At 43.7% G+C, this 115,343-nt stretch carries 85 protein-coding genes and 1 rRNA gene (1 of these 86 running past the window's edge); 71 read left to right on the top strand and 15 right to left on the bottom strand.

What is annotated here, in order from left to right; translation table 11 throughout:
• The 6 genes from BXO88_RS06865 to BXO88_RS06840 all read left to right on the top strand — a co-directional run.
• On the top strand, positions 1-1,020 hold the 3' portion of the coding sequence (locus tag BXO88_RS06865; protein ID WP_078037011.1) for a YkvI family membrane protein. 147 nt of this gene lie to the left of the window's left edge; the window shows 1,020 of its 1,167 coding nt (coding positions 148-1,167); its start codon lies off the left edge, out of view; its stop codon occupies positions 1,018-1,020.
• 264 nt (positions 1,021-1,284) lie between these two features.
• Entirely contained in the window at positions 1,285-2,520 is a 1,236-nt protein-coding gene (locus BXO88_RS06860; RefSeq protein WP_078037010.1) for a CaiB/BaiF CoA transferase family protein, read from the top strand.
• Between the two features lie 115 nt (positions 2,521-2,635).
• Entirely contained in the window at positions 2,636-3,406 is a 771-nt protein-coding gene (locus tag BXO88_RS06855) for an acyl-CoA dehydratase activase (protein ID WP_078037009.1), read from the top strand.
• A 126-nt stretch (positions 3,407-3,532) separates the two neighbouring features.
• Complete coding sequence (locus BXO88_RS06850; protein WP_078037008.1) at positions 3,533-4,768, top strand: 2-hydroxyacyl-CoA dehydratase subunit D; 1,236 nt, start codon at positions 3,533-3,535, stop codon at positions 4,766-4,768.
• Position 4,769: 1 nt separating this feature from the next.
• The gene (locus BXO88_RS06845) at positions 4,770-5,888 is read left to right on the top strand and encodes a 2-hydroxyacyl-CoA dehydratase subunit D (protein ID WP_078037007.1); all 1,119 of its coding nucleotides are present in this window, start codon (positions 4,770-4,772) and stop codon (positions 5,886-5,888) included.
• 5 nt (positions 5,889-5,893) lie between these two features.
• Positions 5,894-7,522 (top strand): class I adenylate-forming enzyme family protein, encoded by a 1,629-nt coding sequence (locus BXO88_RS06840; RefSeq protein ID WP_078037006.1) that lies wholly within the window; start codon positions 5,894-5,896, stop codon positions 7,520-7,522.
• A 35-nt stretch (positions 7,523-7,557) separates the two neighbouring features.
• Here the strand turns inward: BXO88_RS06840 and BXO88_RS06835 are convergent, their stop codons facing one another.
• Positions 7,558-8,757: a helix-turn-helix transcriptional regulator gene (locus BXO88_RS06835; protein ID WP_168171640.1), complete on the bottom strand. Its 1,200-nt coding sequence runs from the start codon at positions 8,755-8,757 to the stop codon at positions 7,558-7,560.
• A gap of 308 nt (positions 8,758-9,065) precedes the next feature.
• Between BXO88_RS06835 and BXO88_RS06830 the strand changes: the two genes are divergently transcribed.
• The 3 genes from BXO88_RS06830 to BXO88_RS06820 all read left to right on the top strand — a co-directional run bounded on the left by BXO88_RS06830 (position 9,066) and on the right by BXO88_RS06820 (position 15,184).
• Complete coding sequence (locus BXO88_RS06830; protein WP_168171639.1) at positions 9,066-10,634, top strand: MFS transporter; 1,569 nt, start codon at positions 9,066-9,068, stop codon at positions 10,632-10,634.
• Positions 10,627-13,008 (top strand): glycoside hydrolase family 2 protein, encoded by a 2,382-nt coding sequence (locus BXO88_RS06825; RefSeq protein WP_078037003.1) that lies wholly within the window; start codon positions 10,627-10,629, stop codon positions 13,006-13,008. Before BXO88_RS06830 ends, BXO88_RS06825 begins: the two co-directional genes overlap by 8 nt.
• Positions 13,009-13,312: 304 nt before the next feature.
• Complete coding sequence (locus tag BXO88_RS06820; protein ID WP_078037002.1) at positions 13,313-15,184, top strand: FAD-dependent oxidoreductase; 1,872 nt, start codon at positions 13,313-13,315, stop codon at positions 15,182-15,184.
• 271 nt (positions 15,185-15,455) lie between these two features.
• Here BXO88_RS06820 and BXO88_RS06815 read toward each other — a convergent pair whose 3' ends face one another.
• A complete protein-coding gene (locus BXO88_RS06815) occupies positions 15,456-15,671 on the bottom strand; it encodes a hypothetical protein (RefSeq protein WP_078037001.1) in 216 nt (71 codons plus the stop codon).
• 248 nt (positions 15,672-15,919) lie between these two features.
• On the opposite strand from BXO88_RS06815, the gene BXO88_RS06810 reads away from it, so the two are divergent.
• Positions 15,920-16,180 carry a TIGR03905 family TSCPD domain-containing protein gene (locus tag BXO88_RS06810; RefSeq protein ID WP_078037000.1) on the top strand — a complete coding sequence of 87 codons (261 nt, stop codon included), beginning with the start codon at positions 15,920-15,922 and terminating at the stop codon, positions 16,178-16,180.
• 180 nt (positions 16,181-16,360) lie between these two features.
• On the opposite strand, the gene BXO88_RS06805 is transcribed toward BXO88_RS06810, so the two are convergent.
• Positions 16,361-17,551, bottom strand: coding sequence for a pyridoxal phosphate-dependent aminotransferase (locus BXO88_RS06805; protein WP_078036999.1), 1,191 nt, complete (start codon positions 17,549-17,551; stop codon positions 16,361-16,363).
• Positions 17,552-18,001: 450 nt separating this feature from the next.
• On the opposite strand from BXO88_RS06805, the gene BXO88_RS06800 reads away from it, so the two are divergent.
• Positions 18,002-21,502, top strand: a complete 3,501-nt coding sequence (locus BXO88_RS06800; protein ID WP_078036998.1) for a GGDEF domain-containing protein — start codon at positions 18,002-18,004, stop codon at positions 21,500-21,502.
• A gap of 83 nt (positions 21,503-21,585) precedes the next feature.
• Here BXO88_RS06800 and BXO88_RS16485 read toward each other — a convergent pair whose 3' ends face one another.
• Complete coding sequence (locus BXO88_RS16485) at positions 21,586-21,744, bottom strand: hypothetical protein (protein WP_155889739.1); 159 nt, start codon at positions 21,742-21,744, stop codon at positions 21,586-21,588.
• A gap of 302 nt (positions 21,745-22,046) precedes the next feature.
• Positions 22,047-23,168, bottom strand: a complete 1,122-nt coding sequence (locus BXO88_RS06795) for an SLC13 family permease (RefSeq protein ID WP_078036997.1) — start codon at positions 23,166-23,168, stop codon at positions 22,047-22,049.
• Between the two features lie 397 nt (positions 23,169-23,565).
• Between BXO88_RS06795 and BXO88_RS06790 the strand changes: the two genes are divergently transcribed.
• Both BXO88_RS06790 and BXO88_RS06785 read left to right on the top strand, forming a co-directional pair.
• Entirely contained in the window at positions 23,566-24,327 is a 762-nt protein-coding gene (locus BXO88_RS06790) for an ABC transporter ATP-binding protein (protein ID WP_078036996.1), read from the top strand.
• A complete protein-coding gene (locus tag BXO88_RS06785; RefSeq protein WP_078036995.1) occupies positions 24,314-25,240 on the top strand; it encodes a SufB/SufD family protein in 927 nt (308 codons plus the stop codon). The genes BXO88_RS06790 and BXO88_RS06785 overlap by 14 nt, the downstream gene beginning before the upstream one ends.
• Before the next feature lie 198 nt (positions 25,241-25,438).
• Here the strand turns inward: BXO88_RS06785 and BXO88_RS06780 are convergent, their stop codons facing one another.
• Genes BXO88_RS06780 through BXO88_RS06755 form a run of 6 tightly spaced genes read right to left on the bottom strand, consistent with a single transcriptional unit; the run spans position 25,439 to position 30,501 of the window.
• Complete coding sequence (locus BXO88_RS06780; protein ID WP_078036994.1) at positions 25,439-26,620, bottom strand: sensor histidine kinase; 1,182 nt, start codon at positions 26,618-26,620, stop codon at positions 25,439-25,441.
• Positions 26,613-27,296 carry a response regulator transcription factor gene (locus BXO88_RS06775; protein ID WP_078036993.1) on the bottom strand — a complete coding sequence of 228 codons (684 nt, stop codon included), beginning with the start codon at positions 27,294-27,296 and terminating at the stop codon, positions 26,613-26,615. The genes BXO88_RS06780 and BXO88_RS06775 overlap by 8 nt, the downstream gene beginning before the upstream one ends.
• A gap of 16 nt (positions 27,297-27,312) precedes the next feature.
• The gene (locus tag BXO88_RS06770; protein WP_078036992.1) at positions 27,313-28,134 is read right to left on the bottom strand and encodes a phosphatidylserine decarboxylase; all 822 of its coding nucleotides are present in this window, start codon (positions 28,132-28,134) and stop codon (positions 27,313-27,315) included.
• On the bottom strand, positions 28,131-28,766 hold the full coding sequence (locus BXO88_RS06765; protein ID WP_049931951.1) for a CDP-alcohol phosphatidyltransferase family protein: 636 nt from the start codon (positions 28,764-28,766) through the stop codon (positions 28,131-28,133). Before BXO88_RS06765 ends, BXO88_RS06770 begins: the two co-directional genes overlap by 4 nt.
• Positions 28,763-29,794: a lysylphosphatidylglycerol synthase transmembrane domain-containing protein gene (locus BXO88_RS06760; RefSeq protein WP_168171638.1), complete on the bottom strand. Its 1,032-nt coding sequence runs from the start codon at positions 29,792-29,794 to the stop codon at positions 28,763-28,765. The genes BXO88_RS06765 and BXO88_RS06760 overlap by 4 nt, the downstream gene beginning before the upstream one ends.
• Before the next feature lie 17 nt (positions 29,795-29,811).
• Positions 29,812-30,501 (bottom strand): phosphatase PAP2 family protein, encoded by a 690-nt coding sequence (locus tag BXO88_RS06755; RefSeq protein WP_078036990.1) that lies wholly within the window; start codon positions 30,499-30,501, stop codon positions 29,812-29,814.
• Positions 30,502-30,771: 270 nt separating this feature from the next.
• Between BXO88_RS06755 and BXO88_RS06750 the strand changes: the two genes are divergently transcribed.
• The 13 genes from BXO88_RS06750 to sdaAA all read left to right on the top strand — a co-directional run bounded on the left by BXO88_RS06750 (position 30,772) and on the right by sdaAA (position 57,977).
• The gene (locus tag BXO88_RS06750; RefSeq protein WP_078036989.1) at positions 30,772-32,106 is read left to right on the top strand and encodes an amidohydrolase; all 1,335 of its coding nucleotides are present in this window, start codon (positions 30,772-30,774) and stop codon (positions 32,104-32,106) included.
• Positions 32,103-33,428 carry an amidohydrolase gene (locus BXO88_RS06745; protein ID WP_078036988.1) on the top strand — a complete coding sequence of 442 codons (1,326 nt, stop codon included), beginning with the start codon at positions 32,103-32,105 and terminating at the stop codon, positions 33,426-33,428. Before BXO88_RS06750 ends, BXO88_RS06745 begins: the two co-directional genes overlap by 4 nt.
• 286 nt (positions 33,429-33,714) lie before the next feature.
• Positions 33,715-34,548 (top strand): ABC transporter permease, encoded by an 834-nt coding sequence (locus BXO88_RS06740; protein ID WP_242945169.1) that lies wholly within the window; start codon positions 33,715-33,717, stop codon positions 34,546-34,548.
• A gap of 78 nt (positions 34,549-34,626) precedes the next feature.
• Entirely contained in the window at positions 34,627-35,664 is a 1,038-nt protein-coding gene (locus BXO88_RS06735) for an ABC transporter ATP-binding protein (protein WP_078036987.1), read from the top strand.
• A gap of 47 nt (positions 35,665-35,711) precedes the next feature.
• On the top strand, positions 35,712-36,866 hold the full coding sequence (locus BXO88_RS06730; RefSeq protein WP_078036986.1) for an ABC transporter substrate-binding protein: 1,155 nt from the start codon (positions 35,712-35,714) through the stop codon (positions 36,864-36,866).
• 42 nt (positions 36,867-36,908) lie between these two features.
• On the top strand, positions 36,909-37,688 hold the full coding sequence (locus tag BXO88_RS06725) for an ABC transporter permease (protein WP_078036985.1): 780 nt from the start codon (positions 36,909-36,911) through the stop codon (positions 37,686-37,688).
• Positions 37,689-38,177: 489 nt separating this feature from the next.
• Positions 38,178-40,778, top strand: a complete 2,601-nt coding sequence (locus tag BXO88_RS06720) for a bifunctional diguanylate cyclase/phosphodiesterase (RefSeq protein ID WP_168171637.1) — start codon at positions 38,178-38,180, stop codon at positions 40,776-40,778.
• A 382-nt stretch (positions 40,779-41,160) separates the two neighbouring features.
• Positions 41,161-52,512, top strand: a complete 11,352-nt coding sequence (locus BXO88_RS06715; RefSeq protein WP_078036983.1) for a Cna B-type domain-containing protein — start codon at positions 41,161-41,163, stop codon at positions 52,510-52,512.
• A gap of 150 nt (positions 52,513-52,662) precedes the next feature.
• A complete protein-coding gene (locus tag BXO88_RS06710) occupies positions 52,663-54,141 on the top strand; it encodes an HD domain-containing protein (RefSeq protein ID WP_078036982.1) in 1,479 nt (492 codons plus the stop codon).
• 35 nt (positions 54,142-54,176) lie between these two features.
• Entirely contained in the window at positions 54,177-54,701 is a 525-nt protein-coding gene (locus BXO88_RS06705) for a LysM peptidoglycan-binding domain-containing protein (RefSeq protein WP_078036981.1), read from the top strand.
• A gap of 385 nt (positions 54,702-55,086) precedes the next feature.
• The gene (locus BXO88_RS06700) at positions 55,087-56,307 is read left to right on the top strand and encodes a dicarboxylate/amino acid:cation symporter (protein WP_078036980.1); all 1,221 of its coding nucleotides are present in this window, start codon (positions 55,087-55,089) and stop codon (positions 56,305-56,307) included.
• A 105-nt stretch (positions 56,308-56,412) separates the two neighbouring features.
• Positions 56,413-57,081: an L-serine ammonia-lyase, iron-sulfur-dependent subunit beta gene (gene sdaAB / locus BXO88_RS06695; protein WP_078036979.1), complete on the top strand. Its 669-nt coding sequence runs from the start codon at positions 56,413-56,415 to the stop codon at positions 57,079-57,081.
• Positions 57,082-57,092: 11 nt separating this feature from the next.
• On the top strand, positions 57,093-57,977 hold the full coding sequence (sdaAA, locus tag BXO88_RS06690; RefSeq protein WP_078036978.1) for an L-serine ammonia-lyase, iron-sulfur-dependent, subunit alpha: 885 nt from the start codon (positions 57,093-57,095) through the stop codon (positions 57,975-57,977).
• A gap of 91 nt (positions 57,978-58,068) precedes the next feature.
• On the opposite strand, the gene brnQ is transcribed toward sdaAA, so the two are convergent.
• Positions 58,069-59,412, bottom strand: a complete 1,344-nt coding sequence (brnQ, locus tag BXO88_RS06685; protein ID WP_078036977.1) for a branched-chain amino acid transport system II carrier protein — start codon at positions 59,410-59,412, stop codon at positions 58,069-58,071.
• Positions 59,413-59,580: 168 nt separating this feature from the next.
• Here brnQ and BXO88_RS06680 point away from each other — a divergent pair, with 168 nt between their 5' ends.
• The 18 genes from BXO88_RS06680 (at position 59,581) to BXO88_RS06590 (ending at position 84,757) form a co-directional block, all read left to right on the top strand.
• Complete coding sequence (locus BXO88_RS06680) at positions 59,581-60,981, top strand: TrkH family potassium uptake protein (RefSeq protein WP_078036976.1); 1,401 nt, start codon at positions 59,581-59,583, stop codon at positions 60,979-60,981.
• A gap of 89 nt (positions 60,982-61,070) precedes the next feature.
• The gene (locus BXO88_RS06675; protein ID WP_078036975.1) at positions 61,071-61,490 is read left to right on the top strand and encodes a potassium channel family protein; all 420 of its coding nucleotides are present in this window, start codon (positions 61,071-61,073) and stop codon (positions 61,488-61,490) included.
• A gap of 451 nt (positions 61,491-61,941) precedes the next feature.
• A complete protein-coding gene (locus tag BXO88_RS06670) occupies positions 61,942-63,261 on the top strand; it encodes a M18 family aminopeptidase (RefSeq protein WP_078036974.1) in 1,320 nt (439 codons plus the stop codon).
• A gap of 336 nt (positions 63,262-63,597) precedes the next feature.
• Positions 63,598-65,031 (top strand): APC family permease, encoded by a 1,434-nt coding sequence (locus BXO88_RS06665; RefSeq protein ID WP_078036973.1) that lies wholly within the window; start codon positions 63,598-63,600, stop codon positions 65,029-65,031.
• Positions 65,032-65,486: 455 nt separating this feature from the next.
• Complete coding sequence (locus tag BXO88_RS06655) at positions 65,487-66,869, top strand: ABC transporter substrate-binding protein (protein WP_078036971.1); 1,383 nt, start codon at positions 65,487-65,489, stop codon at positions 66,867-66,869.
• Positions 66,870-66,983: 114 nt separating this feature from the next.
• Positions 66,984-67,886 (top strand): carbohydrate ABC transporter permease, encoded by a 903-nt coding sequence (locus tag BXO88_RS06650; RefSeq protein WP_078036970.1) that lies wholly within the window; start codon positions 66,984-66,986, stop codon positions 67,884-67,886.
• A complete protein-coding gene (locus tag BXO88_RS06645) occupies positions 67,879-68,727 on the top strand; it encodes a carbohydrate ABC transporter permease (protein WP_330395099.1) in 849 nt (282 codons plus the stop codon). The genes BXO88_RS06650 and BXO88_RS06645 overlap by 8 nt, the downstream gene beginning before the upstream one ends.
• A gap of 19 nt (positions 68,728-68,746) precedes the next feature.
• On the top strand, positions 68,747-71,836 hold the full coding sequence (locus BXO88_RS06640; RefSeq protein WP_078036969.1) for a glycoside hydrolase family 2 TIM barrel-domain containing protein: 3,090 nt from the start codon (positions 68,747-68,749) through the stop codon (positions 71,834-71,836).
• A 16-nt stretch (positions 71,837-71,852) separates the two neighbouring features.
• A complete protein-coding gene (locus tag BXO88_RS06635; RefSeq protein ID WP_078036968.1) occupies positions 71,853-72,803 on the top strand; it encodes an AraC family transcriptional regulator in 951 nt (316 codons plus the stop codon).
• 624 nt (positions 72,804-73,427) lie between these two features.
• Positions 73,428-74,462 carry a TAXI family TRAP transporter solute-binding subunit gene (locus tag BXO88_RS06630; protein ID WP_078036967.1) on the top strand — a complete coding sequence of 345 codons (1,035 nt, stop codon included), beginning with the start codon at positions 73,428-73,430 and terminating at the stop codon, positions 74,460-74,462.
• Positions 74,462-74,971 (top strand): DUF1850 domain-containing protein, encoded by a 510-nt coding sequence (locus tag BXO88_RS06625; protein WP_078036966.1) that lies wholly within the window; start codon positions 74,462-74,464, stop codon positions 74,969-74,971. The genes BXO88_RS06630 and BXO88_RS06625 overlap by 1 nt, the downstream gene beginning before the upstream one ends.
• Positions 74,972-75,048: 77 nt before the next feature.
• Positions 75,049-77,037 (top strand): TRAP transporter permease, encoded by a 1,989-nt coding sequence (locus BXO88_RS06620; RefSeq protein ID WP_330395098.1) that lies wholly within the window; start codon positions 75,049-75,051, stop codon positions 77,035-77,037.
• Positions 77,038-77,344: 307 nt separating this feature from the next.
• Complete coding sequence (locus tag BXO88_RS06615; RefSeq protein WP_078036965.1) at positions 77,345-77,569, top strand: hypothetical protein; 225 nt, start codon at positions 77,345-77,347, stop codon at positions 77,567-77,569.
• A 21-nt stretch (positions 77,570-77,590) separates the two neighbouring features.
• Positions 77,591-79,792: an NHLP family bacteriocin export ABC transporter peptidase/permease/ATPase subunit gene (locus tag BXO88_RS06610; protein WP_078036964.1), complete on the top strand. Its 2,202-nt coding sequence runs from the start codon at positions 77,591-77,593 to the stop codon at positions 79,790-79,792.
• 9 nt (positions 79,793-79,801) lie between these two features.
• A complete protein-coding gene (locus BXO88_RS06605) occupies positions 79,802-81,982 on the top strand; it encodes an NHLP bacteriocin export ABC transporter permease/ATPase subunit (protein ID WP_078036963.1) in 2,181 nt (726 codons plus the stop codon).
• Positions 81,983-82,245: 263 nt separating this feature from the next.
• Entirely contained in the window at positions 82,246-82,929 is a 684-nt protein-coding gene (locus BXO88_RS06600) for a hypothetical protein (protein WP_078036962.1), read from the top strand.
• Between the two features lie 117 nt (positions 82,930-83,046).
• On the top strand, positions 83,047-83,883 hold the full coding sequence (amrS, locus tag BXO88_RS06595; RefSeq protein WP_078036961.1) for an AmmeMemoRadiSam system radical SAM enzyme: 837 nt from the start codon (positions 83,047-83,049) through the stop codon (positions 83,881-83,883).
• A 61-nt stretch (positions 83,884-83,944) separates the two neighbouring features.
• A complete protein-coding gene (locus BXO88_RS06590) occupies positions 83,945-84,757 on the top strand; it encodes an SDR family NAD(P)-dependent oxidoreductase (RefSeq protein WP_078036960.1) in 813 nt (270 codons plus the stop codon).
• Between the two features lie 70 nt (positions 84,758-84,827).
• Here BXO88_RS06590 and BXO88_RS06585 read toward each other — a convergent pair whose 3' ends face one another.
• The gene (locus BXO88_RS06585) at positions 84,828-85,538 is read right to left on the bottom strand and encodes a GntR family transcriptional regulator (protein ID WP_078036959.1); all 711 of its coding nucleotides are present in this window, start codon (positions 85,536-85,538) and stop codon (positions 84,828-84,830) included.
• 243 nt (positions 85,539-85,781) lie between these two features.
• On the opposite strand from BXO88_RS06585, the gene BXO88_RS06580 reads away from it, so the two are divergent.
• From BXO88_RS06580 to BXO88_RS06555, 6 genes are all read left to right on the top strand, one after another.
• Positions 85,782-86,849 carry a C4-dicarboxylate TRAP transporter substrate-binding protein gene (locus tag BXO88_RS06580; RefSeq protein WP_078036958.1) on the top strand — a complete coding sequence of 356 codons (1,068 nt, stop codon included), beginning with the start codon at positions 85,782-85,784 and terminating at the stop codon, positions 86,847-86,849.
• A gap of 27 nt (positions 86,850-86,876) precedes the next feature.
• Positions 86,877-87,386, top strand: coding sequence for a TRAP transporter small permease (locus tag BXO88_RS06575; RefSeq protein ID WP_168171636.1), 510 nt, complete (start codon positions 86,877-86,879; stop codon positions 87,384-87,386).
• Positions 87,383-88,660 (top strand): TRAP transporter large permease, encoded by a 1,278-nt coding sequence (locus BXO88_RS06570; protein WP_078036956.1) that lies wholly within the window; start codon positions 87,383-87,385, stop codon positions 88,658-88,660. The genes BXO88_RS06575 and BXO88_RS06570 overlap by 4 nt, the downstream gene beginning before the upstream one ends.
• A 36-nt stretch (positions 88,661-88,696) precedes the next feature.
• Positions 88,697-89,707 carry a 3-dehydro-L-gulonate 2-dehydrogenase gene (yiaK, locus tag BXO88_RS06565; protein ID WP_078036955.1) on the top strand — a complete coding sequence of 337 codons (1,011 nt, stop codon included), beginning with the start codon at positions 88,697-88,699 and terminating at the stop codon, positions 89,705-89,707.
• A gap of 175 nt (positions 89,708-89,882) precedes the next feature.
• A complete protein-coding gene (locus BXO88_RS06560; protein WP_078036954.1) occupies positions 89,883-90,344 on the top strand; it encodes a YhcH/YjgK/YiaL family protein in 462 nt (153 codons plus the stop codon).
• Between the two features lie 109 nt (positions 90,345-90,453).
• The gene (locus tag BXO88_RS06555; protein ID WP_078037030.1) at positions 90,454-91,479 is read left to right on the top strand and encodes a zinc-binding alcohol dehydrogenase family protein; all 1,026 of its coding nucleotides are present in this window, start codon (positions 90,454-90,456) and stop codon (positions 91,477-91,479) included.
• A gap of 284 nt (positions 91,480-91,763) precedes the next feature.
• On the opposite strand, the gene BXO88_RS06550 is transcribed toward BXO88_RS06555, so the two are convergent.
• Positions 91,764-92,636 carry a gluconate 5-dehydrogenase gene (locus tag BXO88_RS06550; protein WP_078036953.1) on the bottom strand — a complete coding sequence of 291 codons (873 nt, stop codon included), beginning with the start codon at positions 92,634-92,636 and terminating at the stop codon, positions 91,764-91,766.
• Between the two features lie 225 nt (positions 92,637-92,861).
• On the opposite strand from BXO88_RS06550, the gene BXO88_RS06545 reads away from it, so the two are divergent.
• The 14 genes from BXO88_RS06545 to BXO88_RS06480 all read left to right on the top strand — a co-directional run bounded on the left by BXO88_RS06545 (position 92,862) and on the right by BXO88_RS06480 (position 105,927).
• Entirely contained in the window at positions 92,862-93,170 is a 309-nt protein-coding gene (locus BXO88_RS06545; protein WP_168171635.1) for an IS1096 element passenger TnpR family protein, read from the top strand.
• Between the two features lie 115 nt (positions 93,171-93,285).
• A complete protein-coding gene (locus tag BXO88_RS06540) occupies positions 93,286-93,666 on the top strand; it encodes a hypothetical protein (RefSeq protein ID WP_078036951.1) in 381 nt (126 codons plus the stop codon).
• Between the two features lie 180 nt (positions 93,667-93,846).
• Positions 93,847-94,656, top strand: coding sequence for an indole-3-glycerol phosphate synthase TrpC (gene trpC / locus BXO88_RS06535; protein ID WP_078036950.1), 810 nt, complete (start codon positions 93,847-93,849; stop codon positions 94,654-94,656).
• 232 nt (positions 94,657-94,888) lie between these two features.
• The gene (locus tag BXO88_RS06530; protein ID WP_078036949.1) at positions 94,889-95,533 is read left to right on the top strand and encodes a DUF4234 domain-containing protein; all 645 of its coding nucleotides are present in this window, start codon (positions 94,889-94,891) and stop codon (positions 95,531-95,533) included.
• 615 nt (positions 95,534-96,148) lie between these two features.
• Positions 96,149-97,174, top strand: coding sequence for an anthranilate phosphoribosyltransferase (gene trpD / locus BXO88_RS06525; RefSeq protein WP_078036948.1), 1,026 nt, complete (start codon positions 96,149-96,151; stop codon positions 97,172-97,174).
• Positions 97,175-97,180: 6 nt separating this feature from the next.
• A complete protein-coding gene (locus BXO88_RS06520) occupies positions 97,181-97,843 on the top strand; it encodes a phosphoribosylanthranilate isomerase (RefSeq protein ID WP_078036947.1) in 663 nt (220 codons plus the stop codon).
• Positions 97,836-99,026: a tryptophan synthase subunit beta gene (gene trpB / locus BXO88_RS06515; RefSeq protein WP_078036946.1), complete on the top strand. Its 1,191-nt coding sequence runs from the start codon at positions 97,836-97,838 to the stop codon at positions 99,024-99,026. Before BXO88_RS06520 ends, trpB begins: the two co-directional genes overlap by 8 nt.
• Positions 99,023-99,799 (top strand): tryptophan synthase subunit alpha, encoded by a 777-nt coding sequence (trpA, locus tag BXO88_RS06510; protein WP_078036945.1) that lies wholly within the window; start codon positions 99,023-99,025, stop codon positions 99,797-99,799. The genes trpB and trpA overlap by 4 nt, the downstream gene beginning before the upstream one ends.
• A 203-nt stretch (positions 99,800-100,002) precedes the next feature.
• A complete protein-coding gene (locus BXO88_RS06505) occupies positions 100,003-100,767 on the top strand; it encodes an SseB family protein (RefSeq protein WP_078036944.1) in 765 nt (254 codons plus the stop codon).
• Between the two features lie 133 nt (positions 100,768-100,900).
• On the top strand, positions 100,901-101,047 hold the full coding sequence (scfA, locus tag BXO88_RS06500) for a six-cysteine ranthipeptide SCIFF (protein WP_078036943.1): 147 nt from the start codon (positions 100,901-100,903) through the stop codon (positions 101,045-101,047).
• Positions 101,048-101,210: 163 nt separating this feature from the next.
• Positions 101,211-102,605, top strand: a complete 1,395-nt coding sequence (scfB, locus tag BXO88_RS06495) for a thioether cross-link-forming SCIFF peptide maturase (protein WP_078036942.1) — start codon at positions 101,211-101,213, stop codon at positions 102,603-102,605.
• Positions 102,595-104,055 (top strand): aminotransferase class I/II-fold pyridoxal phosphate-dependent enzyme, encoded by a 1,461-nt coding sequence (locus BXO88_RS06490; RefSeq protein ID WP_078036941.1) that lies wholly within the window; start codon positions 102,595-102,597, stop codon positions 104,053-104,055. The genes scfB and BXO88_RS06490 overlap by 11 nt, the downstream gene beginning before the upstream one ends.
• Before the next feature lie 126 nt (positions 104,056-104,181).
• On the top strand, positions 104,182-105,405 hold the full coding sequence (locus BXO88_RS06485; protein WP_044994035.1) for an NAD(P)-dependent oxidoreductase: 1,224 nt from the start codon (positions 104,182-104,184) through the stop codon (positions 105,403-105,405).
• Between the two features lie 294 nt (positions 105,406-105,699).
• Positions 105,700-105,927 (top strand): hypothetical protein, encoded by a 228-nt coding sequence (locus BXO88_RS06480; protein ID WP_078036940.1) that lies wholly within the window; start codon positions 105,700-105,702, stop codon positions 105,925-105,927.
• A gap of 130 nt (positions 105,928-106,057) precedes the next feature.
• Here BXO88_RS06480 and BXO88_RS06475 read toward each other — a convergent pair whose 3' ends face one another.
• Positions 106,058-106,675, bottom strand: a complete 618-nt coding sequence (locus BXO88_RS06475) for a uridine kinase family protein (protein ID WP_078036939.1) — start codon at positions 106,673-106,675, stop codon at positions 106,058-106,060.
• 200 nt (positions 106,676-106,875) lie between these two features.
• Here BXO88_RS06475 and BXO88_RS06470 point away from each other — a divergent pair, with 200 nt between their 5' ends.
• The 7 genes from BXO88_RS06470 to BXO88_RS06440 all read left to right on the top strand — a co-directional run.
• Positions 106,876-109,050 (top strand): Tex family protein, encoded by a 2,175-nt coding sequence (locus tag BXO88_RS06470; protein ID WP_078037029.1) that lies wholly within the window; start codon positions 106,876-106,878, stop codon positions 109,048-109,050.
• A gap of 9 nt (positions 109,051-109,059) precedes the next feature.
• Positions 109,060-110,808, top strand: coding sequence for a ribosomal protection-like ABC-F family protein (gene abc-f, locus BXO88_RS06465; RefSeq protein ID WP_078036938.1), 1,749 nt, complete (start codon positions 109,060-109,062; stop codon positions 110,806-110,808).
• Between the two features lie 104 nt (positions 110,809-110,912).
• On the top strand, positions 110,913-112,307 hold the full coding sequence (locus BXO88_RS06460; protein WP_078036937.1) for an alanine/glycine:cation symporter family protein: 1,395 nt from the start codon (positions 110,913-110,915) through the stop codon (positions 112,305-112,307).
• Positions 112,308-112,507: 200 nt separating this feature from the next.
• Complete coding sequence (locus BXO88_RS06455; protein WP_044994029.1) at positions 112,508-112,852, top strand: NifB/NifX family molybdenum-iron cluster-binding protein; 345 nt, start codon at positions 112,508-112,510, stop codon at positions 112,850-112,852.
• 184 nt (positions 112,853-113,036) lie between these two features.
• Positions 113,037-114,191 (top strand): hypothetical protein, encoded by a 1,155-nt coding sequence (locus tag BXO88_RS06450; protein WP_078036935.1) that lies wholly within the window; start codon positions 113,037-113,039, stop codon positions 114,189-114,191.
• Positions 114,192-114,202: 11 nt separating this feature from the next.
• Complete coding sequence (locus BXO88_RS06445; RefSeq protein ID WP_078036934.1) at positions 114,203-114,772, top strand: YgjV family protein; 570 nt, start codon at positions 114,203-114,205, stop codon at positions 114,770-114,772.
• Between the two features lie 420 nt (positions 114,773-115,192).
• A 16S ribosomal RNA gene (locus tag BXO88_RS06440) occupies positions 115,193-115,343 on the top strand; the annotation flags it as partial.

Here is a 115,343-nt window from a genome sequence, read left to right as displayed (position 1 = left end):
GGAGCTCAGGTCATCTGTGCTATATATAACTGGTATATAGCAAGATATGCAAGAAAGCATGAGTTGTATGATTACAAGTCCTATAATGATACCTTTTATGGGAAGTATTCACTTATTTTCTCAAATCTGTTTGAAATCGTATATATATTCACTTTGCTGGTGGTTCCGGCTGTTGCATTTGCCACAGGAGGCGCTACATTCGCGCAGCTTACAGGAATTCCCTACATGGTATGTACAGCAATTATCGGAGTATTCATTTTTGTAACAGCGGTTTACGGCACAGCAGTAGTCCGCAAAGTAGCAACGATTCTTTCGATAGCGATAGTTGTAGGACTTCTTGCGGTATTTGTTCCTAACATCATTGTTCAGTGGGATAAGGTCATGGAAGGAATAGCAACACTTAAGAGCCAGGATGCTTCTGCGGGACCTGCCATCTGGTCAATGATCCTGTATGCTGCATTCCAATTCGCTTCTTCACCGGCTATCCATTCCCAGCATTCAGAGGCACTCGGTGATTATAAGGACGCAGATTTCACATACATCCTTGCATGCATAGTAAACAGTGTGATGATATTCATCTCTACACTGGGACTTATGGCTATCATCAATAATCCGGAGTATGCGGATGCATCAGTACCTGTACTTATACTCGTTCAGAATGGAGTCGGGGCATCAGTCCTCACACCGATTATTTCTGCACTTATTGTTCTAGGTGCGGTTTCAACTGCGGTAAATATGATTTCTGCGGGTGAAGCAAGAATCATGAAGGTTATAGACAAGAGCTTTGATACTGATGGAAAGCCGACAAGAAACAGTATTCTGGTAACACTTGTACTTACACTTGTTGGGTTTTTTGTAGCACAGTTTGGCTTGCTCCCGCTTGTTTCAAAGGGATACAGCATTCTCGCATATCTTGCATTCCCAGTGATTGCTGTTCCATATATCATTCATGCTGTTGTTACCAAGTTCGACTCGGAAAAAGGCATAGAGAAGCGTGAGGTTGCAGAAAGCAGAGTGTAATGTTCCATGACCGTGTTCGGAAACTCTACCGCCATTGAGAAAAGTAAGAATTCGGCCGCCGCTCCGGTTGCCGAATTCTGGCTGGGGAGTCAAAGAACAGAAAGAATAGAAAAAACGTTTAGGTAATAGCAACAGATTTTCGTGCTGAACAATGGCAGAAAATCTGTTGCTATTTATAGCTGTAGGTGTTATTATGATGATAACTTGTCGACAAGATAACAAATAAAGCCGACAAATGTTCTGAAAAGTAATAAAGGAGTTAACATGGAAAAGTCTTTAAAGGGAATCAAAGTTGTTCAGATGGCAAACTTTGTAGCAGCGGCTGCTACAGGACGTTATCTGGCAGATCATGGAGCGGATGTCATCATTATCGAAACAGCAAAGGGAGATCCGCTTCGTTATACAGAGGAGCAGGAAGGTCGTCCACAGGACATGCTTGAGAATACCACCTGGGAATATCTTAACGGTAATAAGAGATGCATATCTCTTAACACCAAAACCGAAGATGGAAAAGAAGCTCTTCTGAAGCTGCTGGAGGGCGCAGATGTTATGATCACGAACTGGAGGCAGGGAGCTCTGGAAAGAGCCGGTCTTGATTATGAAACATTGAAGGTGAAGTTCCCAAGACTTATATATGCAACTCTTCTTGGATATGGAAAGACAGGTCCTGACAAGGATCTTCCGGGATATGATATGACAGCTTTCTTTGCGAGAGGCGGATATACAGAGAACCTTACACCTCGCGGCGGTGACCCTATAACCATGATACCGGGTGCAGGTGATAACAATGTTGGTCTCATGCTGGCACTTGGAATCACAACAGCTCTTATCAACCGTGAGAAGACAGGAAAGGGTGACTATGTATCTACATCATTATATGAGACAGCAATTTTCAATCAGTCCGTTATGCTTCTGGGTGCTCAGTATGATGGGGCAGCAAGACATTATCCTATATCCATTTATGACAATATGAATCCGCTTAACGGAGCATACAGAACAAAGGATGGAAGAATCATCCAGTGCGCTATGCCGGATTACAATCCGAGATTTGAGCATTTCTGCGAGACTATCGGACGCAAGGATATGATCGAGAGCGGAGATTTTCACCCGCAGGCTCACATGATTGAAAAGGGAAATGTAGCAAAGTGCATCGATGAGTTCCAGGCAACATTCTCAAAGTATACAAAGGATGAGATGGATAAGATTCTTTGTGAAGGAGATATCCCTCATTCAGTATGCTACAGCTGGCTCGATATAATCAACGATCCGCAGGCTAATGCTGTAGGCGCTTTCTATGACTGCAAGTGCCCTAACGGTAATGTAGTTAAGGTAACACATACACCTGTAAGACTTGAGTCTGAGGGTGAGCTTGAAGGAAACACAGCGCCGCTTATCGGCGAGAATGGCGTTGAGATCCTTAAAGAGGTTGGATACTCAGAGGAAAAAATCAACTCAATGCTTGAGAGCGGAGCGATGTATATCTGGAAAGAAGATAAATAAGCTTAAGACTATTTACCGGGGATAAAGACTGGTAACAGTTGCAGCAGCAAAAGATACAGATATGTATGCGCCTTGTCAACACAGAAAGCATGCGTATACAGAAGAGAGGTAAAACATGTATACCTTCGGAATCGACATCGGTTCGACTACTTCAAAATGTGTAGTGCTTAAGGACGGGACTGAGATTGTTTCAAGTTCTCTGTTTGTCGGAGGAATAGGGACCAAAAGTCCTTTTCTGGCAAGAGAGGAAGCTCTGAAAAAGGCCGGTATCACAGATAAAGATATATCCGGAACTGCCGCCACAGGATATGGACGAAACCGTACAGAGGATGCGGATTTTAATGTAAGCGAACTGAGCTGTCATGCCTTAGGGGCACATTTTATATTCCCCAGGGTCCGCACAATTATCGATATAGGCGGTCAGGATGCCAAGGTCATATCACTTTCCGGAGACGGGAAGATGAGAGATTTTCTTATGAATGATAAATGTGCCGCAGGTACAGGAAGATTTCTTGATGTTATGGCGGCTATCCTGCAGGTTCCTGTAAATGAAATGGAAGGGATGGCACAAAAGGCCCAAAAGATATCACAGATATCTTCGACCTGTACAGTGTTTGCAGAGAGTGAAGTGATATCACAGCTTGCAAATGGTGTGGAGATGCCGGATCTCATCGCAGGAATATGCGATTCGGTAGCCGGAAGAGTTGCTTCACTTGCAAAGAGAATTACTATAGTTCCGGAGGTATGTATGAGCGGAGGCGTTGCCAGGAATGGCGGTGTACGACTTGCCATGGAAAGATATCTCGGAACTGAGATCAGATTTTCGGAACAGGCACAGCTCTTTGGTGCTATCGGCGCAGCACTATATGCTTTTCAGAAATCATAGGGTTCTCTGGCTGCGGTCGGAAACCTAAATATGCGCGGCATTTCATACACGTATGTGTGTTGTGACTATATCAGTAAGTGCCCGATATAGTGGACACTTACTTAAATACTATTTCAGGAGGAAATTATGGCAGAAGAACAGGTAAAGAAACACAGAACTCCACCGGATCCGAATTCTGCAAAATATAAGCTTGGGCAGATTGCGGCTAAGGCGTATCAGGATGCATTTGACGCAAAGGTCCGTGGAGAAAAGATAGGCTGGTGTGCAAGTAATTTTCCGGTAGAGATTCCGGAAACACTGGGAATCGCGGTTGTATATCCCGAGAACCAGGCGGCAGCAATTGCTGCACGTGGATTCGGTCAGCAGATGTGTGAGATCAGTGAGGCAGACGGATATTCCAATGATATCTGTGCTTATGCGAGAATCTCACTTGCCTATGCAAAGACAAAAGATTGTGAAGGGCAGCAGGTACCTATGCCGGATTTCGTGCTTTGCTGCAACAACATCTGCAACTGCATGATCAAATGGTATGAGAATCTTGCGAAGGAGCTTGGAATACCGATGATCATGATCGATATTCCGTTCAACCCGGATTATGACGTTCCTGAATCAGAGGTTGCTTATGTTAAGGCACAGTTCCTTGATGCTATTCATCAGCTTGAGAAAATTACAGGAAAGAAGTGGTCTCCGGAGAAGTATAAGGAAGTCATGGAGTATTCCGGAAGATCTTCAAGAGCATGGCTTGCGGCAACAGCGACAGCAAAGTATGAGCCGTCACCTTTCAATGGATTCGATCTTTTGAACCACATGGCAGTTATGGTGACAGCACGCGGCAAGAAAGAGGCTGCTGAAGCCATGGAGCTCTTGCTTAAGGAATATGAGCAGAATCATGCTGAGGGCAAGTCCACTTACCGCGGTGAAGAGAAGTACAGAATCATGTTTGAGGGTATCGCCTGCTGGCCGTATCTGAGAGCTACTTCACATGGTCTTAAGGACAGAGGCATTAACATGGTAACAACTATCTATGCCGATGCTTTCGGATTCATCTATAAAGACTTTGATGATATGTGCGCTCAGTACTGTAAGGTGCCTAATGCAATCAACCTTGAGTATGCAAGGGATAAGAGAGTTAAGCTCTGTAAAGAGAATAAGGTCGAAGGACTTCTGGTTCACACAAACCGTTCCTGCAAGCTCTGGTCCGGCTTCATGCCAGAGATGAGCCGTCAGATCGGTGAGGAATGCGGCATTCCGGTTGCGTCCTTTGATGGGGATCAGGCAGACCCGAGAAACTTCTCAGAGGCACAGTATGACACACGTGTACAGGGTCTTACAGAAATTATGGAAGCTAACAAGGAGGGTTGATATGTCAGTGAAAGAAATACTTGGCCGTTTCCATGAAATCGCGGCTGATCCTAAGGCCATGAAGGATAAATACCTTAGTGAGGGCAGGGAGATTGTTCTTGTAAACTACTACACACCTGAGGAAATCGTTCATTCAATGGGTGCGGTTCCTATGGGAGCGTGGGGCGCAGATGTAAAGATAAATGAGGCGAAGAAATATTTCCCTACATTTATCTGCTCTATCGTGCAGAGCGCAGTTGAGCTCGGAATGAAGGGAGAATACGCCGGCGCAAAGGCATTTATCATCCCTTCTCTCTGCGATTCTCTTAAAGTCATGGGACAGAACTGGAAAGTGGCGGTTCCGTCTATTAAGTTCATTCCAATGACTTATCCCCAGAACAGAAAACCGGAGTATGGAGCTCAGTTCACTAAAGCAGGTTACGAGAGGGTCATCAGTGAGCTTGAGGAGCTTGGGCTTCCGAGGTTTTCTGATGAGAAGCTTAAGGCTTCACTCTCAGTCTATGAAGAGCATAACAGGGTGATGAATGAAGTATCGGAGTTAATGGCTTCTCATCCCGAAATCAGCAATCAGGAGCGTTCTGATGTATTTAAGTCAGCATTCTTCATGCTTAAGGAAGAGCATACTGCTCTTGTGAAGGAGCTGATAAATGCTCTTAAGGAGCAGAAGCCGGGAACAGATAAGCTTAAGATCATGACTTCCGGAATTATCTGCGATGCTCCGGATATTCTCAAGATTCTGGATGAAAATGGACTTCAGATCGTATGTGACGATGTCTGCACAGAGACAAGACAGTACAGGGCTTCCTATAAAGAGAAGGCTACAGCTCTTGACAGCCTCGTAAGCAAATTCTGTGATATGGATCAGGATACACTGCTCTATGATGCCGATAAAACAAGAATTGATTATATCGTCGAAAAGGCTAAGAAGACCGGAGCAAAGGGAGTTCTTCTGCTGCTAACCAAGTTCTGTGATCCGGAGGAGTTCGATGCGCCTATGATTCGTAAGGCATGTGAGAAGGCTGGACTCAGTGTGAACATCATCGAGATCGACAGACAGATGGTGAACTATGAGCAGGCAAGAACATCTATCGAGACTTTCAGGGATCTTTTGAATGGTTAATAGAGATGATTGAGTTACTAAATAAAACTGTGGGACAATGCTTAAAGGAGACTGCTCAGAAGTTCCCACAGAGACTTTGCTTTGAACATAGGGAATGGAGCTGCACCTTCTCTGAGGCTGACAGAATCACAGATTTGTTCGCGGGAAGACTGCTTAAGCAGTACGGTATAAGAAAGGGAATGCATATAGGAATATGGTCTGTTAATACTCCGAGCTTTGCCTTTACCTACCTTGCTTTACAGAAGATCGGTGCTGTATGCGTGGTTTTCAACACCTACTATAAGGTGGAGGAAATGGTGAATACACTTCAGGCTTCTGACACTGAAATCCTGTTTTACGGAGCAGGATGCAAGGATACGGTATTTGATGATCTGGTACCTGAAATAAAGAAGAGGGCTTCAAAGGTCAGACATTTTTATCGCATCGATCCTCAGGAGGCCGGGGTATGGATGTCGGAAGACAGTTTCCGGGATGATGAAAAGACTAAGGAAGTGATGGAAGAGATATACAGAACGGAAGCAATGGTAGAACCGGAGGATCCCTCAGTCATCATTTTCACATCGGGAACGACCTCAGAAGCCAAGGGAGCCGTTCTTACCCATTACAATGTGGTAAATGATGTTTATCATGTAAAACACTATATGCACTGGACTGAGGAGGACAAAATGTGCTGTCCCGCCTCATGGTTCCATTGTTTCGGCCTGATCACAGGGCTTACGGGATGTGTGGTGAATGGATTCGCCATACATATCCTTCCGAATTTCAAGACCAAAAGAGTTTGGGAAGCGATACTGGATTATCACTGTACCATCATGGTGGGTGTTCCAAGTATGTATCTCGCTCTTATCAGAAAGCCGGAGTATGAGGGACGCAAAGGGAAGACATTGAAATCCGGTATCGTGGGAGGTTCTCCTCTCCCTCCGGAGGACTATCTCGAAATCTGCGAGAGGTTTCCGAATATGCAGCTTCAGACTTCTTTCGGAATGACGGAAGCAAGCGCCAGCGTTTCTTTCACGTCTTTTGATGAGCCTGTGGAAAAAAAGGCTGTGACTACAGGGCATGTGATGGAGGGTATAGAATGCCGGATCATGGATATAGAAAAGGGAGTCGAGCAGCCAACAGGACATGAAGGTGAAATTCAGCTTCGTGGTTTCAATATCATGAAAGGTTATTACAGAAATCCTGAGAAAACCAGAGAAGCCTTTACTGAAGACGGCTGGTTCAGGACCGGAGATCTGGGATACCTTAATGAAGACCGGGAGCTGTGTATCTCAGGCAGACTTAAAGAGATGATCATTCGTGCCGGAGAAAATATCTCCCCGAAGGAAATCGAAGATGTCGTATACCGTTCAGGTATGGTGGAGAGTGCAAAGGTCATTGCGATTCCCAGCAAATTCAGACAGGAAGAGGTTGCGCTCTGCTTTACTGAAAAGAAGGCTTTTGAAGCTGATATTCAGAACCTCTATGATTTTATGAGTAAACGGCTTGCTGATTATAAACTTCCTAAATATATTGTCCGCATGTGTGAATTTCCGATGAATGCAAGCGGAAAAATAGATTCTAAAAAGCTTCGGGAAAAGGTTCTGGAGCTTAGTGAAAAGAAGGATGAAAGCTGCTGCGAGTTTGGAAACTAACAGACTAAAGAAATACGGATATAATCAGTGTTTCTTTAGAAACGTTTTGTTTTCCTGTAGTCTGTCGGTGTCATGCCGGTCTCCTTTCTGAACTGTTTTACGAAGTAGTTGCTGTCAGGGATGCCTACGGATTCGCTTATTTCCTGAATACTTTTGCCTGTGCCCGAAAGAAGGGTGCAGGCTTTTTTTATTCTTACGGAGCGTAAGTAGTTCATGGGTGTCATGCCTGTCTCGGACTTAAACCCTGACATAAAACAGCTCTTGGACATGGCAAACTTCCGGGTGATGTCATCCAGGCTTATCTCATTCCGGAAATTGTTGTTCAGGTAAAAAATCGCATTGGAAATGACGGGGCTGTAGGATTTTTCTTTGTGCTCCTGTATGGCATGACAGAAGTTTACGACCATCCGCTCTTTGCTTGCGAGTATCTTGTCCAGATGTTTTTCCCGGTGCACTTCTCTGGTGTTCTGACCGGAAAGCCTGTCGATGATGTAGGCGGGGAGGCCTGCCTTCATGGCGGTGATACGAAGAGTGGTTCTTGTTATGGCGCAGCCGATACGCTCGTTCTCAATGGTGGAGCCCAACTCCTTCATGTAGCGGACATCGCTCTGCATCTTTTCAAGGTATCTGAGGGCAGAGCGGGCGTCACCGTTCTGTACGCTCTCGATAAACTCCTTTTCATTGGCATAGCGTAACTCCAGAAGGTCGATCAGATGTTTTCTGTCCCGTACAGATGTCTCGTAAGTTTTATCTATGGCGAAGGTTTCGGGACTTCTCATAACATAGCTTTCCGGCGATTGTCCGCAGGTACTGAGAAAACTCCTGACTATGTGCTCTGCCTGCTCGGTGCTGATGGTAGGGAAATGCTCACGATATCGTAAGTAATCCTCTATACTTAATTTATCGAGTCCGTTCATCTGTATGATGTGAGCGGCGTGCTGCCTTGTGTGGATGAGAGAGGTGAAGGGGCCGAATACCATAAAATCATCGCCCATCTTGAAAACAAGTATGGAGATCTTGAAAGGGTCGCTGAGAAGGTAGAGGGTGTGGCCGTCGATACTTGCTCTCATGGTCATGATGGCATCGGTGGAAAGAATCAGCTGGATATCACTCAGCATGTTATTACGGCTGAATGTTTCAGCATCGGTTTTGTCATGTATCCGGCAGAATCCCACCTGATATAGTTTCTGTATAAGGTTAATGCAGTCCTCATGCGGCTTTGAGCTTTGGTCCATTTTTCCTCCATGGGTCATATAAAAGCAGTACTGTTACAAAGGCTGACAACTAATTTATCCGGGAAACACTGATTATCAGCGTTTTGACACTTTGTATAATTCAGTATTCCGCATATCGTTCGTCGGATGGAATCGAGCACATATGTAAATAACAAATTTTTGTCAATCAAAGTAATATATTACTATATATAGGAATATATTTCTATCTGCATTTTACTCCTGATGTTATCATTGTGCCAACAAATTTAAAAAAGCTTATGGCGCAGGCGGCTGTGAAGGGTTACGCCGCTTATGGCCCGGGAGGTAATATGGAAGCTGCAATACGGAAAGAGGCCCAAAGGGATTTAAGAACAGGAGATACGAAGTCGATGCTGCAGGACAAATACAAAAAGTACATGAAAGAAGATGGAATTCATTTTGTGCCGGTCTGGAGAATAGTAGGATTTTCCGGTGCCAACATGGCTGTCAATCTTTACATGGGACTGACCATGATCATGTCTTTCTATTTAAACGGCTATGTAGGAATGGCGGTTATTTTGGCATCAAGTTTTTCAACCATCACAAGACTCTGGGATGGTGTGACAGACCCCATCGTCGGTTATTTCGTTGACAGGTTCAAGGAAACTGAAAAGCTCGGTAAAACGAGACTTTGTCTCATCATGGGAGGACTGCTTCTTTTCATTAACAGTTTTCTCATGTTCAATGTAACTGACAGACTGCCGGAAGGAGCATTGAGACCGGCCTTCTTCATTCTATTCACAGCGATCTACTACATCGGATATACATTCCTGAACATTTCAAATCATGTCGGTAATGTCTGTCTCACCAATGATCCTGCTCAGAGACCTATCCTCTCCATCGTGGGAACGGTTCTCGTTCGTATCATGAGAGCAATGATGCAGATGGTGATAGCCGGACTTGCTGTAAAGTACGGGTCTATGAAGAGCGCTGAGCTTTTTCATGAGTACTGGCTGTACGTTTCGGTTATCGCCACCATCGGTATCGTCATCGCCTATGTTTCCATCATTCCGAAGGACGTGCCCTTCTTCTCCGAGACAAGTCAGAAGGAGAAGAAAAATATCAGGTTCTCAGATTATCTGGGTGTGCTCAAAAACAACAGACCTCTTCAGATGCTTATCGTTGCAAGAGCCACAGATCAGTTCTCAAACACATGTAAGACAAGTGCCATCACGCTGGTACTTTACGGAATCGTAGTCGGTAACTATGAGCTTTCAGGCGGATGGACTCTTTATACGACCATAGTGGGACTCGTGATGATGACCCTCGGAATCGGCGCCATCGGGTCCAGACTCGGACTCAAGAAGGCCATGCAGGTAGGTTCATGGGGAGTTATCGTATTCGATACTATCGCTGTACTTATCTGGACACTTATGGATCCGAAGACACTGAGCCTTCCGGGATTTGTAAACGGATATGGAGAGGCATTTAACGGCTTCACAGCCTTTACAGTTGCCCTTTTCCTGGTGACTGTTATCGGAGGCGGATTCCAGATGATCACCAGCTCCATCATTCCTCCGATGATCGCCGATGTAAACGACTACGAGGCATCAAGAACCGGAAAGTACATACCGGGAATGGTGGGAACTGTTTTCTCCTTTATGGATAAGCTAATCTCATCCTTTGGTCCCACATTTGTGGGAATCGGATTTGCACTCATCGGATTCAAGGAGGCATTTCCGGACCTTAACACAGCTTACAGCCACAGCCTTTTGATAATTGCCATCGTTTTCTATTATGGACTGGAGCTTCTGGGCGCTGTGTTCAATGTCATCGCCATGAAGTTCTATGAGCTCTCTCCGGAAAAGATGAAGGCGGTAGAAGCAAAGATTTACGAAATGAGGAAAGATAATGCATAAAATCTCCTTTAATGAAGGTTGGATATTCAGAAAGATCCCTGATGGAAACATCAGGGATTTAGGCGCATATGTATGCGGTGATGAGAATAGCGGAAACTTATGTGAAGCAGATGCCGAATCAGTCGATCTTCCGCATACATGGTACTGCGATGATGAGCCTTACAGAGGACTTGTTCTTTACACAAAAACTATAAGGATTAAGTCAGGCTGGAGACACGTTTTCATCGACATTCCGGGGGCGGATCAGCATGCGGTGGTCTATGCCGGAGACAGAAGACTATGTGAGCATAAGGGCGCTTATGCTGCATTTCGCTGTGAGATACCTGAGGATATGCTTCATGAAGATATGGAGATAGATATCAGTATATTCCTCAGCAACGTTCTCAATGAGGGTATCTCTCCACTGACAGGTGACTTCACTATCTTCGGTGGTCTCTACAGAGGCGTGAACCTTCTTGTTACTGAGAGTGACAGCTATTTTGATCCGACTTACTATGGAACCTGCGGAGTGATACTGAGGACAGCTGTTGATGGCGCTGATGGTGTAGTGTCAGCGGAAATACATGCCCGCGTGGAGATGGATACTGAGCTAAGGGCAGAGATCTTCGGGCCGGACGGAGAGATAGTGGCGGAAGAGAACTGCGAAATAAGGGGATTCCAAAAAGTAAGATCCTGTCATTTGTTCCTCCGTGTTTCCGATGTGAAGCTCTGGAACGGAAAGAAAGCTCCGGATCTTTACAGAGTGAAGCTAAGCCTAATGCGCGGAGGTAAAACCGATGACGAGGTGGAGCTGGAGACGGGATTCAGAGACATTGGCATGACGGCTGATGAGGGGCTGTTCCTGAACGGGGAGCACCTGAAAATAAGGGGTGTTTCGAAACATCAGGATTTCAAGGGCTGTTTCCATGCTGTTAGCCGTGAGCATATCGAAAAGGATTTTTTCCTCATTGATGAGATCGGTGCCAATTCCGTGAGACTGTCCCATTATCAGCATCCGCAGTACACCTATGAGTTTTGCGATAGGAAGGGATATCTGGTCTGGGCGGAGATCCCCATGCTGAAGATGACGGAAAGTGCCACCCTCAGGGAGAACGCAGAGGAGCAGCTCAGGGAGCTGATACTTCAGAACATTCACCACCCGTCTGTTTACTGCTGGGGAATTCAGAATGAAATAGGCATGTTCCGGGATACTGCCTTCATGCATGAGGAGCTCAGGCGTATGCAGCAGATTGCCCATGAGCTTGATCCTTCGAGGCTTGTGACCGCCGCAAATCTTTATACTGTGAAGTTCCGGAGCGAGCTGAATGCCACTACGGATATGGTGGGTTACAATGTCTATTTTGGCTGGTACTACGGTGAAATGCGGGATTATGATGAATACCTCGACAGGTTCCATCACGAGCGGCCGGAGATGCCTTTAGGTGTGAGCGAGTACGGAGTGGACGCAAACATCGGACTTCATTCGGAGGAACCCATGGTTCGAGATTACTCTGAGGAGTATCAGGCGCTCTTTCATGAGACTGTCTATCCGATTTTTGAGAGAAAGGACTATCTCTGGGGAAGCTATGTCTGGAATATGTTTGATTTTTCCAGCGGGCTCAGAAAAGAGGGCGGTCAGGAGAATATCAATGCAAAGGGCCTCGTGACCTACGACAGAAATACTAGGAAGGATGCCTTCTACTACTATAAGGCGAAGTGGTCCGAGGATAAGTTTCTTCATATCTGTTCAAAGAGATTTATGAACAGAGCGAAGGATGAAATCGATGTAAAGGTATATACCAACTGTGATGCGGCGGAGCTTTTCCTGGACGGAAGAAGTTTCGGGCAGAGGAAGACTGACGGAAACGGCGTGGTTCTTTTTGAAAGGGTTCCGCTGCATGACGGGGAAAATGTCATGAAGGTAGTGGGAGAGAGACTGGCACCGGCTGAAGACTATTTCGACGCATCAAAGGGTGATGAGAGAGTAACAGAAGTACAGAATCGCAAAGATGTATATGAAGTGAAGAATGCTGCACCGGTATCGGATGAATTAACTGACAGCTGCGTTTTTGTACGTGTTGATTCAGAGGACGAAAGTTACCGGCTTCCGGGAAATGAGGCCGGTCAGGCTGTAAAGAACTGGTTCCTATCAGAAGATGATATAGTGAAGGAAGGATATTTTTCCATAAAAGATACTGCCAACGACCTTTTGGAAAACAGGGAGTCAAAAGCAGTTCTGGAAAGATATTTACCCGGGCTTGTTCGTTTCATGACAGAGAAGGATGTGATTCCCCTTGGACTTTCCATGCAGAGCATACTGAACAGAAATACGCCGGAGGGACTTGATGTTCAGGAACTCAACAGGGAACTTAATAAGGTGAAGAATGAATGGTAAGAGATGCGGTATTGTCAGGTATTTGTCACTTTATAGGAAAAAATTATCGCGCTTATTGTTTTTTGATATACAAAATGACGGAATGAAACGTTTCATGTTTTCGTATTAGTACATCATGCACAAAAGAGATATAATATAATGCTCTCATACCATGGTGAAAAAAATAACAATCATGTCGGGAGTTCTGGAAACCGATGTGAAGTATCAGTCCGGATAAAACGAACACGGCCGGACTAAAGGTCAGATGCAAAACATTCATACGTAGGTGTGAAATGCATCATCATGTTTTGAGGGGGAAACCAAAATGAATAAATCAATGCTTAGAACGGTGGCTGTTATGTCAGCTCTGTCCATCACAGGTTGCGGTGCTTCTTCAGTGCCTGTAGCTACTACAGCCGCTGCCGAGGCTTCAAGCGAGGCTGCAACAACTGCAGCAGCTGAGACTGTCGAGAGCACAGGTACACTTACAGACGGTACATACACTGCCAGCGCAAAGGGCATGGACGGAGACATTACCGCTGAAGTTGTAGTTAAGGACGGAAAGATCGCGGAGATCAACTACACAGAGCAGGATGAGACAGCAGGTGTAGGTGACAAGGCACTTAAGCTTATGGCAGATGCCATCATTGAGCACCAGTCACTGGGCGTTGACGCTATTTCAGGAGCTACAGTATCAAGCTCTGCAGTTCGTATGCTGGTAAGCGATGCTGTTGAGCAGGCAGGCGGCGATGTAAGTGAGTGGAAGAATCGTGAAGTAAAGTTAGAGGTCAAGGATGAGACCATCGACTGTGACGTTGTTGTAGTAGGTGCCGGAATCGCCGGTCTTGCAGCAGCACAGAAGGCTATGCGCGAAGGTGCTGATGTCGTAGTCGTTGAGAAGCTTGCCTTCGGCGGCGGAACATCTATCTTCTCATCAGGTTCATTTATCGCTGCAGATACTGCTGAGGGTGTTCCTGAGCTCGTAGAGAAGTGGGTAAAGCGTAACAAGATAACAGAGAGAAATCCTCTTGATATGGATAAGATCAACACTGCATGTGCTGTTTCACCGGACGTATTACAGCTCCTTACAGATGCAAAAGTTGACTACAAGCTCAATGAAGAAGGAACTATGGTTCCGGCAGCATCAGAGCAGGCAAAGAAGAATGCCGAAAATATTCAGCTTGCTACAGCAAAGGTAAAGGTAAAAGGCGGTCAGGCACTTGTAAACCAGCTTGAGGATAACCTTGCTGAGAATGGTGTTCCTATCTACTTCAACACAAAGGCTACAAAGCTTATAACAGATGCTGATAACAATGTAACAGGTGTTGTATGTGAGTCAAAGACAGGAACAAAGACCATCAACGCAAAGGCTGTAGTTCTTGCCTGCGGTGATTACGCATGGAATGATGAACTCACAGGAGAGCTCGCACCGGATGCACTTCACAACTTCACATCAACTGCTGTTTCAAACACAGGTGACGGTATCAATATGGCAGTTGAAGTTGGTGCAGTTAAGTCTGCTTTCGGCGAGTCAATGAGCGGATGCTTCGCACCGGATCCTTATGATATGCCTGTAGTTGGTCAGCCTAACAACAGCTATCCGTTTGAATGTCTCCTTCTTGACAACAAGGGTAACCGTCCAGTATCAGAGGCTCTTGGAGTACATGACCAGATGATCTACTTCATTAACGAAGGTGAAGCTGATTACGGCTGGGTCGTTATGGATCAGGAAATCGCAGATAAGTTCCTTAAACTTGACGAATACCTCGAGAAGACTTCAGAGGGTTCTGTGATTCAGGCTTATAAGGAGGATTCCATCGAGGCTCTTGCAAAGGATATGAATCTTGATCCTGCAACTGTTCAGGCAACAGTTGACCAGTACAACAAGATGTGTGAGGCTGGTGAGGATACAGACAACGGCAAGGATGCACAGTATCTCTCAGCTATCGATGCAGGGCCTTTCTATGCAGTTAAGGAGTATGATCTTACAAGAGGAAACTACGGTGGAATCGAGACCAACCTTGCAGGTGAGGTAACTGACAAGGATGGCAATGCTATTCCGGGTCTCTATGCTGCAGGTATCATCAGTTCCGCAGGCTTCTTCGGTGATTACTATCCTGGTCGTGAGGCGCTCGGCGTAGGAGCTTACATGGGCTTCATTTCAGGTGAGAATGCTGCAAAGTATGCTGCAAAGTAAAGCAGATGCTATTTTAAATAAGCTGACGGATGTTCTGAGGTATTTATGATGACTGTAACAGGTTGAGATCATTTCAAAGCAGGTAGGATTTATCAAGTGATGTGAAATGCCCCAAGCAGCGGTTCCTGTAGCTGCTTGGGGCATACATAAATTTATTTTACTGTGAACATACTTTGCTGTACTTCTTCGATCAGTTCCATTGGACAATCAAATAATCCGGATCTGTACATAAAGACAGTCCGGCATGAAAGCACTGGTTATGGATTTTATATCATGCTGCAGTTACCTCATGCTGCTTTGCTACGAAGTAACTCAACATAGCGGAAAGGTGGCTGTTGCCAAGCTTCTCAAAATCAGGAATAGTTGAAGATGAAGTGAATCTGCTCCATGAAGTCTCTAAAAATTCTCTGTATGTGTTATTTTTTTCCTCTATACCGTTTGCGTCTGTGATCTGAGTATCAAGCATATCTTTTGTGATTTTGAACATTTCGTTTCCCTCCATAGAAATGTGCATATTTACGGTTCAGACACATAATACCATAAGGATTATTTATGGCTGACGTATAAAATAAATCACTTGATATATGAAGGTATATACGTATAATCAGGATAATGATGTCTTAGGACTTTGGTTTTCTGAAAATATATAAACATTTATGGGTTGTATAGTGTCAGAATTGTGTCCACAGGGTTTATGGGCAGCAGAACAGTCTATATTTAAGGAGATTACAGACGATGCAGAATTACAGTATGAGAACAAGCGGCGTTTGCGCCAGACAGGTAGATTTCAGTATAGAAGATGGAAAGCTTCATGATGTGCACTTTTATGGTGGATGTGCAGGAAATACACTTGCCATCAGTAAGCTTCTTGAAGGCTATGATGCAAAGAAGGCTGTAGAGATCCTTAAGGGTAATCTCTGTGGATCCAAGGGAACATCCTGTGCTGATCAGCTTGCAAGAGGAGTGGAGCAGGCATTGGCAGAGAATATCATGTAAAAAACATCTACATCCAAAGTTTACTTTGAAGACTTAGGATGTAGATGTTTTTTTAGAATCTCAGGATATTTTACCGGATCCCTGAAAGAATCGGCAGGGATCTGTCATGAGTATTTGGTGCTGGAATAGGAATGATACTGAATTTTGACTGCGTCAGTGTTTCATATGATAATCCGGTACTTAATTGTAGTACTCCGCAGCGAGCTTTTCAAAGGCCGGAAGCGAACGCTCGATCATATCGTGAGATACACAGTAAGCCAGTCTCACATATCCCGGGCAGCCGAAGGACTTCGCCGGTACAAGTATGATGTGATACTTCTTTCCCATGGCAACGAAGTCATCCTCTTCAGGAACAGGAGACTTGATGAGCATGTAGAAAGCACCGTCAGGATGAACCACTTCAAAGCCGAGTTTTGTAAGCTCATCATAAAGAAGCTTACGGTTTTTGTCATAGAACTCGAGATTTGCAGGTATATCGAGGCATCTTGCGACTACAAGCTGGAAAAGTGAAGGTGCATTGATGTATCCGAGACAACGGTTGGCAACAACAAAAGCAGAAATGATCTCATCATAGTAATCAACTTCACTTGAAACTGCAAGGTATCCGATTCTTTCTCCCGGAAGTGAAAGAGTCTTACTGAAGGAGTAAAGGAAAAAGCTGTTCCTGATTATATTAGGAATGTACGGAACGGTCTGATCACCGTACACAAGCTCTCTGTATGGTTCATCTGCAAGAACATAGATTGGATGACCTATCTCTTTTTCAGCTTCAACGAGTATATCATTCAGCTTCCTCAGAGTTTCTTCAGTGTAGATTACACCTGAAGGATTGTTCGGATTGTTGATGATGATGCACTTGGTCCTTTCGTTTATAAGAGGACGAAGTGCACTGAGATTCAGCTGGAAGGTCTCTGTATCTGCAGGAACCACCACCAGCTTTCCGCCGTAATTTGCAACATAGCTTCTATATTCTCCGAAGAAAGGAGCAAATGTTATGACCTCGTCATCGAGCGCCAGAAGGCTTCTGAAAACGCAGTTCATGGCGCCTGCGGCACCACAGGTCATGATGATGTTATCCGGTGTATATGAGCATCCGTTCTTTCTGTTCAGACTGTCTGCAACAGCCTTTCGAACCTCATCGTAACCGGCGTTCTTCATGTATCCGTGGACAATGTTTCCATCAGTGTTATCAAGTATATCTTCTATGGCATCGCGAACTTCGTGAGGAACCGGAGAGGCGGGATTTCCGAGACTGAAGTCATAAACATTTTCAGCGCCGACTTCTGCGGCCATCTGCAAACCTTCTTCAAAAAGCTTTCTGATGGTAGAGCTTCCTGCAACTAACATTTCCATATTTTTTGATATAACCATGATGATAGGACCTCACTTTCGAGCATAATGTCATGTAGATGCAGAACACTCATATCGACTGTTTTGAGTAAGTCCTATTGGGTGTTCACTCGGTTCAAAATATTGGAATCACAATAAGATATATGATTTCATTTTTCGAGCTTTGCATCATTTCAAATTATAACACCGGGTAATATGAAACTAAAGAGATATGACCGTGAAACGGGAGACACCATCAGACATTTTAATTATGGCAGTTATTACTGGATTAATGATCAATGCAGATTGTTTCTATAAAAATATTTGTAAAAGAATTAACTTTCATTCAGTTTTTGCCGAAAAAATAATGACAAAGAAACTGTTTGCCGTCATGTGATATGAAAAGAACGGAAAGACCCGAGAAGTGAAAATATTAAAATTATTGACAGCTTTCTTGCACATTTCTTTTTTTATTTTTGATAAAATAAGGCTATGGAAAAATACAGATTTAGTGATGTTGAACAGAAGTTAATAGAAGAAAGCAGTATCCCGATGGCGGTCTATCAGTTTATTGACAGACGTGTGGTTACTGTTGCCTTATCCAGGGGAATGAGAAATATATTCGGGCTTGGTTCAAAGGAAGAGGCTTATTTCCTTATGGATAACGATATGTATAGGGATGCTCATCCGGATGATGTTGCCAGAATCGCTGAGGCTGCATATCGTTTTGCTACGGAAGATGAGCCATATGATGTGATTTACAGAAGCAGGGTCGATGGTGAATACAGAATATTCAGAGCCAGGGGTGAACATGAATATAAGAAAAACGGGACAAGAATTGCTGTCATAAGATATATGGATGAGGGTCCGTATTCGGAAAATGGAACAGATTTTCGCAGCAAAATAAATGAAACTCTGGTGGAATATGTTCGTGAGCAGTCGCAGAAATATGAAATGAAGTATGACTATCTGACCGGGCTCCCAAGCATGACCTATTTTCTGGAGTTGGCATCCCATGGCAAGGATATGATGCTGGAGAACGGAAAACAGCCTGTTATGCTGTATCTTGACCTCACGGGCATGAAGATGTTCAACCAGAAATACGGATTTACAAACGGTGATAAGATGCTCCGAGAAGTTGCTGATGTGATCAAGGATCATTTCAGTACTGAAAACTGCGGTAGACTCGGAGGAGACCACTTCGCTATTTATACATCGACAGATGATCTGGAAGGTAGACTGGAGAGCGTACTTAAGGATCTGGAAACAGTTAATGGAGGAATAAACCTTCCTGCGAGGATAGGTATATATGTCACAGATGAAAATATAGCTGAGCCAAGCATAGCCTGTGACAGAGCTAAGATGGCCTGTGACAGCATAAGGAATAATTACATGTCGGGATTCAGCTATTTTACCTGTGATATGCTGGAAAATGAAGAGAAACGACAGTATATCGTTGATAATCTTGACAGGGCCATAAATGAAGGCTGGATCAAGGTGTTTTATCAGCCTATAGTAAGAGCCGCAAACGGGCGGGTAAGTGACGAGGAAGGATTGGCGCGATGGGCAGACCCTGAAAAAGGATTACTGCTGCCCAAAGATTTTATTCCGTTTCTTGAGGATGCAAGGCTTATTTATAAACTGGACCTCCACGTTTTATCCAAGGTAATAGATAAACTGAAAAGTCAGGCTGAAGCCGGTTTTTTTGTGGTACCTCAGTCTGTGAATCTTTCAAGGGCTGATTTCTATTCCTGTGACATGGTCGAAGAGGTACGAAAGCTGGTTGACGGTGCAGGGCTTTCTAGGGATAAGATCACCATTGAGCTTACCGAAAGCATGGTTGCAAGTGATATTGACTATGTAAAGGAACAGATCGAAAGATTTCAGAGTCTTGGATTCAGGGTCTGGATGGATGATTACGGAAGCGGATATTCATCTCCGGATGTGCTTCAGAAGATACATTTTGATACTATCAAATTTGATATGCAGTATATGAAGCATTTCTATAACGGAAAAGAGAGCAGGATCATTCTGTCAGAACTTGTGAAGATGGCTGTTTCCCTTGGTATAGATACTGTGGTTGAAGGTGTTGAAACTGATGATCAGGAAGAGTTCCTGAATGAGGTGGGATGTACTAAGCTTCAGGGATTCCGTTTCTGTACACCTATATCGTTTCAGCAGATTTTCGAAAGGTACAGGAACGGTACACAGATAGGATTTGAGAATCCGGAAGAGACACCGTACTATACGATTCTTGGAAAAGTAAATCTTTATGATTTTGGAACATCTTTTGGAAATGATGATGATGATGATGATGATGTTTCGAAAAAATATTTCAATACCATGCCCATAAACATCGTTGAGAGAGATGGAAATTACATCTGGATGGTACGTTCAAACCAGTCTTTTAGGAATTTTTTTAAACAGAGTTTTATGGACTTTAATTCCGGAAAAAGGGTTCTGTATGGTTCAGCCGGAAGTCGTCATAATGAAGTGTTTTTAAATGCTCTTACGAGATGTGATGCAGATGGAAAGCATGTATTTCTGGATGAATCCATGGATGATGGACGTACGATACATCTCTTCATACGAAGGATCGCCACAAATCCGGTAAAAGGAGTTGCGGCATATGTAGTTGCGGTTCTCGGGATCTCTGAAGTAAGCGATGAGCTGGGGCTTACCTTTGCAAGCGTTATTAAGGAACTTGCTGCAGATTATATTTATTTTTACTATGTTGATCTGGATACTGAAAAATATGTCGAGTATGGACCGGGAAATGCAGGGATCAATCTGCTGATAGAAAGTAAAGGAAATAACTTTTTTGCCGAATCAAAGAAAAATGCCTACATAGTTCTCCATCCTCAGGATGTGGAGATGTTTGTAAAGATCTTCACGAAGGATAATATAATGAAAGCTATAGCAGACAACGGAAGTTTTAACTATAGCTACAGGCTTATGATAAATGATACGCCTACTTATGTAAGCATGAAGGTGGTTCGTGCAAACACTAAGGGCAACGGTATCCTTATCGGCGTAAGCAATATTGATGCCCAGAGGAAGCAGCAGGCTGAACAGGAGCGGACACAGCAGGAAAGAAGAAGTTACGCAAGGGTCAAAGCGCTGTCGGGAGATATAGTGGTCATATATACTGTCAATATCAAAACCGATGAGTATGAGCAGTTTTCTTCCAAAAACGGTGTTGCGGGATCACTTATAGAAAGAAAGGGAACGGATTTCTTTTGTAAATTCAGAAATGCGGGGCTTATCAATATTTATGAAGGAGATATGGATATGTTCCTGAAAAACTTTACCAAGGAAAATGTTCTTGAATATGTTCGAAAGAATGGTATCTTCTCTATAAATGTTCGTGGACATGTTAATGATGATCTTATCTATGTGACTATCAAAGCTGCACTCATCAGTGAAGACGGGCTGGATCAGCTTGTAGTAGGTATAGTGAATGTTGATGAACAGGTAAAGAGAGATCTGGAATATGCTTCTGTGCTTACTGCAGCACGTAATGAAGTAAATAAAGATGCTCTTACCGGTGTAAAGAGTAAGCATGCCTATATCGATGTCGAAGATGAGATGAACAGGCATATTGAGGATAATACTGTAAATGATTTTGCGGTTGCAGTATTTGATATCAACGGGCTTAAATATATCAATGATACCTATGGACATAAAAAGGGTGATGAGTATATAAAGAAAGGCTGCAAGGAAATCTGCGATATATTCAGCCATTGTCCTGTTTTCAGAGTCGGAGGAGATGAGTTTGCGGTCATCGCTCAGGGAAAGAGCTATGATGATATGGAACAGCTGATGAAGCAGATGGAACAGAAGAACGAGGAAAACCTGCGTACCGGTGATGTTATAGTTGCTGCAGGTTTTGCAAGATTTGATGGTGACAAGAATGTGGCAGCAGTATTTGACCGTGCGGATTCACGTATGTATGAAAACAAAAAATATCTGAAGAGCCGTAGTGCCATATGATGATGTCATAAGTATCTGAATCAAAAAGCGCTTCGCAGGATGGTTATATACATCCCGGCGAAGCGCTTTTTGTATTTAAAGATTTAGTTGCAAGGCTCGTAGTCTCTCTCGAAACCTGTTCTCTCACACCATACCCAGTTGCAATCAGGCTTGTACTGAACCTTGTAGCCTTCAAGTGATCCCATATCGTAACGAACTGCTGTTACTTCATGAGTTCCGTTCTTTAACTTATATGTCATCATCTCTATCACCTCGTTTTTTGATGGTGGCTACTATACACCTATCGGGCGATGCTGACAAGCTTTGCGGCAACCGGGGAAAACAGGCGAAATATCTACATTTTTTTGAAAATGTGAAAATAATATCCGAATCAGTTTATATATTATTTACAAATAATTTGAAGGCTTTTAAGAATTAATAACAATGTTTTCTACGGCTCCGTCAAAAAATTGAAATAACCGGACATAATGATTTCGAAAAAGTGCCAAGCGAAAATGGCGGAATCTGACTGAAATTGAGCGATTAATGCACAAGGATTCCTTTATCATATACTCTTTAACAGCAATACTCCGATCATTGCGATAAGGAAGATGATGTTTATCAGAGTGAAAACAATAAGATATTTCTTCGTATCGGCATTTTCCGTACTGCAGTACTGCTTGAAGGAAATGAGGCTCGCCATAGATGCTATCAGTGTGCCCAGACCTCCGAGATTCGTGCCTACGATAAGCTTCGGGATATCAGTTGTGAATCCGGAGCAGAGGATCGCGGCAGGAACATTGCTGATAAACTGACTGAGCAGGATGCTGATACCTACTTCGTTTAGCTTCACCAGCTCCTTCAGGATATCACTGAGGAAGGGTATCCTCTTGACATTTCCGATGAAGATAAAGAGGAATACAAAGGTGAAGAGAAGTGAGTAGTCCGGCTTTTTAAGTATCTCACGGTCAAAGATCAGCACCAAAAGAAGAACTACCAAAAGCCCTGCCTGATATGGAAGTACACGGACAACCACGAGAAGGGACATCAAAAATGAAAGGATATACATGGCTATCAGCAGGTTTCTTTTTTTAGAGCCGGAGAAATCGCTGTTTTCCTTTAGTGAGGCAGGCTTCGGCTTTACCATGAAGAAAGCGAAAATGAGCAGCAGGATTCCGGCGGCGATGCTGTAGGGAAGCATTAGCATGATGAACGCTGATAGATCCATACCTGACAGGGAATATAGGTAAAGATTCTGGGGATTACCGAGAGGCGTCAGCATACTTCCGAGGTTCGCAGCAACTGTTTCCAGAACTATCACATCGATGAAGAGGTCTCTGTGGCCTGAGATGGACAGAGTGATGATGGAAAACGGCACGAAGGTCAGAAGTGCCACATCGTTTGTGATGAACATGCTGGAGAAGAAGCAAAGGGCGATGAGGATGATAGAAACGCCGCGGATGGAGTTCATCCTGCCTACAAGCTTCTTTCCTATCTGCAGGAACACGTTTTGCTGCTGGAAGCCAGCCATGGTCAGCATGAGAGCAAGCAGGATGCTCAGAGTCCTGAAATCTATGTAGTCGATATACAGGCTGTCGGGCCTTACGAAGAGGCAGGACAGAACTGCCAGAACAAATGAAACGCTAAGTACTATTTCTTTTTTTATAAAGCTTTTTACGGAATTCATGGGTCCCTCTTCTTATATGAATTATTCATGCAAAAGAATAATCCTTTGGGAGTATAAGGTCAATGTTTAAGCTGTAAGTATTTCGCCGTGACAAAGGGGATGAGCATGTCACCATGAAGGTAGTACTGTCGGTGGGATAATTATGAATATAGTGTGCTGCGGCTGTATTTCTAAAAAACAAAATATACATGGGAAACAGGGCGTTGATGTGGTAGTATAGTGGAACACTAGGATATAAAAAATAGTATGAATTAAGGGCTCTGCAGGAATGATTAGTTAAGTCAGGGACGTATCATGTGTGCGGAGTAGGATGCCGATATTGTGGCGGTGTTGATGTGCAGGCAGAAATATTGACCTGAGCATCTGTTTTTTTGAGTCATGAAACTTGGAGGTTTTTATGTTAGAGTTACAGAACATCTCTTTTCAGGTAGATGCGGAGGGTCAGGATAAAGAGATCATCAGAGATATATCGTTGACGATTCCTGATGACAAGCTGGTGGTCATCACGGGACCTAACGGTGGCGGTAAGTCCACTCTTGCGAGACTTATCATCGGAATCGAGAAGCCTACTTCGGGAAGGATACTTTTCGACGGAGAGGATATCACGGATCTTTCCATCACAGAGCGCGCAAAGAAGGGACTTGGTTTTGCATTCCAGCAGCCTGTAAGATTTAAGGGTATTCAGGTTTTTGACCTTATCAAGCTTGCTACAGGTAAGAACATTTCTATAGTAGACGCATGTAAATATCTTGCAGAGGTCGGCCTCTGCGCGAAGGATTATATCGACAGAGAGGTGAACAGCAGCCTTTCCGGAGGAGAGCTTAAGAGAATAGAAATCGCGACTGTACTTGCAAAGGCTTCAAAGATGTCTGTTTTCGATGAGCCGGAAGCCGGTATCGATCTCTGGAGTTTCCAGAACCTCATCGAGGTCTTCCAGAGAATGAGAGAGAAGATCAGTAACAGTTCCATCCTGATCATTTCACATCAGGAAAGGATCCTCAACATCGCTGATGAGATAATCGTTATCAAGGACGGAAGCGTGGTGAAGCGTGGTTCAAAGAGTGAGATTCTTCCTGAGCTTATGGGGACTTCCATGGCAGTGCCCGGATGCAATAAAGTAGAGTCGGTAAGGGAGGCAAAACAGGATGTTAAAGCTTGATGAAATACAGATGAGACTGCTGAAAGAGGTGGCAGATCTTCATAAGGTTCCGGAGGGAGCCTACAACATCCGTTCAAACGGTGAATCTGCAGGACGTGTTTCCACTGAGAACATCGAGATAGTTCCGAGAGAGGACGGACAGGGACTTACGGTTCGTATCAAGCCGGGTACAAAGAATCAGAGTGTGCATATTCCTGTTGTTATGACAAAGACCGGACTTAAGGAGATCGTTTACAACGATTTCTACATCGGTGAGGATGCGGATGTTATCATCGTTGCCGGATGTGGTATAGACAACTGCGGATCACAGGATTCCGAGCATGACGGTATACATCGTTTCTTCGTCGGAAAGAACGCGAAGGTAAAGTATGTTGAGAAGCATTATGGTTCAGGAACAGGAAGCGGAAAGAGGATCCTGAATCCGGGAACCGAGGTTTACCAGGAAGAGGGCAGTACTGTGGAGATGGAGATGGTACAGATCAAGGGTGTGGATGACACCAACCGTACCACAACTGCAGAGCTGGCAGCAGGTGCGAAGCTTGTGGTCAGAGAGCGTCTCATGACTCATGGGGACCAGAAGGCACTCAGCACATATGTTGTAAACCTGAACGGCGAAGGCGCAAGTGCGGATGTTGTTTCCAGATCTGTCGCAAGAGATGATTCATATCAGAAGTTCGATGCGAAGCTCGTTGGTAATGCAGCCTGCTCAGGTCATACAGAGTGCGATTCCATCATCATGGACAGAGGAAAGATCCTCGCAGTTCCTGCTCTTGAGGCCAATGATCTCGACGCTGCGCTTGTGCATGAGGCTGCCATAGGTAAGATAGCTGGAGATCAGATAATCAAGCTCATGACTTTGGGACTCACTGAGGCTGAGGCTGAGGAGCAGATCATCAACGGATTCCTGAAGTGATCTCATAATTTAAATATACAAGTGAAAGAGCAGCTCTGAACCAGTTTATTATCTGCTGGTTGAGAGAGGCTGTTCTAAGGAAAAAAGCTCATTGACTCCAGGGTCAATGAGCTTTTTGATTTAAATGCTTATGTTTCATATGTCAAAGCTGATATCGGTCAGATGACCTGACGCATAATGATATAATTTATATCAGCTTTACAATTCCACTGTAAAACAGGTGCCGTCGGATTCATTTTCGGCGGTTATGGTGCCCTTCATTCTTTCGACTATGGCCTTTGCGATGGAAAGACCGAGACCGAAGGAACCTTTGTTATTCTCCCTGTCACAGGAATAGAATCTGTCGAAGATATAGGGCAGATCTGATTCTGAAATAAACTCCCCTGTGTTTTTTACTGTGAAAAGGATCCTGTCATCATCCTGAGTCAGTCTGATACGGATACGTTCATCCTTTGCGGTATGCTTAAGGGCGTTATCCAAAAGGATGGCAACAAGCTGTTTAAACTCATCATCATTACCGACAGCGCGGATTCCGTCCTGAACGTCATACTTATAATCGATCTGCTTCTCGTAAGCGATGGATTCATATGTCAGTGATATCTCTTCAACGGCGGCGGACAATGAAAACTCTCTGCTGTCCATCGTGGAAGTTTCCTCCAGTCTCGCGAGAGTCAAAAGCCTCTCTATAAGATGGTTCATACGGCAGGTCTCTGAAATAATATTTTTTACATGAATGTTATCACCGTTCTCCAGCTCAAGAGCCTGGGCGTTGATACTTATGGCACCAAGAGGAGTCTTAAGTTCATGACTGGCATCTGTGATAAATCGTTTTTCTCTTTCCAGCTCGAGTCTCGCCGGTTCGGTGACGAATCTAGAAAGGTCGTTTGTTACGAAGGTAAGAACGGCTATTCCGATCAGGAACAGTATGAAACTGCCGATCAGATAGATGGAACGCTCACGTTGTACAGTGTTCAGCAGGACTATAAGTCTGTTGCCGTCGGGAAGCTCTTTTTTAATGTATACGAAAGAGCCTTCTCTCCATCCCTTCGGTGTGTTGTTCAGTATACGGTCGATGAGACGCTGGGTGATACCATCAGTGTTGCCACTTCCTATGGTTCGGATGTCTATGACTTCGTCGCTGCCGTCTACGATAACACCTACAACAGGATTGAAACCTGTTTCCTCCAATGCGGTGATCTTGTTTTTGTAGTCACCCCGAAGAAGCACATCACTGTCGACCACCCACTTGACTATCTGAAATTTATTTACCGCGGTCTCATAGGAGGAGTAATGGTAAAATGCTACGAACAGCATACCTATGGTGGCGATCAGAAGCACCATGGTAACAGTTACGAATTTTTTCCTCAGATTCTCAACCATCGTGCCTGCCCTCTTCTATGGAATATCCGACGCCCTTTGTGGTTATGATCTGCGTTTCGGCTTCAACGAACTTGAGCTTCTTTCTCAGGAAAGAGATGTAAACCTCCAGACTGTTGTAGTCTCCATCGTCGCAGAAACCCCAAACCTTTGAGATAAGCGTATCCTTTGTGTGGATGTGCCCGGGATCTGCCATGAGACATTCCAAAAGTTGAAATTCCTTGTTGCCGAGCTTTACGGATTTTTCTTTTCCGCAGAGCTTGTAGCTGTTCTTGTCCAGCTTTATGTCACCAAATGTCAATGCTGAGTCATTGTCCTGTCCCGGTTTTCTGGTTCTAGCCCTTATTCTGGCGAGAAGCTCACCTGCATCAAAGGGCTTTGTGAGGTAATCATCTGCTCCGAGATCCAGCCCCTGGACCTTATCCTCTGTCTGGGATTTTGCGGTAAGTATGATGATGGGAGTCTTTATGCCCTCCATTCTTGCATTTCTCAAAATGTCTATTCCGTTAAGCTTCGGAAGCATCAAATCAAGAAGGATGAGGTCATAGATATCTCCCAGTATCGAATCGAGCCCGGAGAGACCGTCATAGACTGCATCCACCTGATAACCTTCGCCGCGAAGTATGGCGCTTATACCGTCTGAAATTTCCTTTTCGTCTTCAACTACTAAAATTCTCATAAATAAAATTATAACATCAAATAAGCGATTCACCTATAGTGACCGGTATCTCGCCTTCATCATTTCTTTTTCTTTTGAGTATTTCATCGTTGACGGAAACTCTGTGATCCGTGAGAACTATGATGGTGGAGCCTCCGAACTCGAAATAGCCTTTTTCGTCGGTGGTATGAACATGGTAGTTCATATCATTATGCTCGTAGTTTGAGATCTTTCCTACAAAAAGGGCACCCACCTCCATCTGAACCAGCTTTCCTGAGTGGACGCTTTCTATGGTCACGTATTCACGGCTGTTCTCGATGAAGACAGGAAGCTGTTCCAGTGCAATAGGTCTTACGCAGTGGAGCTTGCCTGAGATGGTCTTCTGAGAAGAAACAGTTCCGTTGGAACAGAAATTGTATCTGTGATAGTGGCTTGGCGTCAGACGGAAGATAAATGCGGTTCCGTTACTGAACTTTTCTGCCAGCTCCTTATCCTTTAAAAGTCGAACGAGACTATAGTTACTGTTTTTTATGAGGAAGTTTGATTCACTGTCTATATCGAGTACAGTGAGAAGTCCGTCACAAGGAGCTATAAGCTCGGACTTTGGTCTCGGACGGTTTTCCAGACGAAGCTTTCTGGTGAAGAAATCATTGAAGGAGGCATATCCGTCTGCGGGAACCTCATATCGATTTAAATCGATTCCGTTCTTTCTTACATAACCCGGAACCAGTCTTGCTGAAAACCCGGTGGACAGGAACTTTCCCATCCTTACTGAAACTGATGGCTTCACAAGCTGCTTCAGGATGAAACGTCCAGGAACAGTGTGATATAAAAACTTTAATCCTAATGAACTGCTCATATTATAGTACGTCCTACGAAAAATACACAGAATGCTTCTACAAGTCCTATGGCTGAAAGAAGAACCTTGCCGGTGGTGTTTGGCTTCTGGATCTCGATAGGAGTCAGGAAACCGATGCTGCAGAAGATGAGTGTGCCGAGGATAAGCTCATAGCCGTTCATGGCAAAGTTGGCACGAAGTACACAAGCGATAGGAAGTAAGAGGGCGATGGTTGTGATAGGAACACCCATGAAGCATCTCTTTCTCTCAGGATGGTTCTGAGATCTGTCCTCTTCGAGAACATTGAAATAAGCAAGTCTGATGAGCCCTGCAAGTGTGTAAAGTGAAGCAACGATACCAACCAGTGGATTGCAGTTTGAGATCATGTAGGTGAAAACCGCAGGCATGATTCCGAAGCTTATGAGGTCACAGAGAGAATCGATCTGAACACCGAATCTCTTTTCCTGAATACTTCTTTCCTTTGTTGATGCAACTGTTCCGTCCAGCATATCACAGAGACCTGCGATGAGGAGGCAGAACAGAGCCTCAAAGAACTTGCCGTCTATGGACATCATGATTCCGTAGAAGGAAAACATCATTCCGGCGTATGTAAGAACAACAGTGTAATCGTAGTAACCTAATGGCTTAATCATTTTTTTAAAAACTCCTTATTTGTTTTAATGATTTGTTTTATATATCCTACAAGGACTATCAATCCTGAAACGGAAGAGCATATGTAGAAGGAAATGCTTCTGCAAAGCGTCTGCAGCATATAGGCGTAGTCCTTTGTAAAAATCGATTGGAATCCATCCAGCATGAGGTAATCCGCAACTCCCATTCCTCCGGGGATAGGCACACAGTTGGAACCTACCTGAGCGAGATTCTGGATGATCCATAACCTCATGAGATTTACATTTTCGAGATTACCCAGAGCCAGATGCATCAGCGGTGTAATGCTTATCTGGGAAATGCGCTGAGCCAGATTGAAGGCAAAGGCAAGAAGCAGTACCGACCCCTTGTTGTGGAGCAGTTCCGAACATAGCTTGAAGTCATCCATGTGCCTTTCCATGCGACCGTTCCACTTCGCAATATCTCTTATGATGTGAATCCTGTGAAGGAACCTTATGGTGCCCAGCCCCATGCGCTTAAGGTAGGTACTTTTCCGGAGTAGTGCATAGAAAATGATGGTCAGTGTAAGCATCACTATGCTTCCGAAAAGGATAAAAGCCAACGATATCTCATTGAAATCCTCAAGTACATCCGGCATGACCAGAAGGCTCACAACTCCTATGGAGAAGGATGACAGGGTGTACATCACGAGATTTGCCAGAAGCGTCACCGTGATGGCCGAAACAGGTATCCTGTCAAACCGCATGAACAGTGCGCTCACCGGCTGTCCTCCGCTGGCGGAAGGGGTTATGGCGGAGAAGAACTGGTCTCCGGCGCTGTATAAAAGTCCCTTAAATATATTTGATTTATATCCCAATGAATTCAGCAGGCATTTCAGCGCCAGTCCTTCGAAAAGTATGAAGCCGAACATGGAAAGGAAGGTGGCTATGAGTCCCGGTATGGATGCATGCTCCAGCATGATCATTAGATGCGCCGGGGTCAGTGCCCTTGATTGGGATGAAACAGTCCGCAAGGTGAGATATGCGATGAGCACAGCTCCTATTGCAAACATAATATTCTTTTTTACATTCATTTCAGTTTACGCTCGTATTGATAATTTACAGTAAATGCGCGTCGGTACAGCCTGGCGAGTCCGGTCACTTTTACAAATCCGTAGCTGATCTCTGCCAATGCTATCCCCATGAACACATCCACGACCACATGCTGTTTTGTGGTAAGCGTGGAGATACATATGAGACCGGCTGCGATCATGGAAAAGAGCTTGTACCACTTCGGTATGAAGCGGCTCTTTCGAACTGCTATGAAGCAGAACTGGCTCGTGAGACAGTGGATGGATGGGAACAGGTTGTCCGCTGCGTCCATCCTGTAGACCATGCGCAGCATCCGTGACCAGAAATCAGTATCTGTGATGACAGGTCTCAGAGTCGTCGAAGGCAGTACTGTGAAAAAAATAAGGCAGATGATCTTGGCCAGTACATCCGCACACAGGAAGCTGTAGGCTTCATCGTCATCATCCTGCAGAGCTCCCAAAAGATAATTGATTATCCAAAAAAGGTAGCTTCCCAGATATATGGCAGTGGTCCATGGAATAACAGGAATGAAACTGTCGAATCGGACCGCCATGTTTATGTGATGGGAAGAGGTTGTCCAGAGTCGTGAGACATTGTAGGCGAATACATTGACCGCAAAAGAGATCATCAGCGGGTTATATAGTTTTTTCTGTACAAGCAGGTTCTTTTTATGTCTAAAAAAATTCATAGTTGTAATTTAAGTGATTAATTAGCAAAAATGGTTCATGACACGTAACATATTATAGTAGAAGACCCTTAAATCATTATTGAAAATGTCGGTGGGGTTTTTAAGGTTAATTTAAGCTTGAAGGAAACTATCAACTATAGCCGGATTTATGCTATAGTTATCCTCGATTTTGAATGGTTTTTGAATTTTTTTGATGCTAATGCTCAGGTTCGGAATCCGGTGGTGAAACGGATCAAAAACATAAGCTTATGGACAGTGAAAGAGGCAGCTATGGACATTTACGAAAAGATAAAGGAACTTTCAGAGCAGATGGAAAAGGAGTCTGTTCGTATCAGGAGGGATCTTCATAAACACCCTGAGACAGCATTTCTCGAAATGAGGACTACAGTGCTTATTGCAAAGCGCCTTAAGGAGCTTGGATATGAAGTGCTCACAGGAAAGGAGGTATGCAGGGAAGGTGAACGTCTGGGGGTTCCTTCATCGGAAGAGCTTTCCAGGCATGCTTCGGAAGTTCTCGGGCAGGGAGTAAAAGAGGAAGATCTGACAGAGGATATCAGGGCGGGATATACGGGAGTCATCGGCATCCTAAGATGTGGTGAAGGTCCTGTGACAGCCCTTCGTTTTGACATTGACGCACTTGGCATGATCGAGGCCGAAGATATGGAACACAGACCCTTCAGAGAAGGATTTTCTTCGGTGAATCGCGGTATGATGCACGGATGCGGACATGACGGACATGTGACCATAGGCCTCGGAACCGCAAAGCTTCTTATGGATATAAGGGATAAGCTTCGTGGAACCGTAAAGCTTATTTTTCAGCCGGGAGAGGAGGGTGGACATGGAGCGGTTCCTATCGTTGCTGCAGGGCATCTCGATGATGTGGACTATTTCATAGGAAATCACATAGCGCCCACAGATTCATATGATGATGGAGATGTGACTCCCGGAACCTATGGTTCCCTTGCGAACACTAAGTATGATGTCTGGTTCAGAGGCGAGGCATCCCATGCCGGAGGCTTCCCGGAGAAGGGTAAGAATGCTCTGGTTTCGGCATCCCATGCTGTTTTAGGACTTTATTCCATACCGCGTCACAGCGGAGGACAGACCCGTGTCAATGTCGGCACCCTCCACGCAGGCACCGGCAGGAATGTTATACCTGACACCGCAAAACTGGAGATAGAGGTTCGCGGTGAGGATACGGAGATAAATAATTACATGTCTGAGCAGGCGGAGAATATCTGCGTGGGTGCCGCCATGATGACAGGCTGCAGCTGTGAGATGAAGATGGTTGGACGTGGAGAGTCTCAGCACAGTGATGAAAGGCTTTGGAGAAGGATAGGGAATATGGTGGCATCTCATTGCCCTGATCTGAAAGTAAGCAGCATTCCAAATGCCAGAAACTGGGGAAGCGAAGATATCTCTGTCATGATGAACAGAGTGCAGAGCCATGGCGGACTCGCTACCTATATGCGTACCATGACTCCCATGGCAAGTCCGCAGCATACCGTGAGATTTGATTTTGATGAGAAAGTGCTGGTGAAGGGGATCAGAGTTTTTTCTTCCATAATATACGACCTGAACGGGAAGGAGCATGAGACACTATGAAAACACTTATATACAACGCAACGATCCTCACCATGGATAAAGCAGGAACAGTCCTTAAGGGTGGATGGATACTTACAGAGGGAGACATTATCAAAGAACTGGGAAGCTCTGACGGAAAAAAGCCTGAGGGAGTGGAAGCGGAGGAATATATCGATGCAAGAGGTGGCATCATGCTTCCGGGATTCGTGAACACCCACTGCCATGTTTCCATGGTGCCATTCCGTACCATGGGAGACGACTGTCCTGACAGACTAAGGAAGTTCCTGTTCCCGCTTGAGCTTCAGTCTATGAATCGTGAACTCGTTTATCTTGGAGCTCTTTACGGAATAGGTGAAATGCTTCTCTCCGGCACTACCACCTTCCTGGATATGTACTATTTCGAGGATGAGGTGGCGAACGCATGTCTTGAAACCGGGATCAGAGGTTATCTTGGCGAGACGATTATCGGACAGAAGACCTGTGACAGTCCTGAGAAGGAGTATGGAGGTTTTGAGTACCAGAAGAAATTCCTCGAGGATTTCAGAGGGAATGACCGTATCATCCCGATAATCGCACCTCACGGAACCACCACCCTGAGCCCGGAGAAATTAAGCGAGGCTCATGATCTGGCGGTGAGATACGATACCATATACACACTTCACGCCTGCGAAATGGACTATGAGATGAGCCATTTCAGGGAGATGGGGCAGACTCCGATAGAGTTTCTGGATTCCATCGGGGCACTTTCCGGACATACACTGGCGGCACACTGCATTCATGCGACGGAGTCGGATCTTTCCCTCATGAAGGAAAGAGGCAGCAGGATCGCTCACTGTATAGCCAGCAACACCAAGGCCGGAAAGGGTATCGCGCCTATGAAGGATGCAGATATATGCGGTGTTCCATTCGGGCTGGGAACCGACGGACCTTCCTCGGGAAACACACTGTCCATGTTCGACCAGATGCGTCTCATGCCTAACGCTCAGAAAACAAAGTATCATGACAGAAGTCTCTTCTCTGCGGAGCGAGTGGTGAGAGCTGCCACATCCGGCGGCGCTGAGGCTCTCGGTGCAGAGCATTTCGGAAGCCTGGAGCCGGGAAAGAAGGCGGATTTACAGATCGTGGAGACAGAGTCCGTAAACATGTTCCCTGCATATAATCCATATTCTGCACTGGTTTATTCTGCCAATGCTTCAAACGTTGATCTCGTCATGGCGGACGGAAAGATACTTGTCCGGGACGGTGTATTAACAGCCCTTGATCTCCCTAAGATAAAGGCTGATCTTCTTCATGCCATGAAACCGTTCATGGCTGCGGCAGAGGAATACAGGGATATCATATGACATAAGTTTCATAAGGCTTCCTCCACTTGTACCTGAACAAAAGTGGAGGATAGACTTCATGACACTTATATCATCATATTGTTTTAAATTTGGATAAATGAATGCATATTAATGCAATATTTCATCATGTTAAACATTTACAGCGTAACTCTAAATATGCTATAAACAAAAAGGCTTTTTGGAGCACATCGGAAAATGGCCGTTTGGCGCGATGAAAATGCGCTGATGGCGATGTCGTGAGCTTCAAAGTCTATAAAAGAATCACCGTTTTCGGGGAGGACATTAAGTGAACTGGATCAAAAATAAAGCGTGGATCTTTATGATATTACCGGGAGTTTTATTCCTTGCGGTATTCATGCTGATTCCACTTTGTACACTTCTCATCGCAACTTTCTTTCCAAATGAAGGAACGTTCTCGTTATCAGCTTACGGTGATATCATAAAAAGCACCTATTTTCAGCAGGTGTTTGTAAGAAGCCTGAAGCTCAGTATCTTAAGTACCCTTATCTGTGCGGTACTGGGATATCCTGCAGCATACTATATCGCAAAATTCTCAAAGAATAAGGGCATGCTCATGGCATTTGCAGTGTTCCCTATGTTCACAAGCCCGGTCATCCGTTCTTTCAGCTGGATGGTCATCTTAGGTAAGAAGGGCATCGTCAATAAACTTCTTGTTTCTGCAGGTTTGTTTGCTAAACCCCAGAGTCTCTTATACAACGAGTTTTCAATTACTGTAGGTTTCGTACAGTTATTTCTTCCACTTATGATATTGTCTCTTATCGGTGTACTTGAGAGTATTCCGGATGATCTGACGCTTGCCGCCAGAAATCTCGGCTGCACAGCCATGGAGACATTTGTAAAGATCACATTGCCTTTAAGCGTTTCGGGTCTCGTTACCGGAAGCGTGCTGGTTTTCACAGGCTGCATAACGGCATATACAACTCCTCAGCTCCTCGGCGGAACAGATACAAGGGTGCTTTCCACCATGATCTATCAGTATGCCATGAGTTTGGGAGATTGGATCAATGCTTCCGTAGTTGCGGTTATCATGATCATCGTCACTATGCTGATCTCGTCAGTTTTCAATGCTGTCAGCAAGAAAGTGAATCCATTGACATAAATACTGTCAGTAGGAGTGCGAACCCCGGACAAAAACATTAAAAAGGGACGACGTTTCGGGAAAATAGGAGGAAGAAAAGTGTCATTACTGGAACTTAGAGATATTACCGCAGGATACGATAAGAACGTGATCCTGAAGAACCTGAATCTTAACGTGGAGAAGGGGGAACTTGTGAGCCTCCTCGGACCAAGTGGATGCGGAAAGACAACAACACTTAGACTTATTGCCGGATTCTCAGAGCCTATTTCCGGAAACTTCTTTTTTAATGAAAAGGACTACACAAAGATCCCTCTTCATAAGAGAAATTTCGGCTTTGTGTTCCAGAGCTATGCGCTGTTCCCGCACATGAACATCTATGACAATGTTGCCTTCGGACTTCGTCAGAGAAAGGTACCTGAGTCAGAGATCAAAACACAGGTCATGGAGATGCTTCATACAGTTGACCTTGACGGTTTTGAGAAGAGACTTCCGAAGGAGATGTCAGGCGGTCAGAGACAGAGAGTTGCACTTGCCAGAGCCATGGTCATCAACCCTGATCTCATGCTTTTCGATGAGCCTCTTTCAAACCTGGATGCAAAGCTTCGTGTACAGATGAGAGTAGAGATACGTAAGCTTCAGCAGAAGCTGGGCTTCACAGCTATCTATGTAACACATGATCAGGAAGAATGCTTCGCCATCAGCGACAAGGTCGCCATCATGAATCATGGTGTCATCGAGCAGATGGATAAGCCTGCAGAGATCTACAATCATCCAAAGACAGAGTTCATCGCCAGATTCGTAGGATTTGAGAACTTCATGGATCTCACCAGAACAGGTGCAGGAAAGTTCGAGACTTCAGTAGGTAACGGAATCACGGTTACTGATGATATCCCGGGAGATAAGCTTAGAGCCTGCATCCGTCCTGAGGATATAGTTATAGAGAGTGAAGGAGCTGATGCGGTTAATGCCATACGCGGACAGATAAATGTTCAGACCTTCCTCGGTAAGAGAACACAGTACAATGTGTCAACAGATATAGGCGAGCTTATAGTAAGCACTGCTCAGGAAAATGTATTTTCTGTCGGAGATAACATTACCCTTTCTCTGACACCAAATAAAATCGTACTTATTCCATAGGAAAAAGTACAAAGGTCCATTTATCACCATCTATTTAGGAGGAAATTATGAAGAGAGTATTATCACTTGGACTTGTAGCTGCAATGAGCCTTGGTCTCGCTGCATGTGGTTCATCACAGACAGCCGCTACAACAGCTGCTGCAAAGGAAGAGACAACAGCCGCTGCCGCAGAGGCAACAACCGCTGCCGCTAAGGAGGAGACAACAGCCGCTGAAGCTTCAGGAGAGAAGCCTTTCGCAGGACAGAAGCTCACAGTATCAACATTCTCATTCAATGCAGAGCTTCTTCAGAAGAACGTTTATGATCCGTTTATGGAGCAGACAGGCGCAGAGCTCGTTATCGAGACAGGAAAGAACGCAGAGCGTGTTACAAAGATCGAGGAGTCTCCTGAGAACTATGATGTAGTTATCATCGGTGATTCTTTTGCAGCTCAGCTCGCTAAGGACGGCGTACTTGAGTCTCTCGACAGATCAGCTCTTACAAATCTTGATTCTATCTATGATTCAGCAAAGGCTCCTATGGGTGAGGAGTTCGGACCTGCATATACATTCAACCGCCTTGGAATCGTTTATGATCCTGAGACATGCACAACTGAGATCAAGAGCTTTGCGGATCTTTGGAATCCTGAGCTTAAGGACTCAATCGCTATTCCTGATATCACAACAACTTCAGGCCCTCTTTTCTACTACGGAACAGCAGCTGCTTTCGGTCTTGAGCCGGGCAAGGATGATGATGCTATCTTCGAGAAGCTCTCAGAGCTTAAGCCAAATGTTGTAAAGACATACACATCAGCTAACGATACTATCACCATGCTCAATCAGGGTGAGGCTTCAGTTGCACTTCTTCTTGATTACAGCTACACATCAGCCAAGCAGGCTAACGATGCCTACGTTTGGGTGGATCCTGCAGAGGGCAGCTTCTCAGGCTTCAACATGCTTAATATCGTTAAGGGCTGTGAGAACAAGGAGCTTGCTCAGGCTTTCATCGATTTCTATCTTTCAAAGGAAGTTCAGGAGGCAGAGGCTCTCGACGGTGTTGACTCTCCTGTAAACACTTCTGTTGAGCTCACAGCTGAGCAGGCACAGAACTTCACATATGGTGCAGAGATGGTCAACAGCCTCATCGTTCCTGACTGGGATCTCATCACAGAGAAGAAGGCTGAGTGGATCGAGAAGTGGAACAATCTTTTCTCAGTACAGTAAGATTAATTTAACGTGCAAAATGTTTTTTAAGAAAGGTAACCAATGAAAAAGAGTAAGAGTCTTCTCCTGTTAACAATATTGGTATATTTTTTCCTGATCGGACCACTTGTCATCATCATGGCAGCTTCCTTCAGTGATACAAATTACCTGACATTTCCCGGGAAGGGCTTTACCCTCAAGTGGTATGCACAGGTACTGACTATGAGTTCCTTCATAGATTCAGCCAGAACCTCTGTTATCGTTGCGGTAATCTCAACGGTTCTTGCTCTGGCTCTCGGACTTCCTGCGGCATATGCTCTTAACCGCTATCGTTTCCGAGGTAAAGAGCTGATAAAAACAGTGTTCCTTTCACCAGTACTCATTCCGGTAATCGTGCTCGGTTTTATCATGCTGAGATATATTGTTAATGCTTTCAAAATGCCTGTTATGCCAAGCCTTCTTATAGGACATACGCTTTTAGGCATACCTTATGTGATGCGTGTGGTAACGGCAGCTCTTTCAAACTTCGATTTTTCCATCGAAGAAGCTGCGGGAAGCCTCGGTGCAACCAAGGTGTACTGCTTTTTCAACATTATCCTGCCGAACATAAAATCAGCTATCGCATCAGCCAGCATCATGGCTATGATCAATTCTTTTAACAATGTTTCTCTCTCCGCTTTCCTCACAGGACCGGGAGTGAACGTTCTGCCGATAGAGATGATGGCATACGTTGAATATCACTTTGATCCGACCATAGCTGCTCTTGCCACTCTTCTGATGGTTGCGACCCTTGCGGTGATGCTGATCATCGAGAAGACGCTTGGATTAAAGAGTGTGGTATAAAAAACATTATTTAGACCTTACGCAAGTTAGCGTAAGGTCTTTTTTTATATCGATAAAAGTTTATAAAACTGGAAAAAGCAACAGTATATGTAAAGTGTTAAAAATTTAAATACTTAAAAATAAAGACCCAAGAACAAAGGTAAAATGTAAGTGGTTATATAGCATGTTATTTAGGCTTTTTGCTATTAAATAAGGCTTAATTGGTGTTTGGCTATTGTATGATAATTAACAAATAGATATTGGATACATTAATATTGTAGTACAAATAATTAAATTTATAGGTATATCCGGGATGATTTAATTACTCTATTTATTTTTTTAATAGCCTTTGTATAAATTACCCCCGTTATGTATAATATCAATGTTTGCTGGTTCGTGAAATTTAAGGCAGATGGTTGCAGCTTTTCGTTTCGGGTTTTGACGTAAAGCCGACATGATAAACGTATGTAGGGGATGCGTTTAAAGATTAAAAGTGGGAGATTTAGAGTGATGAAACCTAAGCTTGATGCCGGACTGTCCCGTAGTTATGTATTGGATGGACTTACATCTATGATGAGTGGATTTTTTATCTACAGGGCAGATTTTTCTTCGGAGCTTCTATATATTAATAACGCAATTCTCGACATATATGATTGTGAAGATGAAACAGAATTCAGGGAACTTACCGGTGATACCTTTGGAGGTATGATCTTTCCTGCAGATCTCAGAGTCACAGAAGAAAACATAACTTCACAGATGTCTGAAAACAGCGGATATGACAGAGTGAGCTTCAGAATAAGAAGCAAAAAGGATCAGATCAAGTATGTGGAGATACAGGGAAAGCTTTACAGTTCACCTGAAGAAGGAGAACTGGTTTCTGTAACCATGTCTGTACTCAGAGAAGAGGAAAAGAGAACCTTCAGCAACAGGCATGTGTTCATGCTGGACAATTCCAGTAGAAATTACATCCTTAACACCATAGACAAGGCGGTAAAGAAGGATTTCATCAAGATATACTATCAGCCTAAGTTCGTCACATCCTCCGGAAAACTGTGTGGATTTGAAGCATTATCCAGATGGGTGGATCCTAAGTATGGCATGCTGCTTCCCGGGGAATATGTGCCGGTACTTGAGGAGTATAATCTCACACATATTCTGGACAGATACGTCATTAGACAGGTGGCAAAGGATCTGGCGAATCAGATTAAAAGGACAGGTAAGTCCATTCCTGTATCCTTCAATCTGTCGCATAATGATTTTTTGTCCTTTGATCCCTGTAAGGAGCTTATAGATATCACAGCTGAATTTGATATACCGAGAGATGCTTTTCAGGTCGAGATAAACGAGAACACGCTTAATGCGGATCCGAATCTTTTTAAGAGGGAGATCAGAAGGCTCAGGGACAGTGGATTCCAGGTCTATATCGATGATTTCGGAAATGAGCATTCATCACTCAATACCATACGTGAGTATGAGTTTGATGGAATCCTCATTGATATAGGATATATGGAGAATTTAGATGAGAAGTCAAAGAATATACTCCGTCCCGTTATAAACATGAGTAAGGGTCTGGGAATCCATACACTGGCAAAGGGCGTGGAGACTGAGGATCAGCTGGAGTTTTTGAAAAGCGTAGGCTGTGAGATAGTTCAGGGTTACTATTATTCATATGGAAGACCGTCTGAACGCATACCCGATGATTTTCCTATGAATGTAGATGCTGCCTCAAAGGTTAACGGAATGGCTGAAGTCGGATTTGGAAAAAAGGATCCTGAGATATCTTTTGTTGCGAGAAGCGATCTCAGCGAGACTCAGCGAGTTTTCAGTGCCATTTCATCAATTTACAACAGCATATATCTCATTGATCTTGAAGCAGACAGCTACAAAGAGTTGAAGGCTAACTATGCAATTCACAGATTTTTAGGTAATGAAGGCAGTATCAGTAAGGTGATGCCCGCTATTATGCGTACATTTACGACTACTGAATATATGGAGGCCATACTTGCTTTTACAGATCCGAAAACATTGGCAGACAGATTGTCAGATAAGGATTATATAGAGATTGACTTCGTTGGCGTGATCAATGGATGGACCAGAGCTGCATTCTTCGTTTTGAACAGAGATGAGCAGGGGAAGGCTGTGAAGATACTTTATACGACACGTATAATCGACTCCAGCAAAAAAACGGAGATGGATTATAAAGACGTGCTGGTTGATATGTCAAAGATCTATTTCAGTCTTTTCCATATAATATTCGGAACAAGTGAGTTTATCCCGCTGATCCTTCCTGAGGAGCTAAGGGACAGACTGGGTATGAATCAGCAGCCGTATGAGCTTGCAAAGGAAATGTTCATCGAGAATTATGTATCAGAGGACTATCGGGATAAGGTAAATGCCTTTATGGATATCTCCACCATGCAGGAGAGACTCAGAACGAAGTCATTCATCTCAACAGAGTACTATGGAAAGAGTAATAAGTGGTACCGTATCATAGTGACAGCTTCAAAGTCTGATGAGAAGGGGAATGTTCTCAGGGCTTCCATGGCGATGGAGGATATAGATCAGGAAAAGAACGAACAGGCTGATCTTGAGTTTAAGATCGAACATGATGCGCTTACGGGCGTACTTAATCGTAATGCCTACGAAAAGTACACAGAGCTTCTCAAGCAGTCTGACATGTCCATAGCATATATACTTCTGGATGTAGATAGATTTAAACAGATAAATGATACTTACGGACATGGTATAGGAGATTCAGTACTTAAAAAGCTTGCCTGCTATATGCGTAATGAATTTCGTTTGTCGGATCATATCATACGAATGGGTGGTGATGAGTTCTGCGTAATCATGACAGGAATCGAGGATAAGGATGCACAGATGCTTGTAGATAAAATATATGCTATCAACAATGCTCTGAAAAATCCGCGAAGCAAGAACCTTCCGAGGGTTTCCATAAGTGCAGGAATCGCCTTTTCTTCTCAGGGATTTACCAACGACCTTTATGAGAAAGCGGATATGGCTCTTTATCATACGAAAAAGACCACCAGAGACGGATATACTATTTATGACAATATGCTGAACAGCATTGATTACTATTCCGACAGGGCTTAAGACTGCAAAGTTTTCAAAAAACAGAAAAATTAAAAAAATAGAAATCGGAGAGTGTTTTAAGAAACTCTCCGATTTTTTTGTGAAAAAAATTAGTTTTAGGATAAAACAAATGAAAAAATCTGTCAAAATAGCAGAGGAATTGCCTTGAATAATTTAAGCAGAACTAACAAAATGTTAAATTTAAGAGCAAATATAATGGTTTTTATAACAAATCCGATATTCGGAGTGCTATAATTATGGCTTCCGGGGATTTTACATTCGGAAATTTTTGGGTATAGAGAAAATTTCAGAGGTGTCTGATCTAATAAGTTCGTAATGATCTGATACATCTTGAGTATGAAGAGTATTTTCCGGAATAGATTTATTTGAGTGAGGGGTTAAAATGAATAAGTTGAGTAAGCAGCTGATGGCGCTTTTTTTTAGCGTGCTTATTTTTGTCGAATCCGGGTTTAATGCAGCCATAACAGGTCATGCTGCAGAGATAAATACGGGTTCGCATTTTTTTGTGTATACGGTTAAAGCGGTTGCCGGGCTACAAAGAGACGATGGAGAACCATATCTGACGGTTAAGTATGGTACGCAGGCTGAGGAACTGAAATTACCTGAAAAGATATATGCACTGGCGACAGTTAAGGATGTTGAACAGGATGAAGCGGATGAGGAAGAAGATGAAATTATAGAGATCTCAACCGCATCGGAAGTGGAGATCATATCAACAGTCAGCGAGCTTACAGAAACAGAGACGGTTGCCGAAACAACTGAAAACGTAGAGGAAGCTGCATCAAAGTCAGAGATAAACACCAGTGTTGACTGTATCACTAAAGATCAGATGGATGAGCTTTCAAAGCTTCTATCGGCTAAAGAAAAACCTGCTGTAAAAAAGCTTGAAGCGGAAACAGGTCTGGATCTTTCTTCGTATAAAGTTATCGAACTTTCTGTAGAGTGGATCAATGATACAGCCTTCGGCGGCAGCTATGATCCCGAAAAACCGGATGTATATAGATTTTATTCTGAAGTGACAGCTGATAGTACAAAGTATGTTGTGGACGAAGCTCTGCTTCCATGCATAGATGTAAGAGTTTTGGGTGAGGACGAAGTAAAGTTTTATGCCCAAAAGACTATAGATGATGTAGAGATAACAGTAAGTGCGCCTGCAGGCGTATTTCCAGAGGGAAGTGAACTTGAGGTTGAGAAAATCGACAGTAAGAGCGATACCCTGAAGATCAATGAGGCTGTCAACAAGACTCTCGATAATGATGAGGTTGTCAGAAATTCTCTTTCATATGACATAAAGGTAAAGGATAAAGATGGCAATGTTATCACACCTGAGGAGGCTGATTCACAAAAGATAGAGATAAGCTTCGGATCAGAGGCTTTCAAAGAAGCGGCTCAGGATGAAAAGCAGTATATCTCGATCTATCATTTCGAGAATGTTGACAAGGAAACAGTGGAGAAGGCTGCAAAGTCTTCTCTGGAGGAGCTTAGCTTCATAGAGAGTCTGGTAGACGCATTTGCTTCTCTTTTTTCATTTCAGGATGAAGACAATAAACTTAGTGAGCCGGAATATGTAGAGGCTGAAAAAATCGAGAACGTAGAAGCAGATGCTTCGGAGAAGAAAGAAAGTGCAGAGGATACAGACTGTAAAGCTGACATAAAAGAAGATTCAGAGGCGGATATAGAAGGAGCAGCTGAAAATGATGATGTTTCCGATGAAGACACCAAGCCTGTTCTAAGGGATGACAGTTCCTATGTTACGGATGAAGGAGAAATAACAGTAAAGGCATCCGGATTCTCCGTTTACTCCATAGTAGTTTATTCAAAAAAATCTACTATAAAACCATATTACAGTATCCTTTCTCTTGATAATGCATCTTCATACAGTTATGAGAGCGGGGATATGCTTACTCTTGAGCTTACATCCTCCGATGAGTCTTCTGAAGTGAAGAAGATCGCAGCGATATATGGACCTGATGATTTTGAAAAGTTTGCCGAGAGTGTCTCACAGGATCCTACAGATCTTGAAGAACTGCTTCAGGACGCAAAGGTAGGAAGCACTATAGAGATTCCTGCGAACGCTGACAGATTTGGATTCATAGCAGATTCGGAAGGAATAAAGATCAAGGCAACTGCTCTTATGAGAGACGGTATCAGGTATGAGGCTTTTTCAGAAGAGGTGACACGTGACGCGGATGATATAGTGACCTTCAAGGGAATACGCTGGAACCTTAAGGATACTCTGTATGCTCATTCATACAGCATAAAGCAGAACATAACGAAGGGTGGAGGGGTATTAACACCATCAGAATTAGACGCTATTGATTATACATTATCAGGCTTTAATGCAGGGGAGACTGTAAAGGTCAAGCTTGATGATGGAAGTGAAGAGACAAAGAATGCATCAGAAGACGGTACACTTTTCTTCTCAGTCAAGGCAAGTGTGGCTGCTTTTGGTGTACTTACAAATCAGGCAGATATAAAGGTCGTATCTGCGGCAGGTTCCGAAGGATCAAAGAACAATATCGTATGTGCAACAGATATCAAAGACTTCAGCTTAAGCTCAGCCAAGGAGAATGAGCTTAATTTTGTGGTGCCGGAAATTACATATCCGGTTTATTTTGAAACTGAAAATGTAAATGGATCAGTCACATTCAGGGTAGGAGATGTTGAGACGGGACGTGAGATCAAAGCGTACCTTCTTGATTCTGAAGGAAAAAATGTATCGGAAACTCTGGATGTATCTAATCAAACTAAGACTTCGGATGACGGTTCAAAAGCTGAGTGCACATTTAATGTTAATATAAGCAGTGGAAGCAAGGGATATCACCTTTTGATAGAGTCGGATGATCCTGAACTCACTCTTCTGATAGAGAATGAAGGAAACAAATATCAGAACAGAGCAGGTGTTGGAACAGAACCTGTAAAGCTTGCATCGGCAGATAAAAACAGTTCTGACAGCAAGAGTGCTGCGGATAAAAGCATTAACAGCTTCTTTATAGAGGGAAAAGCCTCTAAAGAAACTGTGAAAACGCTTTGGGAAGACGGCGGAAGAACGGAAGAAGAAAAGGGACGTCTCATAGCCGCAGAAGATGTGGAGAACTGGAAAAATGAAGGTAAAAGTTCTGATGAGATAAATAAGCTTGTAAAAAATAATGTCAGGGAACAGATGAAGCTTGAGTACTATATCGATGCTGATATCGAGGGAAAGGGTCGCATCTGGAAAACTCTGGATGTGGAGGCCATGAAGGAACTGGGCTATGCTGATGGCATGGAGATACCTTCACCTTTAAATGCTGAATTCACATATCAGGGTCCGACTACTTATGAATATGATTTTGTAAATAAATTATTCACCAGATACGTTTATCGTGATGAGACAACGGGTGAGATAAAGACAGCCGGTATCAAATACCGTATTTCCGAAAGTGATAAGTTAAAGCAGCATTATTTTGGAAAGTATGAGGATGAGAACGGAAACGAGACAGAGACAGGTTCTATCCTCAGAAACTACGAGATCAAGGACTATACTGCGACTGTAAAGTGGAATGACAAGGATGCCACAGCAGTGGACAGACCGAGTATTGATAAGTGGTTTGATTCTATCGAAGTGAAAAGGATATCAAAGAATGATAAGGGTAAAGCGGTAACTGAAGAGGTTAAGAAGATCAGGGTCTCAACGGCATCAGAGATTCCGCTCAGCAGCAATGCAGAAGGCGCCGTGACCATCACGGACACGGGAAACGGCATCTGGACTGTCACTGTAAGGGGCTATGCCTACAACAGGTATGATCATCCTGTACATTATTACATCACGGAGAAGCAGATCGATCTTCCGGATATAAAAGGCGCCGGGGGCAGTGGAAGTGCTGTCACAGATAGATGCTATAAAATAAAGTATGAAAATGTGGGTAATTCCTCTGATATTGAGACCGGACTTTACGACGGAGGAACTCTCCAGAATACTCTTTCAGGTAAAACAGGATATGCCATAAAGAAGCTGTGGAAGGATGAAGCGGTAACTGATAAAAATGATCGTCCGAAGGCATATATCAGACTCTACAGATATGCAAAATCAGAAGTGGATCCATGGGCACATCTCTCACCTATCGAAAAAGAGGAAGATCGTCAGATAGTTGATTCTATAGATACAAATGATGGCAGAAAGGATGTACTTTACGGCCTCACAGTATCACAGCTGGATGCCTACAACGAAGATGGTGAGAAGCTTATCTACGTTGGAAAAGAGAAGATGAATGGAGGTAAGTTTGATTATGAGAACAGACTTCTTTCTAAAGATGGCAAGGAAGAGGAACTTCATGGCGGATACTATGTGCTGGATGGTGAGACTCTGGTAAACCGCGTAAAGGGTACACTCACCGTCAAGGCTACAAAGACCTGGAGGGCAACTGCAAGACAGGATACTGATGCGAAGGTTCAGTTCTATATCTATAAGACAACTGTAAATCCTTCAACATATGATCTTTCACGATACATGGATGAACTGGATCAGTCTTTAAAGGCAGGCGGTCAGTCAAATGATAATTCACGAAGCGTATTGATCGGTGGTGATCAGACAAAATATGTTGAGAGATTGGCGGATAATTGTGTACTGGAGGGCTTTTCTTCAGAGGAGAGATCGAAGAGTCTTTCTTTTTCAGAGCCGAAATATGATGAAGAGGGACGCAGACTTTATTATGTGGTAAGGGAAGGTGCGGTATCAACCAGGGTTGGTTCAGAGTTTAAGGAGACCGACATTGAGACTATCAATGGAAAGACCTACTATGTGACACAGGATGGATATCGATATCTTCAGAGCAAGTCTCCCAAAACAGATGCTGATGGTAATGTTGAAACCGAGATAGTAAATACACTTATAGGAAACGCTCAGATAAAGATAGTTAAGCATTTTCCTGAGGGACTTTCTGAAAGTGACATCAGATCCGGCAAATCAACTATTACTTTTGATGTTTATCAGAATAAAAAGAAAATAGGTACAGTTACCAGAACTTATGATAAAAATGCAACTCTGGGGAAGGTAAATGCGGACGGAGAATTCAGCTCTCACAAGATAGGATCCATAGAGGAGCTTTCACATGAATTCACAGATGAGATACTGATCACTTCATATGACGATGAGGTGTTGAAGCTCGATGACAGTGTCAAGGGCTTTACCGGATTGCTGCCGAGATATACCCCTGACGGAGCAGAGTATACATATACAGCCTTTGAGCATGAAGATGTGATAGAGCGCGGATATAACCCGATGATTCTCAATATGATCACAGAACCTGTATATAAGGTATCAAGTCCGTCAGCTTTACGCCCATACAGAGAGAACAGGGACAAATATCTGTTAGATACTATCGAGATAAGCAATCAGAAGGATAAGGGGGATAAAGCTACATCATCGGAGATCCCAGCGACATCTTCAACTGTTCCATGCACCTCATCAGAGATACCCGCAACACCATCCAATGTTCCGGAAGAACCGGATGCACCTGCTACTCCATCATTCATCAGAAACAAAAATCTGATCACTGTATATAAGGAGTGGCTGGACGGAGCTGAATCCGATGGAAGAGAATCAGTGACATTCGTTCTGGAGCATGAAGAGAACGGAAAGTGGGTACAGTACGGAGGAAGCCATGTCATAAATCCTATGGTCAAAGAGGATAATGTCTCTTCATCCGATGAAGAGGAGGATTCTGATAATCCGGATGAGACTAAATACTCAAAATTCGTCTGCTTCAGGGTGCCTGAAGAAATAAAGGAAGAGTTTAATGCCTGGAGAGATAACGGATATAAGGATAACGGCACTTCAGGGAAGTTCCGTGTACGAGAGATAAAGGTAGGCGATGCTCAGGTAAAGTACTACACCGGAGCAGGAAGAACCATAAAGGATGACTTTGAAAACTCCAATTATTATCTTGGACATTTCTTTGATAAGTATGAAGGAGTGGAATCCAGATTCGAGGAACTCAGTAAAAACCAGGCTGAAAACGATAAATATGGCTTTGTTAAAGGAAATAAGTATGACTATGATGTTCTTCTTGACGATGGCACAGAACATATAGGCTACGGGAAAAATATACCAGAGGAGGAATTTGATTTTGTACTGACCAATGTAAGGGTCGGTGTTATTTACGTGAACATTTCCAAGGAATGGAATGATGGAGATATGTCAGCCAAGACACGTCCCGATGCGATAAAGCTCAAGGTCAGGGTCGGTGATGAAGTCCGTGTGGAAACATTGGACAAAAATAACAATTGGAAAGTCACACTGGGACCATTCCGTAAGTATGATGCGGATGGAAAACTGATAGACTATGCTCCTAAGCTTTTGGAGTTTACGGACGGTGAATATTCCTCTTCCGAACATGAGTATAAGACTACAAACCGATTTGAAAAGTTTGTATATGCTGCGGGAAGAGAGGATGATGCCGGGAAATATGCGGAAGCATATAAGATGAGCGGAAAATCAGATGCGGTCTTCACGCTGGGAAATGATCATGACCATCATACAGGTGAGTCATATGACATCGCTTTATCAAATACTCTTTCCGGTACTGTGACACCTGTTGTCAATAAGTTCTGGGAGGATTATGAAGAGAAGGCAAAGGAAAGACCTCAGATTTTTGCAAATCTCTATCGTTCATATGTGGATCCTCAGGGTACGCACTTTGAACAGGTATATAAGCAGGATAATGACAATGAGCTTGATTACAACTGGGAAACAAAGATAGTTGAGCTTAGCTATAACTGGTGGAAGATCACCTATTCATCTATGCCGAGGTTCAAGGTCGTTAAGTCAGACTCAAAGACGGATTTTTATGAATATACCTACTACGTCGGGGAGACTTATGCTGCAAATAATACCAATGAATATGAAGAGATAGGCGCTTATCCGAAGGCACCGGAATATGCAGATGCAGAGAAAAAGGCTGCAGTATTTACTTATGATGTGCCTAAGTGCACTCCAAGTACCATTACAGAGGGCAAGGATAAAGGAAAGACTGTTTATGCTGCGCCTGTTCCTGTGACAGATGATGAAAAAGAAGGTACATTGATAAACAGACCTCGCAATAAGAGGACGGTTTCCGGTACCAAGATATATGAGAATCTGCCTGAAGGATTCAGCTCAAAGAATCTGCCTACTGTTAAGCTTGAGCTGTGGAGAGTGCCTTATGGAGTAAAGGTTAAGGATCTGGAGAAGCTTAGCGCAGATGAAAGGAAGAAGCTGGAGGAGCCGGTTTATCAGTACAGTATCGGTAAGGATGAGATAGGACAGGAGGTTCTGATCAAGGATCCTGATGAGAAGATGCTTACAGCTGAATTGAAGGGCGCGAATGAACTCAGGAAGAGGACATTCACCTTCTATAACAGGGATAAGGATGGAAATGAGACCAGGGAAGTGGCTCAGGTTCCAAAGTATGATGATAATGGACGTCCTTATACCTATTTCGTAAAGGAAACTGCCATAACTGATACGGAAAAGACGACACTGGCCAATATTTATGACGCTAAGTATGATGTCGATTCCGAAGATGCCCTGACAAACGGTATTCAGGTTACAAATGGATTTGTTCCGACGGATAAGTATAAAGTCACATTTTATAAGAAGTGGGACGGGCTTACTGATGAGAAGCATAGTGATGCTGAGTATATGATGAAATATCTTGCTGAAGATAATTATGCTCCATACATCACTGTTCGTTTGTACAGATATCTTCAGGATGATAAGGGCGAAAGAATACAGGGAACAGAGGAACTGGTTCTGGATAAAGTCGAAGATAATAACGGAAATAAGACACAGGAAATAGTTTATTATGATACGACAACAAGGAAGTATAGTGCCTGCAGAAAGGATCATGATGGAAATTCTGTTTATACGAATCTGTCGGGTGATAATGTCAGCGGATATTCAAAGGAACATGTAATACATTACAATCATTCCCATGAATATACCTGGGATAATCTCGAGTACTATGCTCCAAATCTCAGACCGTATATCTACGTGGTATCTGAGAAGTACGAGTCCAATGCTACAGTAACAAACAGCTTTGGCTATGAGGAGGTCTATGAGGCTTCAGGTTCATCTTTAAAAAAGAAAGACGGAGCAGCTAATCTCTATGAATTATACAAGCTGTATAAAGAGGACAAGACAAATAACAGAAAGGATAATGAAGACAAGTATAAAAACAGAATAGTTGAACATGACAGTAACTGGGTCGGATATGACATCGCAGTTGATGGAAGTTATACTGTGGGATCTGAAACTGAACCTGAGGAAGGTAGTGGCACAGCTGCTATCATCAACGGCTTCCAAAAGACCAGATTCAATGCGATCATCAAAAAATCCTGGGTATCTGATAAACAGGAGTATGATGATATAAGGGTAACACCTAGTGAGATCAAATTTGAACTTTATAAAGCAAAGGATTCTTCGGTGAACTGGACAAAGGGTATAGATACATGTATCGATACCATAACTCTTCAGTCACCGGAGTGGTCAAAAGAGGTAAAGGATCTTCTGTATCGTGAACCAAGAGGCTACAGAAACAGGTACTATTTTAAAGAAGTATTACCTGAGGGCTGGGAGAAGGTTTTCTATATAGAACCTTCAGAGCCTGCAGTATTCACACTTGATAGAGATTTCACAGATAAGGAAAACAAAACTGTAACTGTAACCGCAGCCAACAAGTTTAAGACGGTAAATCTTAAGGTGAACAAGGTCTTTACAGACAGCGTCAAGGGTAATCCGATATCTGAAAAAATACTTAAGCTGATGTATGTTCACGGAGTTATTCCGGATTCCATCAAATATCAAGTTTATTATCAGATAGACGGTGACACGGAGTGGAAGCTTCTGGAAAAATTAAGTGATGATGGAAAAACAAAGACGGCAGTTGAGATAAGCTCGACATTTGGCAGTGAAACCGGTGAATATTCAGAGGCTGAAGCTACAGGGCTTATGCCTTATGCGTATAAGGAAGGTGATTATCATCCGGTCAAGTATCGTGCAGTAGAGGTTTCTGTGACATATGGCAGTGCCGAGGTCGACAGAATGAAGGATTACAAAACCTCTATCGAAGCTGAGCTTTGCGATGGCCAAAAAGCTGAAACAGGATTTGGAGGTTTTGCTTCCGTATCATCAACCTTCGGAGCAACTGAAGGTCCTGATAATGATGCCACTAAATGTAAAACTATAACAACAACAGTTACTAACTCTATCGCTCTCACAAAGCTTGATGTTACAAAGCTTTGGAAAGATGAGGTAAGAGGAAGAGATAATGAAATAAGATCTGTGAACTTTAAGCTTCAGAGAAAGACAGAAGGAGGAGACTGGGCTTATATAGTAGATGAAAAAGAGAACGATGACAAAATATCTAATCCTGAGATCAGTCTGACAAGAACTAAAAATCAGACTGAGCAGACAGGTGTTTTCGAGTATCTTCCTACGAGAGATAAGTATGGAAATAAATATTACTATAGAGCTGTCGAATCGAAGATAGTCCTGAATACCGGCAAGATAAAAGATATTAAGCTGAAACAGATCAAGGATGAAGGAACAAAGGGCGAAACTGCAACGGGAGAAATAGGAGCTTATGAGTTTAAGTCTCAGAATGGAACCCGGTCTAAAGGTAAAAAAGACGATATCTATACCGAAGTGCTTACCACAAGGACAACCAACAGGCTAAAGCTTGGAAAGATTTCAGTAAGCAAGAACTGGGTGGATGATAATGACAAATACGGTCTTCGTCCTTCGGAGATAAGCATTAAGCTGGACTCATCTTCCGGGGTTAAGGGACTAAACGGTTCCGATGAACCTGAAGTAATAATTCTTAACAAGGATAATGAGTGGAAGGCTGAGTGGGATAAGCTCCCTGTTTACGACAAGTACGGAAAAGAGATCACATATACTCTGACCGAGCTTGAAAGTAAGGAGGGTATGGATTCATATAAGGCTACAAACTCTGTTCTTATGCATGTAGAAAAGAAGTCTGAGAGCACTGCGGGATCTGATGAGGCTGCAAGTTCCGGGCTCGCGGCTCTCAGAAAGGAGTCAGAAGGCAGAGTTGCGAAGGATGTGAAGCTTACAGATGGAGAGACTACAGAAGTAGACTTTACAAATACTCTTGTAACCACTTCATTCATCGTCGAGAAGTGCTGGGATACAGCTGAAACTGATCCGACTGATGCCAATGCTGATTTCGTGCGAAATGTTGGAGTTATACTCCAGCGTTCAACGGATGGTACGAACTGGGAGAATGTTAAGAATTATCTTGATGCTGATGGAAATCGCGTCACAACAGATAATGACATCACAGAAAAGCTGACAGCTGCCAATGCATACATTTGTACATGGAACGATCTTCCCAAGTATGGAAGCGACGGAAGAGAGTTCCTATACAGAGCAGAGGAGACATCTCTGGAAACTGTAAGAAACGGAAATACTGATAATCCGGACAAGACAGGAGATTCAATAGGCGGTTACAATTATGAACTCAAACTGAATGGAAGCAATGATGGAGTACAGCGTGCTACACTCAGCAACATTCTGAAGAAGGGTGATTATGCCGTAACCAAGGTCTGGATAGATGATGATAACAGAGACAGGCTTCGTCCTGACGAAATAACCTTCCAGCTGCAGAGAAGGTTAAGTTCTGAAGACAAGTGGACGACATTGGCATCTGGATCCGAAATCACGATCAGAAAGCAGAGGGCTGCAAAGGAAGGCAGCTGGTCTGTGGCCACATGGTCGAATCTTCCGGTCAAGGGCGCGAATGGTGAGGACTACATCTACAGAGCTGTGGAGAAGGAAACAGATAAGAATTATGTACTGTTTGTCGAAACCGCAAACTCTGAAAAGGGTATCCTGGATTATATCGCGGGATTTTTCGGAAATATCGTAGACTTTTTGCATAAAGCCCTGATAGGGGGAGAAACAGAGAATAAGGAGGACACGGAGAATAAAGGAGTAATACTAAAGGAGAATGGTCTCGTTACTGCGACCTATTCCAATATCCACAGGATAAACACGGTAGAAGTCACTGTGGAGAAGAAGTGGGAGAAGGAAATCGAAGGCGTTGAAAAGAATGTGACCGGTGCCGAGGTGGCAATTCAGAGAAGCACAGATTCTATAATCTGGAAACCGGCTAAGCTTGAGGGAAGTGAAGATGAGCTCGTTCATGTTATCACAAGAAAGGAGGGCAGCTGGACAGTGAAGGATCTTCCTGAACACGCTAAGGATGGTGAAAAGTACATGTATCGTGCTATCGAGAATGGTATATGCCTGTCTGATGGAAGTTTTATAGAGGTAAATGATGATGGGAAGACAGAAGGAACTGTCGGACCGTATGCGTATACATCGGAAACCGAAGAGAACGATCATAAGTTCAAAACGGTAATCACAAACCGTATGGATACGAGTTCGATCAGGCCTCCAAAAATACGGAATGATGATAATGACAGCGGCAGTGATGACGATTATGATGTAAGCAGAAGGATAAGGAGAGGTGTAGATACTCCGGGAGATGATGACTCAACGAATGATAAAATAGTACTGGGTAAAAAACGCCCTATCCCGTCGGATTCATCCACATCAACTTCATCGGTAAAACCGTGGAATCCTCAGACAGGTGATGATTCAAGTATGGTATATTACGGAATCGGAGCACTGGTTTCACTTATGATTCTGGGAGTTTGGTTCTACCTGAATAAAAGAAGAAAAAACTGATCTAAGAAGCTATTTTTATTTTTATTAATATATAAAAAATATGATGTAATTTTTCTAAAGTTACAGGATGTTTCTGTCGATAGGTTTTTTATTGATAATGCATTAAGTCCGGCTTTTACCCAAAGTCGGAGAAAGGCAGGGAAGTTCTTTATGATGAATATGTTGGAAGAGGCCATAATCTATGCCACTGTTCTGCATCAGGGAAAAATCAGGAAATTCAGAAATATCCCGTATATATTGCATCCCATAGAGGTAGCGCAGATTCTTTCTACTATGACTGATGATCAGGAGATCATCACGGCAGGTATACTTCATGATATAGTTGAAGATACAGACGGAACACTGGAGGAAATAAAGAAACGATTTGGAGACAGAGTTGCGTTTCTGGTTTCATCAGAGTCGGAGAACAAATATCCGGAGGAGGATCCCGGAGATACATGGAAGCGCCGTAAGGAAGAGGCGCTTCTGGTTCTCAGGAACAGCCGTGACATAGGGGTGAAGATGCTTTGGCTGGCTGATAAGCTTTCCAATATCAGATCACTTTCAGGCATGTATTCCGAAATGGGTGAAAATGTGTGGAACGGACTTCATCAGAACGACCCTCAGCTTCAGTGCTGGTACTACAGGAGCATTGCGGAGATAGTGGAGCTTTCACTGAATAAGACCGGAGCTTTCAAAGAGTATATCAAGCATGTGAATTTTATCTGGCCGGGAACATTTGACTCGGATAAGACCAGGTATAAAAAGTACAGAGAGGTTTCTTTAGACGGTTGCAAGCTCATAGGTAAGGGAGCCAAGGGGGAGGTTTACCGTTACGATGATGAGCTGGTGATCAAGGTCTTCAATGAGAACAACACCTATCATGATGTTGAGCAGGAGATAGCGTTGAGCCGAAAGACCTTCGTTCTCGGTATGCCGACAGCCATTTCTTTTGGTATCGTTTCGGTGGGAGACAGGTATGGAGCCATGTATGAGCTCATAGCATCTGAGACCATCTCCGAGTGTATATCCAGAGATCCTGCGCAGGTAGATGTATATGCGAAGATCATGGCTGAACTTGCACATACCATCCATGATATCGAGGTGACAGAGGAGGACGGTTTTTCAGACGGAACAGAAAATCTGAGGGCCTATGTCAGAGGAGGTGTTGCGTACGATGATGAGGCATTGGCAGAAAGATGCTTAAAGCTGATTGGTACGCTTCCGGTTCCTTCGACTCTTGTACATGGAGATTTCCATACCGGCAATGTATTCATGCAGAACGGTGAGGCACTCCTCATCGACATGGACAGGGTATCGAGAGGTGCCCCCCTCTTTGAGATCGCAGGGCTGCATCATTTTTATGTGGCGCTTGGGGAGGATGACCCGAAAGTGGTAGAGAAATTCATGGGCTTCTCATACGAGACAGCGAAGAGATTTTTTGAGACCTTCATTAAGGTATACTACGGAACCGAGGATGAAAGCGTACTTTCTGAAATCAGGGATAAGGCGGCATTTATCAGTTATCTCAGGATGATGAGAAAGCTTCACAAACATGTGGACATGTCGGAAAAGGAAAAGAGCATCGCAAAGACATATATGAAGAGACTTGAAGAACTATTGGGAAGGCTGGACACTTTGGTGATCTGACACGGATAACAGAATGTTATAGAAAGGAGAGTAAGATGAGAAACAAAAGGCATTTTTCAGCAGTAACGGCGGCGCTTGTTATGTTGATGATCTTCATGACGCTCATGACAGCATATGCCGGAACAGGAAGCATAGAAAACATAGCAAACAGCAATATAGTAAAGAGCCTGCAGAATTCCGTTCAGGCAGGTGATATCACTGCTGCTGACATAAGTGGTAAGGTCGAAACCTATCTTAGGTCTATCGGACTTTCAGATACGGATATAGATCGGATCAAAACCATTTTATATACGGCTGTTGCACAGGCTGCTGCCAATGCTTCCAAAACTGCAGCAGCACCGGATACTTCAGAGACGGCTTTGGAACAGGATATAGCTTCTGAAAAGAGCGAGGCTGAAGAGGCAAGGATCTATGTTGTGAAATCAGGAGATACTCTCCAGAGGATAGCAAAGAGAGAATACGGAGATTCTAAAAAGTGGAAGGATATCTATGAACTTAATAAGGACACCATAAAAAATCCGAACAGAATAGATATAGGACAGAAAATAAAGATCGCATGAATCGAAAGTGACTGATATTGTGAAAAAGGAGTGAAAGCCGGTGTTGAACTTACCGTGGCTTTGCTCCGGATATGAATCTGAGATATAGGTACGTGACTTTACATAGTCACGTACCTGTTTTTTTATTTTAGATGAAGGCTTTCGGCTACTTATTTTCACATGGGAAAGAAGGCTTGAAAATACCTGAATGTTGTATACAATAAAACAAAATATACAATGCTTTATCCATTATTATTTTTAATGGACCTGTTTAAAACTATGAATTTTACAAATGTACTTTTTTTAGTTATTATTCCCATGGCTAATGGGAAGAGGGGTGCACATCTTCCATTTATTAAGTCTATATTATACGGGTTCAGGCCCGTGATATTTTAAGGGGAATTTTATGAAACAGTTCAAATTAGGTCTCGTACCGAAGCTTATCATCGCCATCATAATTGGTATACTGATCGGCGAGTTCATGCCATTATGGTTCTGTAAGACAGTAGTTACATTATCATCTATCTTCAGTTCATTCCTGAAGTTCGTTATACCTCTCATGATCCTTGCATACGTTACTATGGGTATCGCAGATCTGTCACAGGGTGCAGGTAAGCTCCTCATCATCACAGTTCTGCTCGCATACTGCAGTACACTTGTTGCAGGAAGCATGTCTTTCATCGTGTCAAGCACACTCTTCCCGCATTTCATGGCGCCGGATGCCCTTGAGAAGATTCAGGCAACAGCAGATGTAAGCGTTGGAACATACTTCAGCATCTCACTTCCTGCTGTTATCGATACACTTTCAGCAGTTGTTCTTGCCTTCATCCTTGGACTTTGCATGTCAAGCCTTCGCGGAAAGACAATCGGAACAACACTTTACGATAGCATGAAGGACTTTTCAGCAATCATTGATGCGGTTCTTCACACAGCTATCATCCCACTTCTTCCTCTGTATATCTGTGGTACATTCGTAGACCTTACATACTCAGGAAAGACATTTACTATCCTTGGAATCCTTTGGAAGGTATTCATCGTAGTAATCGCTATGCACCTTGTATATCTTCTTATCGAGTTCTGCCTCGCAGGAAGCATCGCTCACAAGAATCCTATCAAGCTTATGACAAACCAGATCTCAGGTTATACAACAGCTATCGGAACACAGTCTTCTGCAGCTACAATTCCTGTAAACCTTGAGTGTGCACGTGCTGACGGAATCTGCTCACAGATCAGAAACTTCGTAGTACCACTTTGTGCTAACATCCATATGTGTGGTTCTATGATCACTATAACAGCCTGTGCTACAGCCGTATGTCTCATGAATGATCTTCCTATCAGTCTCGGAACTGTTATCCCATTCATCATGACACTCGGTGTTGCCATGGTTGCTTCTCCTGGAGCTCCGGGCGGATCTATCATGACAGCTCTTCCATTCCTTTACATGGTATTCGGAACAACAGCAGGAGATCCTAACGGCCCTATTTGTGCGCTTATGGTAGCTCTTTACATCACACAGGATTCTTTCGGAACAGCATGTAACGTTTCCGGAGATAATGCTATCGGTGTTGTAGTTGACCAGATCTACAGAAAGGTCATCATGAAGGGTCAGGCAGTAGCCGTAGACTGATTTAATTAAAGTAAATACTTTTTCCGGTTACGGAAATACACAAAATTTTGGGGGCAATGTTTAGCCCCCAAAACTGTATCAGAAAAGAAAGGTCTTGAGAGCAAGATGAATATATTCAATATTATAGGACCTGTCATGATCGGACCGTCCAGTTCACATACTGCAGGTGCCTGCAGAATCGGTGCGATAGTCAATAAGATAGTTGATAATGACGTGCTGACTGAAGTCAGGATACAGCTTTCAGGTTCATTTGCCCGTACTTACAGAGGCCATGGAACAGACAGAGCTATCCTTGCAGGAATCATGGGTTTCCAAAGCTATTCCGAAGAGATAAGAAACGCAATGGAGATTGCGGAGGAACGTGGTCTTAAATATGAATTCATTGCAGAAGATATTCCGGGTGCTCATCCAAACACAGCGAGAATATATTTTACATGTAAAAGCGGTAAAACAGGATTTGTTGAAGGCGCAAGCATCGGGGGCGGAAACATTCGCGTAAGCAATATCGACGGAATGGAAGTCAACTTCAGCGGAGAGAACAACACCCTTTTCGTACTTCACAAGGATACCCCGGGTGTAATTGCCAATGTAACAAATCTTATGTACTGGCGCTACGGAGAACTCAACATCAGCGGTTTCCATCTAAGCAGAAAGGAACGCGGTGGAGACGCGCTCATGACTCTTGAGCTTGACGAACTTCCACCTGAGCAGCTGATCACAGATCTTAAGAAAATGGATAATATCGATAATGCATTGCTTATCCATGCAATTTAAGGAGAATTTAAATGCTTTCATATAATTCAGTAAAAGAGCTGGTTGATGCAGCCAAGGAACAGAATTGTCGTATCAGTGATATCTGTATCAGAGATCAGGCAAAGAAGATGGGGATTTCCGAAGAGGAAGCTTATAAGAGCATGGAGAAGTGCTTCGATATCATGTGTGAGTCAGCCGAGTGGGGCGAGCAGGAAGGACGCAGATCCACTTCGGGTCTCACAGGTGATGAGGGCTTCAAGATGACGAATTATGCGAAGAATGGCGGCGGACTCATGGGAAAGACCATGTCCAGAGCCGTTTCCAGAGCTCTTGCAGTATCAAACTGCAACGCTGCCATGGGTAAGATCGTAGCAACTCCTACAGCAGGTAGCTGCGGAATACTTCCGGGATGTCTCATCACAGCTTACGAGGACAAAAAGTTGGATAAGAAGGACGTTGTCATGTCCATCTTCACTGCAGCTGCTTTCGGTATGATAGTTGCTGAAAAGGCTTCTATCGCCGGTGCACAGGGCGGTTGTCAGGCAGAGTGCGGCAGTGCCTCCGGAATGGCGGCAGCAGCTCTCGTAGAGCTTATGGGCGGAACACCTGAGATGTGTGCGGATGCTCTCGCTATTTCCATAGTTAATCAGGAGGGACTCGTATGTGATCCTGTTGCAGGACTCGTTGAGATTCCATGTATTAAGAGAAATGCTTCCGGCGTAGTCATCGCGTTTTCATCAGCAGATATGGCACTTGCAGGTATCGAAGCAAAGATACCTGCTGACGAATGTATAGATGCTATGCGTGAAGTCGGTGATGCCATGTCCAGAGACCTTAAGGAAACAGCCACAGGCGGTCTTGCAGCGACCCCTACAGGCAAGAGATACCGCGAGCAGGTTTTCGGATCCAAAGGCTAAAAAATAAATATAAGAGAAGTTACTTTTATCCTCCAAAAATAAATGAACTCTCTATATGTAAAAAGCGACCTCCGGTGCGGAGGTCGCTTTTTCATTTTTTAATGGTCTTTATAACTAAACCGATCAGCAGTCCGGCCGCTGTCGGCATCACCCATCCGAAGCCGTAGGTGAAGAATGGAAGGTATCTGTCGCAGAGGGATATGATTCCGTCTGCTCCGATGGCGTGAGTCCAGGTCTCTGGCAGAGCCTTTATGAAATCAAAGAATGCGCTGATAACCGCCATGGTCATCGCAGAAACTATAATAGTATGATCATGCTTGAATAAACCGCCGAAAACCGCAAGCAAGGTAAGAGTGATGGCGATAGGATAAAGCATCATAAGAGCAGGTACCGAGATCTTTATAATGGATGCGAGACCAACATTTGATATGATGAAGGTCACTGTCGAGAAAAGAATCGCCCATTTGTTATAGGAAAGCTTTCCCGGGAACATCTCGGAAAAAGTTGTGGCACAGCTTGTCATGAGACCTACAGCGGTCTTCAGGCAGGCAAAAAATACGATAACTGCAAGAAGTATGGAGCCAAAGCCCGGAAGATAATGAGCAGAGATATCTGCGAGAACAGCACCTCCGTTATCGCTTAATGGAGCGTAGGCCCTGCTTTCTGCTCCTGCCATAGCAACGAGAAAGTAAATAAATCCCATGAAACCGCAGCTGAAGATACCTGCCATGATGGTATTTCTTGCGATATCAGAAGATGAAGTGATGCCCTGTGCACGAACTACATCCACAACTATGATTCCGAATGCAAGACCGGCGAGAGTGTCCATGGTGTTGTAGCCATCAAGTATTCCCTGCAAAACAGGTGAAGTCGCATATGCTTCCTGTGCTTCAAATGCTGATATGCTGCCTTCGGGCTGTGACAACGCAATAAACAGAAGTACGCCCAAAACAACTATAAATACAGGATTGAGAAACTTTCCGATCCATACAAGGATGTTTCCCGGTCTAAGGGAAAACCACAGAATGAGCACAAACATAAAGATCGTGAACATTAAAAGCATAAGCTGTGGGTTTGCACCGGAGGGAAGCAGAGGTCGGATACCTATCTCGAAGGGCACAGTCAGACAACGTGGAGCTGCGAAGAATGGCCCGATGGAGAGATAAAGAGCGATAGTAAAGATATAGCCGAATCTTTTTCCTACCTTTTGGCTCAGATCCAGGAGTCCGTTGCTGCCTGTGATTCCAAGAGATATGACTGCCAGAAGGGGCATGCCTACTGCAGTAATGAGGAAACCTGTCAGCGCTGCGAAAATGTTGTTTCCTGCCATCTGTCCGAAATATGCCGGAAAGATGAGGTTTCCTGCTCCGAAAAATAAACCGAAGAGCATGCTGGAAATGGTGACGAGCTCTCCGAAAGTAAGCTTTGTTTTCATTATTACCTCCATGGGTTATATACGAATTGGAGTAGTTTATCAGAAAAAAACATAATGTAAAAGATATAAAATTAAATAAGAGGAAATCAGAGAGAAAAAAGTGGAAAATGCCAGGGACTTGAACAGGGGATGCCATATATTCTATGATGTATAGGGGGTGTGACCTGAATGTACAGTATAAAGAAAAAAAGTAAGAAGAAAACAAAATTTAAGTTAAGCAGTCTGAGCACCACGCAACAGATAGCATTAAGCTTTTTACTGGCTATTATAGTTGGAACTATACTCTTGATGCTGCCTGCCGCAACAGTTACCGGGGAAGAAACGAGCTTTTTGACAGCGCTTTTTACAGCCACGACCTCTGTGTGTATCACGGGACTTGTGGTGGTAGATACATTTTCACATTGGACTTTGTTCGGACAGGCTGTGATATTGTTTCTTATACAGGTTGGGGGAATGGGAGTAGTATGTATATCGGCTGTATTCCTGCTTCTTATGAGAAAGGGACTGTCTCTCAAAACCAGAGTCCTCATGATGGATGCACTTAATTTAAGTTCCATCAAAGGAGTAGTCGGGTTTTGCAAAAGAGTTATCGCTGACATTTTTATAGTTGAGGCTGTAGGAGCGTTGCTTACGGCGCTTGTATTCGTGCCGAGGATGGGTAATGCAAATGGAATTTTTGCAGCTGTCTTCCATTCCGTATCTGCCTTCTGTAATGCCGGAATAGATGTGCTGGGATCTGATAGTCTCATGGCATATTCGGACAACTATGGTTTTCTGCTTGTGACCATGTCTCTGATAGTTCTCGGAGGTCTGGGATTTGTTGTCTGGTTTGATGTTATTGAGGTCATAAAAAACTGCTTTAAAAGTAAAGAAGATAAGAAGCGGTTAAGGCTTTCAGAGCATACCAGACTTGTTTTTGCATTGACATGTGTGTTTATTCTGTCAGGAGCAGTACTTGTTTTCATAGCCGAAAAGGATAATCCGGAGACTATGAAAAATATGACTATGCAAGGAAAAATATGGAACAGCATATTTCAGTCCGTGACCTTCAGAACAGCGGGGTTTATGACTGTTTCGCAGAAAGGACTGAGAGATGTCACGGCATTTACAGGGCTCCTGTATATGTTTGTGGGTGGTTCACCCATGGGAACGGCAGGAGGAGTAAAAACGGTGACATTTTTCGCGCTTATACTTTACGGGTTCAGCTCACTGAATCATCATCAGAAACCGGTTATATTCAACAGGGCTTTTTCGTTTGAAACCATACATAAGGCTGTGGCAATCATTATCATTAGCTTTCTGGTGACCTGTGTTCTAAGTATACTTCTGATGCTCACGAACCCGGAGGTTGCACTGGTGGATGCCCTCTATGAGGTTTTCAGTGCTACAGCAACTGTGGGACTTTCGAGAAACCTTACTTCGTCACTGAATGCAGCTGGCAAAGTCATTATCATAATCGCTATGTACCTGGGAAGGATAGGGCCTATTTCGCTGGTCATGTTCTTTAGAAGCAGCAAGGGTAAAACGGATCTCCTGGGATATGCGGAGGGAAAGTACTATATAGGATGAAACGTGACAATCGTGAGCTCGCTTTGTACAGAGCGACTTGATATCGACTTTTGAAATTCGCGTAACTAAAAAATGGGGGAGGAATATATATGAGCGACAACAAAACACTTTCCATGGCGGTGCTTGGTCTGGGAAGATATGGGAAATATGTATCCAGGGAGCTTTTTGAGAACGGAGTGGATCTGATGATAGTGGATAATGATGAGGAAGTCATAAATCAGATGTCGGAAATCGCTGACATGGCGGTCGTATGTGATCTTGCGGATCCTGAGGCTGTGGAGAAGCTGGGACTGGGAAGCATGAATGTGGTGATCGTGGCTATGGGAAGTTCTCTGGAGGCTAGCATCATGTGCACGACCATCGCAAAGGAGCAGGGGGTACATAAGGTTATAGTGAAAGCCAGCTCGGAGCGTATGGGTAAGATACTGAAGAAGCTGGGGGCAGATGAGATCATATATCCTGAAAAGACTATGGCGCATCTGACGGTTACACATATTTTAAATAAATGATTTAAATTGAATAGAGCAGATAACAGATAGTTTGAAAATTTTAAGTGCATTTAGGACTCTGAATAGTCTGCGTCGGATATAAGTACATCGGTTTTTTGCCCCGTTAAACAAGCTGAAAGCTATAATCAGCAGTTTAACGCGGTGAACAGCCGATGTCTTTTTTGCGCGGACAACTGTATGACCCAAAAGAATTAAAGACATAAATAGTATATATAAATATAATAAAAAGAAGTTATATTTTAAGGAAAACATAATCAAATCAATTGGTTGAGGAAAAATTAACAAGGTGATATAATCAGCAGGCATGTTAAATATTGACTCAAAGAATATTAAATATAATAGATAAAGATTTTTTATTTATTGCTTTGTGAAACTGTATAAAACATGCTTTGGTGGTCTATGTTTACCCTGAAAAGGCATGGGCCGATCTTTCCAAGGAGGGATATCATAAATGAATTTTGAAAATATAAATAACGAGCTGATTTCATTCCTTGATAACAGCCCTGTTTCTTTTTTTGCAGTCAGCAATATGTGTGAGACCTTAAGTAAGGAAGGCCTGACCCGCTTATATGAGGGTGAGGCATGGAAGCTTGAAGCCGGAAAGGGTTACTATGTGACCAGAAACGATTCCGCTGTCATAGCATTTCGCATTCCTAAGGAGGATTACACAGGCTTCCAGATGATGGCCAGCCACTGTGATTCACCGGTCTTCAAGATAAAGTCAAACGCAGAGATCACCATCGACAAGCAGTATGTAAAGCTTAACGTAGAGAAGTACGGCGGCATGATCTGTTCACCATGGCTTGATAGACCTCTTTCTGTTGCAGGACGAATCGTAGTCAGCACAGAGGACGGTATCATGACAAAGCTCGTGAACATCGACCGTGATCTCATGATCATTCCGAACCTTGCCATCCATATGAATCGTCAAGTAAATGAGGGCTACAACTTCAATGCACAGGTTGATATGCTTCCTCTTTTCTGCGAGAAGGGTGAGGAGAAGGATGTGTTCCTGAAGCTCATTGCGGATGAGGCAGGAGTAAATGCAGAAGACATCCTCGACACGGATCTTTATCTTTATAACCGCATGAAGGGTACAAAGCTCGGTCTCAACAACGAGTTCATCGCCAGCGGTCGCCTGGATGACCTTCAGTGTGCATTTGCATCACTTCAGGGCTTCCTTCAGGCTGAGCCAAAGGACTCAGTAGCAGTTCACTGTGTATTCGACAACGAGGAAGTCGGCTCCGGAACCAAGCAGGGCGCAGCTTCAACATTTTTAAAGGATACACTTCACCGTATAAACAACGCTTTCGGCAAGTCAGAGGATGAGTACCTCATGAGTATCGCAAAGAGCTTTCTTGTATCTGCGGATAATGCTCATGCCGTACATCCTAACCATCCGGAAAAGTCTGATCCTACAAACCGTCCGTATCTCAACAAGGGTATCGTTATCAAGTACAGTGCGAATCAGAAGTACACAACTGATGCGATCTCAGGTGCGATCATGAGAGCCATCTGCAAGAAGGCTTCAGTGCCATATCAGACATTTACAAACCGTTCTGACATGCTTGGAGGTTCAACTCTGGGCAACATTTCACAGAATCAGGTTGCACTCAACACAGTGGATATCGGACTTCCACAGCTTGCCATGCATTCACCTTACGAGACAGCCGGCGCAAAGGATACGGCATATCTCGTAGAGGCTGCAAAGGTACTGTTCTCATCATCGGTTGAGGGAGCAGGAGACGGAAATTACAAGCTGAAGTTCTGAGACTTTTCTTTTCATCGCGCTGATGTGTGATGAAAGAAGTAATGAGTTCTTTAGTTTTTAAAATGTTTCTAAGTCCTGAAAATACTGTCCTTTGGACGATGTAAGCATTGTCCTCAGGAAGGATCCGGACGGAATGGATCATTTTATATGTAATTAAGGCAGAGGCTGCACGAATTCGAACACTTTCAGTCACTGCTTTATGCGGATACAGAGAAATGGTGGGAGAGATTATCTGTAACTGCGAAAAAGAAGGGGATGCAAAAAAATATACGGCATCTCGTAAAATCAGGCAAAGTATGAATCTGCTTTGCCGGTATGAAAAGGAGAGTTTTTGTTATGGATTCAAAGCGTATCAAATGGACGACTCTCGCATTCATGGCGTTCTCAACAGTATGGGGCTTTGGTAACGTTCTGAACGGTTTCGTCTACTTCAACGGTATCCAGGTTATTTTCAGCTGGATCTTAATGTTTGCACTGTATTTCATCCCATATGCACTTATGGTTGGTGAGCTTGGTTCTGCTTTCAAGGAGTCAGGTGGAGGAGTAAGCTCATGGATCTTAAAGACTACAGGTCCTAAGCTTGCATACTACGCAGGATGGACATACTGGGCATGTCACATCACATACATCGCAAGTAAGTCATCAGGCGGACTTAAGGCTCTCAGCTGGGCAGTTTTCCGCAATGCTGAGACATACGATACATTCCCTACAATCGGTGTACAGCTCATCACATTTGCAGTACTTCTTTTCTTCTGCTGGGTTGCCAGCCGTGGTCTTAACCCGTTAAAGAAGCTTGCAACAATCGCAGGAACAAGTATGTTTGTAATGTCTATTCTTTACATCATCATGATATTCACTGCACGTGCTATAAATCCTACAGCTGATTATGTATCACTGGATTTCAGCATGAAGAACCTTATCCCACAGTTCGACGTTAAGTATTTCACATCACTTTCTATCCTTGTATTTGCAGTAGGCGGATGCGAGAAGATCTCTCCATACGTTAACAAGGTAGAGAACCCAAGCAAGGGCTTCCCTAAGTCAATGATCACACTTGCTATCATGGTTGTAGTTTGTGCTATTCTCGGAACTATCGCTATGGGCATGATGTTCGATCCTGTTGCCATCAACGAGAACTTCAACGCATACGTTTCAAACGGTTCTTACTGGGCATTCCAGAAGCTCGGAAACTATTATGGTATCGGTGATACACTTCTCATCATCTATGCTGTATGTAACATGGTTGGTCAGCTTTCAACACTTGTAATCAGTATCGATGCTCCTCTTCGTATGCTTCTCGACAACGAGGATGCACAGGAGTTCATCCCTACAGCTCTTCTCAAGAAGAATGATGCAGGTGCTTACATCAACGGTATCAAGATGGTTGCAGTTCTTTCAGGTGCTATCATCCTTATTCAGTCATTTGTACCTGGTGCTGCTGCAGTTCTTAAGCAGCTTACAAAGCTTAACTCAGTATGTATGCCTATGCGTTACCTCTGGGTTTTCACAGCTTATATCGCACTCCGTAAGGCAGGCGCAAAGTATGCTCCTGAGTACCGTTTCGTAAAGAACAACACAGTTGCTCTTATCGCCGGTGGATGGTGCTTCTTCGTTACAGCTGCCTGCTGTATCCTCGGTGTATACGATACAGATCCTTTCACAATGGCTCTCAATATCATCACACCTTGCGTACTTACAGCTCTCGGTGTAATTCTTCCTATCATCAAGAAGAACGAAGTACAGAAGAAGGCTGCAGAAGCAAACGCTTGATTTAAATCAAATATTTAATATGGAAGAGGCTGTCCGCGAAAGCGGGCAGCCTTTTTTTCGCGATAAGGCTTTCATGCGGCCGCTGTGCTTGCACAAGCGGACATATGAAAGACAACGCGGAATCGAACAGCGAAGCTGTGAGATGTGGTGATAAGGCTTTCATGCGGCCGCTGTGCTTGCACAGATGTTAAAACTGTGTCAAAAATGTTCAAAAAACTTAGCCATTGGCGTACGGATTTGTGTATGTTTGCCACAATGGTCGAAATTGCACATATCATAGATGAAAATGTGAACATTAATGCGCATTGTACTGTTAAAATACACATAGAAAGAAGCAATCCTAAGTGCTTAATGATTGAGATTGCACAAATAAAACACCGTTTTCAAACGAAAACGGTCAAAAAGGCTCCCCTCGCTATGCGAAATACAAAGGGAGAACAAAACGGAGGATTTTTATGAAGAAAAGACTTATGGCAGCCGTAATGGCAGGAACTATGGTAGCTTCACTTGCAGCCTGCAGCCCGTCACCTCAGGCTCCTGCAGAGTCAAAGGGTGCTGAACCTTCAGCAACAACCGCTGCACAGGCTGAAGAAAAGAAGGAAGAGACTACAGCAGCTCCTGCCGCAGCTGAAGGAGATAAGACCCTTACAGTTTACGCATGGGACAAGAACTTCAACATCCCTGCACTTCAGGCTGCAGAGGCTGATTATCAGAAGAATGTGGATCCTGAGTTTAAGCTCAACATCATAGAACAGTCTCAGTCATCAGATGTTGAAAATGCAGTTACACTTGCAGGTTCAGCCGGAGACTACAGCACACTTCCTGATATCGTTCTTTTCCAGGATCACTACTTCCAGAAGTATGTAACAGATTTCCCTGAGGCTTGGGCAAGCTTCGAGGGCGCAAGTGTTAACTGGGATGACTTCGGAAAGGAGAAGTTATCATATTCGACCATCGATGGTGTTCACTATGGTATGCCGGTAGACAACGGTACAGTCGTTTTTGCATACAGAACAGATCTTCTTGCAGAAGCAGGCTATACGATCGACGACATGAAGGGTATCTCATGGGATGAGTGGCTTGAGATCGGTAAGAAGGTAAATGAGAAGACAGGAAAGTACCTTCTTTCCATGGATGGTGACGGAAACGACCTTCCATATATGATGCTTCAGGCCGAGGGTGCTTCACAGTTTAAGGATGGAGATATAAATCTTTCAGAGAACGAGGCATTCAAGAAGGTCATCGATGTTATCGTAAGAGGTGTCAAGGAAAACGTTATCTACCTCGCAAACGACTGGGGCGATTACACAGATCAGACTATCGTAGGCGATATGGTTGCAGGTGTTATGAACGGAAACTGGATCATACCGACCATCAAGCAGGTTAAGGACAACTCTGGAAAGTGGGAGATCACAAGCATGCCTACGCTTGAGGGTAAGGGCAAGGAAGGCTTCGCATCAAACGGAGGTTCTTCACTTTACATCACTTCAAACTGCAAGAAGCTTGAGCTCGCTCAGGATTTCCTTGCAAAGACATTCGGATCAGGTTCTGTAGAGACATATGATGCAGCTCTTAAGAACGGCGGCGTTATCACTTGTTCTATTTCAGCAGGTACATCAGCGGTTTACAACGAGGGTGTTGAATACTTCAACAACACACCTATCTATGCCGAGATCGTTAAGATGGGTGCCAATGTTCCTGTTGTAGAGCAGAGCGATTTCCACTATCCGACACGTACACAGGTTGCTGCAGCTATCCAGAGCATCATCAACGGAGCAGATGCAGACTCAGCTATCAAGGATGCTGAGGATCAGGTAAGATTTACTATGCAGGGCTAATGCTTAAAGCTAAGAAACAGTTTTCATAATTCACTCCTATACAGGGCGGGGAGTCACGTGAGATTCCCCGCCCGTTTTTTGCCATAAGGAGAGAATTTTAAAAGGAGGATCCACATGAATACAACAAAAAAAGGGACGAGCGTTCTTGCCAAACAGCATCGCGCAGGATGGTTCTTTTTGCTTCCGGCGACCATAATGATATTTGTTCTAAACTTCTATCCGATGCTTCAGGCCTTTATCATTTCACTGAAAAAGGGGTCACCTGCCGCATTACAGTGGACAACTCCTGTTTTCAACAACTACACACGTATGCTTCAGGACAAGCTTTTCATCCGTTCCATAGGAAACACATTTCTGTATCTTCTGGTTCAGGTTCCCATAATGCTTATCCTCGCGATACTTCTGGCACAGCTTCTCAATAATAAGGATTTAAAATTCCGTGGAATTTTCCGTACGATGGTGTTTCTGCCTTGTGCCACATCACTGGTATCATATGCATTGATTTTTAAATCTTTATTTGCAACACAGGGACTCATAAATTCTGTATTTGTGAATCTGGGAATCTTCAAGGACAACTTTAACTTCCTGGGAACGCCATGGTCAGCCAAGATGGTCATCATCATAGCATTGATATGGAGATGGACAGGCTACAACATGGTCTTCTACCTTGCGGGACTTCAGAATATCGAGTACTCCGTATATGAGGCGGCAAAGATCGACGGTGCCAACGGCTGGGAGACCTTCTGGGGAATCACCGTACCGCTTCTCAGACCTGTTATCGTAATGACATTCATAATGTCTATCAACGGAACACTTCAGCTCTTCGATGAGTCTATGAACCTGACAGGCGGCGGACCTGCGAACTCCACCATCACCATGTCACATTATATCTACAACAACTCCTTCGGACAGGGAGTAGGAAACTTCGGATATTCATCCGCCCTGAGCTTCGTTGTATTTATCATGGTTGCAGTTCTTGCATTTATCAATCTGAAAGTAGGTGACAAACGTGACTAATAATCTTTCTAAGGTAAAAACAAATTCATCCGCTATACAGAAGCGCCTTATACCGACTTACATCTTTTTGACCATATGGTGTATCTTCTCGGTATTTCCGCTGTACTGGATGATAACAGCAGCTACCAATGCTTCCATCGAGATCGCAAAGGGTAAGATCGTCTTCGGAACCTACGCCGCCGAGAATTTCAAAAATCTTCTTGCTGCTGAGCCGCTCTGGAGATCACTCGGCAATTCCTTCAAGTATTCAATCGTTCAGACAGTGCTCTGTCTCTTTGTCTGCTCTCTGGCAGGCTACGGCTTCGAGCTTTACCATGACAGTGTAAAGGACAAGCTTTTCGGAATCCTCCTTCTCGCAATGATGGTTCCGCAAGTTGCAACCATGATCCCGCTTTTCCGTATGGTTTCAGGTGCACATCTCCTTAACACAGTATGGGCATTTATACTTCCTTCTATTTCCACGCCTTTCATGATCATGATGTTCAGACAGAATTCCAGAAACTTCCCTGTAGACATCATGGAGGCAGCGAGACTCGACGGACTTTCAGAGCTGGAGATCTTCTTCCGTATGTATCTCCCTGTAATGAAATCCACATATGCGGCAGCGGCTGTTATCAGCTTTATGAACGCATGGAACTCATATATGTGGCCGAAGGTAGTCATGAATACGGATACCAGTGCCATGAATATGCCAATGCTTATCGCAAACCTTTCCGAAGGTTATACTGTGGATTATGGTCAGCTCATGATGGGCGTACTTTTCTGCTCTGTACCTACCATGATCATATTCTTCATATTACAGAAGCAGTTTGCGGAAGGTATAACAGGTTCAGTCAAGTAAGGCTGGGGAAAGGGTTGTTATGGAAAAGTTTGATTATTCAATAGTAAAGGATCCGAAGGTGTTCAAGATAAACGTCCTTCCTGCAGCATCCGATCATATAGCATACAGAAATGAAGAGGAACTGGCGGCTGGAGATACGAGCCTCCGCTGTTCTCTCAACGGGTTTTGGAAGTTTTCATATGCAAAAAACTATGTGTGCAGCATTCATGATTTCTATAAGGAAGACTATGATGCGCACAGCTGGGAGGATATCAGAGTGCCGGCTCATATACAGATGGAGGGATATGATGTTCCTGCCTATGTAAACACTCAGTATCCATGGGACGGAAGAGAGCAGATCGAGCCGGGAGATATCCCTGAGGATTTCAATCCTGTAGCTTCCTATGTGAAATATTTTACAGTTCCCGAGGCATTTAAGGGTGAACGTCTCTTCATCTCTTTCCAGGGAGTGGAGTCGGGATATGCACTGTGGCTTAACGGTAAATTCGTAGGATACAGTGAGGATACCTTCACTCCAAGTGATTTCGAGCTTACACCATATGTGAAGTCCGGTGAGAATAAGCTTTCGGTTCAGGTATTCAAGTGGACATCCTCAAGCTGGCTGGAGGATCAGGATTTTTATCGTTTCTCAGGAATCTACAGAGATGTTTATCTTTATACAGTTCATAAGGTTCACGCCAATGACTTGAAGGTGAGAGCACTTCCGGACGAAACATTGAAAAAAGCGACTTTTGAGTTTTCTATAGAGCTGGAGGAGGCCACAGGCTCCACAGAATACAGCCTTTCCTACGAAGGGAAGGTGGTCCTGAAGGGTGAAGTCAAGAACATCGCATCCTCACTTAGAGTTACCGGAGGTGTCGAAAATCCGGTGCTCTGGTCCGCAGAAAACCCGGCATTATACATGCTGAAGCTGAAACTCAAGGATGAAAAAGGAGAGATCACAGAGGTCATAGAGCAGCCTGTAGGTTTCCGTCGCTTCGAAATGGTGGACGGCATCATGAAGATAAACGGCCAACGTATAGTATTTAACGGCGTAAACCGTCATGAGTTCTATACGGACAAGGGGCGCGCTGCTGTTACGGAAGAGGACGTAAGAGCTGACGTCATCGCCATGAAGCGTAACAACATCAATGCTGTCCGTACTTCGCATTATCAGAACGCACCATACATCTATCGACTCTGCGATGAGTACGGACTATACATGATCGCGGAGAACAATATGGAGAGCCACGGGATCTGGGACATGATAGCGAGGGGACAGAAGCCGCTGGAGTATGCACTACCAGGAAACCGTGAAGAGTATATTTCTATGCTGAAGGACCGTGTGAACAGCACATACCAGCTTGATAAGAACCATCCTTCGGTCATCATCTGGTCCATCGGAAACGAATCCTTCGGCGGTAAGCTTCCTCTCATGATGGCAGACCAGTTCCGTTCACTGGACAGTGACAGACTGGTACACTATGAGGGTGTAGCTCACGACGAGCGCTATCCGGAAACTACAGATATGTATTCACAGATGTATACCCCGGCAGCGGATATCGAAAAGTATCTTAAGGAGCATACTGACAAGCCTTTCATTCTCTGTGAGTACACTCACTCCATGGGCAACTCCAACGGCGGAATGTTCAAGTATACCGAACTTTCGGACAGGGAGCCGAGATATCAGGGAGGCTTTATCTGGGATTACGTGGATCAGTCCATAAGAACCAGGAACCGCTTCGGAGAAGAGTATCAGGCATACGGCGGAGATTTCGGCGAGAGACCTACGGACTATGAGTTCAGCGGAAACGGTATCATGGACGGAACCCGCAAAGAGTATGGTGGAAAGATGCAGGAGGTACGCTTCTGCTTCCAGACTCTCAGGGTCAATGTTTCCGACGGGAAGATCACTGTTTATAATAGAAATCTCTTTACCGATGCTTCAGCATGGGACTGCATCGTAAGTCTCAAAAAGTACGGAAAAGAGCTTGTGAGAAAGGAACTGAAGGTTGAAGTTGCACCTCTTACGGAAAAGAGCTTCGACTATCCTTTCGAGATACCGGAAGAGGCAGGAGAGTATACTGTTGATGTTTCCTTCCGTTTAAAGAAGGATACCATCTGGGCTGTAAAGGGACATGAGGTCGCCTACGGTCAGGGCATAGTAAGAATCGATGAAGATGAACTTGCAAGGAGACATGAAACAGAGATCAGGAAGCCTTTCAGGGTAGTGAGAGGTTCCGTAAATGTAGGGGTAAAGGGAGAGAACTTTGATATACTTATCTCTACCCTGAGAGGCGGCATCACATCCTATCGCTATGCCGGTAAGGAAATGATAGGAGCAGTGCCTCGCCCTAATTTCTGGAGAGCACCGAATGCCAACGATGACGGAAATCAGATGGCCGCAAGACATGGCATATGGAAGCTGGCAAGTCTCTATCAGACAACTGTACCACAGGCTGCAAAGGAAGATGAGGCATGGGGCAGGGAAGTCATGGCGTACCCTGAAGTCAGGGAGCATGATGACCATGTGGACGTGACATTTAAACACTGGCTCTTCCCGACAGAAAAAGATACCTTTGCAACTGTCACATACAGTGTATACGGAGACGGAACCTGCAGGATCAGCATGGAATATGAGGCTGAAAAAGTTCTTCCTCCGATGCCTGAATTTGGGTATATAATAAAGCTTGATTCGGATTATGATCAGGTGAAGTTTTACGGAAACGGTCCGGAGGAGAACTACTGTGACAGAAACACAGGTTCTAGACTGGGAGTTTACAGAACAACAGCAAAGGATTCCATGGCGCCTTATCTCGTGCCGCAGGAGACCGGAAATCACACTGCAGTACGCTGGGCAGAGGTGACTGACAGAAGAGGTCGTGGAATAAGATTCCGCTCAGTGGGCTTTGACGGTATGGAGTTCTCGGCTATTCCGTATACACCGGAGCAACTCGAGGAGGCAAAGCATCCATACGAGCTTCCCAGAGTCACAAATACTGTAGTCCGCTGCTCCATGAAACAGATGGGAGTTGCGGGAGACGATTCATGGGGTGCAAGGACCCACGAAGAGTTTTTACTTGATAATACTAAAAAGCTTAGCTTTTCTTTTGAATTCAAAGGTATCTGAGCTTCGGGAGTTTTTTATGCCAAAGAAGAAACGGGAAATGCAATATCGCTATTATGAGATGCCGGAGGATTCCTTCGTGCTTCCACTTATGGGACAGACATGGGTGCGGAAGTACGGAGACGGTATCGATTATCTACATTTTCATAATTATATGGAGATAGGCATCTGCCATGAGGGTACCGGTGAAATGCTGTTTGAAGATAAGGCTTATCACTTTGAACCGGGATGCTTTACCATCATTCCTCCGAACTATCCTCATACCACAAATTCAGAACCCGGAACGCTGGGGTTCTGGGAATATCTTTTTGTGGACTGCGAGGGTCTCATAAACTGTATCTTTGAAAAGAAGGAAGATAGTGCCAGGGCCGCCGTAGAAGAACTTTACAGAAGACCCTATTTTTTTGAAAAAGGACAAGGCGAAGCTCTGAAAAATGATATAATGACAGTGTTTCGTGAGCAGAAGGAAAGGAAGCATCTCTTCAAGCAGAAAAGTGATGCTTTTCTCATAGATCTTTTGACGGAAGTGATCCGTATGAACGAGTCCGATACTGAAGTGAAGAGGGAAGACAGTCCTTTGGTGAAGGATGAGGTAGGAGATATGGAACGTCTTATGCCGGCTCTGTCTCATATAAAGACTCATTACATGGATGAGATCTATATCGGTGAGCTTGCTGATCTCTGCGCTCTGTCAGAGACGCACTTCAGACGTTTGTTTAACGAGAATATACACCTTTCTCCTCTTGAGTATGTGAATTCCATCCGCATTCATGAGGCATGCAGAGAACTCAGGACCACAGACAAGCCCATAAGGACAGTGGCATTTGAGACCGGATTCACATCCATTTCCACCTTCCAGAGAAATTTCTTCAAGTTCGTAGGTATGCCTACTCATGAGTGGAGAAATCATCCGGAGAATTACGAGTACAAATTACAACAGTATAAGATAAGCACCTATGAAGGGTGGTAATGTATTCTGTCGGACCTCAATGAAAAGTTCGGGAGACGGCAGCGCCGGAAAGATTTATCAACTTCTAAAAGGATGACATCATGGTCAAAGGAGGCTGTGGCAGATACGATATTCGTGTTTGCCATGGCCTTTTATCATATCTCACATGATAAAATATCATATATCTTCTTCCATATATGCGTAGATGGTTTACATTAAGTCTTTAAAGTCTTAAAGTAATATAAAGAAGAGAATTTTACAGAGCAGGAAAGACTTAAAATATATAAGGATTTTGCTATAGCAGCCATAGGAATATGCATTAGCTGTAAATTAGGACATAGTTTAAAACTGAGACTTAAATTTACACGAGGAATTGCGACTCTAACTGATACGTTAAGGACATGTTTAAAATGTGTCTTTTATAAAAAATATGCAATAAGATGCATAATTCGTAGTGACATGCATAAATATGCACCAAAAGAATACTAAAGCTGCATTTATGCATACTCAGAATGCATATTTGATGCATATAAAAACATGTTGACAAATGCCATTTCAGGACGTACCATTTAAACATATACCGATCAAAAAAGTTATGACGTTTGTTCATACCATAACGAAAAACGGAAAAACGGGAGGAGAAATATGAAAAAGTTATTATCATTAGTAATGACAGGTGTAGTTGCCATGAGTGCATTAACAGCGTGTGGAAGTTCTCAGGGCACAACAACTACGGCAGCGGCAGGTTCAGCAGAGACAGCTGCAGCAGGTAACGCGGGTTCAGGAGCTGCTTCCGGTGAAGAGGTTGTTTTCGGTACAGGTGGAACAACAGGAACATATTATGCAGTTGGCGGTGTTATGGCTACTGTGCTGAATCCTCTTATGAAGAACTCACACCTTACAGTAACATCAACAGGTGCTTCAAAGGCAAATATCCAGCTTATCGATGACGGTGATGCGGATATCGCTATCGTGCAGAACGACGTTATGTCATACGCTCATGACGGTTCAGACCTCTTTGCAGATGAAGGTGCTTATGAGACATTTGCACCTGTAGCAGGTCTTTACGATGAGACAGTTCAGATCATCACATGTACAGATGATATAAAGACAGTTGCAGACCTCAAGGGCAAGACAGTATCTGTAGGTGATGCAGGTTCAGGTGTTGAGTTCAACGCACGTCAGATCCTCGACTCATACGGACTTACATTTGACGATATCAAGGTTGTCAATGCTTCTTTCGGTGATTCAGCGGATTCCCTTAAGGATCAGAAGATCGATGCTGCCTTTATCGTAGCAGGTGCTCCTACAACAGCAGTTGTAGACCTTTCAACAACAAAGGATATTCATCTTGTTGAGCTTGATGATGAGCATATCAAGGGATTACAGAGTAAGTACAACTTCTACACACCGACTACTATTCCTGCAGGTACATACAAGGGCGTTGATGCTGATGCAAAGACTGTTTCAGTAAGAGCTACTATCATCGCATCAACCAAGCTTTCTGAGGATGTTATTTACGAGATGCTGAAGACCATGTTCGATAACAAGGATGCACTTGCAGCAGGTCATGCTAAGTTTGAGCTTCTCAGCCTCGAGGATGCAACAAAGGGTATCAGCATCCCATTCCATCCGGGCGCAAAGAAGTATTATGATGAGCAGGGCATTTCAGTTAACTGATGAATTTTGATTCTGTTAAAAAAATACATGTTTCTGTAGCGGTGATTGCCATTCTGGCAGTTGCCGCTATGGTCGTTATTTATATAGAGACAGTTGGAATAGGATATTTGACTCTTAGGAACGCTTCGGACGGAACACTGTACGGTAGATATCATGTCAAAGTGGGAGATACCTTCGGTGTTGGTTTCATACATTCCGTAAACAAGAGCCCTCTTACGGATTATTATGAAATCAAGGAAGACGGCATATACGTGGAAAAAACCGTTTATTATGGTTTTGGCGCAGGGGTCCAGACAGAGCTTTCAGAGGGGGAAACGCTCACATACGGACCGGACGGAAGCATGATAGTATCCGGATTTGACAGGAAGATGGATGATCTCACCTACTTTGTGGGGACTGTATCTGATCATACATTGACCATAAACGACAAAGAGGGCATAAGCCTGAGAGATCTGTGCGGCAGAAATGCCAGAGTCAGATTCTCATATGAGAAGTGGCGCTTCTTTTGATGCGTGGGCATCGCGGAGTGAGAGGCAGAAACATTGGCACTCACCTTAAAATTACCGATGGAATGGAGGACACAACTTTGGAAGAAAGAACAAAGAACATGACAGAAGCTGTGGAAAGTAAGGAGACGGGTACATTGACACAGGCTGAGCAGTCTCTGGATACACAGGCTGCTGTAGACGAGATCATGAAGAAGTATGATCGTGAGTCAAATACGAGAACCTGGACGGGGGTTCCGGACATCGTGATCAAGGTGCTTCTTGCAGCCTTCTCACTTTTTATGATCTATATGAATCTTTTCGCAGTCTGGGATGAACGTATCAGACGTCCGCTGTTCGTCGGTATAGTTATTCTGTTTATTTTTATTCTTTTCCCCGCAGGAAAGAGTCATCATACAAAGAAGTATAACCGCATCCCGATTTATGACCTGGTGCTTGCGATTCTCGGTTCAGGAAGCTTTTTCTATTTTGTAATCAATAACCGTGAGATCATCAATCACGCAACACGTATCAATCAGACAGAGATCATCCTCGGCGTTATCGGTATACTGGTGCTGGCTGAGTGCTGCCGCCGAGTTACCGGTATTCCTATCGTTATCGTTGCAGGTCTGTTCGTGGTTTATGCATTTACTACAGGTTCTTCACTTCGTAAGATAGTTTACAACCTTTTCTATACAACCACAGGTGTTATCGGAACTCCGATCGGTGTCTGCAGTACATACATCGTGCTTTTCATCATTTTCGGTGCCTTCCTTGAGGCTACCGGTATCTCAGAGTTCTTTATCCAGTGTGCCAATGCTCTTGCCGGATCTGCCACTGGCGGCCCCGCAAAGGTTTCCGTTATCTCCAGTGCACTTTGCGGTATGGTTTCCGGTTCCTCAGTTGGTAATACAGTTACAACAGGTTCAGTTACCATCCCTATGATGAAGGAGACAGGCTTCCCGGGAGATTTCGCGGGAGCAGTTGAGGCGGCTTCATCTACAGGCGGACAGATCATGCCTCCTATCATGGGAGCAGCCGCATTCCTTATGGCTGAGATGATAGGTGTTCCTTACTCAAATATCGTAGTCAGAGCCATACTTCCTGCTATACTTTACTTTACAGGTATTTTCCTCATGGTTCACCTTCGTGCCAAGAGGCTGGGACTCAAGGGTATACCTAAGGAGAATCTTCCTAAGTGGAAGGACCTGCTTCCGAAGATATATCTTCTGATTCCTCTTGCGGCTCTTATCTACCTTATCTGTGCAGGCTACACCATGAGCCGTGCAGCTATCATCGCTACGGTGCTTTGTATCGTAGTCAGCATGTTCGACAAGAACCACCGTATGACTCCGAAGGATATATTTGCAGCCCTCGTTACAGGTGCGAAGAACACACTTTCAATCGCGGCTGCTTGCGGTATTGCCGGAATCATCGCAGGTGTTGTAACTATGACCGGTCTCGGTCAGGTATTTATTTCAGCCATCGTGGGTGTATCACACGGAAATCTGTTTATCGCACTTTTCCTTACCATGCTTTGCTGTATCATCCTCGGAATGGGTGTTCCTACAACAGCTACATACATAATCATGGCTACAACATGTGCGCCTATCCTTACAACAGGTATGGGACTGAATGCACTTAGTGCGAACATGTTTGTATTCTACTTCGGTATCGTTGCTGATATAACACCGCCTGTAGCTCTTGCTGCCTATGCAGGTTCTGCCATCGCGAAGGCTGACCCTATGAAGACGGCGTTCAATGCTACAAGACTTGCTATTGGTGCATTCCTGGTTCCATACATTTTCTCACTGAATCCGGCTATGCTCCTTATCGATACTGACGGAATAGGTGTTGTGATGATCGTTATCACCAGTTTCATCGGAATGTTCGCCATCTCCGCAGCACTTGAAGGATACACCATCAGACCTATCAATATGGTCACACGTATCCTGTGTGCTCTTGCAGGACTTATGATGCTTTATCCCGGAACTATCACGGATATTATCGGTATAGCTATCATTGCTGCCATTATCGGTTTAGAGGTGGTAAGGGGAAAGGGGCCTGAAAAGGCAAAGAAGGTAGCCTGAACGTCATAGCATCATTTGAGATATGCGGATATCTGTTATATGACAGAGTCCGGAGGCTTTTCAACGATTTAAGATTATATTCAGAGAATGCTGTTAAAGACCAGTTTCTGAACAAAGATCACTCTTTGCTCAGAGGCTGGTCTTTCTTTGTATACCTGAAGGAATGGTAAAACGATGAAACAATAACTATACATCAGGTGATTTTATTATTTTTTTAAAAGTAAAGGACGATATATAGATGAATAACATTTTACGCTTCTGCAAAAGCGCCTGATAAATTGAGAAGTATGATCTGAGAGGAATCAACATGGATGATAAAATTATATTCAGAAAAAAGAGTTTAGATCATATATCAAATCCGGAGCAGATCGACGATTACATAAAGATCTCGTCTCCGACCATATGGCTGATACTTGCTGCGATCCTTATCGTACTGGTTGGAAGCATTATCTGGGGTGTCTATGGTGTACTTGCAATTGAGACCCCTGATGGTGTGCAGTACATAGCTCCGATAAGATATCTCTTGAGTTGAAGTTTAAACGGAACAGCTATTATGGAAAAAGAAAAAAAGAAAAAAATAAAACAGCCTGTAAAGGGCAGGGTCGCAAAGGTGCCGGTCATCATGCAGATGGAGGCCCTGGAATGTGGTGCTGCCTGCCTGGCAATGATCCTTGCCTACTATAGAAAATGGATCCCTCTTGAACAGATGAGGGAGGACTGCGGTGTATCCAGAGATGGAGCAAAGGCAGGAAATCTCACAAGAGCAGCCAGATCATATGGGCTCAATGCAAAAGGTTATTTTTACGAGATAAATAACCTGAAAGAGAAGGCGACATTTCCATGTATCATACACTGGGGCTTCAATCATTTTGTGGTGCTCAAAGGATTTCGTGGAAAGAAAGTATATCTAAATGATCCTGCAAAGGGAGATATAATCGTAAGTGATGAGGAATTAGATCTGGAATATACCGGAATCTGTCTGATATTTTCTCCGGGGGAGGAGTTCTGTCCTTCCGGAAAACGAAAGAGTATCATGGAATATGCTTCCGGATATCTGAAGGGAACCGGAGGAACTATAGCTTTTGTTGCGGCAATGACGGCTATCATGTCATTTACAAGTCTGATTTTGACCGGTTTTTCACGTTTCTTCCTGGATGTTATGCTGGGAGGACGGAATCAGGAGCTTTTGATGCCATTTATCATAGCGATGTCGGTTTTTACAGGGATCTTTATACTGTCTGGCTGTATGCGGGCGGTTTTTTCCTATCGTGTCAGAGGAAAGTTTGCCGCTACTGAAAACACTTCTTACTTCTGGCATGTTCTGAGGCTTCCCATGAAGTTTTTTACACAGCGTATGTCGGGAGATATAGAGCAGAGAAGAAAGCAGAGTGCCAATATAGCAAACCAGATGATCGATCTCTTTGCTCCTCTAGCGATAAATATATTTATGCTGATTTTCTATCTGATTGTCATGCTTCAGCACTCGGTGATCATGACCATAGTGGGTGTAGTTTCTGTGGTGCTGAATGTCATTGTGGTATGGCGATGCAGTGTCAGGCAGATCAATGTTTCCCGAGTGCTGCTCAGGGATGCAGCCAAACTGTATGGTGCAACGGTATCGGGTATCAGGACCATAGAAAGTCTGAAAGCCGGAGGAGCTGAAATAGGTTTTTTCAGAAAATGGGCGGGATATCAGGCAGGCATGAATTCTCAGCGAGTACGTTATATAAAGCTGGATTCTTATCTGGGAACTATACCGGAGATCATCATCGCTCTTGTTAACGATATCATCCTTGTGATGGGAGTTTATATGGTCATGATAGAAAAATTCACACCCGGTATGGTGCTGGCTTTTTCCGGTCTTTTGACCAGGTTCTTTACTCCTGCCCAATCTCTTGTTCTGGCGGGGTGGAGACTGCAGGAGATGAAAACACAGATTGAACGTATAGATGATGTCATGAATTATCCGATGGATCCTGTTTTTAATAGTGAAAAAGAGACAGCGGGCAAAGAAAATGAAGAACCGATTAAAAAGCTGACAGGACAGCTGAGTGTTCGTGATCTCAGCTTCGGATATGCGAAACTTTCTCCTCCGTTGATCGAAGGCATAAATCTGGAACTTTATCCCGGTAAAAGTGTAGCATTCGTAGGCGGATCAGGATCCGGAAAAAGTACCATAGGGCGATTGATCTCCGGATTATGTAAGCCCTGGGGCGGAGAGATACTCTATGATGGAAAACATATAGAGGAGATCGACAGAGATGTCTTTACATCATCTGTTGCCGTTGTTAATCAGGATATCATAATGTTTGAGGACACTATATCCAACAACATACGTATGTGGGATCGTTCTATCGAGGATTTCGATATAGTTCTTGCAGCAAGAGATGCGCAGATACATGATGATATCGTTCAGCGTGAAGGAGGTTACCAGCATCGGATGATAGAAGGTGGTCAGGATTTTTCGGGAGGTCAGAAACAGCGAATGGAAATCGCGAGAGTGCTGGCACAGGATCCTACACTTATTATTCTGGACGAAGCGACCAGTACTCTTGATGCAAAGACAGAACATGAGGTGGTTCGTTCCATCAGGAACAGAGGCATTACCAGTATCGTCATAGCGCACCGTTTATCAACTATCCGTGACTGCGACGAAATCATAGTCATCGACCATGGTAAAGTCGTTGAAAGAGGTACCCACAATGAACTTATGGCGAAAAACGGGGTATATTTTGGTCTTGTATCAAATGAATGAGGTGATTTGATGAACCTGTTTGAAGAGCAGATAAACCAGAGAAAAAAGTTTGACAGAGATGTTTTTGAGGAATCCTGTCTTCGTATAGCAGGCTCTATTATGGGCAAGAAGCTTTACACTGCTCTGAATGACGAAAGAAATCAGTCGCAGGATGCCGTAGAAGCTATACTTAAGTATTATCATGTAAAGAAAAGAGAAGTTCCGTATGACATGATAACCTTTGAAGAGATACTGGAATTTCTTCTGCGTCCATCCGGGATATTTACTAGAACTGTGGCGTTAAAAAGCGGCTGGAGATTTGACGCTTACGGAGCGATGCTCACGACATTTAAGAATGGTGGGCAGCCTGTTGCGCTTATTCCTAAGGGAATCAAAGGATATCAGTATCTGGATCCTTCGACCGGGGAGACAAAATCTGTAAACGCGGCGACAGAGGCTCTGTTTTCGAATGAAGCCATCGTATTTTATAAGCCGTTTCCAAATGAAAAGCTGGGGATAAAGGAATTATATGCCTACATCTTTGAAAATATCGGTGTCAAACCGCTTCTGATATATCATTGCATCGTACTGGTCGGAACCTTGATCGGTGCCATACTGCCATATCTTTCAAAGAGTCTGTTTTCTGATGTCATACCTTCGGGACAGTTTACCGGACTTATTGCCGTCTCGGTGTTTATGATTTCTGTTTCACTGGGAAGAGGACTGTTTGGAATCATACAGAAGCTGTACCTGAAAAATATTTCCATAGGCATAAACATGCAGGTGGAAAGCGCGACTATGATGAGGGTGCTTTCGCTGCCTACTTCTTTTTTTAAAGACTATTCATCAGGCGATCTCGCACTTCGTGTAGATTATATGAATGTCCTGGTCTCACAGCTGGTAGAAATGGGTCTGTCGGGGATAGTCACATTTCTCTATTCATTTGTCTATATTTTTCAGCTCTTTTCATTTTCACCGGCTCTGGCATGGCCGGGGTTATGTGTGACTGTTCTGGTACTGCTGGTAAATATTGTGTCAACACATGAACAGGCAAAAATAAGACGTGCGCAGATGGAGCTGGAGGCTAAAGAGAGTGGACTTTCAGTTGCTATGTTTTCCGGTGTTGAGAAGATAAGGCTTTCGGGCGCGGAAAAAAGAGCATTTGCAAAATGGGGCAAAAGTTACGCAGAACAGGCTGGACTGCTCTATGGCCCGCCATTTTTTATAAAGATCAGCACGGTCATAGCTGATGCGATCCCGCTTATCGGGCTTATAGTGATATATTATTCTGCTATAAAATCAGGCGTGAATGTAGGTGAGTTCTATGCCTTCAACACGGCTTTCGGATTTGTGACGGGTGCTTATATGACCCTTCAGATGGTTATCGAACCACTGTCTAGGGTCAAACCCAGTCTCGAAATGGTCAAGCCTATTACTGAGACGCTTCCTGAAGTTTCAGAAGAGAAAACAGTGGTAAAAAAACTGATGGGAGCCATTGAGCTGAGCCATGTTTCGTTCAGGTATAAAGAGAACATGCCCATGATTCTCAATAATCTGAGTCTGAGGATACGGGCTGGACAGTATGTGGCGATAACCGGAAAAACAGGATGCGGGAAGAGTACTTTGCTGAGACTTTTGCTGGGGTTTGAGAAGCCGTTGAAAGGTGCTATCTACTATGACGGACGAAATCTGGATACATTAAATATAAAATCTGTACGTTCAAAGATAGGTACAGTGCTGCAGAACAGTCAGTTGTTTCCGGGAGATATATTTACGAATATAGTTGCGGCACACTCGGAGCTTACAATTGATGATGCCTGGGAGGCTGCGGAGACTGTACAGATCGCGGATGATATCAGAGCTATGCCTATGCAGATGTCTACAATTATCACAGAGGGTGGCGGTAGCATATCAGGCGGTCAGCGGCAGAGACTCATGATAGCCAGAGCTATAGTTTCCAAGCCGAAGATACTTATGTTTGATGAGGCTACCAGCGCGCTGGATAACATAACACAGAAGCAGGTATCAGAATCACTGGACAGGCTTAAATGTACCAGACTCGTCATAGCACACAGGCTTTCCACAGTGAAAAACTGTGACAGGATCATCGTGCTGGATGAAGGTCGTATAGCAGAAGACGGAACATATGAAGAATTGATGGAAAAGAATGGAATCTTTGCGGATCTGTTCAAGCGTCAGATGGTGGAGTGATGAATTCCTGTTTGAGTACAAGCCCAACCTGATAGGCTACGCCTGGTATATTTCACAATATTTATATATACAAAAAAGGTGCGCCTGCAGAGCCGCTGTTCTGACGGGTAATGAGGATAAAAATAGATAAAATCTTCAGTCGGAATTGCTTGGATCTGTGATAAAATACATAGTTAGAAGATATAAAATATAAAACAGGTGACATTATATTATTTGGCTAAGAACATTATTTTTGGGGTTCATATAAAGAGGGAGGAGTAAATATGAATGTGATAGTTTTTACCTGTTCAATGGCGGTCAGCTTTTCTTTGGCTTTTTGGCAAAAGAAAAAGGAAACTTTGGATTTCAAGTTTCTGTTTTATATTTTTATTGCATTTATATTATTCCTGAGTTTCTGTACACAACAGAATGTCGAAGCTGTTAATGATGCAATTGCCGGTATGAATTTAAGCGAAGGTCTGACGCTTTCATTAACTCAGAATTCGTCAATTATCATAGCTATCTTTACTAATATCATTTTTCTTATAAGTTCAAAGCTGTTTGGATTTTTGAACAATTGGTTATATAAGGACAAAAATAAATTCAGTATTTCTAAATATGAGAGGATATGGTTATATATCCTGGCTTTGATTTTTACCCTTCTTAAGGGATATTTGCTTGTGCTTAACAATCATTCCGAAAAAAATGTTTTCACTCCGTATGTGATAGCATTTCTATGTATGATCGTGATTCAGATGATAGAAAATATAGGTAGCTGTAAAGATTTTAATAACTGTATATCTGTGATCAAGACAGAGAGGAAGATGTTTTTATACAGTTTCATTATTTTCATTCTGTTCTGTATATACGAGTTTAATTCTGACAGTATTCCATTAACGATGATAGATGCCATGTGTATAGTGATTGGATACTTAGGCGGAATTGTTATTGCTTTGAATCCGGTATAGAGTATCATAAAAAGACGTATGAAAGGGTCGCCGTATTTGAGGCGACCTTTTGTATGAATATATAAATGATTGTAATGGAGTGGATACCAAAACTCAGCTGTAATAAAGGAGTCTTAAATGGCTGAATGTAGAGTATGTTGCCATCATTGCCAAATCAGTGAAGGCAGACATGGATTTTGTGGTGTCAGGACCTGTAGGGATGGAGTCATCGTTCCAGAGAATTACGGGATGATCACTTCTATCGCTCTTGATCCTGTAGAGAAAAAGCCTCTTCGCAGATTCATGCCGGGAAGTTGGATTCTTTCAGTCGGAAGCTATGGCTGTAACCTACGCTGCCCGTTTTGTCAGAATTATCGAATCTCATGGTCTGTAGAGGCTGAAAACTCTAAACGGGAAGCCCGGTTTGTTGCTCCGGAGTATCTGGCAAAAATAGCGGAAGATCAAAAGAGAAACGGGAATATAGGGGTTGCTTTTACCTATAACGAGCCGTTGATCTCATACGAGTATGTTATGGATACAGCCAGAATACTTGAGAAAAATGGGTTGAAGACTGTGATGGTCACAAATGGAATGGCAGATACTTCTGAAGTCAGTGAGCTGTTTTCGTATATTGATGCCATGAATATAGATCTGAAAGGTTTTACTGACAGATATTATAGTGAAGTGCTGAAGGGCGACCGGAGGATGGTAATGGAGTTCATTATGGAAGCAGTGAAGCACAGCCATGTGGAATTAACGACACTTATTATCCCGGGTGAAAATGACTCAGAGGAAGAGATGGACGAATTAAGTAGATGGGTGAGCAGACTTGATTCGGAAATACCACTTCACATTTCGAGATTTTTTCCAAGGTTTCATATGCAGGACAGATATGCTACTCCGGTAGAAAAGATATATCGTCTGAAAGCTGTGGCGGAAAGGAATTTGAGATATGTGTATACGGGTAACTGCTGAGGATGACATCCGTATTCTATAAAGCATTTAGAAAATAAAATATCTATCAAAGGGAGGTCATATGGTTGATTACGGCTTAAAAGACAGAGTAGTGATAGTTACCGGTGTAAATAATCCTCAGGGGATTGGTGCGGCAACCGCATTTGCTTTTGCCCGGGAAGGAGCAAAGCTTGGGCTGGTATATAAAAAGATATCCCGGGATTATGATAAAGAAAAGACTGATAAAAACGGTCCGGACAGATATTTTGCTGCTAATGCCGGAGATGCGGAAATCGTTGAAAGTAAGCTCAGGAAAATGAATGCGGAATATATCATGATGGAAAGTGATATCAGCGATGAAGATTCCGTAAAGGAAATATATGCTGAGGTGATTAAACGATACGGAAAGGCAGATATTCTTGTTAACAATGCTGCAGATGGCGACATGGATGGAATAGATACCATAGAGACTATCACGAAGACTGTTATAGATGATACATTTGCTGTCAATGTACGCGGAACTATCCTGATGATAAGAGAGTTCATCAGACAACGTGGAGATTACGGAAGGATCATCAATTTTTCGACAGATTCAGCACAGGTCTTTGCGGGGCAGATCACTTATGGTGCAAGTAAGGCAACATTGGAGGCCCTTACCCGGAGTATCTCCCTTGAGGTTGCGAAGTATGGCATCACAGTAAATTGTGTAGCACCGGGCCCCACTCAGACAGGATGGATAGACGAGGAACTGGAAAAAGCTGTTATTCCCCTCATACCTATGGGGAAACTGATACAACCGGAAGATATCGCGGAATCTATTCTGTTCCTCGCCAGCGAGCAGGCAAGATTCCTTACCGGACAGGTGATAAAAGTGTCCGGTGGTCATGCCCTGTGATCCTTTTATAATGTGGGAGGAACGTGAAGTAGCATAGTGCGAGGTCCGATATCGACCTGTGACGTTCTCGTCATAAAGTTCCCAGCCTGAATTCATTTTTGTCCGAGTTATCCTGTTGGAAGTATTCAGGGTATTCATTTGTTATCCTGCTGTCATCAAATTCAGGACGGCGGATATGATGGAGCATGGCGTCAATGGCGTTTTTCTGATCATTTTTTTCAAGAAGTCTTACTATATTTTCGTGCTGCTCGATGGAGCTTTTTGCTGCGGCTTCATCCTGCACGAAAAGAATACGCATGCGATCATAATGTCCGCACTGCTGTTTTATGATATCCCATGACATGGTCTCTTCAACAGCCGCGAATAAAAGACTGTGGAATGTATCATCAGCGTTCAAAAAGCTGACAAAATCACGGTCTTTAACACAGTTTCTTTGCTTTGTGATATTGGCCATCATATTGAAGATGGTCTGTTCTTTTATTTCTGAGGTTCCGTGCTCCATAAATTTACGCACGATTCCAAGCTCCAGACTTTCTCTTAGAAATTTTTCCTGATTTGCACGTTTCAGATTAATCTTTGAAACCGTTGTTTCTTTCTGTGGAATCATCTCCACAAGTCCCTGCTCCTGAAGCTTGAGAAAAGCCTCTCTGACAGGAGTTCTGCTCACATTCAGTTTTGTTGCTATCTCCTGTGTGCTCATGGTCTGTCCGGGCTTAAGGTGCAGTGACAAAATATTCCTTCTGAGCTCTTCATAAACCTGTGTCTGAATTGATTTAGCCATTCTATGATGCCTCCCAACAAAAAGCTAGTATGTTAGTATATTAGCACACGTAAAAACAACTTGTACATAGAGCGTATAAAAAAGTGAGGAAAGTCGATATATTTATGCAATGTGCACAAATTACGAACGGCGAATACATCCAAAATGCAAATAGACCACTAACATACTAACATGCTAGTATGACAGTATGATTTCAATTTTTAAAAGTTTACGGAAAAAAGTAGAAACACTAAGGAGGTAATTATGAAACGATTCACAGCAACTATTCTTGCAGGAACTATGGCGGCTATGTCGCTTATGGGATGCGGCTCAAGTACGGCATCTGCACCGGCCACAACTGCAGCAGCCGCAGGTTCAAAGGAAGAAAATACCACAACCGCAGCGCCAGCACCGGCATCAGCAGGAGGTACTTATACACTTAAAGTAAATACAGCTCTTACGGAGAACGATCCTCTTTACATCGCCCTTACAGATGTATTTGAAAAAACTGTAGAAGAAAAAACCAATGGTGATGTGCAGGTTGAAGTTTACTCAGGATCTCAGCTCGGAAGCGATGAAGATGTTTTGGAGCAGGCATTGGTAGGAGATGCTGTAGGAGTTATCACTGATCCGGGTCGACTCAGTAATTATGTATATAACATTGGCGTACTTCAGGCTCCGTATATCGCAGACAGCTATGAGGATGCCCTTGAGTTATTTGAGACCGATACCTATAAGGGTGTTGCGAAGGAAGTTGAGGACAACGGCTTCAAGATCCTTTCCTTCAACTATTTTCAGGGCGAGCGAGAGCTTTTTACGAAGAATCCTGTAAAGTCTCCTGAGGATCTCAAGGGACAGCGTATTCGTTCATCAGGATCACAGGTAGTTACAAGTACACTTGAAGCTATGGGTGCCAATACTTCTGTCATGGCATGGTCAGAGGCATATCAGGCACTTCAGCAGCAGGTTATCGAGGGTGTTGAGGTTCACCTTTCTGCAGCAGTAGGTTCTTCAATGCAGGAAGTAACAAAGTACCTTGCGTTTACAGGACATCAGCAGCTTCTCACAGGACTTGTTATTTCAGGTTCATGGTTTGATAAGCTTCCTGATGATTATAAGACTATCCTTGAGGATGCAAGCTTTGAGGCCGGCAAGTATGCTTCTGAGCAGGTCATTGCAAGAAATGATGAATATCTGAAGACCTTACAGGACGGCGGGATCGAAGTTGTTGATTGCGACAAGGATGCTTTCAAGAAGGCTTGTGAAAAAGTTTATGATGAACTTAAGTACACAGAGATCAAGGCTCAGCTTGACGCAGAACTTGCGAAGTAAGCATTAGCATTGAAGTAGGAGAACATGATGATTAAAACCATTGAAAATGGACTGAATAAGCTTGAGACCGTGATAGTGTGCGTGGGACTGGCTGTACTGATCATAACGGTTTTTGCAGCAGCGGTACTCAGATTTTTCGGAATCGATATGTCTATGTCGACTGATATTGCCCAGCTGGTTTTTGCATGGGTGAGCTTCATAGGTGCAGATCTTGCGATGCGTAAGAACAAGCACATGGGAGTAGATATGCTTTTGAACAAGTTCCCGCCTTTTCTGCAGAATCTGATATGGGTGTTCAATTATATACTGATCTTTATTTTCCTTGTGGTTGTTACATATTACGGTGTTGATCTTTGCATCAGAAATGCTGCGAGAAAATACCAGACATTATATATCAGCTACTCCTATGCAACTGTAAGTTGTCCCATCGGATGCTTCCTGATGGCTATAACTTCATTAAAGAGATTGGTAGAGCATGCGCACATGCTGCTCTGCCCCACAAAGAGAAATCCTGATGCAAAGGAGGCTGTTGCATGATCTATCTTGGAATTTCATTTTTCGTACTGCTGGCAATCGGCGTTCCTATCGCATTCACTGTAGGTCTTTCTGCCATGGCATACTTCCTTTCCGGACAGGTGCCTATGCAGATCGTGGTACAGAAGATGGTCAGTTCGACACAGTCATTTTCACTTCTTGCAGTCCCCTTTTTCGTTCTTGCAGGAAATCTCATGAACGAGACGGGAATCACTTCAAGACTCATCAAATTCTGTAATCTCGTAACAGGACATATGAGGGGCGGTCTTGCTCAGGTATCAGTGCTTCTTTCATGTCTAATGGGCGGAATTTCCGGTTCAGCTACAGCAGATGCTGCCATGGAGAGCCGTATTCTGGGACCTGATATGGAAAAGCGTGGCTATTCAACCGGTTTTACAGCTGCAATCCTCGCCATGGGCGGTCTCATCACTTCAACTATACCGCCATCACTCGGACTTATCCTCTATGGCGTGACCGGTGAGGTCTCTATAGGAAGATTGTTTTTAGGCGGACTTGTACCGGGGATTCTGATGACAGCCGCTCTCATGATAGCAGTTGCGGTCATCTCAAAGAAAAGAGACTATAAGCCTGAGCATGAGAAATTCCCGTCCCTTCAGGAGGTTTTCAAGGGACTCATCGACAATATCTGGGCGCTTTTGTTCCCTGTTATCCTCATCGTCGGCATACGTTTTGGTATCTTCACACCATCTGAGGCAGGAGCATTTGCAGTAGTATATGCATTGGTGATCGGAATGTTCGTTTATAAGGAGCTGACAGTAAAGAAGCTCATAGAATGTCTATCTACTACGGCAATCGACCTTGCTGTCATTATGTTCATCATCATTTGTTCCAATGCTTTCGGCTATGCCATCGTCACAGGGCGTTTACCGCAGACTCTTGCCACAGCTATCACAGCATTGTCAAACAACAAATATGTAGTGCTCTTTGTTGTCATGCTGTTTGTGTTCTTTGCAGGAATGTTCATGGAGGCAACTGCCAATGTTCTTCTCCTGACACCGATCTTCCTCCCTATCATGCAGAACTACGGGATAGATCCTGTGCACTTCGGAGTCATGTATATGATCCTCATCACCATGGGAGGAATGACACCTCCTATCGGAGTTACTATGTATACGACATGTTCGATTCTGGGATGTTCGGTGGAGACTTATACAAAGGAGTCTATTCCTTTTGTAGCGGCTATCGTGGTACTGCTTGTGCTGCTTGCAGCGTTCCCTCAGCTTGTGCTGTTCCTGCCGAATCTGGTTTACGGCTAAAAGTCTGAATAAAAAATTTGATTGGAGATAAATAGAATGAGATTATCGAGAGAAGAGATACATCAGGAAATAAAGCGTGTTTTTATGAAGTACGGTCTTCCTGAGGATAAGGCTGAGATATGTGCCGGGATTCATACAGAATCGACTTATGACGGCATATATTCCCACGGAATCAACAGAGTAGCCAGATTTGCCGATTATCTTAAGAAGGGATGGGTTTCTCCTGGTGCAGATCCTACCGTAGAGAAGGATCTCGGGGCAGTAAAGATCATCAACGGAAATATGGGGCCGGGAATACTCAATGCACTTTTCAGTGCAGATCAGGCTATGGAGATGGCTGAGAAATACGGCATAGGTATGGTGGGATTAAAGAACACAACTCACTGGATGAGAGGCGGCACCTATGGAAAGTATGTTGCGGAAAAGGGTTATGTAGCCATCATGTGGACCAACACAGAGGCTTGTATGCCGGCATGGGGGTCAAAGGAATGCCGCCTGGGTAACAATCCCTTTGTTATGGCGTGCCCGGGGCCTAAAGATGGTCCCGTGATGCTTCTCGATATGGCGATCAGTCAGTATGCCTACGGAAAGCTTCAGGTGCTTCGTCTCGCAGGAAAGAAGCTGCCTCTTCCCGGTGGATTTGATAAGGACGGAAATATTACCGACGACCCGGGAGCTATAGAAGAATCTATGCGTATTATGCCCATAGGTTACTGGAAGGGCTCGAGCTTTTCAGCCATGCTGGATATTCTGGGCGCGATCTTAAGCGATGGCGTAGGTGCGGCAGATCTCAATGCTTCTGAAAAGGGCTCCTGTGGCGGATGCTCTCAGGTGATGATAGTCATAGATCCTGAGAAGATCTCCGACGGAGATAAGATGAGAGAGACTATTAGAAGAGAGATAGAGTATATCAAGGGTGGAGAGCCTTCTGAAGACAGTAACGGAGTTCATGTGCCGGGTGAGGGCATGGAAAAATTCCATAGGGATCACGACGAGAACGGAATCTTCGTTGACGATTCGGTATGGGAAGAGATAAAGGCATTATGATTCTCTGGGATAGCAGAACAATTGATCCAAGCCCCATTTAAATACTGATTTACGGCGGAAATGGGAAAACTGTTTCCGCTGTTTTATTGAAATAAGGATTTCTATCGGCTGATATGTCATATGAAGGTAAAGCGGAATTGAGCAGGGTTATTTTGCTGCTCGTTTGGAGGATTAGATGATAGTTGATCATATCAAAAATATCGAAAGATATAGAGGAATAGATGATAATGTGCTGAAAGCATTAAGTTACATAAAGGAATTTGCGTCGGATACATCTAGGAAAGATGGAAAGTATGAGCTTGTTCCAGGAGAGATCATACTTCATGTCATTACAAAAGAAACTCACGACAGAAGTGATGCAAGGATGGAGATTCATAAAAATTTCATGGATATACACTACATAATAAAAGGGGCAGAAAGTTGTTATGTATCAGAACTGCCTTCCATGGAGGAGATAGATTACAGTGAAGAGACTGATAATGGATTCTGGGATTGTCAGGATACCGGAAGGATACAGATCAAAGAAGGTGAGTTCTATTCAGTGTGGCCATTGGAGCCCCATTGTCCATTGTGTAATGCCGGTGATGAAAAAAGACTGATCCGAAAGATAATAGCTAAGGTTAAAGTGAACCGGTAAAAGCATTAACGGAAAATTGGTATGATGCCTGTTAGAACAACAGGCTGTGAAGCAGATACTTAGAGTTAATGCCAACATTAACAGAGGAGGGTGTAAAATAATGGAAAAAATAAAGGCAGTTCAGATAGAAAGTCCCGATAAGCTTAGGATCATAGAGATGAATAAACCAAAGATAGATTCCTGCAACAATGTGCTTGTAAAGATAAAGGCTGCTGGGATTTGTGGTTCTGACGTAGGCATTTACAAAGGTACCAATGCGGCAGCAACATATCCCAGAGTCATTGGACATGAAATGGTGGGTGAAGTTGTGGAGACAGATGGTAAAACAGAAAAGATCAAGGTCGGAGACAGAGTTATCATAGATCAGGTTACATCCTGTGGTACATGCTACGCCTGCAGGCATGGAAGACCGAATGTGTGTCAGAACCTTCAGGTAAGAGGTGTTCATATTGATGGCGGATACAGAGAGTATATGGCGGTTCCGGAAGAGGACTGCTATATACTTCCGGAAAAACTACGATATGAAGATGCGGTTCTTATCGAGCCAACTACCATAGCAGTTCAGGCTTGTTCGAGAGCAGAACTAAAGGAAGAGGACGAGCTTCTGATCATAGGCTGTGGTGCGCTTGGAAGCAGAATGCTCAGCATAGCGAGACTTTATGGATGTAAGATAATTGTAGCGGATGTGGTAGACGAAAAGCTGGAAGACGCAAGGAAAAACGGAGCTGACTTTACTATAAATCTGTTAAAGGAAAATATAGAAGAGAAGTGCAAAGAGTACACTACAGAGGCATATGGTCCGACAGTTACTATCGATTGTGCCTGCACTAAGGATTCTCTGGGAACAGCGATAAAGGTGACGGGAAATGCAGGAAGAGTTATCACTATGGGCTTTTCAGTCGCCCCGACAGAAGTGACTAATTTCGGAATCACATCCAAAGAACTGGATATACGTGGATCCAGACTTCAGAACAGAAAATTTCAGGAAGTTATCGATCTTGTTGATGAAGGAAAGATAGATCTGAATAATAAGATATCTCATACCTTTAAGTTCACAGATGCACAGGCGGCTTTTGATTTCAACGATACCCATGATCCGTCTATAAGAAAAATAGTTCTTACAATGGATGAATGATCACTTATATAGCGATTCTGAGGTCTGTTCCAGGATATAGCCATAGTTCATTTCTGACTCCAACGATGCTTGAATAATTCAAAGATTTTTTATAAAAATAATACATATTTGATATAAGTCCAAACTTAATTTATTTAAAATAATCCATGTTATAGTAGCAAAAAAAGCTCCCGGGTTATCATTTTAGATAATCCGGGAGCTTAGTTTCGTCATAATAGGGGAATCGCTCTGTAAAACGATTTTTTAATGCCAGTTATTCTTATGGAAGATATTTGTGTCAATGCTTACTTATCAACAACGTTGACATCCTCAACGCCTGTAACTTCCTGGAACTTCGATTCATCCAGCTGGCTTGGATCCTGGCCGATATAAGCAAGGATACCGCCGTCGATGTAAACTACCTGTCCGTTGATGAAGTCAGATGCAGGTGAAGCAAGGAATACAGCAAGACCCTGAAGATCCTCTGTCTCGCCCCATCTCTGTGCAGGTGTCTTTGAACGGATGAAACGATCGAATGGTGCCATGGAACCATCAGCCTGCTTCTCACGAAGAGCAGCTGTCTGAGGAGTAGCGATATATCCAGGTCCGATAGCGTTGCACTGAATGTTGTACTGACCGTACTCTGAGCATACATTCTTTGTGAGCATCTTGAGACCGCCCTTGGCTGCAGCGTATGCAGATACAGTCTCACGTCCAAGCTCAGACATCATAGAACATGCATTGATGATCTTTCCGGCTTTTTTTGCGATCATTCCAGGGAGAACGGCCTTTGAGCAAAGGAAAGGACCTGTGAGATCTACATTGATAACCTGATCCCACTGCTGCTTTGTCATCTCAGTCATAGGGATTCTCTTGATGATTCCCGCGTTGTTAACGAGGATATCAACGCCGCCGAACTTTTCTTCAACAGTCTTTACGAAAGCATTGACCTGCTCCTCGTTTGTAACATCGCAAACTGCGCCGTAAGCATCGATTCCAGCCTTCTTGTACTCTGCGAGACCTCTGTCAACGAGCTCCTGATTGATATCATTGAAAACGATCTTCTTTGCGCCTGCTTCTGCAAATGCCTTTGCATAAGCAAGTCCCAGCCCGTATGAAGCACCGGTAACCCATGCTACCTTGCCATCGAGTCTGAATTTATCCAAAATTCCTGCCATGATATTATCTCCTTTTTTTTAAAATCTTAATTAATGATAGATTATTCACAATGCCGATTCAAGGGTTTGGAGGCAAAAATGAAAGCGATTTCAAAACTTTGTGAAAAGTGTTGTAAACCGGTTCACTATTTTTGTTTAATTTCATTATGGGTATAATATGATATGGGCATCACAAGTCTGCCTTACGCTTGTGATCTCACAAATAAAGAGAAAAGGAATAAATATATGAAATATCATTTTAAAGCCGGACAGAAGGATATAATTTTGGATGAGGAAACGGCAACCTTCGAGGAGCTTGGATATGAGATCCTGAAGGCTTTCAATATTTACCCTTCCAATATGTTCGAATTTGAGTTTGAAGACGGAGAATTTACCAGCTCAACAGATTTTCCGGGGACAAGTGACGATGACGGACAGGTGGCTATAGCCTCTAAAATAAAAGATAAAGGACTGAAACCCGGAGATCAGTTTATGTTTATGTACGATTATTCAAATGAATGGACAAGAACAGTGAAATTTATCAAATTTGAATAACAGATTATTTTTTCAAAAAGGGGCTTATCTTGCTTATACCATCCTGAATGATGCCGAATTTTTTTATAAAAAGTTTATTTATAAATGCATAATTCAGAGACGAGGAGGCAAAAATATGCAGATCACAACTTTTAACCCCATGATCCTTTCAAGCCATGCAGATGATATCATCAAGCTCTTTGAAGAGCTGGGCTTTGAGAAACGTCACACAGTTGATAATGTAGATAATAAAGACATTACCAGTGTCCGCATGAAGGATGCCAATGGCTTCCATCTTGATGTAGCACAGATTCATGCAGAGAAGGACATCACTACCATGCGTATGAATGTTCGTGACTTTGATGAAGCTTATGCATTTCTGAAGGATCACGGATTCAAAAATGCTACCGGAGAAGATCATACTGTAGAATCAGAGCATGCGAAGTCCTGCCTTATGATCTCGGAAAGCGGATTCTCTATTCAGCTTACACAGCATATCAGAAAAGAAGATCGGTGATATGATTCGGCAAATATTACAAAATTAAATACAAAAGCCGCGCAGGGACTATCTGTTTGTTATAACAGATAGTCCTTTTTGATAGATTACAAGCATAACTCGGTGTGATACGATGCTCATATAAAATTATGTAAAGTTATAGCCATGTCGTTAAAAATCAGTATAGGGGAGAATAAGACCATGACTAATATTCTTGAAGACATCGCTGAACATACGAGAAAGCGAGTGGAAAAGGCAAAGAAAATTGTTTCTCCGCAGGAGATGAAGCAGAGGGCAGAAAAGCTGAACTGCAATACAGGTTTTCCATTTGAGAAAGCCCTGAAGGAACCGGGTATCAGTTTTATCTGTGAGTGTAAAAAGGCTTCACCCTCCAAGGGACTTATAGCAGTTGATTTTCCATATCTTAAGATAGCATATGAATATGAGAAAGCCGGAGCCACTGCTATTTCTGTGCTCACTGAGCCGAAGTGGTTCAAGGGAAGTAATGAATATCTCCGACAGATCGCAGAGACAGTGAAGCTGCCCTGTCTCAGAAAGGATTTCACTATTGATCCTTATATGATTTATGAGGCGAAGGTTCTCGGAGCCCAGATCATACTTCTCATTTGTGCGCTCCTTGATGAGGATACCATGAGAGAATATATCAAAATCGCGGATAGTCTCGGACTATCAGCCATTTGTGAGGCTCATGACGAGGATGAGGTGAAAAAGGCAGTCCGTGCCGGAGCCAGAATCATAGGCGTCAATAATCGCAATCTGAAGGATTTCACAGTTGATATCCATAACAGCATTAATCTCAGAAAGGATGTGCCTGAGGATATACTTTTTATTGCAGAAAGCGGTATAACGAGTCATGAGGATATAGAGGTTCTTGAGGAGGGTAATGTTAACGGCGTGCTCATTGGTGAGACCCTCATGAGAGCTCAGGACAAAAAGGCTATGCTGAATGAACTCAGGTACGGCCCGTTCGTGGAAAAAATCGTCAGCTGAGCAGGCACATACTTTGAAAATTAAAACCATCAAATAAAAGAAAGGTCAGATTTTTACAATTTCTGTGGAATACAGTTGTGTAAAAATCTGACTTTTTATTCTCTTTTTGATTAATTGACTGTAAGACTTAATTCAGAAAATCGCAGATTTATCGAGAATATACTGTGTTATACTATACGATGAAAAAAATATTTTCTGAGAATATTCAGAAAACTTAATGAGGGGGCAAAGTATGTTTTGCAAAAAATGTGGTAAAGAGATGCCGGATGATACAAAGTTCTGTCCGGTTTGCGGAGAACCTGTCAATTCAGTGAATTTAAAGGATCTCGGACAGGGTGCGGTGAATGCGGCTAACAGCGCTTTCAATGATGCTGAGAATGAGCTTCGAACTGCGGCTCAGGATGTTGCCAACGGTTTCAGCGGCAACACAGGAACTTACAACGCAAACAATGGAAATAACGGAGGTTCATATATGGGCGGAAGACTCAAGGAAGACAGAAGTATATGGATGTATATCCTTCTTTCCATCGTAACCTGCGGTATCTATTCACTTTACTTTTTATATAAGCTGATTCAGGATGTAAACATCGCGATGGCAGGAGACGGAGAAGAGACAGCGGGCTTAGTGAAGTATATCCTTCTTTCTGTTATTACCTGTGGCATTTACGGATGGTACTGGCAGTATTGTCTCGGAAACAGACTTGCAAACAACGCTCCACGTTATGGTATGAATTTCCAGGAGAATGGTACAACTATTCTTTTATGGACTGTTTTAGGTTCATTCCTCTGCGGTCTTGGTCCGATTATCGCATGGAGCATCATCATCAAGAACACTAATGCTATCTGTGCCGGTTACAACAGATCAAACGGACTTTGATGTATCCGATGTAATTTCATAGGCTGATTTATAATTGCTGAACCGTATCCCTTATTGGAAAAGGGATACGGTTTTTTGATAATGAGCAGACAAAAAATATTATGAAAATATAAATAGAAGGTTATCGTTGATATAAAATATCAGCATCCTGAGTTAATTAAATGCGATTGACAATTTTATTCAAAAGTTTTATCGTAAATAGAAAGTTAATAGTTTAAACCGTTGAAGCGGAGATTAAACTATGTATGCTCCCACAGAGAGTCGGCGATGGTGAGAATCCGGCAGAACACAGCATAGCAAATGGACCGCTAAGGGCACAATGAAAAGCAGAAAAGGATTTCGATGTATCGATAGGCTTCGTTTTATGAGAAGCGGGATATATCGAGTGAATCTAAAAGTACTGCTGAGTATCCTGTGACGTGAGACATACGTTAGTTGTCGGAGATATGTTGGTATCTCGCAAAGCGCACGATTCATTTATCGTGAAACAGGGTGGCACCGCGATTATTCGTCCCTGACAGAGTCTTTTATAGTGACTTTGTCAGGGATTTTTTTATACACCTATGCAAGGCGAGATGATTTTTCAAAAAGGGTATATCCCGGAAGGAGATAAAAATGATCAAGAATGCTATTGAAAAGATTGCAACTTTAAAAGGTGATTTAACTTACGACGAGGCTTATCAGGTCATGACAGAGATCATGACAGGACAGACGACTCCTACACAGAATGCGGCGTTCCTTGCAGCCCTTTCCACAAAGTCTACGAAGGCTGAGACTATAGACGAGATCTCGGGCTGCGCAGCTGCCATGAGAAATCAGGCCACACAGGTTCCGCATCCCGGAATGGAAGTTCTGGAGATCGTAGGAACAGGCGGAGACGGTGCACACAGTTTCAATATTTCTACCACCGCAGCCATGGTCATAGCCGCAGCAGGCATCAAAGTTGCAAAGCATGGAAACCGTGCAGCATCTTCACTGTCAGGAACAGCTGACTGTCAGGAGGCCCTGGGAGTAAATATCCAGCAGGATGTTGAAAAGGCTCAGCAGCTTCTCAAGGATGTAGGCATTTGCTTCCTCTTCGCTCAGAAGTATCACGCAGCCATGAAATATGTAGGCCCTATCCGTAAGGAGCTCGGCTTCAGAACAGTCTTCAATATCCTCGGACCTCTTACAAACCCGGCAAATCCTGACATGTTCCTTCTCGGAGTTTACGACGAGTATCTGGTAGAGCCTGTTGCCAAGGTTCTGGACAAGCTTGGAGTTAAGAGAGCCTTCGTAGTATACGGTCAGGACAGAATGGATGAGATTTCCGCATCAGCGCCTACAACTATCTGCGAATTAAGAGACGGCTACTACAGAACAACGGTTATAAAGCCTGAGGATTTCGGTCTCGAGAGAGGTAAAAAGGAAGACATCGTAGGCGGTACAGCAGAAGAGAATGCAAAGATCACAAGAGGGATCCTGAACGGTGAGATAAAGGGCACAAAGAGAAATGCAGTACTCCTTAACGCCGGTGCAGCCATCTATGTAGGCGGCAAGACCGATTCCATAGCTTCAGGTGTAAAGCTTGCAGCAGAACTCATTGATAATGGTTCAGCTCTTAAAAAGCTTGATGAATATATCAAGTGCAGCAACGAGTGAGGATATATGACGAAGGTAAAGATCTGCGGCTTAAGGCGGCAGGAGGATATAGAAGCCGTGAACCGGCTGAAACCTGAGTACATCGGCTTTGTCTTCTATGAAAAAAGCAGGAGGAATGTGACAGAGGATGAGGCTATGGTTCTTAGGAAGGCATTGGACCCTGACATAATTTCCGTCGGTGTTTTCGTGGATGCGGAGCCGGAGCTGATCCTCAGGCTTATGAGAAAAGGGATAATATCTATCGCCCAGCTCCATGGTCACGAGTCAGAGGAATATATTGAGAAGCTGAAGCGCAAAGCTGTTTCTGATGAGTCGGATAGTGAATCCGGAGGCTGTGAGTCTACAATTGGAAGAGGTTGCAGCATCATGAAAGCATATCTGGTGAAATCAGAACAGGACCTTGCAGCCGCCCGGGAGACAAATGCGGACTATATCCTATTTGACAATGGCCTGGGCTCCGGCGAGAGCTTTGACTGGAATATACTTAGGGATTTCCCGAAACCATATTTTCTGGCCGGAGGACTGTCGGATGCCAATGTTTCCGACGCCATACAGAGACTTTCCCCATATGCTGTGGATATCAGCTCTGGAGTTGAAACTGACGGATTCAAGGATCCGGATAAAATTAAATCATTTATTGATGCGGTAAGGAGAAAAAACTATGTCTGATACAAAAGGAAGATTTGGTGTTCATGGCGGACAGTACATACCTGAGACACTTATGAATGCTGTTATCGAACTTGAAGAGGCTTACAACAAATACAAGGATGACCCTGAGTTCAACAGAGAGCTCATTGAACTTTACAACGAATATGCCAATCGTCCGTCGAGACTTTACTATGCAAAGAGACTTACCGAGGATCTGGGCGGTGCGAAGATCTACTTAAAGAGAGAGGATCTTAACCACACAGGTGCCCACAAGATAAATAACTGTCTCGGACAGGCACTTCTCGCAAAGAAGATGGGAAAGACCCGTCTCATCGCGGAGACAGGTGCAGGTCAGCACGGTGTTGCCACAGCAACAGTTGCTGCACTTCTCGACATGGAGTGTGTTGTGTTTATGGGCAAGGAGGATATGGAGAGACAGGCTCTCAATGTCTACAAGATGCGTCTCCTCGGTTCGGAGGTGGTACCGGTAACAACAGGAACCGGAACCCTTAAGGATGCAGTATCTCAGGCCATGAGAGAGTGGACATCAAGGATCGCGGATACTCATTACTGCTTAGGATCTGTTATGGGACCTCACCCGTTCCCCACTATAGTAAGAGACTTCCAGGCAGTCATTTCCAGAGAGATAAAGGAGCAGATGCTTGAAAAGGAAGGACGTCTTCCGGATGCAGTTATCGCCTGTGTAGGAGGCGGCTCCAATGCCATCGGTTCCTTCTATCATTTTATAGAGGATAAGGATGTGCGCCTCATAGGCTGTGAGGCAGCGGGCAGAGGCATTGACACCTTCGAGACAGCTGCCACCATCAATACAGGAAGGCTCGGAATCTTCCACGGTATGAAGTCATATTTCTGTCAGAATGAGTACGGACAGATCGCTCCTGTTTACTCTATTTCAGCCGGACTTGACTATCCGGGAATCGGACCTGAGCATGCATATCTTCATGACATCGGACGCGCTGAGTATGTGGCTGTCACCGATGATGAGGCGGTGGATGCATTTGAATACCTCTCAAAAATAGAGGGAATCATCCCTGCCATTGAGTCATCCCATGCACTTGCCTATGCGAAAAAGCTGGCACCTGCCATGGGCAAGGACAAGATTATCGTTGTGACTGTTTCCGGAAGAGGAGATAAGGACTGTGCGGCCATTGCGCGTTACAGAGGGGAGGATATCACAGAATGAGCAGGATTACAGAAGCATTTAAGGACCATAAGGCATTTATTCCATTTATAACTTGCGGCGACCCTGACCTGGAGACCACCAAAGCGTGCGTTCTCGAGATGGCAAAGAACGGTGCGGATATCATCGAGCTGGGAATTCCCTTTTCAGACCCTACCGCAGAGGGACCTGTCATCATGGAGGCTGACAACAGAGCGCTTTCCGGCGGTGTGACTACGGATCAGATCTTTGAATTTACAAAGGAATTAAGCCGCGAGGTTTCGGTTCCCTTCATTTATATGACTTATGCCAATGTTGTCTTCTCTTACGGCATCGAAAAATTCATGAAGGAGGCTTCCCTGGCAGGTGTGAGCGGACTGATCCTTCCGGATGTGCCATACGAGGAGAAGAGGGATTTTTCGGAGATCTGTGACAAATACGGAATAGAGCTTATCTCCATGATCGCCCCTACATCAGAGGACAGAATACAGATGATCGCAAAGGAAGCAAAGGGTTATATCTACGTTGTTTCTTCTCTCGGAGTTACCGGAGAGCGTTCAAGCATCTCGACAGACATAGGATCCATGGTAAAGCTTGTCAAGGAAAATACTTCTGTTCCATGTGCTGTTGGATTCGGAATCTCGAATCCCGAGCAGGCAGCAGCCATGGCGGGTTTCAGTGACGGTGCCATCGTAGGTTCCGCCATCGTAAAGATCATAGCAAAAGATGGAAAGAACGCACCTCAGAAGGTCGGGGAGTTCGTAAAGGCTATGGCTGATGCTGTTCATAAGGCCTGATCAGGCATAGGTGAAGCAGGGTAAAGATAAGGCATATTTATGGTTTCATCCCATAAAGCGTGATGGTATCGACACATCAGATAAACTATGGTACACTATCTCGGTATGCGAGTTTAAAAGGAAAGTTTTTAACGGATTTCGGATATGTAGACATTAGCATGATCCGGAAAAGATCCGATTAGGAACCCAGGAGGTTATTATATATGGCAGATTATACCGAGAGAGCCAATGAAAAACTGATGGAGGCTATCTCCAGGATAAAGGAATCACAGGGCAATGACAAGGAAGCTCAGGATATATTGGAAGCTGAGCTTATGAACAACGCCGAGTTCATGATGCCTGTTATGATCGCAAACGAAGAGTCTGCAGAGGACAGAAAGCTCCTTTACGGAGTTACAGCTATGAAGGATGGTCGTCCTTTCTACATGCTTTTCACAAGCAAGGAAAAGCTTAAGGGCTGGAACAGAGAGGGAAAGCGTGTTAGAACAGTTATCAACAAGTTCCCTATGATCGCCGATCTTGCTTACGGTGACGAGCGTATCTTCGGTCTGGTTGTTAATCCGGGAACAGACAATTTTATGATCGGACGTGCGGCTATCACTGATCTTCGTGCAAGGATCAGAGGTGAAGAGCTGGGTCTTAAGGGTGAGCAGTCAAGCGTTGATGAGGATGTACAGTTCCAGAACGTTCGTGAGGACGAGGTTTCCGAGGAGCTTAGAAATTCTCTTATCATGGCTATGAGAAACGATCCTAAGATCGTAAAGGGATATTTCAGAGATATGGTGAGAAACGGTCATCTCGATTATGTTGTTATCATCGACCACACAGGAACCATGGAGGAGTCCTTCCCTAAGATCATGAGCATTTGCAAGCATCATTCACATGACAGGAGTGTTGCACTTATTTCATCCAAGGCACCTATCGCTGCGAAGGCTATAGATGGTGTAAAGCCTATTTACACAGTCTGATGAAAAAAGATTCCCGATTCGATGCTTAATTTGGGCATTGTATTTCAAGGTAGTCTTGACAAATGTATACATACACTAGTAAAATTCATATACTTACAACAACTAAGTATTTATTTCAGAAAGAGGTGTTGGAATGAAGCATATCATTACATTAAATACCAGAGACATGAAGAGATCAGAAGAGAAGGGCGGATGCGGCGAGTGCCAGACATCTTGCCAGTCAGCTTGTAAGACAAGCTGCGGTATTGCAAACCAGCAGTGCGAGAACAAGAACGCTTGATTTTTCAGGTTCGCGAGGCCGGGGCATAATGCTCCGGCATTTTTATTGTATAAGTCCAGTGCCATGCGGCTGTGCATCTGGAAAGCTTGCTTTCCAGGATGCACAGACATATGACACGTAGGACTTATACATTATTGATTTTATTATTATTTAGGGAGATTTAATGATTCATCAGTATAAATTAAATGGTTACAATATAGTGCTTGACGTATACAGCGCAAGCGTACACGTTACCGATGACCTTGCATATGATGCCATCCACCTTATAGATGAGGGAAAGTCTGTCGAAGAGGCAAAGAAGGAACTTGCTAAGATGCATCAGGATGCAACAGAGGAAGATCTTGATGATACTTTTTCAGATATCCAGGAGCTGACAGACAGCGGAAAACTTTTCACAAAGGATATTTATGAAAAGGCTGCCGGCTATTTGAAAAAGCAGACAACAGTGGTGAAGGCACTTTGTCTTCTTGTAGCACATACATGTAACCTTAACTGCAGCTACTGCTTTGCATCACAGGGTAAGTTCAAGGGTGACGAAGGTCTCATGACTTTTGAGACAGCCAAGAGAGCTATCGATTTCCTCGTCGAGAATTCAGGAAACCGTCGCAATCTTGAAGTGGATTTCTTCGGTGGTGAGCCTCTGGTTAACTTTGATGTATGTAAGAAGACTGTTGAGTATGCGAGATCCATCGAGAAGCAGCACAACAAGAATTTCCGTTTCACTCTTACAACAAACGGTGTCAATGTTACAGACGAGGTCATAGAGTGGGCAAACAAGGAGTGCTACAACGTCGTTCTTTCTCTCGATGGACGTAAGGAAGTAAACGACAGATTCCGCGTGAACCGTGCAGGACAGGGCTCCTATGACCGTATCGTTCCGAACTTCCAGAAGTTTGTAGAGGCCCGCGGTGATAAGAACTACTACATGAGAGGAACCTTCTCTCACTTCAATACAGATTTCACAAAGGATATCTTCCATATGGCTGATGACCTCGGATTTACAGAGCTTTCCATGGAGCCTGTTGTTACAGAACCATCCAGCCCAAGTGCTCTTACAGAGGAAGATCTTCCTGTTCTCTACGAGCAGTATGAGATCCTTGCAAAGGACATGCTCCGCAGAGAGAAGGATGGCAAGCCGATAACATTCTACCACTATATGATCGACCTTGAGCATGGTCCATGTGTATACAAGCGCGTATCAGGCTGCGGCTCAGGAACAGAGTACATGGCAGTAACGGCATGGGGTGATCTCTATCCATGCCATCAGTTCGTAAACGATCCTGAGTATAAGCTCGGTAATGTTTTCGATGGTGTAGATCGTCATGATCTTGTAGATACCTTCAAGGAGTGCAATGTTTACTCACGTCCTGAGTGTAAGGAATGCTGGGCAAGAATGTACTGTGCAGGCGGCTGTTCTGCCAATGCTCTTCACGCTACAGGTGACATCAAGGGTGTTTATGAGTACGGCTGCAAGCTGTTCCGCAAGCGTATGGAGTGTGCCCTTATGATGAAGGTGGCTGAAGCTGAGATGGCACAGGAACAGGAAAATGAAGCGTAAACAGAGCTTGTTTGAAAATCTGAAACTATATATTGAAAAGGGCATATATCCTTTGCACATGCCGGGACACAAGAGACGGATACACACACCCGGATTCTCCTCACTTTATGATTTCACAGAGGTAGAGGGAACGGATGATCTCCATCATGCGGAAGGCATACTGAAGGATTCCATGGAACGTACTGCCGGTTTATTCGGAGCAGACAGAAGCATTTATCTGGTAAACGGCAGTACATCAGGAAACCTCATCGGTGTCAGCGCGATATGCCCTATTAACGGGGAACTGATCGTGGCGAGAAATTGCCATAGATCAGTTTTTCATGCATTAGAGCTGAGAAATATCACTGCTCACTTTGTGTATCCTGAATTCGACCACGATTTCGGAATATTCGGAGGGGTATCCCCTGAAGCCGTTGAGAAAATGTTTCAGAAGTACCCGGATTCCTGCGGAGTCGTTATTACCAGTCCTACCTATGAAGGTGTTGTTTCCGATATCGCCGCTATCGCTTCTGTCTGTCACAGACACGGTGCGATCCTTTTTGTGGACGAGGCCCATGGAGCTCATTTCGGTCTGGTTAAGTCCGCCGGATTTCCGGAAAATGCTATAAGGCTTGGTGCGGATCTTTCTGTTCAGTCTGCTCACAAGACTCTTACAGGGCTTACCCAGACTGCTTTTCTTCATATGAAAAACGGTCTTGTGAAAACAGAAAATATAGAGAGGTTTCTGGATATATTTATAACCTCGTCTCCGTCCTATCCGCTGATGCTGTCTCTTGATGATTGTACGGAAATGGTGATGAATGAAGGAGAGAAGGTTTTCGGTAACTGGGCTGAAACACTGAGGCTCTTTGATGAAAAGATCATGTCTCTTCGTCATTTCAGGGTCCTTTGCCATGGAACGGACAGCTTACAAAAGCATGGATTCTTTGATTTTGATAAAAGTAAGCTTATGGTGAACTGCAGGGATACACATATGGATGGGGAACGATTCATGGAGATCATGAGGGAGAGGTTCGGCTTTGAACTTGAGATGCAGCTTTCGGACAATGCTCTCGCCATGACCGGACCGGGGGATGACAGAGAGCAGATACTTAGATTTGCAGATGCTGTCCTCACACTTGACCGGGAAGAGGAGCGCGGGAATATTTTCAGTGATCGTTCGGAAGGTATGAGCCTTATGTCCATGGACCTTTGTCAGGCTGTTACTATTCAGTGTGCAGTTGAGGCGGAATCTGAGGAAGTTGATATTTCGGAAGCTTCAGGCAGGATATCTTCGGAGTATGTTTACTGTTATCCACCCGGGGTGCCTGTTGTGGTGCCGGGAGAGACATTGGACGAAAACTGTGTTGAGGGTCTTTTGAAACTGTTCAAAAATGGATACAAGCTTCATTTCACCAAGTCATCGCCATATCAAAAAGTTATAGCATGTATTAAAGCTGATAAAAAATGATAAGAAATTAACTTTTGTTGACTATAAACCTCTTTGAGCTTAAATTATTCAGTGTTCGCAATTTAATGGCAAATTTTACTACTCGCACCGATATAAATAACGTTTACAGATCAGGGAGGAAAAATTATGGCTGTACATGTTTTAGAAGAAGCAAATCGTTGTCTTCAGTGTAAAAATCCACGTTGCCGCACCGGCTGTCCTATCAATACAAACATTCCGGAGATGATCAGACTTCTTAAGAATGAGCAGATGATGGATGCTGCTGTTATGCTTTTTAACAACAATCCGCTTTCAATCGTATGTTCACTTGTCTGTGACCATGAAAAGCAGTGTGAAGGTCATTGTGTTCGTGGAATAAAGGAATCTCCCGTACATATCTCTGCAATAGAGAATTATATTTCCGATTCCTGCTTTGAGCGTATAAAGCTTGAGAAGAAGCCTTTCAATGGAAAGAGAGTAGCTGTTATCGGCGGAGGTCCGGCAGGAATAACCATTGCTGTTCTTCTTGCCCAGAAGGGATATAAGATAACTATCTTTGAGGGGAGAGAGAAGCTTGGCGGCGTTCTGAGATACGGTATTCCGGAGTTCCGTCTTCCGAGGACTATTCTTGACCGTTATGCTGACAGACTTCACGAGTTAGGCATTCTTTTCCGTCCTAACTTCAATATCGGAGGTTCAACAAGCATAAAGGATCTCTTTGCTGATGGATACAGCTCTGTATTTATCGGAACAGGAGCATGGCGCCCCAGACATCTCCGCATACCGGGTGAGACATTTGGTAATGTAGCTTATGCTATAAATTATCTTACAAATCCTGATGCATACCATATCGGAGAAAATGTGGCTATCATCGGAGCCGGTAATGCAGCTATGGATGCAGCGCGTACAGCTATCCGTAAGGGTGCAAGAAACGTAACTGTTTATGCCAGAAGAGATACTGCTGCGGCATCGGTTAAGGAAATCGAGTATGCAAAGCTTGATGGTGTCAAGTTCGAGTTCTGCAAGGCTCCTCTTGAGATAAAGGATGAGTCTGTAGTTATGGCTCCTGTAACATTCGATGAGGATGGAAAGAGCACTATACATGAGGAGAGTGCAGAGGAGATCCCTTGTGATTTCGTTATCATCTCTGTTTCACAGGTTCCGAAGGACCGTCTTGTATCGAGAGACAAAGAGCTTAAGCTCAACGACAGGGGTACTCTTGAAACAGACGAGAACGGTGAGACAACCATGCCGGGTGTATTTGCATCAGGAGACGTTGTAACAGGCGCAAAGACAGTAGTGGCTGCTGTCAATGTCTCAAAGCAGATCGCTGATGACATGGACAAGTACATGCAGGGACTTCTCAAGTGATATGCTGTTGCTTCATAAATCATTTGAAATATAAAAAGTTAAACCTCCGGCAGGAGAAAGAGAAGAGGCTCTTTCTCCTGCCGGAGGTTTTTGTTTATGAGAATGAGATAATATCCTGCTGATTTCCGGCAGGATATTTTTCTGAAAATGAATCATAGTTTGCTTCGTTTTTTCTGAACGAACATTTATTTGCAGAACGTTTATTTACCGAACAAATATTCAAAAACAACTGTTTACAAAAAGTTTGTTCGGTGTTAAAATACAAACATCGAAATTGATACGGAGGCAAACGTCATGAGAATCAATATGAAAACCTTTGAATTTGTAGTCGATTTTTTGTTAGTACTTGGCCTTATAGCATCACTTTGCCAGTTCAATGAAGTCAGATATCTGGGGTATGCCATCAGCGGTGTAAGCATTTATCTCATCTATCAGATCGAAAAGGAAATCGAAAGACAGAGACACAGAGCTAGATTTCACAGACGTATATACAGGATCATCGAGCGCAGACTGTTCTCATGACAACAGACCGTTCTGCGGTTCTGGTCGCATATATCTCACATAAAAAAGGCGTCCTGTTCATATGAAGAACAAGACGCCATGCTATTCAAGCTGATTATTTAACTGGCTTCCGGTACTCAAATCATGAGAGTCAGTTCCAGGAAATATATACATCTGCTTTTTCTTCGAGATCGTTCTCTTTTATATATTCCTCTTCCTTTGGGATCCATTCGTTTTTGAATCTTTCTATGATCTCATTGTTTTCCCCGATACGGGCCTTTATGTTTTCTAACTGTGATTCCTCGTTGATGTCGCAGAATATCCTGAGCTGATACGGCTCACCGAAGTATGGGTGCTGACTGTATGAACCCTCGATTATATTTATTCGTTTCGGTTTTATGATCTGTTCTTTTTCTTTGTCTATCACCATCGTTTTGCAGTCGAAGGGACGATAGGTAACAGGATCTCCGTACCATAGAGGTATCAGTACTTCTTCACGAAATCTTTCATAATCCACATTACCACCGACTTCAGATAGTCTTTCATCAGTTCTCTGGTGGCTCTGAAGGAAGAAATCATCCAGATGAAATACGTTCGCATCGAACTTTTTACTCAGGAACTCGGCAAGAGTGGTTTTGCCGCTGCCTGAACGTCCGTCTATCGCTATCATCAGGACCTCTTCGTCCATGTAATCTTCATCTTCGAGTAAATCGTTTATGGCATCAACTGCGGGTTGAAAACGTCTCATTTTGATATCTGTTATTTCCATTGAGTTTTCTCCTAAAAATACTGTTTTCCATGATATAATAAAACGCGGCTCAAAAGCCGATACTGGAACGCCGGGCATTTTGCCGTCATTTACGGTGTCGAAAGTATATCTCAGCTTTTGTGCAGACACAAGTGTGAAGCGAATTTATGACACTTGTATCATTTATCATAATATGTATTTTTTTAGAGGAAAACAAGCTGATGAATATTGTTGAAATTATCACGAAGGAGCTCGGTATCACCAGAGTTCATGCTGAAGCAGTCATAAAGCTGATCGATGAAGGAAATACCATACCTTTCATCGCCAGATATCGTAAGGAAGCTACAGGCGCTATGCATGATGATGTGCTTCGTGCTTTTGATGAGCGTTTAAAGTATCTTCGTAATCTTGAAGATCGTAAGAACACTATCCTCGCTTCCATTGAGGAGCAGGGAAAGCTTACTGATGAACTCAGAAAGCAGATAGATGAGGCTGAGACAGCTGTAAAGCTTGAAGATATTTATCGACCTTACAAACCTAAGCGCAGAACCAGAGCTATGATTGCAAAGGAAAGAGGTCTGGAGCCCCTTGCGGTGTTTATAGTTTCCAGTAAAACTTCAGCATCTGTTGTTACGGAGGCAGAGAAGTATATAGATACAGAAAAAGAAGTGCCTGATGTTAAGACAGCTATTGCAGGGGCACAGGATATAATCGCAGAGACATTATCAGACAGCGCTAGTCTTCGTGAGTGGATACGTAAAAAAACATATGAATCAGGTGTTATAGTATCTTCTGCGAAGACGAAGAAGCAGGCTGAAGAGAAAACGGTTTATGAAAACTACTATGAGTATTCAGAACCTCTTAAAAAGATACCGGGTCATCGTATCCTTGCCATGAACAGAGGTGAGAGCGAGAAGATACTGACTGTAAAGATCGAAGCTCCTGAAGAGGAGATACTTAAGTTTATGAACCGCCATATAGGTGCAGGCAGAAACAAAGAAACTGCGAAGTATCTTGAAGAGGCTGCAGCTGATGCTTATAAGCGCCTTATAGGACCATCCATCGAAACTGAGATACGTAATGATCTTACGGAGAAGGCAGAGGACGGAGCTATCAAGGTATTCGGAGAGAATCTGGGTCAGCTTCTCATGCAGCCGCCTATCATAGGAAAAACTGTTCTTGGATGGGACCCTGCATTCCGTACCGGATGTAAGATCTCTGTGGTTGATCCTACAGGTAAGGTGCTTGATACAACTGTTATATTCCCTACGGCACCTCAGAACAAGGTGACTGAGTCCATGAGGGTTATAGAGGGACTTGTCCGTAAATATCATGTTGATATCATTTCTCTCGGAAATGGTACTGCATCCAGAGAATCAGAGCAGATAATCGCTGATTTTATCAAGAAGAGTAAGCTTCCGGTTCAGTATGTCATCGTAAATGAGGCGGGTGCTTCTGTTTACTCTGCTTCAAAGCTTGCAACAGAGGAGTTTCCTAACTTTGATGTGGGACAGAGATCTGCCACATCCATGGCGAGACGTCTTCAGGATCCTCTTGCGGAGCTTGTAAAGATCGATCCGAAATCCATCGGTGTAGGTCAGTATCAGCATGATATGAATCAGACAAAGCTTAGTGAACAGCTCGGTAATGTGGTTGAGGACTGTGTTAACAGAGTAGGTGTTGATGTCAATACAGCATCCTTCTCACTTCTTGAGTATGTTTCGGGAATAAACAAAAACATAGCAAAGAACATTGTGGCATTCCGTGAAGAGAATGGCGCCTTCACATCCAGAAAGGAGCTTCTTAAGGTTCCTAAGCTTGGGCCGAAGGCTTATGAGCAGTGTGCCGGATTCCTGAGGATAAGAGACGGTCAGGATGTTCTGGATATGACTTCGGTTCACCCGGAGAGTTATGATGCAGCCAGAGAACTTCTTAAGCTTCTTGGCTTTGATGCTTCGGATATAAAGAATGGAAACACGAGGGATATAGAGAAGAAGCTTCACGAGATCAAAGCTTCCATACCTGAACTCGCGAAGAAAATGAATGTAGGCGAGTATACATTGAACGATATAGTAAAGGAGCTTGCGAAGCCGGGACGTGACCCAAGAGAGGACGTGCCGGCACCTGTACTTCGTTCTGATGTTCTGGATTTTGATGATCTCACACCGGATATGGTGCTTACGGGAACAGTGCGTAATGTTATCGATTTCGGCGCATTTGTTGATATCGGTGTACATCAGGACGGTCTGGTACATATTTCCCAGATCGCTGATAAGTACGTAAAGCATCCTCTTGACGTGGTCAAGGTCGGTGATATCGTCAATGTCAAAGTCCTTTCTGTTGACAAGGAACGTAAAAAGATTTCTCTGTCAATGAAGGGTGTTCCACAGAAATAATAGGTGATTATGATACTTAATATTGCAAATTTAAATAAAACTTATATAGGAAAACAGGTCTTAAAGGATGTGACCTTCCATATCGAAGAAAAGGAAAAGGCTGCCATAGTCGGAATCAACGGTTCCGGTAAGACAACTCTTATTCGTTGTATTCTGGGGCAGGAGGAGCCTGATGACAGTCAGACTGTTATCGCATTTTCAAAGGATAAAAAGATGGGCTACCTTGCTCAGCAGCATGCTGACATAGAGACAGGACTTGAGGATTTTGATACTCTTTCCGGAGGACAGAAGACCAGAAAGAGACTTGAAGAGATTCTTCAGGATAAACCGGATCTTCTCATTCTGGACGAGCCTACCAACCATCTGGATATCGACTCTATTCAATGGCTTGAAAAGGTTCTCAAAAGATATGACGGAGCTGCTCTTCTGGTTTCTCATGACAGATATTTCCTTGATCATGTGGTGACAAAGATCATCGATCTCGATAACGGCAAGGCTAGAATGTACAAGGGCAACTACACTGAATATGCGGAAAAGAAGAAGCTTATCAGAGATGCGGAGCTCAAGGCATATCTTAATCAGCAGCAGGAGATACAACATCAGCAGGCTGTTATCACTAAGCTTAAGCAGTTCAACAGGGAGAAGTCTATCAAACGTGCAGAGTCCCGTGAGAAGGCATTGGCAAAGGTGGAACTTCTTGATAAGCCGGAGGAGATCGACAACGAGATGCGTCTTGCGCTGACACCTAATGTGCAGTCCGGTAATGATGTGCTTTCTGTCAAGGATCTGAGCAAAGCATTCGAGGATAAGACATTGTTCTCCAACATCTCTTTCGAGATAAAGCGAGGTGAACATGTTGCCGTAATAGGTGCGAACGGAACAGGAAAGACAACACTCCTTAAGATCCTCAATGAGCAGCTTTCTGCGGATACAGGCAGCTTCAAGCTGGGTACCAATGTTGAAATCGGTTACTATGATCAGGAGCATGCTGTGCTTCATATGGAGAAGACTATCTTCGATGAAATTCAGGATGATTATCCGTATCTTAACAACACGAAGGTGCGTAATGTTCTTGCGGCCTTCCTCTTCAGAGGAGAGGACGTTTATAAGCGTATCGGAGATCTGAGCGGTGGAGAGCAGGGAAGAGTGTCACTTGCAAAGCTTATGCTTAGTAATGCCAATTTCCTCATTCTGGATGAGCCCACGAACCATCTGGATATACAGGGACGAGAAGTACTGGAAGATGCCATCAACAACTATGAGGGCACAGTCCTCTATGTTTCCCATGACCGATATTTCATCAATAAGACATCTACACGTATTCTTGAGCTTTTTGAGAATCGCTTTGACAACTATATCGGAAACTATGATTACTATCTTGAAAAGAAAGAGGATGTTAGAAGATATGGTGATGCATCTTCTTCGGGTTCCAGGAGCTCTGCTCAGGCAGGGGCTCCGGCTTTTGTGCCTGAGGTTAAGTCAGAGCAGAAGATAGACTGGGAGATGCAGAAGGAGCTCAAGAAAAATATCCAGAAGCTTGAGAGATCTCTGAAGGCTACGGAAGAAGAGATCCAGAAGCTTGAGGCTCGCAATGAAGAGTTGGATGAAGCTTATCAGGACCCGTCTATTGCTGCAGATGTCGGACGACTCATGGAGCTTCACAAGGAGCATGAGGTGAATGATGAAAGACTCGGAAAGCTATATGAGGATTGGGAAACCTATTCTGAAGAGCTTTCGGAGATAAAGGGTTCGGACTGAGCGTAAACAGTGGATGAAAATTGAAAATCAGTATGTTTTTAATTAGGAGTTAAGAATAAAGTGTGCTATATTCTTTTAGTACTTTAAAGCTGAGGAGTGTAAAAGTGGAACTAATTTATAGCATTTCGGATTCTCTTAATTCTTTTGTCTGGGGCGTGCCAACACTGGTGCTTCTCATAGGAACAGGCATATTTCTTACCGTAAGACTCGATTTTCTTCAGTTTGCCCAGTTTGGTCATATCATGAAAAACACTCTTGGCAGACTGTTTGAGAGAAAGAAGAGCCAGGACGGTGCGCTTACACCTATACAGGCTCTTACTACAGCGCTTGCGGGTACGGTAGGTACAGGTAACATCGCGGGAGTAGCGGGAGCTATATCTCTCGGAGGACCGGGAGCGATATTCTGGATGTGGATAGCAGCTCTCTTTGGAATGTGTACAAAATATGCTGAGATCATCCTTGCTGTTCATTATCGTGAAGTGAATGAAAAGGGAGATTATGTAGGCGGACCCATGTACTACATTCAGAACGGTCTCGGAAAGGATTGGAAGTGGCTCGGTTTGATATTCTCCTGCTTCGGAGCTGTAGCGGCTCTTGGAACAGGAAATATGACTCAGATCAACACTATTGCGACATCTATCGGAGCTGTCGTTCGTTCGTTTTATCCTGAGATTTCAGGGGACGATATGCAGAGAATATACATGGTGATCGGCATAGTTGGAGCTGTGCTTACCATTCTGGTGCTTTTCGGCGGAATGCAGCGTATCGGTAATGTTACCGAAAAGCTGGTTCCTGTCATGGCGTGCGTATACATTATCGCTTGTATTATTGTGGTTGTGACGCATATAGGTTCTCTGGGTTATGTATTTTCAATGATAATAAAGGGCGCTTTTCAGCCAGCTTCTATCAGCGGAGGACTCGTGGGTGTAGGTATACAGCAGGCTGCAAAGGCAGGCTTCGGAAGAGGTATCTTCTCCAATGAGGCAGGTCTCGGTACTGCACCTATAGCTCATGCGGCTGCGGATGTTGATCATCCTGTACATCAGGCTATGTATGGAGTCTTTGAGGTGTTTATGGATACCATAGTTATCTGTACACTGACAGCAGTTGCCGTACTTATTTCAGGCTGCGCAGAAGGTTTCTATGGAAAGTCTGCGGGTACAGATCTGACTATTATGGCTTTTGGTGTAACCTTTGGAAGCAGGATGGCATCTATAATCATTGCCTCATGTATCACCCTTTTCGCATGTTCCACCCTGCTCTCATGGAGCCTCTATGGAGCAAGATGCATGGAGTTCATTTTTGGAACTAAAGCGATACTTGTATATCAGGCGATATACGTTATGTTTGTGGTGGTAGGTGCAACAGTTCAGCTCAGTCTCGTATGGCAGATAGCGGACACCGCCAATGCTCTTATGGCAGTACCCAACCTTATAGCGTTACTTATTCTGTCACCTAAGGTGGTTGAACTTACAAAAGAATATTTTGGGAAAAAGTAAGGTTTTATGCGGCTTGAAGCAGATGATCCGGTTTACGGGTCATCTGTTTTTTATTTTTTGGTAATATTTTTGGCATTTTTGACCGACATATTACACATAAATATCTCAAGCAGCAGTTTTATGGTATGTTTTTGCGGAAAACTGCATTTGTAGTCGGCTTAATGGATTAAGCCATGTTTTGCATATTTGAGGGGATGCAGATGAAGAAAATAGCAATTACAGTTAATAATGAGAATGACAACATCTATTGGCAGTTCGGACATTGTCCACGTTTCAAGGTCTTTGAGGTTAATGATGAAAATCATATCGTAAGCTATGGCTATCTTCCTGCCGGAGACGATCAGGGAGGACAAAAGCTGGAGGCTATGGTTCAGAACGACGTAAGTGTTATTATTTCTGAGGGTATGGGCCCTGGAGTTGTTGACAAGATCGAGGAGGAAGGTCTTTCCATCGATGTATATGCCGGCGTGAAGGGAAAGGCGGATGATGCTATCATCAAGTATCTTGCCGGTATGCTTGAAGATGATCTTTTGACCGTACACTGATTTTTGCCCGGAAAGGCAGCTGCTATCAGAATGACAGAAAATTAAAATTTATCTGTTATATGACAGGCGTAATTAAAAACAGAATATTAAAATGATCTCATGTTAAGAAGAATCTTGACATGAGATTATTTATTTTGTAAAAAAGATAAAATTCATATACATTGTCATAGTAATGGAGAATTTTATGAAGAAAAGATATATATTGCCGTTGGTGATGATGTTATCGGTGGTTTGCTTAAATGCCTGTGGCACTAAAAAAACTTATGTTAATGAAACGAAAAAAGTGTCAGAGACAAAGTCTGTGAAGAAAAAAGAGATAAAGGCAGAAACTGTTCCTGAAACGCAAAACCTTATGGGGGAAGCGGCTCTGAAGGAGGCTCTCAGAGAGCGACTGAACAGTTTCATGGGAATCAAGGGGACATCCGGTGCGTCTCTGAAAACGCTGCACCAGGCGGTGCGAATGCTTCAGCTTGCAAACGAAGGTGATTATACCCTGAGTATCGTGAGTCCAGTGACTCTGGAATTTTATGATTCCCTAAGCGATATAGATAAAGCCGGATTTTTGGAGACCTGGGGCGGAGTCGATTATTACACGGATACCATCCTTTATGACTTTTATTCTATAAGCAACAAGCTGGAGGATGCAGGAGATCTGGATGCAGCAAAACAGCTTGTCAATAGCGCAAGGATCAAAGAAAAATGGGAGATGATGCGTAAAGGAATAGAGGGAGTGCTTCCTGATGCCAGCGAGACCGTTGCGGAGGGAGAGACAACCGGCGAGACAGATGCGGATGGCAATGCTGTTATCGATATAGTCGGCGAGTCGGAGTCGGGTGAGACCGATGAGACTGAAGCTGTAGTTTATGAGGGATTACAGACGGACGAGAACCTGCTGAGATCCATACTGGAGACTATGAGCATTCCTGAAACAACGACAGCAGCGATCGTTCCTCCTGTTACTGAAAGTATTGCGGAAACTACTGCGCCTGTAGTGACAGCTCCGGTGATAACTACACCTGTGGCGACTGCACCTGCGGCGACAGCTCCTGCAACAACTGAAGCGCAGACTTCGGCTTATTCGGCGACGAATGCTCCGACAGAGACATTTACAAACGTCGTGCTGATAACTGTAGATGAGAAGCTGGATCCCAGTGAACTGAATTACCTCAGGACCAAGTACAACCTGAGACTTGTTTATGATTACCCGAATTTTAATATGTATGCGATGGCGTTGACGGATGCGACTACACAGGCGCAGATGGATGCCGCCATGGCGATGATTTCTTCTGAAAACCATGTCACAAGTGTGGTTCAGGACAGATCGGCACAATTGCATTGAATGGAGATTTTATGAATTTAATTATTGGTAATGTTTTGGGCCTGATCGGCTCGCTGCTCATGGTGGGAATAGGCTTCGTACATCAGCGCAGATATATTCTCATCGGACAGAATGTCCAGTTCCTTATCATGGGAGTGGGTAATCTCGTGCTTGGTGGTGCATCAGGTTTTATCGCTAATGTCATAAGTGTCATCAGAAATATTTTTATATTGAAACGTGATCTCACCAAAGGATGGAAGATGTTCTTTGTCGGGCTTCAGGTGGTGGTTTCATCAGTGTTCCTTTATATTAACGGTTTCAGATGGGTGGAATTACTGCCCATTATTTCGGCTGTTCTATATACAGGTCTTATAGATACCAAGAAGGAAAGTACTCTCAAGATAGTCTTGAGTGCATGCCAGATAATGTGGCTGATCTATGATATCGCACTTATGAATATTGCTGCGGCTGTTTTTGATGTACTTACGATCTGTTCCAATTATGTGGGTATGTTAAGGGCGAAGAAGGCTGAGAGACTCAGGAATTCTATAGCAGAGCAGACAGCCCGCCACAAAGAAAAAAAGGTGGAAGAAACAGCCTGAGAAGATACGGCTGATAAAAAATAAAAAAATATTAAAAAAAGGTTTGACAATCGGAACAGGAATTGTTATATTAACTGAGCTGTCGCAAGAGAGCAGAACAAAAGCTTCTCTGAAACAGCTCAGAACCTTGAAAATCAAAGATCGATTAATACACAGACCCTGAAGATTCTAAGAAATTTGAATTTTTCAGCGACCAAAGAGGTCAAGCGAATTTATTCGCAGTAAAGAATAACGGACAGAACAAGCTAAGCTAGTGAGTTCTGAACGGGATGAACTTAAAGAGAGAAATCTCTTAACATGAAATCAGAGAAAATGCCATTTGAATGCGCTTTGCGCAGGCATTTTCGTTTGATTTCGGCTAAAGCCGAAACCAGCCTCGCCGGCTGGGCGGCATCCGAATTTCCTTCGGAAACACGGATATAAGATGAGAGTTCGATCCTGGCTCAGGATGAACGCTGGCGGCGTGCCTAACACATGCAAGTCGAACGAGCGAGAGATGAAACCTAGTGATTCTCGAGCGAGTGGCGGACGGGTGAGTAACGCGTGGGTAACCTGCCTTACAGAGGGGGAT

The sequence above is a fragment of the Oribacterium sp. C9 genome (assembly GCF_002007235.1).
GTDB lineage: Bacteria > Bacillota > Clostridia > Lachnospirales > Lachnospiraceae > Oribacterium.
The sequence above is the reverse complement of the archived record's forward strand: the minus strand, read 5'-3'. Positions and strand labels throughout refer to the sequence as shown.

Excerpts from the sequence above, each read along its gene's own strand:
- BXO88_RS06605 (WP_078036963.1), top strand. The coding sequence starts at position 79,802 with ATGAACCTGTTTGAAGAGCAGATAAACCAGAGAAAAAAGTTTGACAGA.
- BXO88_RS06455 (WP_044994029.1), top strand. The coding sequence starts at position 112,508 with ATGAAGAAAATAGCAATTACAGTTAATAATGAGAATGACAACATCTAT.
- BXO88_RS06675 (WP_078036975.1), top strand. The coding sequence starts at position 61,071 with ATGAGCGACAACAAAACACTTTCCATGGCGGTGCTTGGTCTGGGAAGA.
- abc-f (WP_078036938.1), top strand. The coding sequence starts at position 109,060 with ATGATACTTAATATTGCAAATTTAAATAAAACTTATATAGGAAAACAG.
- BXO88_RS06670 (WP_078036974.1), top strand. The coding sequence starts at position 61,942 with ATGAATTTTGAAAATATAAATAACGAGCTGATTTCATTCCTTGATAAC.
- BXO88_RS06450 (WP_078036935.1), top strand. The coding sequence starts at position 113,037 with ATGAAGAAAAGATATATATTGCCGTTGGTGATGATGTTATCGGTGGTT.
- BXO88_RS06745 (WP_078036988.1), top strand. The coding sequence starts at position 32,103 with ATGAAAACACTTATATACAACGCAACGATCCTCACCATGGATAAAGCA.
- BXO88_RS06800 (WP_078036998.1), top strand. The coding sequence starts at position 18,002 with ATGGAAAAATACAGATTTAGTGATGTTGAACAGAAGTTAATAGAAGAA.
- trpB (WP_078036946.1), top strand. The coding sequence starts at position 97,836 with ATGTCTGATACAAAAGGAAGATTTGGTGTTCATGGCGGACAGTACATA.
- BXO88_RS06540 (WP_078036951.1), top strand. The coding sequence starts at position 93,286 with ATGCAGATCACAACTTTTAACCCCATGATCCTTTCAAGCCATGCAGAT.
- BXO88_RS06580 (WP_078036958.1), top strand. The coding sequence starts at position 85,782 with ATGAAACGATTCACAGCAACTATTCTTGCAGGAACTATGGCGGCTATG.
- BXO88_RS06590 (WP_078036960.1), top strand. The coding sequence starts at position 83,945 with ATGGTTGATTACGGCTTAAAAGACAGAGTAGTGATAGTTACCGGTGTA.
- BXO88_RS06520 (WP_078036947.1), top strand. The coding sequence starts at position 97,181 with ATGACGAAGGTAAAGATCTGCGGCTTAAGGCGGCAGGAGGATATAGAA.
- BXO88_RS06820 (WP_078037002.1), top strand. The coding sequence starts at position 13,313 with ATGAATAAATCAATGCTTAGAACGGTGGCTGTTATGTCAGCTCTGTCC.
- BXO88_RS06840 (WP_078037006.1), top strand. The coding sequence starts at position 5,894 with ATGATTGAGTTACTAAATAAAACTGTGGGACAATGCTTAAAGGAGACT.
- BXO88_RS06845 (WP_078037007.1), top strand. The coding sequence starts at position 4,770 with ATGTCAGTGAAAGAAATACTTGGCCGTTTCCATGAAATCGCGGCTGAT.
- trpA (WP_078036945.1), top strand. The coding sequence starts at position 99,023 with ATGAGCAGGATTACAGAAGCATTTAAGGACCATAAGGCATTTATTCCA.
- BXO88_RS06765 (WP_049931951.1), bottom strand. The coding sequence starts at position 28,766 with ATGATTAAGCCATTAGGTTACTACGATTACACTGTTGTTCTTACATAC.
- BXO88_RS06770 (WP_078036992.1), bottom strand. The coding sequence starts at position 28,134 with ATGAGCAGTTCATTAGGATTAAAGTTTTTATATCACACTGTTCCTGGA.
- BXO88_RS06545 (WP_168171635.1), top strand. The coding sequence starts at position 92,862 with ATGAAATATCATTTTAAAGCCGGACAGAAGGATATAATTTTGGATGAG.
- BXO88_RS06600 (WP_078036962.1), top strand. The coding sequence starts at position 82,246 with ATGAATGTGATAGTTTTTACCTGTTCAATGGCGGTCAGCTTTTCTTTG.
- BXO88_RS06560 (WP_078036954.1), top strand. The coding sequence starts at position 89,883 with ATGATAGTTGATCATATCAAAAATATCGAAAGATATAGAGGAATAGAT.
- trpC (WP_078036950.1), top strand. The coding sequence starts at position 93,847 with ATGACTAATATTCTTGAAGACATCGCTGAACATACGAGAAAGCGAGTG.
- BXO88_RS06655 (WP_078036971.1), top strand. The coding sequence starts at position 65,487 with ATGAAGAAAAGACTTATGGCAGCCGTAATGGCAGGAACTATGGTAGCT.
- BXO88_RS06665 (WP_078036973.1), top strand. The coding sequence starts at position 63,598 with ATGGATTCAAAGCGTATCAAATGGACGACTCTCGCATTCATGGCGTTC.
- BXO88_RS06720 (WP_168171637.1), top strand. The coding sequence starts at position 38,178 with ATGAAACCTAAGCTTGATGCCGGACTGTCCCGTAGTTATGTATTGGAT.
- BXO88_RS06585 (WP_078036959.1), bottom strand. The coding sequence starts at position 85,538 with ATGGCTAAATCAATTCAGACACAGGTTTATGAAGAGCTCAGAAGGAAT.
- BXO88_RS06700 (WP_078036980.1), top strand. The coding sequence starts at position 55,087 with ATGAAACAGTTCAAATTAGGTCTCGTACCGAAGCTTATCATCGCCATC.
- BXO88_RS06575 (WP_168171636.1), top strand. The coding sequence starts at position 86,877 with ATGATTAAAACCATTGAAAATGGACTGAATAAGCTTGAGACCGTGATA.
- BXO88_RS06480 (WP_078036940.1), top strand. The coding sequence starts at position 105,700 with ATGAGAATCAATATGAAAACCTTTGAATTTGTAGTCGATTTTTTGTTA.
- BXO88_RS06860 (WP_078037010.1), top strand. The coding sequence starts at position 1,285 with ATGGAAAAGTCTTTAAAGGGAATCAAAGTTGTTCAGATGGCAAACTTT.
- amrS (WP_078036961.1), top strand. The coding sequence starts at position 83,047 with ATGGCTGAATGTAGAGTATGTTGCCATCATTGCCAAATCAGTGAAGGC.
- BXO88_RS16485 (WP_155889739.1), bottom strand. The coding sequence starts at position 21,744 with ATGATGACATATAAGTTAAAGAACGGAACTCATGAAGTAACAGCAGTT.
- BXO88_RS06755 (WP_078036990.1), bottom strand. The coding sequence starts at position 30,501 with ATGAATTTTTTTAGACATAAAAAGAACCTGCTTGTACAGAAAAAACTA.
- BXO88_RS06610 (WP_078036964.1), top strand. The coding sequence starts at position 77,591 with ATGGAAAAAGAAAAAAAGAAAAAAATAAAACAGCCTGTAAAGGGCAGG.
- BXO88_RS06640 (WP_078036969.1), top strand. The coding sequence starts at position 68,747 with ATGGAAAAGTTTGATTATTCAATAGTAAAGGATCCGAAGGTGTTCAAG.
- BXO88_RS06855 (WP_078037009.1), top strand. The coding sequence starts at position 2,636 with ATGTATACCTTCGGAATCGACATCGGTTCGACTACTTCAAAATGTGTA.
- BXO88_RS06470 (WP_078037029.1), top strand. The coding sequence starts at position 106,876 with ATGAATATTGTTGAAATTATCACGAAGGAGCTCGGTATCACCAGAGTT.
- BXO88_RS06715 (WP_078036983.1), top strand. The coding sequence starts at position 41,161 with ATGAATAAGTTGAGTAAGCAGCTGATGGCGCTTTTTTTTAGCGTGCTT.
- BXO88_RS06680 (WP_078036976.1), top strand. The coding sequence starts at position 59,581 with ATGTACAGTATAAAGAAAAAAAGTAAGAAGAAAACAAAATTTAAGTTA.
- BXO88_RS06730 (WP_078036986.1), top strand. The coding sequence starts at position 35,712 with ATGAAGAGAGTATTATCACTTGGACTTGTAGCTGCAATGAGCCTTGGT.
- brnQ (WP_078036977.1), bottom strand. The coding sequence starts at position 59,412 with ATGAAAACAAAGCTTACTTTCGGAGAGCTCGTCACCATTTCCAGCATG.
- BXO88_RS06485 (WP_044994035.1), top strand. The coding sequence starts at position 104,182 with ATGGCTGTACATGTTTTAGAAGAAGCAAATCGTTGTCTTCAGTGTAAA.
- BXO88_RS06650 (WP_078036970.1), top strand. The coding sequence starts at position 66,984 with ATGAATACAACAAAAAAAGGGACGAGCGTTCTTGCCAAACAGCATCGC.
- BXO88_RS06810 (WP_078037000.1), top strand. The coding sequence starts at position 15,920 with ATGCAGAATTACAGTATGAGAACAAGCGGCGTTTGCGCCAGACAGGTA.
- BXO88_RS06550 (WP_078036953.1), bottom strand. The coding sequence starts at position 92,636 with ATGGCAGGAATTTTGGATAAATTCAGACTCGATGGCAAGGTAGCATGG.
- BXO88_RS06725 (WP_078036985.1), top strand. The coding sequence starts at position 36,909 with ATGAAAAAGAGTAAGAGTCTTCTCCTGTTAACAATATTGGTATATTTT.
- BXO88_RS06630 (WP_078036967.1), top strand. The coding sequence starts at position 73,428 with ATGAAAAAGTTATTATCATTAGTAATGACAGGTGTAGTTGCCATGAGT.
- BXO88_RS06570 (WP_078036956.1), top strand. The coding sequence starts at position 87,383 with ATGATCTATCTTGGAATTTCATTTTTCGTACTGCTGGCAATCGGCGTT.
- BXO88_RS06830 (WP_168171639.1), top strand. The coding sequence starts at position 9,066 with ATGGAAGCTGCAATACGGAAAGAGGCCCAAAGGGATTTAAGAACAGGA.
- BXO88_RS06835 (WP_168171640.1), bottom strand. The coding sequence starts at position 8,757 with ATGGACCAAAGCTCAAAGCCGCATGAGGACTGCATTAACCTTATACAG.
- BXO88_RS06775 (WP_078036993.1), bottom strand. The coding sequence starts at position 27,296 with ATGAGAATTTTAGTAGTTGAAGACGAAAAGGAAATTTCAGACGGTATA.
- BXO88_RS06785 (WP_078036995.1), top strand. The coding sequence starts at position 24,314 with ATGTTAAAGCTTGATGAAATACAGATGAGACTGCTGAAAGAGGTGGCA.
- BXO88_RS06760 (WP_168171638.1), bottom strand. The coding sequence starts at position 29,794 with ATGTTTGCAATAGGAGCTGTGCTCATCGCATATCTCACCTTGCGGACT.
- BXO88_RS06705 (WP_078036981.1), top strand. The coding sequence starts at position 54,177 with ATGAGAAACAAAAGGCATTTTTCAGCAGTAACGGCGGCGCTTGTTATG.
- BXO88_RS06490 (WP_078036941.1), top strand. The coding sequence starts at position 102,595 with ATGAAGCGTAAACAGAGCTTGTTTGAAAATCTGAAACTATATATTGAA.
- scfA (WP_078036943.1), top strand. The coding sequence starts at position 100,901 with ATGAAGCATATCATTACATTAAATACCAGAGACATGAAGAGATCAGAA.
- BXO88_RS06825 (WP_078037003.1), top strand. The coding sequence starts at position 10,627 with ATGCATAAAATCTCCTTTAATGAAGGTTGGATATTCAGAAAGATCCCT.
- BXO88_RS06710 (WP_078036982.1), top strand. The coding sequence starts at position 52,663 with ATGATGAATATGTTGGAAGAGGCCATAATCTATGCCACTGTTCTGCAT.
- BXO88_RS06635 (WP_078036968.1), top strand. The coding sequence starts at position 71,853 with ATGCCAAAGAAGAAACGGGAAATGCAATATCGCTATTATGAGATGCCG.
- yiaK (WP_078036955.1), top strand. The coding sequence starts at position 88,697 with ATGAGATTATCGAGAGAAGAGATACATCAGGAAATAAAGCGTGTTTTT.
- sdaAB (WP_078036979.1), top strand. The coding sequence starts at position 56,413 with ATGAATATATTCAATATTATAGGACCTGTCATGATCGGACCGTCCAGT.
- BXO88_RS06475 (WP_078036939.1), bottom strand. The coding sequence starts at position 106,675 with ATGGAAATAACAGATATCAAAATGAGACGTTTTCAACCCGCAGTTGAT.
- trpD (WP_078036948.1), top strand. The coding sequence starts at position 96,149 with ATGATCAAGAATGCTATTGAAAAGATTGCAACTTTAAAAGGTGATTTA.
- BXO88_RS06505 (WP_078036944.1), top strand. The coding sequence starts at position 100,003 with ATGGCAGATTATACCGAGAGAGCCAATGAAAAACTGATGGAGGCTATC.
- BXO88_RS06790 (WP_078036996.1), top strand. The coding sequence starts at position 23,566 with ATGTTAGAGTTACAGAACATCTCTTTTCAGGTAGATGCGGAGGGTCAG.
- BXO88_RS06795 (WP_078036997.1), bottom strand. The coding sequence starts at position 23,168 with ATGAATTCCGTAAAAAGCTTTATAAAAAAAGAAATAGTACTTAGCGTT.
- scfB (WP_078036942.1), top strand. The coding sequence starts at position 101,211 with ATGATTCATCAGTATAAATTAAATGGTTACAATATAGTGCTTGACGTA.
- BXO88_RS06625 (WP_078036966.1), top strand. The coding sequence starts at position 74,462 with ATGAATTTTGATTCTGTTAAAAAAATACATGTTTCTGTAGCGGTGATT.
- BXO88_RS06750 (WP_078036989.1), top strand. The coding sequence starts at position 30,772 with ATGGACATTTACGAAAAGATAAAGGAACTTTCAGAGCAGATGGAAAAG.
- BXO88_RS06530 (WP_078036949.1), top strand. The coding sequence starts at position 94,889 with ATGTTTTGCAAAAAATGTGGTAAAGAGATGCCGGATGATACAAAGTTC.
- BXO88_RS06615 (WP_078036965.1), top strand. The coding sequence starts at position 77,345 with ATGGATGATAAAATTATATTCAGAAAAAAGAGTTTAGATCATATATCA.
- BXO88_RS06445 (WP_078036934.1), top strand. The coding sequence starts at position 114,203 with ATGAATTTAATTATTGGTAATGTTTTGGGCCTGATCGGCTCGCTGCTC.
- BXO88_RS06815 (WP_078037001.1), bottom strand. The coding sequence starts at position 15,671 with ATGTTCAAAATCACAAAAGATATGCTTGATACTCAGATCACAGACGCA.
- BXO88_RS06850 (WP_078037008.1), top strand. The coding sequence starts at position 3,533 with ATGGCAGAAGAACAGGTAAAGAAACACAGAACTCCACCGGATCCGAAT.
- BXO88_RS06780 (WP_078036994.1), bottom strand. The coding sequence starts at position 26,620 with ATGGTTGAGAATCTGAGGAAAAAATTCGTAACTGTTACCATGGTGCTT.
- BXO88_RS06805 (WP_078036999.1), bottom strand. The coding sequence starts at position 17,551 with ATGGTTATATCAAAAAATATGGAAATGTTAGTTGCAGGAAGCTCTACC.
- sdaAA (WP_078036978.1), top strand. The coding sequence starts at position 57,093 with ATGCTTTCATATAATTCAGTAAAAGAGCTGGTTGATGCAGCCAAGGAA.